The 115,343-nt window shown below is 44.2% G+C and carries 94 protein-coding genes and 1 tRNA gene (1 of these 95 running past the window's edge); 53 read left to right on the top strand and 42 right to left on the bottom strand.

From position 1 onward, the window contains the following. Window positions 1–93: 93 nt before the first annotated feature. From rplT to thrS, 4 genes are all read right to left on the bottom strand, one after another. On the bottom strand, window positions 94–450 hold the full coding sequence (rplT, locus tag ACYX4N_RS13535) for a 50S ribosomal protein L20 (protein ID WP_012518092.1): 357 nt from the start codon (window positions 448–450) through the stop codon (window positions 94–96). 18 nt (window positions 451–468) lie between these two features. Continuing rightward, on the bottom strand, window positions 469–666 hold the full coding sequence (rpmI, locus tag ACYX4N_RS13540) for a 50S ribosomal protein L35 (RefSeq protein ID WP_012518091.1): 198 nt from the start codon (window positions 664–666) through the stop codon (window positions 469–471). Between the two features lie 118 nt (window positions 667–784). Further along, window positions 785–1,324 carry a translation initiation factor IF-3 gene (gene infC, locus ACYX4N_RS13545; protein WP_179985174.1) on the bottom strand — a complete coding sequence of 180 codons (540 nt, stop codon included), beginning with the start codon at window positions 1,322–1,324 and terminating at the stop codon, window positions 785–787. 112 nt (window positions 1,325–1,436) lie between these two features. Continuing rightward, window positions 1,437–3,353, bottom strand: coding sequence for a threonine--tRNA ligase (gene thrS, locus ACYX4N_RS13550; protein WP_476054391.1), 1,917 nt, complete (start codon window positions 3,351–3,353; stop codon window positions 1,437–1,439). A gap of 448 nt (window positions 3,354–3,801) precedes the next feature. Here thrS and ACYX4N_RS13555 point away from each other — a divergent pair, with 448 nt between their 5' ends. The 3 genes from ACYX4N_RS13555 (at window position 3,802) to ACYX4N_RS13565 (ending at window position 6,881) form a co-directional block, all read left to right on the top strand. Next, window positions 3,802–4,686 (top strand): fructosamine kinase family protein, encoded by an 885-nt coding sequence (locus ACYX4N_RS13555; RefSeq protein WP_476054392.1) that lies wholly within the window; start codon window positions 3,802–3,804, stop codon window positions 4,684–4,686. 63 nt (window positions 4,687–4,749) lie between these two features. Beyond that, entirely contained in the window at window positions 4,750–5,511 is a 762-nt protein-coding gene (locus ACYX4N_RS13560; protein WP_476054393.1) for a pteridine reductase, read from the top strand. Continuing rightward, window positions 5,508–6,881, top strand: a complete 1,374-nt coding sequence (locus ACYX4N_RS13565; RefSeq protein ID WP_476054394.1) for a DUF3080 family protein — start codon at window positions 5,508–5,510, stop codon at window positions 6,879–6,881. Before ACYX4N_RS13560 ends, ACYX4N_RS13565 begins: the two co-directional genes overlap by 4 nt. A 46-nt stretch (window positions 6,882–6,927) precedes the next feature. Here the strand turns inward: ACYX4N_RS13565 and ACYX4N_RS13570 are convergent, their stop codons facing one another. Beyond that, entirely contained in the window at window positions 6,928–8,298 is a 1,371-nt protein-coding gene (locus ACYX4N_RS13570) for a mechanosensitive ion channel family protein (RefSeq protein ID WP_476054395.1), read from the bottom strand. 47 nt (window positions 8,299–8,345) lie between these two features. Beyond that, window positions 8,346–8,972, bottom strand: a complete 627-nt coding sequence (locus ACYX4N_RS13575; protein ID WP_474807465.1) for a CPBP family intramembrane glutamic endopeptidase — start codon at window positions 8,970–8,972, stop codon at window positions 8,346–8,348. A gap of 428 nt (window positions 8,973–9,400) precedes the next feature. Between ACYX4N_RS13575 and ACYX4N_RS13580 the strand changes: the two genes are divergently transcribed. The 11 genes from ACYX4N_RS13580 to ACYX4N_RS13630 all read left to right on the top strand — a co-directional run bounded on the left by ACYX4N_RS13580 (window position 9,401) and on the right by ACYX4N_RS13630 (window position 24,038). Further along, on the top strand, window positions 9,401–10,234 hold the full coding sequence (locus ACYX4N_RS13580) for a MurR/RpiR family transcriptional regulator (RefSeq protein ID WP_476054396.1): 834 nt from the start codon (window positions 9,401–9,403) through the stop codon (window positions 10,232–10,234). Window positions 10,235–10,389: 155 nt separating this feature from the next. After that, on the top strand, window positions 10,390–10,953 hold the full coding sequence (locus ACYX4N_RS13585) for a DUF924 family protein (protein WP_476054397.1): 564 nt from the start codon (window positions 10,390–10,392) through the stop codon (window positions 10,951–10,953). A gap of 346 nt (window positions 10,954–11,299) precedes the next feature. Then, on the top strand, window positions 11,300–12,583 hold the full coding sequence (locus ACYX4N_RS13590; RefSeq protein WP_476054398.1) for an amidase: 1,284 nt from the start codon (window positions 11,300–11,302) through the stop codon (window positions 12,581–12,583). 204 nt (window positions 12,584–12,787) lie between these two features. Further along, window positions 12,788–14,365 (top strand): gamma-glutamyltransferase family protein, encoded by a 1,578-nt coding sequence (locus tag ACYX4N_RS13595; RefSeq protein ID WP_476054399.1) that lies wholly within the window; start codon window positions 12,788–12,790, stop codon window positions 14,363–14,365. A gap of 196 nt (window positions 14,366–14,561) precedes the next feature. After that, complete coding sequence (locus ACYX4N_RS13600) at window positions 14,562–15,380, top strand: sulfite exporter TauE/SafE family protein (RefSeq protein WP_179983038.1); 819 nt, start codon at window positions 14,562–14,564, stop codon at window positions 15,378–15,380. A gap of 10 nt (window positions 15,381–15,390) precedes the next feature. After that, window positions 15,391–16,671, top strand: coding sequence for a pyridoxal-phosphate-dependent aminotransferase family protein (locus ACYX4N_RS13605; RefSeq protein WP_476054400.1), 1,281 nt, complete (start codon window positions 15,391–15,393; stop codon window positions 16,669–16,671). After that, a complete protein-coding gene (locus ACYX4N_RS13610) occupies window positions 16,664–17,908 on the top strand; it encodes an allantoate amidohydrolase (protein ID WP_476054401.1) in 1,245 nt (414 codons plus the stop codon). The genes ACYX4N_RS13605 and ACYX4N_RS13610 overlap by 8 nt, the downstream gene beginning before the upstream one ends. Before the next feature lie 36 nt (window positions 17,909–17,944). Beyond that, entirely contained in the window at window positions 17,945–18,310 is a 366-nt protein-coding gene (locus ACYX4N_RS13615) for an AraC family ligand binding domain-containing protein (RefSeq protein WP_179983035.1), read from the top strand. 218 nt (window positions 18,311–18,528) lie between these two features. Next, window positions 18,529–20,082 (top strand): uracil-xanthine permease family protein, encoded by a 1,554-nt coding sequence (locus tag ACYX4N_RS13620; protein ID WP_476054402.1) that lies wholly within the window; start codon window positions 18,529–18,531, stop codon window positions 20,080–20,082. A 243-nt stretch (window positions 20,083–20,325) separates the two neighbouring features. Further along, window positions 20,326–22,743, top strand: coding sequence for a TonB-dependent siderophore receptor (locus tag ACYX4N_RS13625; RefSeq protein ID WP_476054403.1), 2,418 nt, complete (start codon window positions 20,326–20,328; stop codon window positions 22,741–22,743). A gap of 128 nt (window positions 22,744–22,871) precedes the next feature. Then, window positions 22,872–24,038, top strand: coding sequence for a purine nucleoside permease (locus ACYX4N_RS13630; RefSeq protein ID WP_476054404.1), 1,167 nt, complete (start codon window positions 22,872–22,874; stop codon window positions 24,036–24,038). Between the two features lie 134 nt (window positions 24,039–24,172). Here ACYX4N_RS13630 and ACYX4N_RS13635 read toward each other — a convergent pair whose 3' ends face one another. The 3 genes from ACYX4N_RS13635 to ACYX4N_RS13645 all read right to left on the bottom strand — a co-directional run bounded on the left by ACYX4N_RS13635 (window position 24,173) and on the right by ACYX4N_RS13645 (window position 29,560). Next, window positions 24,173–26,176: a hybrid sensor histidine kinase/response regulator gene (locus tag ACYX4N_RS13635; protein ID WP_474855854.1), complete on the bottom strand. Its 2,004-nt coding sequence runs from the start codon at window positions 26,174–26,176 to the stop codon at window positions 24,173–24,175. Between the two features lie 154 nt (window positions 26,177–26,330). Next, window positions 26,331–27,251, bottom strand: a complete 921-nt coding sequence (locus tag ACYX4N_RS13640) for a diguanylate cyclase (protein ID WP_476054405.1) — start codon at window positions 27,249–27,251, stop codon at window positions 26,331–26,333. Window positions 27,252–27,454: 203 nt separating this feature from the next. After that, entirely contained in the window at window positions 27,455–29,560 is a 2,106-nt protein-coding gene (locus ACYX4N_RS13645) for a two-component system response regulator (RefSeq protein WP_476054406.1), read from the bottom strand. 187 nt (window positions 29,561–29,747) lie between these two features. On the opposite strand from ACYX4N_RS13645, the gene ACYX4N_RS13650 reads away from it, so the two are divergent. Continuing rightward, a complete protein-coding gene (locus tag ACYX4N_RS13650) occupies window positions 29,748–30,110 on the top strand; it encodes an Hpt domain-containing protein (RefSeq protein ID WP_476054407.1) in 363 nt (120 codons plus the stop codon). A 59-nt stretch (window positions 30,111–30,169) separates the two neighbouring features. Here the strand turns inward: ACYX4N_RS13650 and ACYX4N_RS13655 are convergent, their stop codons facing one another. Then, a complete protein-coding gene (locus tag ACYX4N_RS13655) occupies window positions 30,170–31,171 on the bottom strand; it encodes an adenosine deaminase (protein ID WP_476054408.1) in 1,002 nt (333 codons plus the stop codon). 324 nt (window positions 31,172–31,495) lie between these two features. On the opposite strand from ACYX4N_RS13655, the gene ACYX4N_RS13660 reads away from it, so the two are divergent. Continuing rightward, window positions 31,496–32,827 carry an NCS2 family permease gene (locus ACYX4N_RS13660; protein WP_476054409.1) on the top strand — a complete coding sequence of 444 codons (1,332 nt, stop codon included), beginning with the start codon at window positions 31,496–31,498 and terminating at the stop codon, window positions 32,825–32,827. A gap of 108 nt (window positions 32,828–32,935) precedes the next feature. Here ACYX4N_RS13660 and ACYX4N_RS13665 read toward each other — a convergent pair whose 3' ends face one another. The 3 genes from ACYX4N_RS13665 to ACYX4N_RS13675 all read right to left on the bottom strand — a co-directional run bounded on the left by ACYX4N_RS13665 (window position 32,936) and on the right by ACYX4N_RS13675 (window position 34,867). Next, entirely contained in the window at window positions 32,936–33,193 is a 258-nt protein-coding gene (locus ACYX4N_RS13665; protein WP_118489607.1) for a DUF3862 domain-containing protein, read from the bottom strand. Between the two features lie 98 nt (window positions 33,194–33,291). Further along, window positions 33,292–34,221, bottom strand: a complete 930-nt coding sequence (puuE, locus tag ACYX4N_RS13670) for an allantoinase PuuE (RefSeq protein ID WP_476054410.1) — start codon at window positions 34,219–34,221, stop codon at window positions 33,292–33,294. A gap of 1 nt (window position 34,222) precedes the next feature. Further along, window positions 34,223–34,867, bottom strand: coding sequence for a TetR family transcriptional regulator C-terminal domain-containing protein (locus ACYX4N_RS13675; protein ID WP_476054411.1), 645 nt, complete (start codon window positions 34,865–34,867; stop codon window positions 34,223–34,225). A 417-nt stretch (window positions 34,868–35,284) separates the two neighbouring features. Here ACYX4N_RS13675 and xdhA point away from each other — a divergent pair, with 417 nt between their 5' ends. The 7 genes from xdhA to ACYX4N_RS13710 all read left to right on the top strand — a co-directional run bounded on the left by xdhA (window position 35,285) and on the right by ACYX4N_RS13710 (window position 43,555). Then, window positions 35,285–36,730 carry a xanthine dehydrogenase small subunit gene (gene xdhA / locus ACYX4N_RS13680; protein ID WP_476054412.1) on the top strand — a complete coding sequence of 482 codons (1,446 nt, stop codon included), beginning with the start codon at window positions 35,285–35,287 and terminating at the stop codon, window positions 36,728–36,730. Further along, window positions 36,723–39,101, top strand: a complete 2,379-nt coding sequence (xdhB, locus tag ACYX4N_RS13685) for a xanthine dehydrogenase molybdopterin binding subunit (RefSeq protein WP_476054413.1) — start codon at window positions 36,723–36,725, stop codon at window positions 39,099–39,101. Before xdhA ends, xdhB begins: the two co-directional genes overlap by 8 nt. Next, a complete protein-coding gene (gene xdhC / locus ACYX4N_RS13690) occupies window positions 39,098–40,000 on the top strand; it encodes a xanthine dehydrogenase accessory protein XdhC (RefSeq protein WP_476054414.1) in 903 nt (300 codons plus the stop codon). The genes xdhB and xdhC overlap by 4 nt, the downstream gene beginning before the upstream one ends. Before the next feature lie 19 nt (window positions 40,001–40,019). Continuing rightward, complete coding sequence (gene uraD / locus ACYX4N_RS13695; RefSeq protein WP_476054415.1) at window positions 40,020–40,523, top strand: 2-oxo-4-hydroxy-4-carboxy-5-ureidoimidazoline decarboxylase; 504 nt, start codon at window positions 40,020–40,022, stop codon at window positions 40,521–40,523. Between the two features lie 79 nt (window positions 40,524–40,602). Next, window positions 40,603–40,929: a hydroxyisourate hydrolase gene (gene uraH, locus ACYX4N_RS13700; RefSeq protein WP_474855833.1), complete on the top strand. Its 327-nt coding sequence runs from the start codon at window positions 40,603–40,605 to the stop codon at window positions 40,927–40,929. Between the two features lie 5 nt (window positions 40,930–40,934). After that, window positions 40,935–42,230, top strand: coding sequence for a guanine deaminase (gene guaD, locus ACYX4N_RS13705; protein ID WP_476054416.1), 1,296 nt, complete (start codon window positions 40,935–40,937; stop codon window positions 42,228–42,230). Window positions 42,231–42,274: 44 nt separating this feature from the next. Continuing rightward, window positions 42,275–43,555, top strand: coding sequence for a urate hydroxylase PuuD (locus tag ACYX4N_RS13710; protein ID WP_476054417.1), 1,281 nt, complete (start codon window positions 42,275–42,277; stop codon window positions 43,553–43,555). Window positions 43,556–43,583: 28 nt separating this feature from the next. Here ACYX4N_RS13710 and ACYX4N_RS13715 read toward each other — a convergent pair whose 3' ends face one another. Then, entirely contained in the window at window positions 43,584–44,873 is a 1,290-nt protein-coding gene (locus ACYX4N_RS13715) for a diguanylate cyclase (RefSeq protein ID WP_476054418.1), read from the bottom strand. A gap of 360 nt (window positions 44,874–45,233) precedes the next feature. On the opposite strand from ACYX4N_RS13715, the gene ACYX4N_RS13720 reads away from it, so the two are divergent. After that, complete coding sequence (locus tag ACYX4N_RS13720; RefSeq protein ID WP_476054419.1) at window positions 45,234–45,509, top strand: putative quinol monooxygenase; 276 nt, start codon at window positions 45,234–45,236, stop codon at window positions 45,507–45,509. A gap of 84 nt (window positions 45,510–45,593) precedes the next feature. Here the strand turns inward: ACYX4N_RS13720 and ACYX4N_RS13725 are convergent, their stop codons facing one another. Beyond that, window positions 45,594–45,953 carry a winged helix-turn-helix transcriptional regulator gene (locus ACYX4N_RS13725; RefSeq protein ID WP_476054420.1) on the bottom strand — a complete coding sequence of 120 codons (360 nt, stop codon included), beginning with the start codon at window positions 45,951–45,953 and terminating at the stop codon, window positions 45,594–45,596. Window positions 45,954–46,236: 283 nt separating this feature from the next. Here ACYX4N_RS13725 and ACYX4N_RS13730 point away from each other — a divergent pair, with 283 nt between their 5' ends. Together ACYX4N_RS13730 and ACYX4N_RS13735 are read left to right on the top strand one after the other, a co-directional pair. Next, window positions 46,237–46,728 carry a (2Fe-2S)-binding protein gene (locus ACYX4N_RS13730; protein ID WP_476054421.1) on the top strand — a complete coding sequence of 164 codons (492 nt, stop codon included), beginning with the start codon at window positions 46,237–46,239 and terminating at the stop codon, window positions 46,726–46,728. Next, the gene (locus ACYX4N_RS13735) at window positions 46,725–49,022 is read left to right on the top strand and encodes a xanthine dehydrogenase family protein molybdopterin-binding subunit (protein ID WP_476054422.1); all 2,298 of its coding nucleotides are present in this window, start codon (window positions 46,725–46,727) and stop codon (window positions 49,020–49,022) included. Before ACYX4N_RS13730 ends, ACYX4N_RS13735 begins: the two co-directional genes overlap by 4 nt. 145 nt (window positions 49,023–49,167) lie before the next feature. Here the strand turns inward: ACYX4N_RS13735 and ACYX4N_RS13740 are convergent, their stop codons facing one another. Further along, window positions 49,168–49,662 carry an acyloxyacyl hydrolase gene (locus tag ACYX4N_RS13740; RefSeq protein ID WP_476054423.1) on the bottom strand — a complete coding sequence of 165 codons (495 nt, stop codon included), beginning with the start codon at window positions 49,660–49,662 and terminating at the stop codon, window positions 49,168–49,170. A gap of 291 nt (window positions 49,663–49,953) precedes the next feature. On the opposite strand from ACYX4N_RS13740, the gene ACYX4N_RS13745 reads away from it, so the two are divergent. From ACYX4N_RS13745 to ACYX4N_RS13760, 4 genes are all read left to right on the top strand, one after another. After that, window positions 49,954–50,604: an NAD(P)H-dependent oxidoreductase gene (locus ACYX4N_RS13745; RefSeq protein ID WP_476054424.1), complete on the top strand. Its 651-nt coding sequence runs from the start codon at window positions 49,954–49,956 to the stop codon at window positions 50,602–50,604. Window position 50,605: 1 nt separating this feature from the next. Continuing rightward, window positions 50,606–52,543 carry a monovalent cation:proton antiporter-2 (CPA2) family protein gene (locus ACYX4N_RS13750; protein WP_476054425.1) on the top strand — a complete coding sequence of 646 codons (1,938 nt, stop codon included), beginning with the start codon at window positions 50,606–50,608 and terminating at the stop codon, window positions 52,541–52,543. A 268-nt stretch (window positions 52,544–52,811) separates the two neighbouring features. Next, complete coding sequence (locus ACYX4N_RS13755) at window positions 52,812–53,945, top strand: efflux RND transporter periplasmic adaptor subunit (RefSeq protein ID WP_476054426.1); 1,134 nt, start codon at window positions 52,812–52,814, stop codon at window positions 53,943–53,945. Between the two features lie 3 nt (window positions 53,946–53,948). Then, window positions 53,949–56,996, top strand: coding sequence for an efflux RND transporter permease subunit (locus tag ACYX4N_RS13760; RefSeq protein ID WP_476054427.1), 3,048 nt, complete (start codon window positions 53,949–53,951; stop codon window positions 56,994–56,996). A 166-nt stretch (window positions 56,997–57,162) separates the two neighbouring features. Here the strand turns inward: ACYX4N_RS13760 and ACYX4N_RS13765 are convergent, their stop codons facing one another. Both ACYX4N_RS13765 and ACYX4N_RS13770 read right to left on the bottom strand, forming a co-directional pair. Then, window positions 57,163–58,815 (bottom strand): AMP-binding protein, encoded by a 1,653-nt coding sequence (locus tag ACYX4N_RS13765; protein WP_476054428.1) that lies wholly within the window; start codon window positions 58,813–58,815, stop codon window positions 57,163–57,165. 332 nt (window positions 58,816–59,147) lie between these two features. Beyond that, the gene (locus ACYX4N_RS13770) at window positions 59,148–59,729 is read right to left on the bottom strand and encodes a TetR/AcrR family transcriptional regulator (RefSeq protein WP_476054429.1); all 582 of its coding nucleotides are present in this window, start codon (window positions 59,727–59,729) and stop codon (window positions 59,148–59,150) included. Between the two features lie 153 nt (window positions 59,730–59,882). On the opposite strand from ACYX4N_RS13770, the gene ACYX4N_RS13775 reads away from it, so the two are divergent. The 4 genes from ACYX4N_RS13775 to ACYX4N_RS13790 all read left to right on the top strand — a co-directional run bounded on the left by ACYX4N_RS13775 (window position 59,883) and on the right by ACYX4N_RS13790 (window position 66,092). Continuing rightward, window positions 59,883–61,037 (top strand): aromatic ring-hydroxylating oxygenase subunit alpha, encoded by a 1,155-nt coding sequence (locus ACYX4N_RS13775; protein WP_476054430.1) that lies wholly within the window; start codon window positions 59,883–59,885, stop codon window positions 61,035–61,037. Window positions 61,038–61,103: 66 nt separating this feature from the next. Further along, the gene (locus ACYX4N_RS13780) at window positions 61,104–62,627 is read left to right on the top strand and encodes an FAD-dependent oxidoreductase (RefSeq protein ID WP_476054431.1); all 1,524 of its coding nucleotides are present in this window, start codon (window positions 61,104–61,106) and stop codon (window positions 62,625–62,627) included. Between the two features lie 163 nt (window positions 62,628–62,790). After that, window positions 62,791–63,858 carry an MBL fold metallo-hydrolase gene (locus tag ACYX4N_RS13785; RefSeq protein WP_476054432.1) on the top strand — a complete coding sequence of 356 codons (1,068 nt, stop codon included), beginning with the start codon at window positions 62,791–62,793 and terminating at the stop codon, window positions 63,856–63,858. 299 nt (window positions 63,859–64,157) lie between these two features. Continuing rightward, on the top strand, window positions 64,158–66,092 hold the full coding sequence (locus ACYX4N_RS13790; protein WP_476054433.1) for an EAL domain-containing protein: 1,935 nt from the start codon (window positions 64,158–64,160) through the stop codon (window positions 66,090–66,092). A 105-nt stretch (window positions 66,093–66,197) separates the two neighbouring features. Here ACYX4N_RS13790 and ACYX4N_RS13795 read toward each other — a convergent pair whose 3' ends face one another. Continuing rightward, window positions 66,198–67,925, bottom strand: a complete 1,728-nt coding sequence (locus tag ACYX4N_RS13795; protein ID WP_476054434.1) for a sensor domain-containing protein — start codon at window positions 67,923–67,925, stop codon at window positions 66,198–66,200. Between the two features lie 716 nt (window positions 67,926–68,641). Between ACYX4N_RS13795 and ACYX4N_RS13800 the strand changes: the two genes are divergently transcribed. The 3 genes from ACYX4N_RS13800 (at window position 68,642) to ACYX4N_RS13810 (ending at window position 71,925) form a co-directional block, all read left to right on the top strand. Then, complete coding sequence (locus ACYX4N_RS13800) at window positions 68,642–69,613, top strand: retron St85 family effector protein (RefSeq protein ID WP_476054435.1); 972 nt, start codon at window positions 68,642–68,644, stop codon at window positions 69,611–69,613. Next, the gene (locus tag ACYX4N_RS13805) at window positions 69,606–70,538 is read left to right on the top strand and encodes a retron St85 family RNA-directed DNA polymerase (protein WP_476054436.1); all 933 of its coding nucleotides are present in this window, start codon (window positions 69,606–69,608) and stop codon (window positions 70,536–70,538) included. The genes ACYX4N_RS13800 and ACYX4N_RS13805 overlap by 8 nt, the downstream gene beginning before the upstream one ends. Window positions 70,539–70,689: 151 nt before the next feature. Continuing rightward, window positions 70,690–71,925 (top strand): phospholipase D-like domain-containing protein, encoded by a 1,236-nt coding sequence (locus ACYX4N_RS13810; protein ID WP_476054437.1) that lies wholly within the window; start codon window positions 70,690–70,692, stop codon window positions 71,923–71,925. Window positions 71,926–72,370: 445 nt separating this feature from the next. Here ACYX4N_RS13810 and ACYX4N_RS13815 read toward each other — a convergent pair. The 3 genes from ACYX4N_RS13815 to ACYX4N_RS13825 all read right to left on the bottom strand — a co-directional run bounded on the left by ACYX4N_RS13815 (window position 72,371) and on the right by ACYX4N_RS13825 (window position 74,341). Continuing rightward, window positions 72,371–72,447: transfer RNA gene (locus ACYX4N_RS13815), tRNA-Val, on the bottom strand. Window positions 72,448–72,606: 159 nt separating this feature from the next. After that, window positions 72,607–73,680: a patatin-like phospholipase family protein gene (locus ACYX4N_RS13820; protein WP_476054438.1), complete on the bottom strand. Its 1,074-nt coding sequence runs from the start codon at window positions 73,678–73,680 to the stop codon at window positions 72,607–72,609. A gap of 232 nt (window positions 73,681–73,912) precedes the next feature. Continuing rightward, a complete protein-coding gene (locus tag ACYX4N_RS13825; RefSeq protein WP_476054439.1) occupies window positions 73,913–74,341 on the bottom strand; it encodes a MarR family winged helix-turn-helix transcriptional regulator in 429 nt (142 codons plus the stop codon). 220 nt (window positions 74,342–74,561) lie between these two features. Here ACYX4N_RS13825 and hmgA point away from each other — a divergent pair, with 220 nt between their 5' ends. Both hmgA and hppD read left to right on the top strand, forming a co-directional pair. Continuing rightward, window positions 74,562–75,857 carry a homogentisate 1,2-dioxygenase gene (hmgA, locus tag ACYX4N_RS13830; RefSeq protein ID WP_476054440.1) on the top strand — a complete coding sequence of 432 codons (1,296 nt, stop codon included), beginning with the start codon at window positions 74,562–74,564 and terminating at the stop codon, window positions 75,855–75,857. 299 nt (window positions 75,858–76,156) lie between these two features. Next, a complete protein-coding gene (gene hppD, locus ACYX4N_RS13835) occupies window positions 76,157–77,230 on the top strand; it encodes a 4-hydroxyphenylpyruvate dioxygenase (RefSeq protein WP_476054441.1) in 1,074 nt (357 codons plus the stop codon). Window positions 77,231–77,429: 199 nt separating this feature from the next. Here hppD and ACYX4N_RS13840 read toward each other — a convergent pair whose 3' ends face one another. Beyond that, window positions 77,430–77,795, bottom strand: a complete 366-nt coding sequence (locus ACYX4N_RS13840) for a VOC family protein (RefSeq protein WP_474807563.1) — start codon at window positions 77,793–77,795, stop codon at window positions 77,430–77,432. Between the two features lie 664 nt (window positions 77,796–78,459). On the opposite strand from ACYX4N_RS13840, the gene ACYX4N_RS13845 reads away from it, so the two are divergent. From ACYX4N_RS13845 to ACYX4N_RS13875, 7 genes are all read left to right on the top strand, one after another. Then, window positions 78,460–78,849 (top strand): ACT domain-containing protein, encoded by a 390-nt coding sequence (locus ACYX4N_RS13845; RefSeq protein WP_474807565.1) that lies wholly within the window; start codon window positions 78,460–78,462, stop codon window positions 78,847–78,849. A 4-nt stretch (window positions 78,850–78,853) separates the two neighbouring features. Next, entirely contained in the window at window positions 78,854–79,354 is a 501-nt protein-coding gene (locus tag ACYX4N_RS13850) for a PTS sugar transporter subunit IIA (protein ID WP_476054442.1), read from the top strand. 241 nt (window positions 79,355–79,595) lie between these two features. After that, window positions 79,596–79,943 (top strand): ArsC family reductase, encoded by a 348-nt coding sequence (locus ACYX4N_RS13855; RefSeq protein ID WP_476054443.1) that lies wholly within the window; start codon window positions 79,596–79,598, stop codon window positions 79,941–79,943. Next, window positions 79,937–81,073, top strand: a complete 1,137-nt coding sequence (gene dapE, locus ACYX4N_RS13860; protein WP_476054444.1) for a succinyl-diaminopimelate desuccinylase — start codon at window positions 79,937–79,939, stop codon at window positions 81,071–81,073. The genes ACYX4N_RS13855 and dapE overlap by 7 nt, the downstream gene beginning before the upstream one ends. Before the next feature lie 14 nt (window positions 81,074–81,087). After that, window positions 81,088–81,768 (top strand): M15 family metallopeptidase, encoded by a 681-nt coding sequence (locus ACYX4N_RS13865; RefSeq protein WP_476054445.1) that lies wholly within the window; start codon window positions 81,088–81,090, stop codon window positions 81,766–81,768. Between the two features lie 14 nt (window positions 81,769–81,782). Continuing rightward, window positions 81,783–82,052, top strand: coding sequence for a DUF2897 family protein (locus tag ACYX4N_RS13870; protein WP_476054446.1), 270 nt, complete (start codon window positions 81,783–81,785; stop codon window positions 82,050–82,052). A 177-nt stretch (window positions 82,053–82,229) separates the two neighbouring features. Continuing rightward, entirely contained in the window at window positions 82,230–83,543 is a 1,314-nt protein-coding gene (locus tag ACYX4N_RS13875) for a dicarboxylate/amino acid:cation symporter (protein WP_476054447.1), read from the top strand. Between the two features lie 135 nt (window positions 83,544–83,678). Here ACYX4N_RS13875 and ACYX4N_RS13880 read toward each other — a convergent pair whose 3' ends face one another. The 8 genes from ACYX4N_RS13880 to seqA all read right to left on the bottom strand — a co-directional run bounded on the left by ACYX4N_RS13880 (window position 83,679) and on the right by seqA (window position 95,156). Beyond that, window positions 83,679–86,087: an alpha/beta hydrolase family protein gene (locus ACYX4N_RS13880; RefSeq protein WP_476054448.1), complete on the bottom strand. Its 2,409-nt coding sequence runs from the start codon at window positions 86,085–86,087 to the stop codon at window positions 83,679–83,681. A gap of 138 nt (window positions 86,088–86,225) precedes the next feature. Continuing rightward, window positions 86,226–86,552 (bottom strand): heavy metal-binding domain-containing protein, encoded by a 327-nt coding sequence (locus tag ACYX4N_RS13885; protein ID WP_025254804.1) that lies wholly within the window; start codon window positions 86,550–86,552, stop codon window positions 86,226–86,228. A 54-nt stretch (window positions 86,553–86,606) separates the two neighbouring features. Continuing rightward, on the bottom strand, window positions 86,607–87,017 hold the full coding sequence (locus ACYX4N_RS13890; protein WP_476054449.1) for an HIT domain-containing protein: 411 nt from the start codon (window positions 87,015–87,017) through the stop codon (window positions 86,607–86,609). Further along, a complete protein-coding gene (gene astE, locus ACYX4N_RS13895; RefSeq protein ID WP_476054450.1) occupies window positions 87,010–88,041 on the bottom strand; it encodes a succinylglutamate desuccinylase in 1,032 nt (343 codons plus the stop codon). Before astE ends, ACYX4N_RS13890 begins: the two co-directional genes overlap by 8 nt. Window positions 88,042–88,330: 289 nt before the next feature. Beyond that, window positions 88,331–89,635 (bottom strand): putative bifunctional diguanylate cyclase/phosphodiesterase, encoded by a 1,305-nt coding sequence (locus ACYX4N_RS13900; protein ID WP_476054451.1) that lies wholly within the window; start codon window positions 89,633–89,635, stop codon window positions 88,331–88,333. A 316-nt stretch (window positions 89,636–89,951) separates the two neighbouring features. Further along, entirely contained in the window at window positions 89,952–92,429 is a 2,478-nt protein-coding gene (locus ACYX4N_RS13905) for a glycogen/starch/alpha-glucan phosphorylase (RefSeq protein WP_476054452.1), read from the bottom strand. Between the two features lie 218 nt (window positions 92,430–92,647). Then, window positions 92,648–94,300, bottom strand: a complete 1,653-nt coding sequence (gene pgm, locus ACYX4N_RS13910) for a phosphoglucomutase (alpha-D-glucose-1,6-bisphosphate-dependent) (protein WP_476054453.1) — start codon at window positions 94,298–94,300, stop codon at window positions 92,648–92,650. 46 nt (window positions 94,301–94,346) lie between these two features. Continuing rightward, window positions 94,347–95,156, bottom strand: a complete 810-nt coding sequence (seqA, locus tag ACYX4N_RS13915) for a replication initiation negative regulator SeqA (RefSeq protein WP_474855768.1) — start codon at window positions 95,154–95,156, stop codon at window positions 94,347–94,349. Window positions 95,157–95,389: 233 nt separating this feature from the next. Here seqA and ACYX4N_RS13920 point away from each other — a divergent pair, with 233 nt between their 5' ends. From ACYX4N_RS13920 to cynS, 6 genes are all read left to right on the top strand, one after another. Next, complete coding sequence (locus tag ACYX4N_RS13920) at window positions 95,390–96,337, top strand: AAA family ATPase (protein WP_476054454.1); 948 nt, start codon at window positions 95,390–95,392, stop codon at window positions 96,335–96,337. Between the two features lie 27 nt (window positions 96,338–96,364). Continuing rightward, window positions 96,365–97,549: a DUF58 domain-containing protein gene (locus tag ACYX4N_RS13925; protein WP_476054455.1), complete on the top strand. Its 1,185-nt coding sequence runs from the start codon at window positions 96,365–96,367 to the stop codon at window positions 97,547–97,549. After that, complete coding sequence (locus ACYX4N_RS13930) at window positions 97,546–99,612, top strand: transglutaminase TgpA family protein (RefSeq protein WP_476054456.1); 2,067 nt, start codon at window positions 97,546–97,548, stop codon at window positions 99,610–99,612. The genes ACYX4N_RS13925 and ACYX4N_RS13930 overlap by 4 nt, the downstream gene beginning before the upstream one ends. A 494-nt stretch (window positions 99,613–100,106) precedes the next feature. Continuing rightward, window positions 100,107–100,955: a formate/nitrite transporter family protein gene (locus ACYX4N_RS13935; RefSeq protein WP_179982984.1), complete on the top strand. Its 849-nt coding sequence runs from the start codon at window positions 100,107–100,109 to the stop codon at window positions 100,953–100,955. Window positions 100,956–101,076: 121 nt separating this feature from the next. After that, window positions 101,077–102,954, top strand: coding sequence for a bifunctional protein-serine/threonine kinase/phosphatase (locus ACYX4N_RS13940; protein WP_476054457.1), 1,878 nt, complete (start codon window positions 101,077–101,079; stop codon window positions 102,952–102,954). A 17-nt stretch (window positions 102,955–102,971) separates the two neighbouring features. After that, window positions 102,972–103,421, top strand: a complete 450-nt coding sequence (gene cynS / locus ACYX4N_RS13945) for a cyanase (RefSeq protein WP_476054458.1) — start codon at window positions 102,972–102,974, stop codon at window positions 103,419–103,421. 115 nt (window positions 103,422–103,536) lie between these two features. Here cynS and fusA read toward each other — a convergent pair whose 3' ends face one another. The 5 genes from fusA to ACYX4N_RS13970 form a co-directional block, all read right to left on the bottom strand. Further along, on the bottom strand, window positions 103,537–105,624 hold the full coding sequence (gene fusA, locus ACYX4N_RS13950) for an elongation factor G (protein WP_474807604.1): 2,088 nt from the start codon (window positions 105,622–105,624) through the stop codon (window positions 103,537–103,539). 183 nt (window positions 105,625–105,807) lie between these two features. Beyond that, the gene (gene rlmM, locus ACYX4N_RS13955; protein WP_476054459.1) at window positions 105,808–106,905 is read right to left on the bottom strand and encodes a 23S rRNA (cytidine(2498)-2'-O)-methyltransferase RlmM; all 1,098 of its coding nucleotides are present in this window, start codon (window positions 106,903–106,905) and stop codon (window positions 105,808–105,810) included. Then, window positions 106,898–107,410, bottom strand: a complete 513-nt coding sequence (locus ACYX4N_RS13960; protein ID WP_476054460.1) for a DUF423 domain-containing protein — start codon at window positions 107,408–107,410, stop codon at window positions 106,898–106,900. The genes rlmM and ACYX4N_RS13960 overlap by 8 nt, the downstream gene beginning before the upstream one ends. Before the next feature lie 41 nt (window positions 107,411–107,451). Further along, window positions 107,452–108,102, bottom strand: a complete 651-nt coding sequence (locus ACYX4N_RS13965) for an alpha/beta family hydrolase (protein ID WP_476056451.1) — start codon at window positions 108,100–108,102, stop codon at window positions 107,452–107,454. 70 nt (window positions 108,103–108,172) lie between these two features. Further along, window positions 108,173–109,075 carry a transcriptional regulator GcvA gene (locus ACYX4N_RS13970; protein WP_474807609.1) on the bottom strand — a complete coding sequence of 301 codons (903 nt, stop codon included), beginning with the start codon at window positions 109,073–109,075 and terminating at the stop codon, window positions 108,173–108,175. Window positions 109,076–109,291: 216 nt separating this feature from the next. On the opposite strand from ACYX4N_RS13970, the gene ACYX4N_RS13975 reads away from it, so the two are divergent. Beyond that, a complete protein-coding gene (locus ACYX4N_RS13975; protein ID WP_474855752.1) occupies window positions 109,292–109,570 on the top strand; it encodes a hypothetical protein in 279 nt (92 codons plus the stop codon). Window positions 109,571–109,631: 61 nt separating this feature from the next. On the opposite strand, the gene kdsA is transcribed toward ACYX4N_RS13975, so the two are convergent. The 6 genes from kdsA to hemA all read right to left on the bottom strand — a co-directional run. Then, window positions 109,632–110,486 (bottom strand): 3-deoxy-8-phosphooctulonate synthase, encoded by an 855-nt coding sequence (kdsA, locus tag ACYX4N_RS13980; protein ID WP_476054461.1) that lies wholly within the window; start codon window positions 110,484–110,486, stop codon window positions 109,632–109,634. Between the two features lie 20 nt (window positions 110,487–110,506). Further along, window positions 110,507–110,872, bottom strand: coding sequence for a SirB2 family protein (locus ACYX4N_RS13985; protein ID WP_474807615.1), 366 nt, complete (start codon window positions 110,870–110,872; stop codon window positions 110,507–110,509). A 332-nt stretch (window positions 110,873–111,204) separates the two neighbouring features. Then, complete coding sequence (locus ACYX4N_RS13990; RefSeq protein ID WP_476054462.1) at window positions 111,205–112,770, bottom strand: DUF3369 domain-containing protein; 1,566 nt, start codon at window positions 112,768–112,770, stop codon at window positions 111,205–111,207. Window positions 112,771–112,927: 157 nt separating this feature from the next. Continuing rightward, window positions 112,928–113,767 (bottom strand): peptide chain release factor N(5)-glutamine methyltransferase, encoded by an 840-nt coding sequence (gene prmC, locus ACYX4N_RS13995; RefSeq protein WP_476054463.1) that lies wholly within the window; start codon window positions 113,765–113,767, stop codon window positions 112,928–112,930. Between the two features lie 36 nt (window positions 113,768–113,803). After that, window positions 113,804–114,889, bottom strand: a complete 1,086-nt coding sequence (gene prfA / locus ACYX4N_RS14000) for a peptide chain release factor 1 (protein ID WP_474830967.1) — start codon at window positions 114,887–114,889, stop codon at window positions 113,804–113,806. A 15-nt stretch (window positions 114,890–114,904) separates the two neighbouring features. Next, a protein-coding gene (gene hemA, locus ACYX4N_RS14005) for a glutamyl-tRNA reductase (RefSeq protein WP_474807622.1) crosses the window boundary here: on the bottom strand, window positions 114,905–115,343 show its 3' portion. The gene runs 836 nt beyond the window's last position; 439 of the gene's 1,275 nt are visible here — the last part of the coding sequence; the start codon falls outside the window, past its right edge; its stop codon occupies window positions 114,905–114,907.

Consider the following 115,343-nt stretch of genomic DNA (forward strand, 5'->3'; position numbering starts at 1 on the left):
AAAGAGAGTGAGTTATCTAAACCCCAAAAACGAAAAAAGGCGAGCATCCTGCTCGCCTTTTTCCGAAAGAACTTAAACTTAATTAGTTAATAATTAAGCTAATGCGCCTTTAGCCGCTTCGACTAGTGCGCTGAAAGCTGCTTTGTCATGTACTGCGATGTCGGCAAGGATCTTACGATCGATTTCAACAGACGCTTTCTTCAAACCGTTAATGAAACGGCTGTACGACATACCATTTTGACGAGCAGCAGCATTGATACGTGCAATCCATAGTTGACGGAATTGACGCTTGCGCTGACGACGGTCACGGTAAGCATATTGACCAGCTTTAGTTACAGCTTGTACCGCTACGCGATATACACGTGAACGTGCGCCGTAATAACCTTTTGCCTGCTTGAGGACTTTTTTGTGACGAGCACGTGCGATAGTGCCGCGTTTTACTCTAGCCATTAATCAGTCTCCTAAGTCTTATACGTAAGGCAACATGCGCTGAACCAATTTGGTATCAGAATCATGAACCAGTTTTTTGCCACGAAGGTGACGTTTACGCTTAGAGCTCTTCTTAGTCAGAATGTGACGTAAGTGAGACTGTTTGCTTTTAAAGCGGCCAGAACCCGTTTTCTTGAAACGTTTGGCGGCACCGCTTACAGTTTTCATTTTAGGCATTGCTAAAACTCCGCATTGTTTAATATCGGTATTTTTCGTGTTGCAGTCACTTCATACCGGCTAATGTTTAGCAGCAAGGTGTTTAAGGGTGCAGATTCCTTAAAACTTTAGACCGTTACTACTTCTTATTTGGGGCTAGCACCATGATCATCTGACGGCCTTCCACACGACGTGGGAAAGACTCGCAAGTAGCGATATCTTCTAAATCACCTTTAACGCGATTTAGTAGATCGATACCGATGTCTTGGTGCGCCATTTCACGTCCGCGGAAGCGGATCGTAACTTTGGCTTTGTCACCACCTTCAAGAAAGCGACGCAGGTTGCGCAGTTTTACCTGGTAATCGCCTTCATCAGTGCCAGGGCGAAATTTAATCTCCTTGACCTGAATTTGCTTCTGTTTTTTCTTCTGCTCTTTTTGAGCTTTACTTTTTTCGAAGAGGAATTTGCCATAGTCCATAACTTTACAGACTGGCGGCTCGGCATTCGGACTGATTTCTACTAGATCTAGGCTCGCTTCTTCAGCGGCACGCGTAGCATCTGCTAGCGAAACCACACCAACCTGTTCACCGTCTTTGCCAATTAATCTTACTTCTCTGGCTTTAATCTCATCGTTAATGCGGGCTTTGTCGCCCTGAGCCTTGTTGTTAGCGCCTTTAATGTGCTATTCCTCCAAACATTTAATTCTTTTGTCTGCTTCTGGGTTGGTCGATTGACCTAAAGTAAAACCAAAAGCAGACACCTTACTTGTGCATTATACACAAATTGCTCAACTATTTAATTGTCTTTTCTACAACTTCTTGTTGAGCCATGGCAATAAAGTCTTCCAGGCGCATTTTGCCTAGGTCGTCACCGCGACGAGAGCGCACTGCTACTTCGCCCGCTTCCATTTCTTTATCGCCCACAACTAGCATATATGGAATACGCTTAAGTGTGTGCTCGCGGATTTTAAAGCCGATCTTCTCATTTCGCAAGTCAGACTTTGCTCTAAACCCTAAATCTTGCAGTTTTTTTACACAATTTGATGCGTAATCAGCTTGTTTGTCAGTAATGTTCATTACTACAACCTGCTGCGGCGCTAACCAAAGTGGGAAGAAACCTGCAAATTCTTCGGTCAAAATACCAATGAAGCGTTCTAGTGAACCCAAAATAGCGCGGTGAATCATTACCGGTACTTTGCGCTCGCCATCTTCAGCTACATAGGTAGAGCCTAAACGACCTGGCATTGAGAAGTCTAGCTGTACGGTTCCGCACTGCCATGCACGGTCTAAGCAATCGTGCAGCGTAAACTCAATTTTCGGCCCGTAGAACGCACCTTCGCCAGGCTGATAATCGAATTCGATATCATTGGCTTTAAGTGCATCTGCAAGCGCAGCTTCTGATTTGTCCCAAATCTCGTCAGCACCTACGCGCTTTTCTGGGCGAGTAGACAGCTTAACTTTGATATTTTCGAAACCAAACGCAGCGTATGTCTCGTACACCATCTTAATACAGCCACTCACCTCTTCTAGGATCTGTTCTTCAGTACAGAAAATGTGAGCATCGTCTTGGGTAAAGCCACGAACACGCATTAGGCCGTGTAGTGCGCCCGATGGTTCATTACGGTGACAGCAGCCGAACTCAGCCATACGAAGAGGCAGATCTCGGTACGATTTCAAACCTTGGTTGAAAATTTGTACGTGGCCTGGGCAGTTCATTGGCTTAACGGCATATTCACGCTTTTCAGATTCTGTGGTGAACATGTTTTCAGCGTACTTGTCCCAGTGACCCGATTTTTCCCAAAGCGTACGGTCCATCATTAATGGGCCTTTTACTTCGTCGTAGCCGTATTCGCGAAGCTTCTTACGCACAAAGCTTTCTAGTTCGGTATAAATTGACCAACCATCGTTGTGCCAGAACACCATACCTGGTGCTTCTTCTTGCCAATGGAAAAGGTTTAGTGCTTTACCAATTTTACGGTGGTCACGCTTTTCAGCTTCTTCTAGGCGCTGTAGGTAAGACTTAAGCTGCTTCTTGTCAGCCCATGCAGTACCGTAAATACGCTGAAGCATTTTGTTGTCGCTGTCGCCACGCCAGTAAGCGCCTGCCACTTTCATTAGTTTGAAGTGGTGACAGAACTTCATGTTTGGTACGTGAGGTCCACGACACATGTCTGTGTATTCTTCGTGGTGATAAAGTGCTGGGCGGTCGTCCTTGCTGATGTTTTCATCAAGAATTTCCATTTTGTAGCTTTCGCCGCGTGCTTCAAATGCATCGCGTGCTTCTTGCCAGCTCACTTTGTTTTTAACCACGTTGTAATTGGTTTTAGCCAGTTCAAGCATACGCTTTTCTAGTTTGGCTAAGTCTTCCTGGGTTAGGCTTTCTTCCATATCAACATCGTAATAAAAACCGTTGTCGATAACTGGGCCGATAGCCATTTTGGTGTTAGGCCAAAGCTGTTTAATCGCGTGACCTAACAAGTGCGCGCAACTGTGACGAAGAATTTCTAACCCTTCATCGTCTTTTGCAGTAATAATTTGAAGTTGTGCGTCCGCGTCAATCATATCAACGGCGTCAACTAATTCACCGTTTACTTTCCCTGCAATGGTTGCTTTGGCTAAACCAGGGCCAATGTCGTTTGCAACGTCTAATACAGAAACAGCGTTATCGAAAGCGCGTTGGCTTCCATCAGGAAGGGTAATTACAGGCATTTTAATTCCTTTACAGTGGTGACGCCTACTCTGCGCCACATGCATTTATTTAATAAATTAATCGTGCTTTTTAGCACTCGAAACTTGCTTTACATTAATCGCGTTGGCGTAACAATAAGATACCCGCGCTGCACTTGTTTACTTAGCTTTTGTTAAACAAGCAGCATTAAAGTAAGTGGTGGATTATAACTAGTGTATGGTCAACTTCAATATTGAAAAGCCTTTATTCACTAATTAGTGAGTCTTTGTTTATATCTAATAGGTTTTTAGTGAGATTTGATGTCGTAATTTATGCATTTCACCATTTTTAACCCATACTTTAGTTGAAGGCGATAACGGTGAATAAGCAAGCCCCTTGCATAAGCTTTAATTTGCATTAGACCAATAGTTGCACATTACCCTTTCCGCCTTTTTGGGCTTAAGCATTAAACCAAGCAGAGTATGTAATATGTGGCATTTTATTAGCGAACATATTTCAGATGAAACCCAGCAATTTTTTAGCTGCCAGAAGGCTGAGCGCGTAAGCGGTGGCGACACTCACGAAAGCTACATCATAAAAGACGAGACCCACAGGTATTTTGTAAAAACGAGGCGCTACGACGACACCCAGCAACTTTCCCATGAAGCGGAAGGGCTTACTGCTATTGCCAACACACAAACCATTTGTACACCCCAGGTTATTTGTCACGGTATCACGGCTAACGAATCACCCAATATGGAGTATTTAGTACTTTCTCATATTCGATTCTTAGAGCCTGCCGTAAGCGATTATTTTACACTAGGGCAGCAGCTTGCTGCGCTACATAGCGTCAACGCCTACACCAGCTATGGGTGGCCCCACGACAACTATATTGGCGCCAGCGTACAAACCAACGGGCGCATGGCATCGTGGGCCGACTTTTTTGCAGAAAAACGCATAGGCAGTATGTTAGAGCGCCTAGCATTCAATGGTCTATGGACAAAACAAAACGGTGATATTGATAATATCGTCACAAAGGTAAGGCACTTATTAAGCTTGCATCAACCCCACCCTTCTCTGCTTCACGGCGATTTATGGGCGGGTAATGCGGGCTTTAATAAAAAAGGGCCTGTTTTGTTCGACCCTGCCGTGTATGTTGGCGACGGGGAAACTGACCTTGCTATGGCTGAACTGTTTGGTGGTTTCCCCAATACCTTCTTTGATGGCTACCACCAGCACACGCCAATTGAAAAAAATTACGCGTTAAGAAAACCAATTTACCAGCTTTACCATATTTTAAATCACGGGTTATTATTCGGCGCACATTATATTGCGCAAGCCGAACAAATATTAGAAGACATCTATAGGCATTAAAAAAAGCGCAGTACACAAGCCTTATAACCGCCAAACGATTTAAAATAGAGAGTAGCTTTTATTATGACGAATTCAGGCCCTGTGGCACTTCCTGTTGCGCTTATAACTGGGGCAGCAAAACGAATAGGCGCAGCCATGGCGTGTAAGCTACATAATGAAGGCTATCGCATTATTATTCATTATGGGCACTCTAAAGACGATGCTTTTGCACTGGCTGAAAAGTTAAATAGTCAGCGAGCGGACTCTGCCACCTGCCTACAAGCCAACCTTTGCAATTCGGACGAAGTAAATGCACTAGGCCAAAAGGCGCTAGATGTATGGGGTCAGCTAGATGTGTTAGTAAACAATGCTTCAAGCTTTTACCCTACGCCCATAGGCGATATTTCAGAAGATGATTGGGATTCTCTAGTAGGAAGCAACCTAAAAGGCCCCCTGTTTTTATCACAAGCGCTAGCCCCCGCTTTAAAAGCTAATAAAGGCTGCATTATCAATATGGTCGATATGCATATTGACCGGCCGCTTCCAAAACATAGCGTTTACTTAATTGCTAAATCGGGGCTTGCCTCGCTTACCCAATCGTTAGCTATAGACTTAGCCCCTAATGTACGTGTTAATGGTATCGCCCCCGGTGCCATTTTATGGCCAGAGCGGGAAATGGATGATGCAGAAAAAGACAAACTGCTATCAAGCATCCCATTGGGCGAATTAGGTGCACCTGAAGACATTGCTAATACACTGTCGTTTTTAGTGTCGGCACCCTACATTACTGGGCAAATTATCTATGTTGACGGTGGTCGCGGCCTTCATACTGGTGCATCAGCATGAAGGCTTTACGCAACCTGCCTTTCCGATTAAAAAGCGCCTGCGGCGACAAGAGTAACAACGCCCGCGGCTATAAGAATAACAGCGCACGCGGCGTCCAAGATACAAATGTATACGGCGGCGGTAAATTCATAAAACTCTGCCGTATAAACATAGTCGGTGCTAGCTTAGTAACCTTGTTCGGATGCTTTGGAGGCGATACGGTAAAGCAGAGCATTGAAGATTACGCAGAACGACTTTCAAGAGTACTAGACACTCCCCTACCCGATACATTCAACGACAAGATCACTACCCCACTTCCTAAACTGGCCGACTCAGCCACGCTAAAACACACTATAGAGGGTGTTAGCATTAACTTGCGCGAGTTTTATGCACTGCAAGATTGTGAGTTAGGCACTGTGGTTGCCGAGCGCAATACATCGTTGGGAAAAAGCCAGTTGCCGTCCCAAAGACTAGCTTATGAAAGCAAACTTCTTAGCGTATTGAAAAGCTGTGAAGCAGCGCTATCGGTAGGTGGCAGTGCAAGTGATAGCACAGGTCAGAGTCCAAATGAAAGTGCGAATAAAAACGTGGCTAAACACAATCAGGCACTGGCCGAAACTATTGCTTCTTGGCGTGAACAAAAGTCACAAGATTACAGCAAAACGTGGGCGAACCTTATTCAAGGGAGCCAAGAATTACGATTGGCGCTAAATACACCTGAGCGTCTGTTTTCCGTTGAAAATAATAAAGACGCCCTTTCAAGTGTTAATGCACTGTTTTACCTAAGCAGCTTGAACAAAATGTCATTTTCTTCTGGCGAAACGGCATCAAAGCATAGCGCTAAAACGTTAAGCACCAACCAGAACCGCGTAGGCAAGGCTTCTGGAGGCGATAATGGTAGCACCAGTGACAAGGTTATTAATGAGAACTCAATAAACAGCGACGAAAGCCCTATCGACAGTAGCGAATTAGAACAACAGCTGCAAATTATACGCTCAGCTCGTTTACCCGCTACGCTGTGGCATACACAGCAAACGTTAACGCAAAACCTTTCTTTACTTACTAACATGCTAACCACTGAGCTGGATGCCGTAAGCTGCCCGGAAGGCCGCGCTAGTGATAAAGCCAAGATACTGCGCAACGTGTTTTACTTGTTTTTTATTGAAGAAATACAGCCTGTAGGAAGCTTGGTAAACCAATACCATTACAAGCTAGCTCCCTTGTGGGAAGACTGGCTTAAACAGCCTTCGTTGCATGAAGAATTCAAAAACTATATCAGGCAGCAATCTCAAGACGGTTTTGATGAGTACAGTCGCGCTATGAAAGCTCATGTTAACCTGTGGCAAGGGTTTCTTGGCAGGTGTAACCTTTCACCTGTACCACCGGTTTAACGGGCAGAGCTACACACTTCCCCCTTAAACCAACATAATTGCATTGCTACAAAATGTTTTCCCCAGCTTCTGGGTCTCTAGACTTGCGAGCCTGCTCTCTTATTTCGTGCGCTTCTGATGATACGTCATCTTGAGCTGATGTACGCTGTTTGAAATTTTCTTTGTACTCATTTCTTGAGTGGTCATCAGTATGACTATTTTTTTGTTTGTGTTCGTTACTTTGCTCGGTACTACCGTTAGGCTCAACGGTATAATCGCCAGCGGCGCTGTGACCTAACGGGTTCTTGCCCTTGCTCTTATTTTGACTCTTGCTCTGACTCTTCACGTTAGCATCGCTTTCACTGTCTTTCGTCCGACCGCTTTCGATGGTTGAATCATTAACATTGCCTTCACGGCAAGATTCTCTTCCCCCAGAAAACCCCGGAGACACACTTTCACTGTCTTGGGTGCTTTGTTCTTGGCTTAGCTCTGAGCCGTTATCTTTTTGGCGTTGCAAGGCTGACTGTTCATTTTGTTCAATGCTAAGGTGCATACCCTCTGGAAATATACGCTCTCGAGCATCATCCGGCATGCTAATATTCGCGTCTAAGAACGCTTGCGTGATATTACGCATTAGCACAGACGCCATTTTGAGCACGCTGGTTTTCTCTACATCTACCCAAAAATAAACCTTTACGTTGTAGGTAGAAGCGCCCAACTCATCAATAAGAATTTGAGGTTCAGGGTCGCTCAAAACATTGGCTTGCTCTGCTGTCACTTCTCGAGCAATTCGCTGTGCGTTTTGAATGTCAGCGTCGTAGCCTACCCCAATAACAAAATGGCCTCGCATAAGGGGGTTAGCCGTTAAGTTTTTAATCACGCCTTTGTAAATAGTCGCGTTAGGTATTTGTATGTGGTTACCGTCAAAATCCACCAGCGTTGTCGCACGTGCCGTCACTTTCTGAATAATGCCGGTGAAGTCATTAATTTGTACGATATCGCCTATTCGGAAAGGGCGTTGAATGGTAAGCAAAAGGCTTGAAATAAAGTTCTCTGCAATATCGCGAAACGCGAAACCAAGAATAAGCCCAACGACACCAGTACCGCTCACTACCGCAATGGCAAACCCGGTAAGCCCAGCTAGGAATAGAAAAAGATAAATACCCAGTAGTATTAAAAGCAAACTAACGCTTCGTTGAATTACCGAGCGTAGAAGCGGAGATGTGGTAGTTCGGGTTAGCGGCTTAACTAAAACCTTTGCAACATGTGGCGCTAAAAGGATGAACGCCACCATAATAACTATGCCTAGCGCCATACCCGGCAAACGATAAATAAAACTATCCCACAGCTGCGAAAGCAACGACTGAGCGCTGGATAAACTACCTATCGCGCCTGTCTCATTATCTTGTTGAACCAGAGTTTGCAAAGCACTGAACATAACCCTACTCCTTGGTGTTCATGTGTGATTGTTATTAACAAAAATGGTTACGAAGCAATAACTAAATAAGATCCCAACCCTATGGTGAACAAGAAGCTTCCCCATATAGCATGTTCAATAACTACAACGGGCGTTGAGTTTGTATGCATGTACCTGTAGCCAAAAATAGCACCGCCAACCCAAGAGACTATTACAGCAATCCAGTTACCATATACCAAATGAGCTAACCCAAATAGAAAAGTACTTAGCGCCCATCTTGCGTATTTGGAGGGCAAAATACGCTTGTACCGGTGAAAGAAATAGGTACGAAAAATTATCTCTTGCGGGATAACTGACACTATGGGGTAAATCAGCAAAGTCGCTACCCACATCCAAGGCTGATTCATAGGCCAGTGTAAAAACAGCTCTGGTTTTAAAAAATAAACAACCAGCGCCAATAAGCTCGCCCACGGCAAAAATAGCCTGAGCGTACTTTTAAAATGTATTCGATAATCTTCCCAATGCCACAATTTAAAGCGTTTAAATTGTTTATCTGCTAACAAGACAGCCAAACAGCACAGCCCCATTACCCCTAATATAGGCATGAGATAATCTGCAAAATGCTTTATCCAGTAAAGAACGGCAAAAGGAACTGCTACAAATAGCAAGATCAATTCAGACCACAGCTTTGCCACAACTCACCTCTTTCTTTAGACCACGCTGAACTCGCTGTAGAACTTTCCAGTTAATCTGGTGTACCTGAAAAAAACAGCTAAGCCAACGAAATAATTACCAACTGATGACACTTTCGTGAATTTTTACCGTTAGTATGTATGAAAGTGTAGTGCCAAAATGTATGGCTTGAAGAACTAATTAGCTGCAACTTTAGCCCAATACAGCGCTTTGCTTAGATAAGCCATTATTGGCTTTAAAGTTTTTAAATTTGGTTTCGATAAATAAAGTGTGAAAAGCGGCATTCAATAATGTATTTATCCGTTCTTATCGCTCCGTTCTTCGTAACTCCTGGTAATTTTCAGTGGAATTGCTTGGTAGATTTCACGTTGTGTTTGTATATCGAACAAAAGTCGTGAAATAATTGCACAAGATGTATAAGGCGATACCAATGACAAAAAATAGCCCTAGCGACGTTTTACAACAGATTGAAAAACACTATGCCGCGTTGTCGCCTTCGGGCAAATCTATCGCGCATTATATTCAGCAAAATCCAATCGCCGTACTAAGCCAGTCCACCTCATTTATTGCAGAAAAAACAGGAACTTCGAAAGCTACCGTAAGTCGTTTTTTTCGCCAGTTAGGCTTCGAGTCGCACCAACAAGCCAAAGACGCATTGGTACAACTGCGAGAGCAAGGCGTGCCTGTAGTAAACCCCTCAAGCAGCGTTTTACAGCATGAAAGTGATAGTAAAAATTTAGCTAATACGTTCGAAGGTACATCGTCTGAGGCATTAAGAGATATAGCGACATTGCTTGCCTCAGCAGGTCAGGTTACGTTAATTGGATTTCGCAACGCTTACCCTATCGCTCTTCATTTTAGGCAGCAGCTTAAGCAAATTAGGACGTCGGTTCGCGTTCTCCCCCAACCCGGGCAGACCCTTAGCGAAGATCTTATTGATCTCACAGAAAATGACCTAGTGGTGCTTTTTGGCTTTCGCCGCAGGACCCGCCAGTTCAAGTTTGTTCTGAACAGCATCAAACACTGCAAAACTGTGCTTATAACCGACCCTACAGGCCAAGGTTATCGCAATGATGTCGATCACCTTCTTGTAACCCACATTGGTAGCGATTCTCCTTTCGATAGCTACGCCGCGCCGATGAGCTTAGTCGCATCCCTATGTAACCTTACCTATGATGCCTTAGGCAGCAAGGCCGCAGACCGTGTTGATGCTATTACAGATATCTACATTCAAATGGATGAACTAGAAAGTCCGAAACGTTAACTCTTCCCATAGCACACTTTTTAAGCAATACTGTAAAGGCGGTCGTAGCACACAATTACGATTTCGCAAGCGAAAATGGAACTTTTTCGATAAAAAGAAGGTATAAGTCTTAATGACTTTAATTTTACTGCAGTAAGCGTGTAGTTGAGGTGAATATGGATAAAACGCGAGTAGTCATGGAAGAGGCTAACGGTGTACTAGACTTTTGGTTTGGTGAACTGTCACCCGAACAATGGTTTGAAGAAGATGCGGCACTAGATAAAACCATTGCTTCACGGTTTTCTACGTTGCGCGCAGCGGCTGTGCGTGGTGAACTTTGGCCTTGGCGCGCTACGGCCACGGGCAGGCTTGCCGAAATTATTCTCCTTGATCAATTTTCCCGAAATATTTATCGCAATCAGCCAGATGCGTTTAGTGCTGACAGTATAGCGCTGATATTGGCTCAAGAAGCGGTAAGCGTTGAGGCTGACAAAATGCTTACCCCGCAACAACGGGCGTTTCTGTACATGCCTTTTATGCATAGCGAGTCGTTAGCTATTCACGATGTAGCGATGGAACTCTTCTCTCAGGAAGGGCTTGAGAGAGAATATACTTTTGAGAAACGCCATCAGGCGACCATCGAAAGGTTTGGGCGCTACCCTCACCGAAACTCAGTGTTAGGCCGTGAATCTACAGCCGAAGAAGCTGCCTTTTTGAAAGAAAACCCTCAAGGCTTTTAGCGATAACCGTAGCCACGATCTAATGGGGGTACGTATACCTTTAACCTACTCCTATTAACCTATCATCAGTTTACCCAGCAAAAACGCAGACAGATAGGTGAAGTGTAAGACTCAGAAAATCATATAACTCTGTAAACGTGCTTAGCGGTAATCAGCCGTGATCAGCCAAAATAGGCCATAACCGTGCCTTGCTTTACGTTTTTACTTACGCCTTCTTCTATTTCCTGTCAGGAATTTATTTCTGTTGAAGCGAAAAGCAACGATCGTTTCTCTTGACTTTAAAGTGAAACAGTTGTTTCATGATGGAAAGACTAATAAAGAAACAATAACTAATAAGTAACGCGCTGTGAGCTCTCCTTTTGTACTAAAGCCCTGTGATGCAAAGTTCACGCAGGCAATTGAAAACTTAGAAGCAACCTTTAATGGCATTAATAACCGTGAGGGCGAAACGTCTTCTTTAAATAACGGGGCAAGCCAAGGGTTAACCGAAGATTCAACAAAAGCGCGTAACCCAGCCAAACCACTTAGCGGTTTAGGGCTTGCGGTAAAAGACTTATTCGATATTGAAGGTTTACCAACAGCAGCGGGCAACCCAGATTGGTTGGCTACGCACCCTGTACCAAAAAGTACGAATAGCTGTGTGGCGAACATGCTTAAAGCAGGCGCCGCGTTTCAAGGTAAAACCATTACTGACGAACTTGCTTATAGCTTACACGGGCAAAATAAGCATTATGACGCGCTTGTAAACCCGGTAGCGCCAGCTCATATACCGGGCGGTTCTTCGTCGGGCTCTGCGGTTGCCGTTAGCGCACACCTTGCCGATATCGGTCTTGGCACTGACACAGGTGGCTCTATACGCGTACCGTCTAGCTATCAAGGGTTATGGGGGCTTCGCACCACCCATGGCGCCGTCGCTTGCGACAACATGGTAGCCCTTGCGCCATCGTTCGATACCGTTGGATGGATGACAAGAGATTTAGATACGCTGTCAAAGGTAGCCAATGTTTGTCTTGATAGTGCTACGCAAAGTGACATACCTAGCGAACCTCGCTTGGGTATAGCGACACACTTATTTGAGCAAACCGCTCACAAATCGCTTTGCCAAACTTGGCTTAACGCCCTTGAAGACAGCAATAATTGTATTGAGCTGTCAGAAACACAGCTTAATTTAAATACCTTACAACCTGCCGCTACATTTCGCACTTTACAGGGCAATGAAATTTGGCAGCAGCATGGCGAATGGATTGAAAATACTCAACCCGATATCGCTAACGATATTATGTTGCGCTTGGATTGGTGTAAAACCATAACAACACAAGATGTAGAACAAGCTAAAGCGCAACAATCCGTGGTAATAAACCATTTAACTAAGCTATTTGAAGAAATAGACGTTTTGGTTATTCCCACAACACCTGGTGTTGCACCTCGATGTGACGCCGACGATACGACTCTGGCAAATGATAGAAACGCTCTGCTCGCACTTACTGCAGTAGCCGGGCTCGCGGGTTTACCCCAGCTTCATTTACCGTTGTTTACCCTACACAATGCCCCGTGCGGTTTATCGCTTGTGGGCAAAAAAGGCAACGATCTTGCACTTCTCGCGTTAGCTAAAACGCTAACCACTCGCTAAAGGTGTAAAGCGCGCAACGTATCTGTTTAACTTCATTTAAGTGACGGTTATGCCGCACTAAAGTAAAGCACAGAGCGCACTATCGCATTCAAGTTGAAAGTAAGAAGAGAAAGTAAGACTAGAACGCGCGTCTATTTACCTAGCTCTAGGCCAACAAGGGCTAAACACGATGGCGTGGTTGCTGAGTTTTTGAAGGAATTAATTATGAGTGAAAAACCTAATATTGCGTTTACAGCCCCTCACTTCGCAGCATCACAAGTGGGCTTAAACATACTAGAAAAAGGCGGTACCGCTATTGAAGCTATGGTAGCCGCTGCTGCCTCTATAGCCGTTGAATACCCACATATGAACGGCATGGGTGGTGACGGGTTTTGGCTTATCAGTGAACCGGGCAAAAAGCCTATTGGTATTGATGCATCTGGCGTAGCAGCAAAAGGCGCAACGCCTGCGTTTTACGAAGGTAGCGATGCGATACCTAGCAGAGGCGGAAAGTCTGCATTGACCATGGCCGGCGCCGTTGCCGGTTGGAAAGCTGCCCTAGAGATAAGTCACGAATGGCAAAACGGTTTACCGTTAAACACATTATTCGATACGGCGATAAGCCAAGCTAACTGGGGTATTGAAGTTACCCAAAGTTTAGTTGATGCCAGTAACAAAACCTTCGACGAGCTGAGCGCTGACGAGAACTTCGCGCAGTTTTTAATTAAAGGCAAGGCGCTTAAAAAAGGCAAAATTTTAAAGCTGACAAAGCTGTCAGAAACCTTAAAGCATTTGGCAGATAAAGGGCTTGATGATTTTTATCATGGTGAATTAGCTGCAAAACTGGCTGAAGATTTAGAAGCGGCTGGCTCCCCTATTCGCCTTGAAGATTTCAATAATTATAAAGCAACGATTGTTGAGCCATTGTCAGTATCGACCAGCAAAGGCAAGCTTTATAACCTGCCTGCACCAACGCAAGGTGTAGCCTCGCTTATTATCTTGGCGCTTTATGACAAAGTTCAGCATTTAGGCAATACCGATGCAGACATGGTGCATTTACTTATTGAGTGTACAAAACAAGCTTTTATTGCCCGCAATGCGAATGTAACCGACCCGTCGCGTACACCGGTAAATTTACAAAGCCTGTTAAGTGACGACGCGCTTGATGAAATGGTGAAAAACATTTCACTGGATAAAGCATTGCCGTGGCCACACGAAGCTAAACATGGCGACACCATATGGATGGGATGCTGCGACTCAGAAGGTCGTATGGTGAGCTACATTCAATCTCTTTATTGGGAGTTCGGTTCGGGCATAGTTAGCCCACAAACCGGCATTGTATGGAATAACCGAGGCACCTCATTCTCGCTAGATCCAAACAGTAATCAATATCTAGCACCTGGCCTAAAGCCGTTCCATACGTTAAACCCAGCGTTTGCCGAGCTTATCGACGGACGTCGTATGAGTTACGGCACCATGGGCGGTGAGGGTCAACCTCAAACCCAAGCGGCGCTATTTGCCCGCCATATTTACCACGGACAGCCTATTGGTAAAGCCATTTCCCTTGGTCGATGGTTACTTGGCAGAACGTGGGGCGATCAAAGCCACAACTTAAAAGCAGAGCGTGACCTAGTTGAATACGTGGGCGAGAGCTTACTGGCCAGAGGGCACGATATGGTGACGGTAGACCCTTGCAACGAACTTATGGGTCATGCGGGTGCCATTATTCGCGACACAGAAGGCACGGTTAGCGGCGCGAGCGACCCACGAAGTGACGGCAAAGCTTACTTCGGTCATCGCTAGATTCGTGCTTACAGCTAAATATAACGTTAAGACGCGTTCATTAGCATGCACAGGCTAACCAGCGTCAATTAACGTCCCTCAAACCGGGGTATTGTCTAAACCGCGTTAACTGGGGTGCGCCTACATGGGCGCATCTGCAACAGCTCGACGCTTACACATTCGCTAAAGCAACAATTGTTAGAGAGAAAGAAATCACATGCAGTTTTTAATGGATAACCTAACGGTTATATTATCGCTCGCAGGAACGGGCGTATTTGCCGGCATACTAGCAGGTATGCTTGGCGTAGGTGGCGGCATTGTTATTGTGCCGGTACTGTTTTTCTTATTTCAAGCGCTTGGCGTGTCGCCTGAAAGTGCCATGGTTATTGCTACGGCCACATCGCTTGCCACTATCGTTCCTACCTCGGTTAGTTCTATTCGCGCTCACCACAGTAAAGGCAACGTTGACTTTGCGCTGCTAAAAGCATGGGCAGTATTTATTTTAATTGGGGTCCTCGCGGGAAGCTATGCGGTAACCGTGGTTAACCCAACGTTCCTTACTTTGTTATTTGGCGTTATCGCAACCTTATCGGCCATCAATATGCTTATTGGCAAAAAAGATGCGCTATTTAAAGGGCTACCGGGCCGTGCAGGTCAGTCAGTAATGGCAACGTGTATTGGTTTATTTAGCTCTATGGTGGGTATTGGCGGTGGTACGCTAACCGTGCCTACACTTACTTTTTGTAATTACCCAGCGCACAAAGCGGTTGGAACTGCTGCGGCGGTAGGCTTAATTATTTCGCTACCCGCGGCCCTTACGTTGTTATTCGTAGGAACCACACCTGCTGACGCCCCCTTCGCAACATATGGCTATGTAAACTTGCTAGGTTTTGCGTGCATTGTTCCGCTAACGGTCTTATTTGCACCAGTCGGCGCGACCATTGCCAACAAACTAGACGCAGGTTTACTTAAGAAAATCTTCGCCGTTGTTCTTATCATCACTGGCTTGCGCATGCTGGCGCAAGTACTTATCTAGGAGTGCCCACATGTCTAACGAAGCGTCTAAAGAAGCGCCTACAGGAACTTTCGCGCCACTTAATCCTCCACCTCGCTTGTTAATGGGCCCTGGCCCTATTAACTGCTACCCACGTGTGTTAAGCGCGATGTCTACTCAATTAGTAGGCCAGTACGACCCAGTAATGACGGGCTACATGAATGAGACAATGCAGCTTTATCGCGATGTATTTAATACCAAAAACCAACAAACCTTTTTGGTCGACGGCACATCGCGTGCAGGTATCGAGGCGGTTTTGGTATCGGCGATAGAGCCAGGCGACAAAGTCCTTGTGCCTATCTTTGGGCGCTTCGGTCATTTACTTGCTGAAATTGCAGAGCGTGCCGACGCTGAAGTACACACCATTGAAGTGCCTTGGGGTGAAGTATTTACGCCAAAGCAAATAGAAGCGGCGGTAAAAGAAGTAAAGCCTAAGTTGCTTGCCATAGTACAGGGCGATACCTCTACCACTATGCTTCAACCGCTTGAGCATATTGGCGCCATTTGTGAGGCGAACGACGTCTTGTTTTATTGCGATGCAACCGCGTCAGTAGGTGGAAACCCTCTGGATGTTGATGCATGGAAATTAGACGCGGTATCGGTTGGCCTTCAAAAATGTTTAGGTGGTCCATCAGGCAGTGCGCCTATTACCCTTAGCGACAAGTTTGTTAAAACCGTTCGCACCCGCCATCACGTTGAAGCTGGTATTCGCGATGCACATCACGAGGCGGCGCGCGGCCCTAAAATTCGCTCGAACTACTTTGATTTACCCATGATCATGGATTATTGGGGCGAAGAGCGCTTAAACCACCATACCGAAGCGGCAAGTATGCTTTATTGCGCCCGTGAATGTGCGCGTGTGCATTTAGAGGAAGGTCAGCAAAACGTTATTGCGCGTCATAAAGTGGCGGGTGACGCCATGCTTGCCGGCATTCAGGCTATGGGGCTTCAACCATTCGGCGATCTTAAGCACAAAATGTACAACGTGGTGGGTGTTCATATTCCCGATGGTGTTCACGGCGAAGAAGTACGCGAAACCCTACTGCTGCGATTCAATATTGAAATCGGCACCAGTTTTGGGCCTTTAAAAGGTAAGATTTGGCGCATTGGTACAATGGGGTACAACGCCAGAGAAGATGCCGTGCTGCATACACTACAATCGCTTGAAACCGTACTTCGCATGCAAGGGTTTGCGCTACCTTCGGGTAAAGGGGTAGACGCTGCGCTTAGCGTTTATGCTGCGGCTAAAGCGTCGGGAGTTGCGAATGGGTGAATTCGTAGAATTTACTGAACTAGCGACCCAGGTTATGGCAAGGTGCGAAACGTTAGGCACCTTGAGCCAAGACCCCACTTGCCTAGACAGGCGCTATTTAACCGAGCAGCACAAGCTTGCCAATCAACTAGCGTCTGGCTGGATGATTGAGGCGGGTATGACCACTTGGCAAGATGCTGTTGGCAACATTTGGGGGCGCTATACCTCCAGTGTGCCCAATGCACCGCGATTAATTCTAGGAAGTCACCTGGACACCGTGCCTAACGGCGGAAAGTACGACGGAATGCTGGGCGTAGTGGCTGCTATATCAATGGTTGCTATGTTTGACGGCACACAAACCAAGTTCCCTTTTCACATCGACATTGTGGGTTTTTGCGATGAAGAAGGCACGCGTTTTGGCACCACGCTATTAGGTAGCCGCGCGCTAACCGGCAAATGGCAAGAGCAATGGCGTCACTTAAAAGATGAAAACGGTGTAAGCCTAGAGCAAGCGATGGCTAACTTTGGCCTTAGTTTCGATGCGGTTAACAGCGCGGCTATTTCCCCCACTGATGTTCTGGGCTATTTAGAGCTTCACATTGAACAAGGCCCTGTTTTAGAGCAAGAAAACCTGCCTGTAGGTGTAGTAAGTGCTATTGCAGGTGCCAAGCGCTTTAACTTTACGGTAGAAGGGATGGCTGGGCACGCCGGTACTGTGCCCATGTCTATGCGTCGAGACGCCCTGTGCGCAAGTGCAGAAATGTTACTCGCGGTAGAGAGCATTAGCTTGCAACGCCCCGGCGTTGTGGCCACCGTAGGTAAGATTGAGAATGCACCAAACGGCGTAAACGTGATATCTGGCCGCACGCGATTTTCTCTTGATATTAGAAGCGAAGATGATGATTTACGCGATTCAGTATTGGCAGAAATATTGCAAAAATTTGAGGACATTGCGCAAGCGAGGCAGTTAACTCTCACCCGCGAGCAAACCCATAGTGCGCCTGCGGTACAGTGCGATAGTCAGTTAAAGCAAGCACTTGTTCGCGGTGTTCAAGAAAGCGGTATAGCAACGCGAATTCTTGCTTCAGGTGCCGGTCATGATGCCATGGCTATAGCAGATATTTGCCCTGTAGCCATGCTCTTCGCGCGCTGTAAGGGTGGCATAAGCCATCACCCAGCTGAGTCTATTACCCATGAGGATGTGGCTGCCAGTTTGTCGGTGCTTTATAAAACCATAAGCAAACTTAAGCACGCGTAATGTTCAAATCAGTACAGTCTTAAACAAGGGTCGATAATGAAAATAACAAGGATTTACAACGATGAAGCGGGCAAGAGCCACTTTGGCGAGGTTGAAATAGCGCTAAAAGACGGCGGTCCTATCGGTATGCTTTCAGAGAAATTTGGTGCAGATAAAATTATCTTTCGCGAGACACCTGCCGACTATGACTTCAAATGGCACCCTGCACCTGCACGGCAACTTCTTTTCATTATAAAAGGTCGTGCAGAATTTACAGTATCAAACGGAGAGCGCCATGTATTTGGAGCAGGCGATGTACTGCTGCTAGAAGATACCGAGGGTGAAGGTCACTGCTCTCGCGCCATGTATAACGAAGTACGTCACTCAATTTTTGTCACGCTAGATGAAGGCGTTACGCTTTAAATTAAACCTTCGAATCTCTCTTGAAAAAATGCGCTAATTTAGCGCATTTTTTTGTTTAAGCACCAAATTGGGGCTTACCCATTCATCCTTCTTATCCATCAAGATATAGGAATTCAAAATTCACCATTAAAAACAGTGTGATACAGCGGTAATTACGAGCAGACCAATTGGTCAATATCTTGCAGTTATTAACTAACTGTTATTAAGAAATATTGCTCATGTCTTCAAATCACAGCGAATTACTTTACGATCTTCATGATAGCCCGGCATTTCTTCCTTCTCTTACCGCGGCGTTCCAGCACTTATTAGCCAGCTTTGTTGGCGTTATTACACCAACACTTATCGTCACATCAACACTAGGTCTTACCGAATATACGCCTTACCTTATCAGCATGGCACTGTTTGTTAGTGGCCTAGGTACTGCAATACAAACAAAGCGTATTGGGCCGGTAGGTAGCGGGTTGGTAGCCATTCAAGGTACCAGCTTTGCGTTTATTAGCGCGCTAATTTTGGCGGGAAACCAAGTTAAAGCAAATGGTGGTACGCCCGAAGATATCTTAGCGCTGCTGTTTGGACTCACTATGGCGGGTGCGCTTGTTGAGGTAGTGTTCAGTCTAGTTGTGGATAAGCTTAAGCGTATCATTACCCCTTTAACTACGGGCATTGTGATCACAGCCATAGGGCTTAGCTTAATCAACGTGGGTATGACAGACCTTGCAGGAGGTTTTCACGCTGCGGACTTTGCGAGTACTGACAACCTAGCGGTAGGTCTTGGCGTGTTGCTTGTTATTGTATTTTTAAACGCATCTCACAATCATTGGCTACGCTTAAGTGCTATTTTTATTGGCATGGCCATTGGTGCAACTTATGTTGGGTTTACTAAAGGTCTTGATTTTAGCGGCCTTGCCTCTTTATCTATTGTCGCTATTCCTACGCCGTTTGCGTTTGGCATCTCATTTGATATCAATCTGTTTTTGCCTATTGCGCTAATTTACTTATTCAGCGCTATAGAAACAGCTGGCGATCTTACGGCCAACAGCCTTTTCTGCAAGCAGCCCGTTAGCGGTCCAATTTACTTAGCCCGCGTAAAAGGCGGCATTTTAGGCGACGGCGTGAATTCGCTACTGGCCGGTATGTTTAATACGTTTCCGAACACTACCTTTGGTCAAAACAATGGAGTTATTCAGCTAACTGGCATTGCAAGTCGCAAAGTAGGCTTTTTTGTTGCGGCGCTGTTTGTACTTATTGGCTGCTTTCCAATTGTGGGTGGTGTGCTTCAGGCTATCCCTAAGCCTGTTTTAGGCGGCGCAACATTAGTGATGTTTGCCATGGTTGCAGTAGGCGGCCTCAAACTTCTTGCCAGCTATGCGTTGGATAGACGCAGCAGTTTAGTTACGGCGTGCGCCCTTGGTATGGCAATTGGGGTAATGATGGTACCCGAAGCCTTGGCCGAACTACCTAACTGGCTTGAAAATATTCTTCTTTCCCCTGTTACGTCAGCAGGACTTACGGCGGTTATTTTAGATTTGACGCTACCCGAGAAAAAAGCCGCTAATGATAAGTCAGAAATTTCAGCGGCAACCGGCAATCAACTTTCAGAAGGTAATGCGAATGAGGCTTTGGATGACTCGGTCAAAACCGCTACCCCTGAGATAAAAAAACGTACTAAAGAGAATCGCAGTAACTCAGCAACTTCACCCCATAAAGCAATATTAGGTATAAAACAGCGCCAAGTACTGCGCCCTGCTCTTTATAGTGCAAAACCACGATAGAAATCACTGCGAAGGTGCAAAAATAAGAAAAACCTTATTCGTTAACATAATGATAACAATATAAGAACAACATTATATTTTTAAATCCATATAATTCAGCAACTTAAGAGTAGGTTAAAAGTTGACCAACTGGTTAGGAAGTTGGCACTCATCCTGCTAAACCTCTTGCATACAGCAAGGCGCAATAGAAATAGTGCGTTGATAAAGCCCTAAAAAAGGGCAACTAAAAATAACGAGGAAACCATGAAAAACACTACATTCGCATTATCTCCTCTAGCAAAAGCCTTAGCGATGACAACGGCGGTAGCCCTGTCATCTCAAGCATTTGCACAAGAAGAGACAGAGGTAAAAGAAAAAGATGTCGAGAAGATTCAGGTAACTGGGTCACTAGGCAGCTTACCTGGCCAAGACGTTGAGTCGGTATTTGGCTTTGGTAAATCTATTCTTGAAACACCCCGTTCAGCATCTACTATTTCTCAGGAGCAGATGGAACGTTTTAACGTCTCTGATATTGATGAATTAGTAGCATTTGCTCCGGGTACGTTCACCCAGTCTTTCTTTGGTGTTGCGGGTTCACTTGACGTACGTGGTACACCGGGTGAGACTTATTTTCGTGGCGTTAAGCGTCTAGATAACCCGGGTAACTACCCTACCCCTATCGGCGCATCTAGCCGTATCGATATCGTCCGTGGCCCTGCATCTCCCATTTATGGCCCGTCTAAAATTGGTGGTTACCTAAACTTTAATCCTAAATCTGCCCGTGCTTCGGGCGGTCAGTATCTAGATGCACCTACTGGCGCCTTGTCATACACCACTGGTTCTTGGGATAAAAGCATCTTAACCGCAGAAGTTGGCGGCCCGACTAGCGTCGCTGGCAAAGAAATGGGTTACTACATATACGGCGAGCTAGAAAATTCAGACAGCTATTACGACAATACGCAAACTGACCAAACGGTATTACAAGCATCATTTAACATTGATGTTACCGACAACCTTCGCTTCGAATTCGGTGGTATGTACCACGACTATGACGGCAACCAAGTTGCTGGTTGGAACCGTCTAACCCAAGAGCTAGTTGACGACGGTACTTACATTACAGGTACAGCACAGCCTCTAGACACTGATGGCGACGGCCAAATTAGCCACGAAGAATACGCTGCTGTAAACATTGCCGGCGAGAGCTTCTTCTATGTTCCAGCGTCTAGCTTTACGGATGACGAAGCCACAGCGTTAATGCAATTAGAAAACGTTGGAACCACAACGCTTAGTGGAAACCAAGTACTGGTAGCGCCTGATGATCAGCTTGGCAACGAAGCTATTACTCTGTATTTCGACACGATTTACTACACAGACAACTGGGAAATCCGCAACCAACTTTTCTATGACGCATACGACAACATCAATGAAAATGCGTACGGTTTCTCACAGTTCCACGATAGCTGGGTTGTTGAAGACAAGCTAATTTTCGCTACCGAATATGAAAACGATGGCCTGCTTGCACAGTTTCAATTCTCGCCATCTGTTCGATATACCGACTTCGAACACGGCGATGATTTCACGTTTGAATATTTCAACCGTCGCGACCTAACCATGCCATCTTCAGCACTGGATCGTCGTTTATTGTCTACCCGCTCAGGTAAAAACTACGATAACTATGACGTGGGTAACTACCTAGACCTAGGTATTGCTGCAATGACAGACTTAACTTGGGATTGGGGCTTAAACCTAGTGTTAGGCTTGCGTTACGACACTATCGATATTGAAAGTACTTCACGTACCGACCTTCTGTTAGGTGCAACAGGCGATGAAATACCAGAATACGCTGAAGAAACGGTAGACGGGTGGTCTTGGAACGCCAGCCTTTCATACGAATTCGAATTTGGCCTTATTCCTTATGTAACTGCGGCCGAACAAGCAACGCTTGTTGCAGGTCAAGGTGCTGAGATTGGTGTTAGCCAACTAGGCGACAGCAGCGCATTTGATACCTCTGAACTTCTTGAGTTTGGTATTAAAGGTTCTTTGTTAGAAGATACACTGTATTTTGCACTTTCATCGTTTGAGCAAGAGCGTACCGATTTTAACGCGCAAAACACGGTAACTAATAATACCACCAACAACAAAGGTACTGAGTTTGAACTTCGTTGGGTAGTAAACGACAACCTTGTTGTATCTGCAGGTTACACCAACATTAAGGTAATTAACCTTACAGCACTTGAAAATGGTAACCAGTTTGGTTTCTTGGGTGCTGAAGACTTAGTGAACCTTGAAGATCCTTCATTGATCTTCGGTGGTAACGTGATTGGTCTTAACCTTATCGGTGAAGGCTTTAATAATACAGATGGACGTAAAGCAGGTATCCCTGAAAACATCTATACGCTAACTGCGACTTACGATTTCCAAAATGGTTATGCGGCTAACGTAAGCGTGGTAGATGTTGAAGAAGTAGCATCAGGTTTCTCTGCTGCAGTGACACTACCGGCTTACACGCTAGTGAATGCTGGCTTATCTTATCAGGCTGAAGACTGGTCATTTAACTTAACCGTTAAAAATCTAACTGATGAACGTTATTTCCGTTCTAACTTCCCTGATCTATTCGGTAGCCAAATCGTTCTTCCTGAACTACCGCGTCACTTTAATGCTAAAGTTACTTACTCATTCTAAGTATGCTTAGCGTGTGAATGGCATTACGCTTCCTATAATTCTTGGAAGCGCGATATCATCGTTCATTCAAATTACGTTTAATAAAGAGCTCAGCTTTTATATCTGGGCTCTTTTTTTAGGAGTATTTTATGCCTCTACCCCATTTCATTCGCCACGTATTACAGCAGCCGCTATTGAGTATTGTTAAAAACAACCGCAATTCAGCTTTTCGTAAACCAACTGTGTGGGCTATTTTCATAGGAGTAGTAATAAGTGTTTTATCTACCCATGCTTACGCTAATGGCGAAGAAAAGCCGATGGAAGTTAAAGTGGTAGTGGTGAGTATGTTCGAAATTGGTGATGACCATGGTGACGCACCTGGCGAATTTCAGTTGTGGAAAGCCCGTCAAAACCTCACAACAAAATACCCACTGCCCCACGGCTTTCACGATGTGTATGCAAACACTGAAACGGGCGTAATTGGCATAGTAACGGGTATGGGCATTGCGCGTGCTTCAGCGGCAATAATGGCGCTAGGGCTCGACCCTCGTTTCGACTTGTCAAAAGCCTATTGGCTTGTAGCTGGCATTGCTGGTGTCGACCCTGCCGATAACACTATTGGCAGCGCTATTTGGACCGATTATGTTGTAGATGGTGACTTGGCACATCAGATTGATGCAAGAGAAATCCCTTCAACGTGGAGTACAGGATATTTTCCTCTGTTTACTCACGCGCCTTATGACAATGCCGAATCAGTGAATGTGAATAATAGCCCAAACGGCGAGGTTTACGCGCTTAACCTTCCTTTGGCGAAATGGGCTTATTCAATGACCAAAGACACCAAACTTTTAAACAACGAGGCAATGGATGCACTACGAGCAAAATACACTCACTCACCTAATGCGAGGGCACTTCCTAATGTGTCTATGGGTGCCCATTTATCTGCGTCTACTTTCTGGCATGGAGAGAAACTAAACACATGGGCAAACGATTGGGTTGCATACTGGACTAAAGACAAGGGCAACTTCGTGACATCGGGCATGGAAGACTCGGCTACACTTCAAAGTTTGTCCTATTTAGACAATGCCGGTTTGGTAGATAAAAACCGCGTAATGATTTTAAGAACTGCGAGTAATTTTACTATGCAGCCACCTTCGCTAAGCGCATCAGAAAATTTGAAACTTGAAAGCTCGGGTGACGGTTATGCTGCAATGGGAGCAGCAATTGAAGCGGCGTATAACGTAGGTTCACGTGTTGTCGACTATATCACTGAAAACTGGGATTCCGTAGAAGACAACATACCTGGCGCTAAATAAACGCAAAACACTAATTATCACTAATACTTTGGTTAACAGCCAAATTAACTTGTTACTGTTACTACAAATATTTGCAGCGGCAGATGCAACTTTAAAAAACGAGGGGCTTTGGATTTTAATGTAATTAAAAGCCCCTAAGCCGCTACAGATTTTGCATCTAGCGCAAACTTAAGCTGTAAAGTTACATCATTTTGCACGACGGGCTTGGCCAGAAAATCCTGCATGCCTGCTTCGCTGCAGCTAGCTTTATCTTCAGCGGTCGTATTGGCGGTGACCGCAATAATTCGGCCATGCTTTGGCATTAGGTTTTCTTGCAGTATTATTTTCGTTGCACTTACGCCATCTAATACTGGCATAGCACAGTCCATAAAAATGATATCGTACTTTTTGGCTCTTGCCATTTGTACCGCGACTTCTCCGTTTTCCGCTTCATCGGGTAGGTAATTAAACTTCTCTAGCATAGACCCCAATACTAGGCGGTTTATATCGTTATCGTCTACTACCAATATATTTAAAGGCACACTCAAAAGCTCAGAGGACAATTCCACATCGCCACTGGCTTTTTCATCTAACAACGCCATTTCAATGGGAATAGCCACGTCAAAACAGGTTCCTTTACCCACATTTGAGCGCACTTCAAGCTCACCACCCATCTTGTCAACGAGTTGGTTTACAATAGAAAGACCTAACCCATTGCCGTTTAGCTCTTCTGACGCGCTGTCGGTATCATTCTGAAACGGTCTGAAAATCCGTGACAAAATATCGTCGTTCATGCCTACACCAGTGTCTTCAACTGAAGCAAGTAGAATGGGAACCTCGCCTTGATGTTTTAGCGTAACCTGCACTGAAATATAGCCTTTCACAGTGAACTTTACGGCATTTGACAACAGGTTGGTTATTACCTGACTGATTCTTGCTGCGTCGCCATGCACGTAGGTCTTTTCATCAAAAGAAAGCACAGCGTAAAGCCGTACGCCTTTTTCAGCACATTTAGTTTTAAACACATCGACGATGTCTTCGCACAAAGAGCGAACGCAAAAATCGCTGTGCTTAAGGCTAAATTCCCCATTGATAATTGATGTATAATCAAGCACATCGTTTATAAGCGATAACAAACGATCGGCGCTGTGTAACGCTATGTCAGCTTTTCTAATTCTTACATTGTCTTTTGTTTCAAACTTTATAGCCTGAAGCATGCCGGTAATGCCGTTCAGAGGCGTTTTTAGCTCGTGGCTAATTCTAGACAGCAACATGCCACGCTCTTTCGACGCGGCTTCTGCTTCTTTGCGTCGCGCATCCAACTCTAACCTGAGCTGAACCGATTTATTCACGTTTTGACACGTCCCAAACAAGCGAACGCACTTCCCATGCTTCATCTCCGCCATGCCGTGGGTTTCTATCCACACCGAATTACCTTCTGCAGTAATAAGTTCAAGTGTTGCGCTCCATGGCTCACCGGTCTCGATAGTGTGAGAAACGATACGGCTTATTTCATTTCTATCAAACCCTTCTTTGTAGAAGCTGATTGCCGTATCTAGCGTAGGCATGTAGCTATCATCCACCTCGTGAATACGGCGAGTTTGAGACGACCAGATTAATTCGTTGGTAATAAGGTCGACTTCCCACGTACCAACATTCGCTACGTTTTGTAGCTTTTCATACAGCGTGTTTTGTGTTGATTCAGCTTTTTCTATATGAAACTTGTCCAAAGTAACGGACAACCATTCATCGAGCAACGCCACTTTATCCAGGTTACTTGGTTGGTCTGGGCATGCATTGATGAACACTAAACAGACGTATCCGCCATCAAGCTTGTGGACCTGGCCCCTAATGTATTTTTCCGCACTGAAGTAGGTCGTAAACCACTGCTTAAATGCTAGAGAACACTTAGCACTGCTTACGGGAAAACAATTGTCTACCGGCGTGCAGCTTGCAAACGAGGGAATAGATTTAAAACTGGGAGGATAAGCAGATGAGGCTTTAACAAGAATGTTGACGGTATCTTCTTCGAGGTGCAAAAGCAGCGCTTGGAATATCCCAAGTGAGTCACAACCACGATTTAATAACTGAGTAAGCGATGCTTTTAGCTGCTCTTCCAGCTTCACATTCAAACTCGATTGCTCGTCGAAATAAACCATTGCTCGTTACCTAAGCCTCAAACGTGTACTAGAGGGGTACCATCCATTGCCATCACAAATTTAGCGAATAGTACGTCATTACACTAGATGATAGCGTGCAAGCAACACTTTCGACATTAAACAATAGGCTAGTTTATACGGCCTCTAGCAATGTTTAACCTTTTGCTTGATTTCGGCCTAATTCCTTAGCTTCAAACAAGGATACGTCAGCGTCTTCAATTAAGGCTGCAAGGTTGTCTTGCACAACTTCCGTTGCCTTCCAAACCGCAAAGCCTGCGCTGATAGAAACACGATTTTCGATGCCTTTGCCGTGGGGTATTTTCGCTTTGGCCACAGCATCTACTAACTGGTTTGCCACGAGCTTTGCCCCTTGACGGTCGATATAAGGCAGGATAATTAAAAACTCTTCACCGCCGAAACGTATCACAGCATCTTTGGGTCGTTTCACTGTATCAGAGACTATCTGCGCCACTTTTTGAAGGCACAAGTCACCTTCAAGGTGCCCATAGGTATCGTTAAAGAGTTTGAAGTAATCGATGTCGAGCATTATTGCCCCTACCGATCCCTTGTCTCTGGCCACCTGCTTTATCAATAAAGGAATTTCCTTGGTCAGGTACATTCTATTGTAAAGGCCAGTTAGCTGGTCGTGAAACGTCATCATTTCAAGAAACTCGGTACGCAGCTTGTTTTGAAGGTGTGTTTTCACTCGGTGAGTTAGCGTTGACGCATTCACCGGCTTCATCACAAAATCAGATGCACCTACTTCCCAGCATGCGTTTTCGCTTTCAATATCCATGGTAGACGTGACGAATATAACTGGAATATCTTTGGTCTCAGGAGAAGCCTTTAATGTTGCACACACCTCAAGACCACCTATATCAGGCATGTTCATGTCGAGTAAAACCAAATCGGGTAGCGACTCGACACAATAGGAAATGGCATCGCTGCCAGATTCGACCGTCGTGCAATGAAACTCAGCGTCAAGTATAGATTGTAATAGCAATCGGCTCATTGGCTCGTCGTCGACAATAAGTACATTGCACTGTGAGTAGGGTTTGATTTCTTTTCTGTCCATTGTTTTTTCTAATGCGAGCTGCTCGCCACACAAGCGCTCTAGCATTGTAATAAAAGACTTTTTTTATGTTCATAGCGTTGCTATATAGTCTAACACCTAAAAGAAGGATGTATATTGAAAAGGTTGAATTTAGATACGCTATAGGTATTAGGAAAAACACCTTACGCCTTAAGGATATATCGAGATGAGTAAGCCGCCCTCAATCAGGCGACTTCTTCACTACCGATAAACTGTGCGAAAAAATCGTTCATGGCTATGGGACGACACATAAAATAGCCTTGACCTTGATGGCAGCCTAGTGCTTTTAACCCGTTGAAATGTGATTGGGTTTCAATGCCCTCTGCTACGATAGTCAGCTCCAAGCTTAAAGCTAGGTGTACGATAGCGGTGACAATATCGTGAGCCTGCTGCTCCTTATCCATATCAATAACAAAGGACCTGTCTATTTTTAACACGTTCAGTGGAAACTGACGTAGGTAAGATAAACTTGAATATCCCGTACCGAAGTCATCAAGGGCTATGGTAACGCCTAGCGAGGTCAGCTTGTTTAGAATATCACGTGTTTGCTTAAAGTCGTGCATTAGCGCCGACTCCGTGACCTCAAGTTCTATTGAACTGGCTTCGATACCCGTTAATTGAATGATTTCTGCAACTTCATCCGCAAACCCTGGGTTCGCTAGTTGTTTGGCAGCCACATTAACCGCCACTTTAAAATGCTTACCTTGTTGATTACAGCGGGCAATGAATTCACAGCTTTTCTGAAGCACCTGTTTACCAAGCTGATGTATTAGACCAGTTTCTTCTGCGAGGGGGATAAATTCGTCTGGCCCGATTACATTACCGTTTTCATCGAACATTCTAACTAAACTTTCAGCACTGAATACTTCATCGCTATTAAAGTCGTATTTTGGCTGAAGATAAATAGCAAAACTGTTATTTTCGATTGCTTGTCTTAGCTTGATCTCCATTTCGACCCTATGATGCATGGCGTGCTGTAAGTCTTTTGAGAAAAAACTAAAAGTGTCTTTCCCTTTTGACTTGGACCGATACATAGCGGAGTCAGCATGACGCATCATTTCTTCTGCATTCACTGCATCCTGTGGGTACAAGCTTATTCCTATGCTTAAACTCAACCTATGAGACTTCCCATCTATTTCTATAGGTTCTCTACCCGCCTGAAGACAGGCCATAGCAATACTATCTGCACTATATCCAGAGCCAATATCTGATAACAGACAAGCAAACTCGTCTCCGCCTACTCGAGCGAGTGTGGCGCTTTGCCCTAAGGTATTTGCGAGGCGCTTGGCTACGGTTGCTATGACGAAATCGCCGACCTGATGCCCCAGGCTATCGTTAAGGTATTTAAAATTATCAATATCAATTAACAGTAACGCGATACTCTGCTTACTTGTAAAGCTTCTAGCTAAAGCTTGGACAACACGGTCATGAAGCAACACTCGGTTAGGCAAGCCTGTAAGCTGGTCATGATTGGTTAGATGTGTCATCTTCACCGCCATTTCCACGGCTTCAGAAACGTCCTGAAAAACCATAACAGCACCGTTAATATGGCCCTCATCGTCGACAATCGGCGATGCGGTATCTTCAACCCTAAAAATTTGCTTGTGCCTACTGACGAGGGTTGCGTTGTACGACATCGCCACGGGGCGTTTCACTTCAAGTGCATAAAGCGCCGGGTTTAACAGCGGCTCATGACTTGATGCATCGCGCAAGTTCATTACTTCATCAATAGGCTTACCTAAGGCATCCTGCATGTTATATCCGGTAAGCCTTTGTGCCACGGGATTTATGAATGTGATATCCCCGGCAGCGTTAATAGAAATTACGCCGTCAGCTATAGATTTCAATGTTATGGCAAGCTGTTTTTTTTCCGCCTCAAGCTCTTGGTTAACTTTTTTCAATAAGGCTTTTTGAGATTGAATCGTGAGATGGTTTCTCACCCTCATTCGACACATTTCTACATCGATAGGCTTTGAGATAAAGTCAATCGCCCCAAGCGACAGCGCACGATGCTCGTTTTCAGTATCGCTATGAGAAGTGACAAAGATAACAGGAATTGAAGCTGTACTTGGACATGCTTTAAGTTGCTTACATACATCAAAGCCTGAAAGCTCTGGCATGCTGATGTCTAAGACGACCAAATCAGGCTGATGTGACTGTATTACAGAGAATGCTGTTGCACTTTGTGAAACCGTAACGACTTCTGCTAAAGATTCTACCGCATTTTCTAGTAGCAAGAGTGTTGTTGGTTCATCGTCAATGATGACTACTTTTTGCGTCTCATTTTCCATGAGAATTACCACACTACATTATAAACTTCTTATGTAGTATCGTCCTACATACGCAAAAAAACATTAACCTTTAGTCTACATTAGTTATTTTAAGTACAAATTTTAGGGTAACTCATTGACTGCAACGCTTTTGGTAACGCACAATTAATATACTACTAAACCCTGTATTAACTGCTTGGTGATAAGAATGGATACGTTACATACGCATAAAGCGCTTCCCAAAGAACAATTATGGAATAGAGACGCTGCGCTGAGCAGACTCGGCGGCAACGAAGGGTTATTAAACCGCATCGTTGAGATGTTTCTAGCTCAAATAACACAAAAACAAGAAGCCTTGCAAAAGGCCGCAACTGAGTTAGACGTCGATGCCGTAAAGTTTACAAGTCATGCGATGAAGGGTGTATCAGGTGATGTAGGGGCTGATGCTATTCGAGAAAAAGCGTCGTCTATTGAAAATAAAGCTAAGCAAGGCAATTCAACTGATATAGCTCAAGATATTGAAGAACTAAACAGCTTAATCGAGCAAACGCTTATTATTATGCAATCATAAGGCGAAGCGAGCTTATTGAGATTTCCTTTGATAAACTCGCTATTGCTTTTGCAAGTCGCTTACATAGCCTCAGTTACTTGCATAATAAATGCGTTTTTCTTTTCTTCTGGTAAGAAACTCGCCTTAAAACTGTTTGCGGCCAGCACGCGAATAGTATCCTCATCTATGTTTAGCGACGTGTGAAGCGCTTCAAAGTTTTCATTCAAAAAACCACCAAAGTAGGTGGGGTCATCAGAATTAACCGTCACTAATAAGCCAGCATCTAGCAGTTGCACGATATTGTGCTCTTTCATATCGTCAATCACGCATAGCTTTAAGTTACTCAGGGGGCATACGGTAAGCGGTATTTGCTTTTCTTTTAACAGCGCCATGAGCGCCTGGTCTTCTTGGCAGCGAACGCCATGATCAATGCGGTCCACGTCAAGCAGTTCAATCGCTTCCCAAATATAAGATGCCGGCCCTTCTTCCCCTGCATGGGCTACAATCTTAAAGCCAAGAGACTTCGCTTTTTTGAAAACCCGCTCGAATTTGGACGGGGGGTGGCCTAGCTCCGAACTATCAAGGCCAACCGCTGTAATATGCTGATAGTAAGGTTTTGCCGCTTCCAGTGTTTCGAAAGCTTCACTTTCGGGCAAATGCCTTAAGAAAGACATGATAAGGTAGCTACTGATACCGAATTCACTTTCTGCTTTTTGTATAGCACGTAAAAAGCCAGGCATAAACACATCAAAACCTATGCCACGCTCAGTGTGAGTTTGAGGGTCAAACATGATTTCGGTATGAACGATATTTTCTTCAGCGCACCGGGTTAAGTATTCCCACATCAGCGTAAAGAAATCTTCTTCATATCTTAACACCCCAGCCCCCGCGTAATAGAGGTCTAGAAAGCTTTGCAAATCTTTGAAGTTATAAGCAGCTTCAATCTCTTTCACGCTTGCGTAAGGAAGTGTTACACTGTGCTTTTCAGCTAGGCGCCACATGAGTTCAGGCGTTAAGCTACCTTCTATATGCAGATGCAGTTCGGCCTTTGGTATGTTTTTAATTATTGATGACAGCGACATGGCCCCTCACTTATTTGCACCATAATAATGCAATGGCATTTAATTGGTGCGTAATAGTTTATCTTTAATGCTATCTGTAAACGAGTTCTATTGCTCATTTAGGTTTTTGTTTGCGGTTTTTTTAACATCATCTATGTTGTTTACTAACCGTTTGGCTGGCTTTGTGCTGCCTAGCTAGTGACCTTGAGTCACGCAATGATTGTTATTTAATCATTGTACTGAAAAGTAAGTTAGCACAAAACACACCAACAAGTTGACTAATTGGTCAGTTTATTGCTTTCAAACGCACAAAACACTACATAATACACAAACAGAGAACTCTAGATGTCCAACAACGTTATTGAACGGCTATTTAAGCTGCAGGAGCACGGTACAACGGTAAGAACTGAGATTATTGCAGGTCTTACTACGTTTGCGGCTATGTCTTATATCCTTGTGGTTAACCCAGGTATTTTGGGCCTTAGCGGCATGCCGGTAGAAGGTCTAATTACAGTGACAGCAGTCGCAGCCTGCATCGGCACATTGATGATGGCGTTGATGACTAACTACCCTATTGCACTGGCACCAGGCATGGGTTTGAATGCTTTTTTCGCTTTCACTATCTGCCTTGGCCGCGAAATTCCATGGGAAGCTGCCCTCGGCATTGTGTTTTGGAACGGTATTCTCTTCTTAATACTCTCTCTCACCGGCGTACGAACCAAGATAGCTGAATCTATCCCGCCCGCTCTTAAGATAGGCGTTCAGTGCGGTATAGGCTTGTTTATTGCCTTTATCGGTCTTAAGAATGCAGGTCTTATTGTTGATAACCCTGCTACCTTTGTTCAGCTTGGTGATCTTTCTGAGCCTGCAGTTATGCTTGCTCTTGTTGGTATTATTTTTACTATTGTTCTTATGGTTAAGCGCGTTACTGGCGCCATATTAATTTCAATTGTTACCCTAACTCTAATCGGTGCATTTATTCCTACCGAAAACGGAATGCTAACTGCCACACCATCTGCTGTTGTAGGTATGCCTGAATCTATGTCGAACACCTTTATGGCAATGGACTTCTGGTACGCTATCGACCATATCGCCGAGACATGGGACCTTATCTTCGCGCTTATGTTCGTGAACATGTTTGACACTATAGGCACGTTAATAGGCGTATCTCGCAAGGCTAATTTATTAACCCCTGAAGGCAAGCTACCTAAAATAGGGTCAGCTATGACTGCCGACGCATCTGCGAGTATTGCTGGCGCAATGGTAGGTACATCGCCAGTGACAAGCTATGTAGAGTCCGCCACTGGCGTATCGTCTGGAGGAAGAACCGGACTTACCGCTGTGGTCGTGTCTGTATGCTTCCTGCTGTCGCTTTTCCTTACGCCACTGATGAAAGTCATTCCGCTGATGGCCACTACTCCAGCACTGCTAATGGTAGGCATTTTAATGATGGATTCGATTCGACATGTAGATTTCGATGACTTAGGGGCTTTGGCTACTGCGTCTGTTGCACTTATCGCTATGCCACTTACCTTTAGTATTAGTGAAGGCATTGCCCTTGGTTTCATTACCTATGTGGGTATTAAGGTGGGTACCGGTAAGTTTAAAGAAGTAACGCCACTTACTTATGCACTAGCTATCGTTTTCTTACTTAGATACTTGCTAGATTTAAAATAATTTGTCGTTGCGTGTGGATGATATTGCGCGCAAGCCTTTAATTTGGATAAGAAAGGTGGCTTAAATGCCACCTTTCTTTTTGGGGTCTGGTATAACCATGCTGATGGTTTACTTTAATCCGTCGTAAGTGAAGGTAACGGCTTTATCACCCATAAATACGATTTTCACATGTTTACTGTCTTCCGCGCCCCATGTACACGCCATAGTGCCCATTGTTTTACCACAGTTGTCGGCTGAACCTAGAATAGCTTCAACTTCGTCCTGAGACATGCCCATTTCTAACTTGTCATAGTTTTCTTTAGTTAGTTTTGAACATGCGGTCAGTGCTAGTGCGCCTAAAGCAATGATGGCCAATTTTGATTTCATGGTGTTATCCTTTATCTAAGTGAAAGTAAAAGCAACCTACCTGGCGCCCTTATCTTTCACCTCACTTTATGTCAATTACAATGGGCGTACTGTAAACGCTATGAACGCGCCTTGTCACTACCATCTTTAGGATGAGTGGCTAACCAGTGGCGAGCAATCTGCTCTCGCGTGGCTAACCACACTTTGTCATGTGATTTCACGTACTCGATAAAACGCTTCAGCGCAGCAAGCCTAGCTGGTCTTCCTATAATACGATTGTGAAGGCCGATAGAAAGCATTTTGGGCGCCTCTTCCCCTTCTTCATACAGCACGTCAAACGCGTCTTTTAAATAGGTAAAGAACTGTTCGCCGCTGTTGAAACCTTGCGGCGTAGCAAAGCGCATATCGTTTGTGTCTAACGTGTAAGGCACCATAAGGAGCGGCTTACTGTAGTGGCAGTCGTAATATGGCAAATCGTCAGCGTACGAGTCGGCACAATATAAAATATCGTCACGCTCTGCTATGAGTTTAAGTGTATTAGGACTCGTTCTTCCCGTGTACCAACCAACGGGTTTCTTACCCGTTAACTGCTCGTGAAGAATAATCGCTTCGTCTATTTGTTTGCGCTCATCATCTTCACTCATATTCTGATAGTGCACCCAGCGCATGGCGTGACTGGCTATTTCCCAACCTGACTCCATCATAGCTTTAACAGCGTCAGGATGGCGCTGCATGGCCATGGTAACGCCAAATACAGTCACAGGAATGTCGTACTTATTAAGTAAGCGATGTAAACGCCAAAAACCTGCACGACTGCCATATTCGTAAATTGACTCCATACTCAGGTGGCGATCTTTATATGCCTGCGCCCCGATAATTTCAGATAAAAATATTTCGGATGCTTCATCTCCATGAAGCACACAGTTCTCGCCACCCTCTTCGTAGTTCAGGACGAACTGAATGGCTATTTTGGCATTCTTCGGCCAGTTAGCATGGGGGACATGTTCACCATAGCCAATAAGATCACGAGGATAAACAGATTCTGTCATACTACACCTCGAAACTTTCGGGTACCGCAAGACCACAGCCGCCTAGCACAAGCTTAACCACTTGTTTTGTGGCGTCTTCAAAATCTGCTTTTGTCATTTTCTTACCCCGTAGTCGGGTAATTTGCGCTGAGAAATCAGCATAGTGTTGGGTGCTGGCCCAAATGGTATAGAGCAAGTATTCGCCTTCAACGGGAGGAAGCTTTCCTGCTTGTACCCACGCTTCGATGACCTCAAGACGTCCTTTCATCCATAAAGCATGCTCTTCATCGAAGTATCCGCTTAAGTTCTGCGCCCCGTTGATAATTTCCATGGCGAAAATCTTTGAAGCCATCGGGTGAGTGCGTGACACTTCCATTTTTTCTGCTATGTAATTGGCAAGCACTTCGGCGGGGTCATCTTCTACAGTTGCTTTGTCAAAACGCGAATTCCATAATGAAAGCGTTTCTTCTAATACCGCTACGTAGAGTTCTTGTTTCGTTTTGAAGTAATACAGAACGTTGGTTTTTGGAAGCCCTGCTTCGTCAGCAATCTTCTGTACCGCCGTACCTTTAAAACCAAACTGCGCAAAACATTTTTCTGCGGCTTGGAGTATTTTTCTTCTATTCATAGCGCCAACACCTGCGTCAGCACTTTTTACCTTCATCATTATTATCTAAATTCCTTTGCAATCTACTTTGCAAGCGCACAGGCAGGATAAATGCTGCATGCCTTTCCGATAGGTTAGCATTTATTACCAAGGTGTTGCTATGCTCTTAAAGTTCAGAGTTACCCATCACCTGCGGCCCTCACTAATGAAATGATCCATCCAGAAAGCATTTATTCTACATTCAACTTAAAACCTAGCACGAATCTTGCCTTATTCTTTTTACTAACTGATGCATTGCTTGCTAAAGAAAACATGGAAAGGCGTTACATAACTTTCCAATAAATCTGCACAAAATCATGGCCTTTTATAACGCGGCCATTTTTTATAAGCAATAAATTGACCAAATGGTCTACTTTTCTTAAAAAAATACAGCTATATTAATGAATACAAGAATGAATAAAACAAGAAGGTGTGAGTATGATTCGCTTTCTAATAAATAACGATGTTGTTGAGTTAAATGAAGCGCGAGCCGACCTCACCCTTCTACAGTTTATACGGGAACATCGTAAGAAAACAGGCACTAAAGAAGGCTGTGCAGCAGGCGACTGTGGCGCATGCACGGTAGTACTTGTAGAACCAGCATCATCTGATAACGCTACAAAACTAAACTATCGAACAGTGAATAGCTGTATTACGCTAATGAGCGCAGTTCACGGTAAGCAGCTATTGTTCGTTGAACATTTAAGCGATGGTAAACAGTTACACCCCGTGCAACAGGCGCTAGTTGACCACCATGGTTCACAGTGCGGCTTTTGTACACCAGGGTTTATCATGTCGATGTTCGCTTTGTACCATAGCAATTCAAAACCTAATCGCGACCATGTGTTGAATGCTTTATCTGGCAACCTGTGCCGCTGTACTGGATACCGCCCTATTATCGATGCCACGCTTGCGGTATGTGAGCAAGCACCAGATGATCAGTTTTCCAAGCGCCAAGAACAGACCCTTGCGACATTACACACTTTGTCAGGTGAAAAGCCTTCTGGTACAGGCAATATACATACGCCGACCTCGCGCGAAGAATTGAAAGCGCTCATTAAGGCGAATCCTAACGCACAGCTAGTGGCGGGCAGCACTGATTTAAGTTTGCAGTTCACTCAACAGTTAAAAAACGTAGAAACGCTTATCAGCGTCACACATATTGATGCACTAAAGCAATGCACCAAAAACGAGCATTCTCTTGCTATTGGTGCAGCAGTCCCACTCAATGATGCGGCACCTCTTCTATTAAGCGCATTCCCACAAGTAGCTGAACTGGTAACGCGCTTTGCGTCTTTGCCTATTCGCAACCAAGCAACAATTGGTGGAAATGTGGCCAACGCATCACCTATTGGTGATATGCCTCCCTTACTACTTGCGCTTAACGCTATACTTCATTTAGATAATGGAGAGCGTATTCGCACAATTCCAATTAACACTTTTTTCACGGGTTATAGGGAAACAACGCTAGCTAACGATGAATGGATAAGCGCAATAGAAATACCGCTTAAACAGTCTAATCAAACGCTGGCCGCCTATAAAATATCAAAACGTTTTGAAGATGATATATCGGCAGTATGTGCGGTATTTAACGTTACTTTAGAAGAAGGCAAGGTTGAGGCGATTACCAGTGGCTTTGGTGGTGTGGCTGCCGTGCCGTCAACCTGTGAAGCATTGGAAAATGCTCTGAAAGGTAAACAGTTCGCTAGCAAAGAATGCTTAACCTTAGGCAAGCAAATCTTATTTGATGCGTTTGCGCCTATTGATGATGTGCGCGCAACAGCACAATACCGCAAAACCGTGTTAGCTAACCTGTGGCACCGCTTCTGGTTAGAAAACCAAACAGTAAACACTATTGAAACTCGGGTGGTGCAGCATGCGTAAGTTAATTGATGCCCCAAATCCTTTAGAAAAAAATGGCAAACAAGGTGTTGTTCATGTTTCTAAAAAGCACGAAAGTGCGGCTCGTCAGGTACAAGGTAGCGCTAACTACGTTGATGACGTAGTTGAACCTCAGGGTACGCTTTATGCGGCAGTCGGTGTAAGCCAGTGCGCCAAAGGTACTATCAACTCGGTAGACCTTGACGCCGTGCGCCAAAGCGAAGGCGTTATTGATGTCATCACCATTGATGACGTACCTGGCCATAAAGACATTGGCCCTGTGTTTGAAGGCGACCCACTGCTTGCGAACGGCGAAATCAAGTTCTTCGGTCAACCGGTGTTTGCAGTACTTGCCACTTCAGTAAATCTTGCCCGACAAGCTGCACTAAAAGGCAAAATAGAAGTAGACGAAGTTACACCTGTACTTGGTGCTGAAGCCGCCCACCAGCAGCAAACATTTGTTCGCCCTTTACATCGATTTGGCCAAAATGCGGCCCGCGTAGACAGCACTATTGAAAAAGCTAAATACCAAGCACATGGTTCGCTAAGCATTGGCGGTCAAGAGCACATGTACTTAGAAGGTCAAGTGAGCCTTGCGATCCCCGATGAAGAAGATCGCATGAAAATCTACACCTCTAGTCAGCATCCCAGTGAGGTGCAGAAGCTAGTTGCAGAAGTGCTAGACGTTAAATTACATCGCATAATGGTAGACATGAGGCGTATGGGCGGCGGCTTTGGCGGTAAAGAAACCCAAGCAGCGCAGTGGGCCTGTATCGCTGCTTTACTGGCCTCGCGCAATCAGTGCGCAGTTAAACTTCGTTTGCCGCGCTTCACCGATATGCACGTTACGGGTAAACGCCACCCGTTTGAGAATGAATTCGATGTGGCATTTGACGAAACAGGTAAAATTGAAGCTACTCGCATGACCATTAATGGCATTTGTGGGCACTCCCCTGACTTGTCAGACGCTATTGTAGATAGGGCCATGTTCCACGCTGATAACGGTTACTTCCTAGGCGATAGCGATATTGTTGGTCACAGATTGCAAACCAATATGGTATCGCACACCGCTTATCGAGGGTTTGGTGGCCCGCAAGGCATGATTATGGCCGAAGCCATGATTGATAAAATTGCACGAGCTATCGGTAGCGACCCGTTATCGGTCAGGAAACGTAACTTATACGGCCCGACAACCGGGTGTTTTACTCCCTATGGCATGAAGGTAGAGCACAACCTTTTACCCGATATGATTGCCGAGTTAGAAGAAAGCGCACAGTATTGGCAGCGCCGGGACGCCATTGCAGCGTTTAATCGCGAAAGCCCAGTTATCAAGAAGGGCCTAGCGCTAACGCCGGTTAAATTTGGGATTTCGTTTACCGCAAAGCACTTAAATCAAGCAGGCGCTTTGGTACACATATACACCGACGGTAGTATTCAGGTGAACCATGGTGGTACTGAAATGGGCCAAGGGCTACATACAAAAATAGGCCAAATTGCGGCTAATGAATTTGGCCTAAACCTGGATATGATTGAGGTCACTGCAACACGCACGGATAAAGTGCCAAACACATCGCCAACAGCGGCATCAAGTGGTACTGACTTGAACGGGAAAGCTGTACAAAACGCATGTATTACTTTGAAAGCCCGTTTGGCTGAATGCTACGCCAAAAGCTTAGGGTTAGAAGACCGTGCTACAGATGTGCAGTTTATTAATGAACACGTTATGTTAGATGAACACAGCATTGCCTTTACTGAACTTGTTCAGCAAGCGTATTTTGCACGAGTGTCTTTATCTTCAAGCGGTTTCTACAAAACACCTAAATTGCAGTACAACCGTGAAACAGGCGAAGGCCGCCCGTTTTTCTACTTTGCTTACGGCGTTTCAATGAGCGAAGTCTCGGTAGATACGCTGACCGGTGAATACACCGTAGATAAGGTTAACGTTATTCACGATGTGGGCAATAGCCTTAACCCTGCAATTGATATTGGCCAAATTGAAGGCGCATTTATTCAAGGTATGGGCTGGCTTACCACCGAAGACCTAAAATGGAATGAGGCAGGCAAGCTGATAAGTGAAAACATGGCAACCTATAAAATTCCTGCAATAGGTGACACGCCCAAGGAATTTAACGTGAAGCTTTTTGGTAGAGAAAATGCTGAAGACAGCATATACCACTCAAAAGCCGTGGGTGAGCCACCGTTTATGCTAGCAATTTCAGTATGGTGCGCCTTAAAGGATGCGATATCTAGTCTATCTGGCTATACCGTTGACCCGCAGCTAGATACGCCAGCCACACCCGAACGCGTGTTAAATGCTGTCGCCGCAATCCAACAGGCAGATCAACAAGCAGATACACAAGGTATAGCTGTATGACGCGCGCAGCAACGCCATCATTTCGCGCCCCCCAATCATTTCGCGCGACGCATTGGCACGAGGCTATAGCCGAGTGCCAGGAGCGTAATGAGGGCTATGTTTTGGTTACCGTTGTAGGTACAGCGGGCTCTACTCCCCGAGAGCCAGGCAGTAAAATGGTGGTCACCGCTTCACATAGTATTGATACTATTGGTGGCGGACACCTTGAGTTTGATGCCATTGCCCGCGCTCGCGAATTTCTTGCTAAAGGCAAAACATGCACTGAGCTTCATAGCTACCCGTTAAGTAGTTCTTTAGGGCAGTGCTGTGGTGGTGCGGTAAAGGTCCTATTTGACGTGTGCAATGTTCATCAGCAGCATATCGCCATTTTCGGCGCTGGCCATGTTGCAAAAGCGCTGGTGCCTATTTTGGCACAATTGCCTGTGCGAATTTCGTGGATAGACAATAGAGAAGATTTGTTCCCATCGACGCTACCAGCCAACGTTCAAAAAGTGGTGGAAGAGGCGCCCGAGAGCGAGGTAAGGCATCTTGCTGAAAATAGCTGGTTGATTATTCTCACTCACGATCATCAATTGGACTACCGTATAACCGAGCAAGCATTAAAGCAACCTTCCCTGCCTTTTGTTGGGTTAATAGGTTCAGACACTAAAGCAAAGCGTTTTATTACTAAGCTTACCCAGCGCGGGTTTGACGACAATGCGCTAGCAAGGCTGTTCACGCCTATTGGCAATCGAGATATTCCTGGTAAGCGCCCTATTGAAGTTGCTGTTTCTATATCAGCGCAAATCATTGAACGTCTTCATGCAAGCCACGCAGTAGCGGCATCAGATAAGAGCACTGAAACAAATGCTGACGCATATACGGGTGAACACACAAAGCACCCTGCTAAAGTGGTGTAAATAGAAAAGGATACCAGCAGTGACACTTACTGAATTAAATACACTAAGCGCTGACGAAGCATTTTCTTGGTTTGAGCAATGCTGCGCGGCAAAAGCATGGCTCTACCAAATGGTAGAAGCCCGCCCTTACAGCGATCAAGACGCCCTGGTTAATCAAGCAAAAGATGCTTGGGCAAAATGTAGCGACGATGACTACCTAGAAGCCTTTACCGCGCACCCAATGATTGGTGACGTAGACTCGTTGCGTAAAAAGTTTGCCAACACTAAAGCTATTGCTGCCGGCGAACAATCAGGTGCGGCTAGTGCGTCTGAGGCCGTCTTGCATCAACTAAAAGAAGCTAATCACGCTTATTTAGATAAGCATGGGTTTATTTTTATTATCTGTGCCACCGGGCTTTCTGCGCAAACTATGCTGAAAGCTCTGCGAGAAAGGCTGCCGAATACCACGCAGCAAGAAATAGCCAATGCAGCCACACAGCAAATAAAGATAACACTTTTACGTATTAACAAAGCATTAGATTAAGGCGGGGCGTTGTTGGTCGGCCAAAACGCTATACCGCATAAAAAGTAATGCGAATTGAAAGAATTTTAAGGACTAGAGTATGAATACGCTTTCAAGTCACATACTAGACACCACTTTGGGTAAGCCTGCACAAGGCATTGAACTTACCCTTACACTACCTGACGGCAGCACCCTTTCTGGTGAAACAGACAGTGATGGCCGCTTTAAAAATTGGGGCGTTGAGGATGGTTTTGCTGCAGGAGTTTATACCTTGCGCTTTCACTGCAAGCCATACCTAACACAAACTCATGGCAGCAGTTTCTATCCACACATTGATATTACGTTTGAACTTGTTGAGAATGGCGGTCACTATCACGTACCACTTCTTATTTCTCCATTCGGTTTCAGCAGCTACAGGGGCAGCTAATAAACATGCAGCTTTTTCGTGCAAGCATTGCGCACTTTCCTAAACAAACCACACAATTTGATAATGACATTGCCATTTTTAAAGATGGTGGCTTGCTAGTAGATAACAAAGAAATAAAAGACATTGGCCCGTTTAGTGACCTAGCTGAACGTTACCCTGCCGCCACTGTCACTGATTTTTCGGGCAAGTGGATTTTACCAGGCTTAATAGACAGCCACCTGCATTATCCGCAAACCCAAAGTATTGCCCACTACGGTGAGCAGCTTTTGAGTTGGCTAGAAAACTACACGTTTCCCACTGAAATGCAGTTTGCCGATAGCGAACACGCCGACACCATCGCTAAAGTATTTTTAAACCAGCTACTTAAAAACGGCACCACAACGGGGTTTGTATTTACTACCGTTCATAAAAGCAGTAGCCAAGCACTATTTAGCGCCGCCAGTGAAATTGATATGGCGATAGTGGCTGGTAAAGTGTGTATGGACAGAAACTGCCCAAGTGCGCTGAACGATTGCCCTGACACAGCGCAAGCTGATAGTGCAGAGTTGATTGAGACTTGGCACAACAAGGGTCGTAATCGCTATGCGCTTACGCCTCGTTTTGCCCCTACCAGCACAGAAGCCCAGCTTGCCGCACTAGGCGAACTTGCCCAGCAATATCCCGACGTATTCATTCAAACCCACCTGTCTGAAAATTTAGACGAGATTGCTTGGGTAAAAAGCTTATTCCCTAACGCTGACGGCTATCTAGATGTTTACGACAGCTACAATTTGGTGCGGGAGCGCGCAGTGTTTGGCCACGGTATCCACCTTACGCCTAACGAATGGGCGCGCCTTGGCGAGAGCGGCGCTACGGTTGCGTTTTGCCCTACGTCTAACTTGTTTTTAGGCAGCGGGCTTTTTGATATGACCGCAGCGCGTGCTAATAAAGTACATGTTGCCATGGCTACCGATGTGGGCGCAGGAACCACGTTTAACATGTTTAAGACCTATGGCGATGCATACAAGGTCAGTCAGTTGCGCAACGAGCCCATTAGCCCGTTGGAAGGGTTTTATCTTATGACCCAAGGCGCAGCAGTGGCCCATGCGCTTGACCATGAAATTGGTAACTTAAACCCAGGTTCTACCGCAGACTTTATCGTTGTAGAGCCAAGGTTCGATGAATTAACACGGTTGAGAATAAAAGAAGATGCACACTTCGATGATGTGTTTTTCGCGTTGAGCATTTTAGGTGATGACCGCGCTATTGAGCAGACGTGGATAAGCGGTAACTGCCGCTACATCAAAGAAGATAAAGAGTAACAAGCTACTGTAGGGCCAGCCGGCCCTAAATAAGGAGAATAATAATGCCGTGGCTAGATTGGATAAGTTTATTTGTACGTTGGTTTCACGTTGTGGCCGGTGTAGCTTGGATTGGTGCGTCGTTTTACTTCATATGGCTAGACAACAACTTGCGAACGCCCCCCAAGTGGAAACAAGACAAAGGAATCAAAGGTGATTTGTGGGCCATTCATGGGGGTGGCTTCTACGAGGTCGCCAAATATGCCTATGGTCCTGAAAAAATGCCTGAAACATTACACTGGTTCAAATGGGAAGCTTATACGACCTGGTTATCAGGCTTTGCCCTTTTGATCATTGTTTATTATTTCGGCGCCAGCGCTTACCTTATCGACCCTTCGGTCAACGCTATGTCGCCAGCTACGGCAATATCATTAGGTTTGGGGTTAATCTTCGGTGGACTAGCCATATACGAATTTGCATGTCGTAGCCCGTTGGCCAAATACCCTCTTGCTTTTGGTATTGGGTTAGTTGCTTTAGTGTGTGTTGTTAGCTATTTATCTACCCAGTGGTTTAGCGGTCGTGGCGCCTATATTCACGTAGGAGCCCTTATTGGCACTATTATGGCAGGTAACGTGTTTTTCAACATTATGCCTAACCAGCGCAAAATGGTGGCTGCGGTAGCTGACAAGAAAGATATAGACCCAGCGTGGGGCGCCAGCGCAAAACTTCGCTCGGTGCACAATAACTACTTCACGCTGCCCTTGCTGTTTATCATGATTTCAAATCACTACCCTATGACCTATCAGCATCCGCAAAATTGGCTTGTACTTATTGCCATTATGGCCGCCGCCGCGTGGATACGTCATTTCTTTAACCTGCGTCACGTGGGTACAACTAAACCAAGTATTTTAGTCTCTGGCGCTGTGGCCATGCTTGCAATCGCGCTATGGGTATCTTGGCCACAAGCATCTTCAACTCAACCGTTAAGTCATGATGACGCACTATCTTCTTCAACTATGAACTCGCAGTTGGCGAACCAATCTGAATTAAGCGCGCCGGCAAGCGGGATAGCAAACGAAACTTCATCGGTAGTTAGTGACGAACGTGTGGCAAGTTTAATCACAACTCATTGTGTAAGCTGCCACTCGCGCACACCAACCGACGAGATATTCAAAGTGGCACCTTTAGGCGTAGTCTTAGATTCATGGGAAGATATTGAGAGGTTCGCGCCACAAGTAGTACGAAGAACCACTGTGACTAAAGACATGCCATTTTTGAACAAAACAAAAATGACCGAAGAAGAAAGGCAAGTTATAGCTCGCTGGTTTGCACAGCGACAGCAATAAAATACGATGAGCGATGTAGCAGTTTGCGCTACATCGCTTTATTCCACTCGCTACTTTTCGCTGCTATAGCTTGCCCACGTTGCTTTTTTTCGTACATTACCTCATCAGCTCGGTCGAGCCACTCTTGAACAGAGTCGATACCTTCGTTCCACTGCACCCAGCCCACGCTGAAGTTGATAGGAATGGCGTTGTTTCCCTCTGTATGTAGTTCAAATTTACTGTCTTGAATTCTGTCAAAGAATGCCGCAGTTTCAGATTCGTCTGTTCCATAGAGCAAAATTACAAACTCATCACCGCCGATACGACCAAACCTGTCGCTATCGCGCAAAAGTGCCCCCATTTTATTAGAGAACTCAACTAAGGCTTTGTCGCCTATCTTATGCCCGTATTTATCGTTTATTTCTTTAAATTTATCTAGGTCAACATAAACGAGTGTAGACGCTTTTTGACCTCTTCCCATTCGAGCAATCTCATCGCTTAACTGACTGAAGATCTCTCTTCTGTTGGCAAGCCCAGTAAGCGAGTCGGTTTTAGAAAGATGCTCTAATTTAGTTACAGCACTCATTAAAGCCTGCTGCTGTGTTTTCTCTTTAGTTACATCGTCTGCGGTGCCTAAAATAAGCGACTGCATCTCTCTATCGTCATAGATTAAACTGCCTCGGTCATGAAGGTATTTCACCTCACCTTTCGCATCATAAATACGGTATTGAATATCCCAATTTTGTAAAGGACGCTGACTAAACTGTTTTAACACCCGGGCCTTATCATCTTCATGGACATGGTCGATAAAGCTCATAGGATTACAGTAGAGTTCGTATTCGTTGCGACCGAGAATATTTGCATATCCATCATTAACGTAGTGCAGTTTTTTAAAATCTGGTGTTGCAACCCAAATGAAAGTTCTGTCCGAAAATGCGCTTACGATCTTACTGAACAAAGCGTCGATCTGGAAAAGCTCAGACTGAATACGCTTTTTCTCGTCGATATCCTCGACCACAGAAATAAAGTAGTCTGGGTTACCTTGCTGGTCTCTGACGAGGGAAACCGTCAGCTGGGCCCATACCTGCTCTCCGTCTTTTTTTAGATAGCGTTTTTCAAGCGTATAGCTCTCAATATCGCCTTCTAAGAGACTTTCTAAATGATCCAGATCTTCAGCGAGATACTCAGGTGCGGTTAGTTCCTGAAACGTTAGTTTGGTAAGTTGTTCGTTTGTGTAGCCTAAAAAGTCACATAGGCATTTATTCACACGAATGAAGCTCCCATCCACACTAACATGAGCAAGCCCTACCGGGCACAAGTGAAAGGTTTTTTCAAACATAGGGCATCGCCCCGCTAAATAGGTGCATTCCGTCGCCTTAAAAATAATGTTTAATTCACTAGGTTAGTTTATAGCGTGTTTATTTTTCTTTAATTTCGCGCCTCTGAAAATCAGGACGTTACAACCAAATCCATTACTTATACTTAAGTATAGGTGAGTATAGATTAGTTTTTTGTATTAGCTAATGAATATAACTAAGAAAAAGGCTTAGATAGAAGAAGTTACGTGCGCGTCAGCATTATCTAGAGCACAAAATTCAAAAAGGTGCATTTTATCTTAAAAAAGCGGTGACTTGACTTTAAACGCTAACCTAAAATTCTTGAGGTGCTTATGTTTAACTCTTTTTGAAAGGACAGTGTTATGATCGAATTCTCCGTCATTATTTATTCTAAACCTGATCAGCAGAGCAAGTTGTCAGAAGCTTTAACACCGCTAGTAAAAGCAAGCCGTGAAGAGCCCGGCGCAATCATGTATGACCTACATTCATCTGGTGACGGTGTATTTGTTATAACCGAGAAATGGGAATCTCAAGCTGCGCTTGATGCTCATGAAGCAACAGCGCACTTTAAAGGCTTTCAGGATAAAGCGGGGGCGCTTGTTGAGAAGGTGCTCAGACTGCCGCTAGTATCAATGTAGTATAAATATCTTACGCGGTAGTTTTTAAAACGGTGAACAGCAACGCTCACCGTTTCCACTATTTTATAATCTGTACGTTACAGCTTAGTCGTTCGTATGGTTTTCAGACCAGACTCTTAACTGTTCAAGAATATCTAGCGCTGAGCGCCCAAACTCAGTGAGACTATAGGCAACCGCAATTGGACGAGAGTCGATAACGTTGCGAATGACCATGCCGTTGTTTTCTAGCTCTTTAAGACGCTGATCAACCATCTTCCGGCTGGCACCGCCAAGCATTCTACACAAATCATTAAACCTAACAGGTTCGTCTTTTAAATGATAAATAATAGAACCTGTCCATTTTCCACCAATCAAGCGCATACCACGCTCAATCGCGCAAGGCTCTGTGCACGTATTTAAAACGGTTTTTCTACCCTTAGCGTCTGTTTTTATTACACTTTCCATTAAATCCCCAAAAAAAGCCACCTAGTTACTAAAAGTATACTGATTGTTTGTTTGAACAAGGTAACTAAACTATACCACATAAACCATTTTGGCTGACAGTCGTATAACTCTCGTCAATTAGTCTACTTTATAAATAAAAGGTTCACAAAGTACTAAAGCCCAAAGCAAAAGACTGATACGAGTAAACAATAATGTTGGGCAAAACACAGGCAATGCAGACCGTTCAAACCAAGTCTTACCTTGGGGAGAGCATTTAGACTCTAACTTCACGGTGATGATTACCATGATTGAATTTACATTAAATGGAAAAACAGTGCAGACGGACGCTGCCTCAGATACGCCCCTTGTTTGGATCATTCGCGACGAATTTGGCTTAAAAGGTACTAAATTCGGATGTGGCGTGGCCATGTGCGGTGTATGTACCGTTCATATCGATGGCAATGCTATTCGTTCATGCTCTTACCCTGTCTCTCTCGTTAACGGAAAGAAGGTCAATACAATCGAAAGTTTAAACGGTGAGCATCCTTTGCAATCGGCTTGGGTTGAAGAACAAGTGCCACAGTGTGGTTACTGTCAGTCTGGTCAAATTATGCAAGCAGCGACACTACTGGATAGCAACCCGAATCCTAGCGATCAAGACATCGTGAACCACATGAATGGTAATTATTGCCGCTGTATGGCTTACACAAGAATAAAAAAAGCGATCAAGCGCGCCGCAAACTCTACGGTACAGCATTACGACCCAAAAGCTTCATCAGAAGGTGAAAACGCATGAGCATTAAAGACCTATCTAAAGAGAAAAAAGACACAATCAACTTGTCTCGTCGCTCATTTATGGCGGGTTCTTTGAAGACATCACTTTTCATGGCGTTTGGCGCTTCGGCAATTCCATCCGTGTTATCAGCTAAAGAAGGCATAAAAAACAAAACATTTTCACCTAACATCTGGTTTGAGATGGACACCCAGGGTCATGTGACGGTGAATATTGCTAAAGCTGAAATGGGGCAGCATGTAGGCACGGCTTTAGCGCGTATTTTAGCAGACGAATTAGAGTGCGAATGGGACAAAGTTTCGATTGTGCACGTTGATACTGACCCCAAATGGGGTTACATGGTGACGGGCGGTTCATGGTCTGTTTTCCAAACCTACAAACCTATGTCGCAAGCTGGGGCTGCTGGTCGCCAAGTGCTACTTAGTGCTGGTGCTAAATTATTAGGTGTACCGGTATCAGATTGTGAAGCTAACGCGGGCTTTGTGGTATCCGGCAACAAGAAAATCAGCTACGGCGACATTGTTGCGAACGGCAATATTGATAAGGTTTATTCGGCCGACGAATTAGAGAACTTACCGATTAAACCCGGAAATAAGAAACATCTTATTGGGCTGGGTAACCAATATAAAGCACTCGATATACCTCCTAAAACAGATGGTACTGCCGTTTACGGTATTGATGTTGAAGTAGACAACATGCTGTACGCACGCCCCATCCTTCCACCTACTCGTTATGGCAGTGAAGTCACCAAGGTAGATGACAGCCAAGCGAAAACACTGCCAGGCTATAAAGGGTACAAAGTTCTCAGCGACCCGTCGGGTACCATCGAAGGATGGGTTGCGGTTCTCGCCTCTGATTATCCCACGGCAATTAAAGCTATCGATAAGGTGAAAGTCAGCTATAACGCAGGTAAGACTGTGAACGTTAATGAAGCTGATATTCAAAAAGAAGGCGAGCGAATCTGCCGCGACCGAAGTGAAGGCACATTATTTGTCGATGAAGGAAGTATCCTAGATGCCGAAAAGCAGGCGGCTGAATCAATTGAAGCATTGTATACCACGGCAACAGCTAGTCATTTCCAACTTGAACCAGTAAACGCGATTGCTGAGTTTAAAGATGAAAAATGGCATGTCCATACGGGCAATCAATGGCAAGGACTTACGCTGCCTGCAGTAGCAAAAGCCGCAGAAGTTCCTGATTCTGACGTTGTTCTTCACCAATATTACCTTGGCGGAGGCTTTGGACGCCGTTTGTTTGGTGACTGGATTATTCCAGCAGTACTTACCGCGAAAGCGGCCGGACAGCCGGTTAAAATGCTGTTTATGCGCCCTGACGATGCCATGTTCGACCAACCTCGCTCAGCGTCGACGTCGTTATTTAACGCCTATTTCGACGACGCTGGGAATTTCACTGGTATGGAGCACGCACTTGCTGCGGGCTGGCCAACGCTGGCGATGGCACCTGGTTTTATGCCTGACGGTGTTGATGGTAAAGGCAAGGTTGACCCATTTTCTGCTTCAGGGGCTGACCACTGGTATACCATGCAACACCACCGCGCCCGCGTGATAAACAACAAAGTCGCGCAAGAAACCTTTACACCAGGATGGCTTCGCTCTGTAGGTCAAGGGTGGATAGTGTGGGGGCTTGAAAGCTTTATCGACGAAGTGGCACATAAAGCTAACCAAAACCCCGTAGACTTTAGACTGTCTATGCTAGACGGCAAAGGCAAGCAAGCGGGTAAGGCGCCTGAAAGCGTAGGCGGAGCAACTCGTCTAGCTCACGCTTTGAAAAAGCTTAAAGACAAGACGGCTAATATTGCGCTTGGTGAAAACGAAGGCATTGGCTATAGCAATACTGCGGGCCAAGAACGCACCATGCCGGCATGGCTTGCTACTGCCGCACATGTTCACGTAGATAAAAGTAGCGGTAAGATCACGCTTAAAAAATTATGGGTAGTGGCTGACGCGGGAATTGTCGTTCATCCAGATGGCGCTATGGCACAAATGGAAGGGTCTTTACTATGGGGAACTAGTCTTGCGCTATTCGAACACAATGAGATAAAAGACGGCTACGTGGCAAAGAAAAACTTAACCACTTACCAGCCGCTTAGAATGAATGACGTACCCGATATGGACATCGAGTTCATTGAAAGTGACGAATTCCCAGTGGGACTAGGTGAGCCTGGGGTTATTGGCGTAGCACCAGCTGTAGGTAATGCTGTTTATGATGCAGTGGGCGTAAGGTTGCGACATCTCCCCATGTTATCAAGCGACCTCAAAGAGGCGCTGAACGCTTAGGGTCTAGCTATTTAGTATTAATACTAGAAAGTTGATACTAAGCATGGAATAGATGAGCAAAGTAAAAAAACAACCCGCACTTTTGCGGGTTGTTTTTTACTAAAAGGATGTGCGTTTTGAACGCTTAGGATATATAAACTACTTACTAAAAGAGATAGTGAGCACTTAATACAAACGATTCCGAACCCGGGTTGGTGTCCCCTAGCCCACCGTTAGAAATATGACCAACTTCAGCCTCTAGCGAAAAGGTGTCAGAAATGTTGTATAAACCAGAAAGCGATGAGTAAAACTCAATGGTGTCGCCTAAATTTTCAGACTCATCAACAATACCGGCATGAAAAGCAACGCGTACAGAAAAATCGTTGTATTGGTAAACGTCTTTTGCCAAACCCGCCGCGAAATAGTGTTGACCTTGATCTGCGTTTACCAGAAGTACTGTAGGTCGCACGCCATAGAATGATTCAAGCGGTTTGTGAACATAGGCCACATGTAAAGCGTAACGGTCTGCGTCATCAAACAGATTCCAAACCGCAGCCCCAGCTTTGAGTTCTGTGCCTTGAGGTAGAGCATTAGTGGAAAGCGATGCAAAAGGTGAAAGTAAAGATAATGCAAGTGCGAGTGTTTTTACTGGTGTTTTCATGGTTATACTGATTTACGTAAAAGTTAATAATTGCGTACCGTCGAAGCTTTTTTGTAGCTATTGGCGGGACTATTTCCATTCGTTAGTTCATAATAGTAATTAGGTCACTTTTTTCAACCTACTAAAGATTGGTAACCTTATAACTTTGAGGAAACACACATTCTTATTTGCTCTAAACGTAGATATTGCATTAAGAATTAGACTGGTACTCGCTGACGATTGGGAATATTGTCAATATAGGCAAAACCTAATTGGCTAAAAAACATTGGCTGTAACACTGAGTAGAGATGTATGACCGACGAAAATTCCAATGCACATGGTATTGAGAGCACTAAGAACAGTAAAAAAGTACTGGTTTTATTTGCTCATCCAGCACAAACGCACTCCGAAGTGAATGTGCCGCTTTTTCATGAAGCCAGGTTAAATAAACACGTTACCGCCATTGACCTTTACGCAGAGTACCCCGATTTCAATATTGATATAGAACGGGAACAGCAGCGTTTAGTTGACCACGATGTTATTATTTTTCTGTTTCCTCTTTACTGGTACTCAACACCTTCTATTTTAAAAGAGTGGCAAGATTTGGTTTTGGAATACGGGTTCGCCTACGGCCACGAAGGTACTGCACTTAAAGACAAATTGTTTCTCTGTGCGTTAAGTGCAGGCGGTAAAGAAGAAGCCTATCAAACTGAAGGTTTCAATCACTACACCATCAGGCAACTACTTCAGCCTTTAGAGCAAATGGCACAAATCACCCATATGACCTACATCGCTCCGTTTGCAATATTTGGCTCGCGTACTGCGCAAGAAGAACACCGGGTAGCTCAACATAGGGGTAAGTGGTCAACCCTGCTTAATAAATTAACGTCGAACACCCTCGATTTAGAAAAAGCAAAGCGCATCGAGAATCTGGCAGACCTTTGTACACCTCAAGGAGATTAATGTGACTGGCTATTTTCTATATGCATTTATCTATCTGGTCGCCGCCGTAATTGCAGTGCCCATTGCGAAGCGCCTTGGTTTAGGGTCTGTATTAGGCTATTTAATAGCAGGGCTAGTGATTGGCCCCATATTCGGCCTTGTTGGTGACGAAACTGTCGCAATTCAGCATTTTGCTGAATTTGGTGTAGTCATGATGCTGTTTTTAGTTGGACTAGAGCTAGAGCCTCGTTCGCTTTGGGCCATGAAGTCTAAACTTATGGGCTTAGGCGGCCTGCAGTTAGCACTAACCACAGCACTTATCACTGGCGTAGCCATATTGCTTGATCAGCCTTTTAGCATTGCCCTTACAATAGGCCTTATATTCGCCCTTTCTTCAACCGCTATTGTTTTACAAACGTTGCAAGAAAAAGGGCTGCAAAAAACAGAAGGTGGTAAAAGCGCCTTTTCCGTTTTGCTGTTTCAAGATATCGCCGTTATTCCCATGCTGGCGCTTATTCCTCTACTTGCCATACCCGAGTTGGTAGAAGCAGGCAACGCGCATGGCGGCGACACAGGTTCGCACGATAGCTTCAATTTAGTGGAAGGACTCGCCCCTTGGGCCTCTGGCCTGGTGATCATTAGCTCAATTGCCTTTCTTACCATTGGCGGGCACTACTTAAGCCGTCCTTTGTTTAAGTTTGTTGCTGCATCAGGTTTACGGGAAATTTTTACGGCCACCGCGCTTATGCTCATTATCGGGATTGCCGCCTTAATGGGACTTGTAGGTCTCTCTCCCGCCCTTGGTGCATTCTTGGCTGGTGTAGTTTTAGCAAACAGTGAATTCAGACATGAACTTGAAGCCAATATCGAACCCTTTAAAGGATTATTGCTGGGCCTATTTTTCATTACGGTAGGTGCTGGTATTAACTTTTCTGTGCTTTCAGAAAACCCGGTGTTAATCGCAGGGTTAACCCTTGCTGTTATGCTGATTAAAGCCATAGTTCTATTTATTATTGCCTTATTATTTAAAATAAAGGGTAAGAATAAATGGCTGTTTACACTCAGCCTGGCACAGGCGGGGGAGTTTGGCTTCGTATTGTTAAGTTTCGCCTCGCAAAACTACGTGTTGCCTAGCGACATCATTTCAGTACTTTCGTTAGTCGTGGCAATTTCTATGTTTTTAACGCCAGGGCTTTTCATCCTATTCGACAAAGCCATAATTCCTCACTATAAAAACGCTAAATCACAACGTGACGAAGATGTTATCGACGAAAAAGGTACCGTGGTTATTGCAGGAATTGGGCGCTTTGGGCAAATTATTAACCGTCTTTTAGTAGCCAACGATGTAAATACCGTTGTCCTCGATATTCGTTCTGAGCAAATAGATCTAATAAGAAGTATCGGCACCAAAGCTTATTTCGGTGATGCATCCAAACCTGACATTTTGCATACCGCTGGGGCACACGAAGCCTCTTTGTTGGTTATCGCCATTGACGACAGAGAAACAGCCGCAGAAATGGTAAAGTACGCAAAGCATTCATTCCCTAACACTAAAGTGCTTGCACGTGCCTTTGACCGTGGTCATGGATACCGCTTGCGCCAGCTGGGCGCAGATTATGTAGTATCTGAAACCTATCACAGTGCGCTAGAGATGGGCGCAGAAGCATTACGCTCACTCAATATTCACCCCTTCCAGGTTGAACGACAAAAGATGGCCTATAAAAATATTGAGACGCAACAAAACGATGTGCTTTATCACGCGTGGGTGGATGAAGCCAGTGGCGAACGGGTTGATAATAATTACCTTAAGCTCTTTATTGAACTGGAGTCACTAATCGAAGGTGCGCTTAAAGCAGATTTACACGACAAACATTCGAAAATGCGTGGTTGGACTCCGCCGCCTAAAGGGTACGCAGAAAAGCTAGCGCCCGATGAAAATCCAGATAAAGAAGACAAGTAATTAGCGCGTAACTTAGCGATAACTCTGTTGCACATTCGTACTACGGGTCGAAGATGTTAACGTAAACTCGCTGGTTAGCACTTGAATTTGTGAACGAAAATTCTGATCGAAAACGAAAAATAACGCTATAACCTTTAAGTACATTGAAGTTAGCGTATATTAGTTTTTTATACCATCCGTTTTAAAAATGGTGAATAGACGCGTAATACAAGATAACCCATCGCCAAAATGGGAATAAGAAAGTGGTTTATTTAAATGGAGAGTTACCATGTTGTCTAAAAAGAGTCTCTTTAACCGAGCAGCTGTGCGCGTTGCGGTTGCATTTGCTGCACTTGCTAGCTTAAGTGCGTGTGAAGACGCCCCTACTCCACCTAAAACTGTATCTTCAACACCGGTAACGCTTTATAAAGTTCAACACTCAGACGAGACCATCGCGAAATTCCCAGGGCAAGTAGAGGCGGCTGAGTATTCAAACCTTTCGTTTCGCATTGGCGGTAAACTTCAAGAGCTTAAAGTAAAAGCAGGCGAAGAAGTGACAGAAAACCAGCTTATCGCGCGGCTTGACGACAGAGACGCAAAGGCACAACTCGCCACCGCCCAGTCTCAGTTTGATGTGACTTCAGCTATGTTTGAACGTATGGAAGCGTCAGTTGAGAAAGGCGCGGTAAGCCGCTCTACTTTTGATGAAGCAAAGGCCAATTTTTTAGCGGCTAAAGCCAGCCTTACCAATGCACAAGACCAACTCAGTTACACTGAGCTTCGCGCTCCTTTTGCTGGGCTTATTGCATCTGTACCCGTTGAAAACTACCAAGTCATTGTGCCTCAGCAAACCATCGCCGAGCTTCATATGCCAGGCGCGATTGACGTAACGTTTCAGCTGCCAGAGCAAAAAATGCGCATGATTGATCGCTCTCGAGCCCGTGAAAACCGTACCTCGGAAATGGCGTGGGTCACCTTTTCCGGCATGCCAGAAAAGCGTTACGCGGCTATGTACAAGGATCACGAAAGCACCACGCGTCAAGGTGAACTTAGCTATGAAGTGACCATTACCCTGCCAGAACCAGACGATATTAATGTATTGGCAGGCATGAGCGCTACCGTATTACTTGATATGACCAAGCTCATTGAATCTGATGCGAAACTTTGGTTAGTCCCTTTTGGCGCTGTAGTTACAGACAATGCAGAGCCAGACAAAGCCATTGTGTGGCGCTTCAAACCAGATAGCAATGATGCAAAAAAAGGTACAGTCGAAGCGGTAGAAGTTATGATCACACGGGGAATTTCTAACGGCTTACTCGTAGAAGGCCCGCTAAACGACGATGATAAAATCGTTGCTGCAGGTGCTCATTTAGTAAAAGAAGGCCAATCTGTAACTGAGTGGACGAAAGAAGGAGGCCTGTAAATCATGGTCGAGTATTTTTTTCGTCAAAAAGTAATAAGCTGGATGGTCGCTATCATTTTAGGTGTTGGCGGTATTGTGACGTTTCTTGGCTTGGGTCAACTAGAGTTTCCAGAATTTACTATCAGAAACGCACTTGTTATTACCCAATATCCAGGCGCAACGCCCGAACAAGTTGAAGAAGAAGTCACGCTACAGCTTGAAAAGGCTATTCAGCGTATACCCAATGTAAAGCGCATTAGTTCTGTAAACATGGTAGGGCTATCGCAAATTACGGTAGAGCTTAAAAGTAGCGTTCAGGCTAAGGACCTTGAACAATACTGGGATAATTTGCGCCGTAAAGTAAATGACGCGCAGGCATCCCTGCCTCCGGGCACTAGCACCTCTATCGTAAATGACGATTTTGGTGATGTGTATGGACTTTTAATGACCTTGCAGAGCGAAGACTACTCATTAAAACAGTTAGAAGATTTTGCTGACCTAATGCAGCGAGAAATCCAACTTGTAGAGGGCGTTAAAAAAGTCTCCATTGCCGGCACTGTTAGCGAGCAAATTATCGTATCTTTAGATCACGATAAAATGAAAGCCCTCAATATTTCTGCAGAATCAATCGCTGGTTTGTTAACTGCGCAAAATGTGGTGGGTAATGCAGGCTCAATTAAAGTTCAGGGCAAACGCTTATCCATACAGCCCACCGGCGAATTTGATGACTTAGAAGCATTAGGTCAAGTTGTTATTGGCTCACCGGCAAGCGGGCTAATTCGCCTCACCGATATCGCAACTATTGAGCGCAAACTTAACGACACCCCCTCGCTTCTTTACCATAGTTCTGGCACCCCTGCCCTGTCTATTGGCGTGTCGTTTGCGTCTGCAGTAAATGTAGTTGATGTGGGCAAGCGTCTTGATACTAAAATTGCCGAATTAGAACAACGCATGCCCCTCGGCATGAGCCTTAATACGGTTTACAACCAGCCAGCGGTGGTTGACGACTCCGTAACCGGCTTTTTGATTAACCTTGTTGAAGCCGTGGCCATTGTTATTTTTGTACTATTGCTTTTCATGGGCTGGCGCAGTGGCGTTTTGATGGGGCTTATTCTCGTACTGACTATTCTTGGTACCTTTATCATGATGTCAATCAAAGGTATTGAGTTACAAAAAATCTCTCTAGGGGCGCTTATCATCGCCCTCGGCATGCTTGTCGACAACGCTATCGTAGTTACCGAAGGCATGTTAATTGGCGTTAAAAAAGGACAAACTAAGCTTCAGGCGGCGAAAGACGTAGTGTCTCAAAACGGTTTACCTCTTCTAGGCGCCACCGTAATTGCCATTACCGCTTTCGCACCTATTGGGCTCTCTCCGGATGCTACTGGTGAATTCGTTGGCTCACTGTTTTGGGTACTGTGCTTCTCGCTATTTTTAAGTTGGATCACTGCTCTTACTATTACGCCTTTCTTTTTCGACTTACTGTTTAATACAAATAAAGAGCGCCAATCAAATGATGAAGATGATGACCCTTATAAAGGTATTATCTTCACCGTTTATAAACGAATACTTACCGCTGCGATTAATCATAGGTATATCACTATTGTACTTGTCGTAATTGCCTTAGTCGGTAGCGTTGCATCGGGTAAATTCGTAAAAAACGCGTTTTTTCCTAACTCATCTACTCCGCTCTTTTTTGTTGACTTACGTCTGCCAGAAGGTAGCGATATTTTAACGACTGAACAATCGATACGCCGTTTAGAAGAAAAAGTGATGGATATGCCTGACATCGCTAATATCACCAGCGTAATAGGCGGCGGCGCACAGCGTCTTACCCTGACTTACTCACCTGAAGACCGCTACGCAAGTTACGGGCAACTTATCGTAGAAACCAATACGGTGGAAGCTCGCGATGCTAGAATGAGAGAAATCATTGAGTTACTTCGCGAAACCTTTCCTAATGTGCAGTACAAAGTGCAAGCACTTCAGGTAGGTCCTTCTGCGAAAGCGGCTATTGAGGCCAGAATATACGGGCCCGAGCCTGAGGTTTTACGTGAGATAAGTAGTGACGTAGAAGCTATATTCCAAGCAGAACAAACCATGGACAGCGTGCGTTTGTCGTGGAGTAATAAAGTGCCATTTGTTGAGCCAGTATTCTTGGAAGAACAAGCCAGGCGTATTGGTGTAACACGAGATGCTGTGCACACTGCGTTTCTTCTGAATAACGAGGGTGAAACTGTTGGCCTTTACCGCGAGGGCAGCGATTTAATACCTATCGTCATGCGCAACGATCCTAATCAGCGCTATGACATTGATAACCTCGCTTCGCTTAACGTATGGAGCCAGGAACAAAGTAAGTACATCAGCATGGCTGACGTGATCAGCAACGTGGATGTGACCCTTGATAACCCTATCATTAAGCGCCGTAATCGAGTGCGCATGCTCGCCGTTTATGCAGAGCCTTTGCCCCTATCGGGCGAAACGGCAGCCAGCGTGCAGGCGAAAGTTAGACCTCTTGTAGATGATCTTGAGTTGCCTGATGGTTACCGCATCGAATGGGGCGGAGAGTACGAGACCTCGACTGATGCACAAAGCGCACTATTTTCGAGCATGCCGATTGGAATTTTGGGTATGTTTATCATTACCGTATTGCTGTTCGGTAGATTGCGCCAAGCGTTAGCGATTTGGGGCGTTATACCACTTACTACTATCGGTATTATCGGCGGCTTAGTGCTCGTTGGTGCTCCATTTACTTTTATGGCGTTGCTTGGCAGTTTAAGCCTCATCGGTATGGTGCTTAAAAACGGTATTGTGTTGATGGAGGAGATAAACGTGCAGGCTAAGGGTAATAACGATGCGTTTAATGCCGTAGTTAAAGCATCGGTGTCTCGTGTACGACCAGTTTCTATGGCAGCCATTACTACCATACTAGGCATGATCCCGTTGTTTTCTGACGCGTTCTTCGCGTCAATGGCGGTAGTCATTGTATTTGGTTTGACTGTTGCCACCGTACTTACACTGCTTATATTGCCTGTGCTGCACTGTACGTTCCACGGTATAAAGTCTGAGTAAAAAGCCTACAAGCAAATTGTACAAAAAAAGCTGGCTCCTTTTTTAGGTTGCCAGCTTTTTTATGTTGGCGCTAATGCCTACAAAAGGTTACTGAACAGATGCCATTTTGGCCTAAGTTTCTGCTGTTTAAACAAGCCATTTGAAAATTTGCCAGCTTTACTATTTGTTATTCACACCACAAAATTTTTGCTTGGTCATTGAGTGCTAATGCAGCTTCTCTAAATCTCGTCTCAATTTCAAAGCGTCTAATTTTCATCGTCGGCGTAAGCATATTATTTTCAACTGTCCATGACTCACTTGCCACAAGAATATGGCTTAGCTTTTGATGGTTTTCTAGGCTTTCATTAGTATTTTGAAGAAACCGCTCAAGCTCTCGTCTAATAGCGTCTTTATCTAATAATAATGCAGTATCGCTAAGTACAACTGCCGCGAAAGGTTGAGGCCTGTTGCTCCCCATCACACACGCTAATTCTATAATGTCGTGATTACACATTATTGCCTCGATAGGAGAAGGAATAATGTACTTTCCCGTTGTAGTTTTAAATTCGTCCTTTAATCGCCCTACAATTTTAAGAGCGCCCTGTTCGTCCCACTCGCCTCTATCTTTGGTTTTAAACCAGCCGTCGTCGGTGAAACTTTCACCGGTTGTCTCTGGGTTTAAATGGTAACGGTTAAATACATTGCGGCCTTTCACCTGAATCTCATTATCTTGTGAAAGACGAACCTGAGCATCAGTAAAGGGCTTGCCTATTGTACCTATCATCGAAGATTTAAACGGATAGTTAATACACCCTGCCCCCGTTACCTCGGTCATGCCCCAGGCTTCAGAAATATAGATATCAAGGGCTTCAAATTCTTCAATTATTTCTCTCGCGATTGGTGCGGCAGCCGATACCCAAACTCTTGTTTCTTCGAAACCTAAACTACATTTTATTTTTCGTTTAATACTTTGATTTATAGAAGGCTCCTTTAACAGCGCTGACAGTTTTTTCTTGGGAACAGTGTGATAAATTGAAGCAAGAAACTTGGCCCATAGGCGAGGAACTGAGAAAAAAACAGTTGGTTTTGCCGCTTTCAGGTCATCAATGAAGGTTTCAAGTGACTCGGAAAAATAAGTCACTGCTCCTGGGGCATAAATCATCATACCTTCGGTAACAACACGTTCGGCAATATGAGCAAGAGGTAGATAGGAAAAGAGCCTATCGCTTTGATTTACGTTAAACAATCTTGCAGTATCAGCACATGATGATGCATATGCAAGCTGTGTAAGTTCCACGCCTTTGGGCGTGCCCGTCGAGCCCGATGTGTACATGATACTGATAACACTATCAGCCGCCCCTTTAAAAAACTCACCGGTAAACGACTTTTGTGCCATCCAATCTTTCCATGTAATTGTGCCGTCAATCGAACCATAAGGAAGTGCTACCTGTGCAAGTGAAGAAGGAAACACCCGCATACCTATTTGATTATCATCAAGCCTTCCAATGAATATAGCCTTGCATTTTGTGCGCTCAATAATAAAAGCCAGCGTTTTTTCATTTGCAGTTGGGTAAATGGGGATCGAAACCATACCAGCCAGCATTATCGCCCAGTCAGCTATGATCCATTCGGCGCTATTTTTGCCATAAATTGCCACAGCATCGCCTTTACCCAGCCCTAAATCATGCAAACCACCTATTAACGATCGCACCGCTTTTTCTACTTCTTTCCAAGTCCATACGCGCTGCCTTACACCATCAGGTTGGTAAAATGCCGGTTTCACAGCAAGATGTTTAAAGTTGTGGCTCAGCGCACTTAAAGGGAGTACATCATTCATCATTTCGCATCCTTAGGCAGTTAGTTAGGCACAAGGGAACTAAAACCTACCAACTGGTAGGCCAAATAGGAATAACTTACCAACTGGTAGGTTGTCAACAACAATAAAATTATTTGTAAAAAATTTTGATCGCTTAGAGGTGGCAAAATTTTTTGGTAGGACTAGGAATTGAGGGTTGTGAGACAAACAAACCGTTAGCGGAAGAGAAAGAGTGTTTTAATGGCTTTCCATTAGCTTTCATTTGTAGAAACAGGTTGAATATTGGCCCTATCAAGGGTCAATATTCACTTCGAGAAAGAGAAGCACCTATCGCAATCCCATGCAAGGTGCGCTTATTAATCAAAAATAATGCCCTTTAACATCTCCATGTGCTGCTTTTCGTGTAGCTCCCGCTCTTCACGCGTATAAAGCTTGTCGAGCGTGGGACGGGAAACCACATAGTACTGCGTTGCGCCCAACAAGTGATACACGAAAGCAAACGGTGACTGCTCTTTAAAGTACCCGTGTTGTTGCCCGCTCGTTACAATACCTACAACATCATCGAGAAACGGGCGTAAAAACCACTTATGTGCCTGTTCAGCTCGTTCGCGATTATCAAGTAACTCACGCATAAGCAATATAATTACTCTCAATCGTTCTTCATCAGCACATACCATTCTTTTAAATAGTGCGAATAGTTGATTTTGCGCATTATCTGATTCAGTTTTTATTTCCTCTACCAAATCGACGAGATGATGCGCCGCCTGCGCTATTACGGCTGCATAAAGTTTTTCTTTTGATGGGAAATGGTGCAGCAGGCCTTGTTTGCTAACGCTAACCTCCGCTGCAACATCGTTAATACTTGTGCCATAGAAACCATTTTTCGAAAAAAGAATTGTGGCGGTACTCAATAACTTATCTTTCGTTTTTAATTTCACTTCATCATTCCAAAGCAAAAAGTGTAAATAGTATATTGACAGCTTACCACCTGGTAGGTATTTTGTAAAAACCTACCAAATGGTAAGTAAACTTAAACCCATATACCGCGTTTGATCTGTCAAAACATACGCTTCCCGTTTAGGAGTGACATCATGAACACCGATATCGAAAAGTTGTTGATTAAAAATGCGAAACAAAACGTCGCTAACAAAACCACCTCACTGGGTGATATTGAGGTGCGTTCAGACACCGACAGATATACCAGTCAATTTCGATTCAACAATGAAGTAAAAAAGGTGTTTAATACTTTACCATCCATTGTGGCTCATGCCTCTGAAGTAGGTGAGACTGACAGCTATAAGGAAGTAAAGACAACCATGGGCTCACTGATTGTCAGCCGCGACTCTAACAACCTCGTGCATGTATTTAGAAACGCCTGCCGACATCGAGGTGCGAAATTAGTTGAAGGCTCGGGGTGTAGCAAACAGTTTGTATGCCCTTACCACGCATGGTCGTATACCACTGATGGCGCACTTAACAACATTCCAGGTCACCAGCACTGCTTTCCAAATACCAATAAGTCAGACAATGGCTTAATTGCACTGCCTAGCATCGAAATGTATGGCTTTATATGGGTATGCCCAAGCGCTGCTGAAAATGAAGATATCAAAGCCCATTTAACGGGACACTTGGCAGGTATGAATGCGCACCTTGAGTGGCTTAAAGCAGATGAACTAACGCATTTCAAGCGCTTTACTAGGGTATGGAAGGGTAATTGGAAGCTCTTTTCTGAAGGTGGACTTGAGACTTATCACTTTGCATTTGCACACAAAGAGACCATTGCGCCGTTTTTTTACAACAATGTTGCGGTAATTGACAAGGTTGATATGCATTACCGGGTAGTTATGCCCACAAAGAACCTGTCGTCTGAGGAAGCACAGGCAACAGATGATTTATCGCTGCACGACTATAGCCACACGCTGTTCATGTTGCTGCCGAATACGGCGCTGCTTATACAAAAGGAACACGTGGAATTTATTAACTTTCGCCCACTGAGCGCGGGAGAAACCGAAATTACTATTACGACCTTAATCCCCAAGAGCGCCGATCTTAACGATATTAATCAGCTTCGTCATTGGCAGAAAAACCACGACATCACCAATACCACGCTCAACGAGGATTGGGCTTTGGGTGAGTCTATCCAATCATCGTTAGAAAGCGGCGCCCTGCCCTACATTCAATACGGTAAGAATGAGTGGGCTTTACACGCCTTTAATGAAGAGCTTGATGCACTTCTTTCAGTGTAACGACTGTTTTGCATAAAAAATTGTCTTTAGTGGCTATAAAACAAAAGGCTCGGTGAGGTAGAAGCTATGTCGCAGTATAGAATATGGGAATGTCAGGCTTGTGGTTGGCTATATGATGAGGAGCAAGGCTGCCCTGAAGAAGGCTTACTTCCAGGTACCAAATGGGAAGACATCCCCGACGATTGGTGCTGCCCTGACTGTGGCATTAGTAAGCGCGATTTTCAAATGAAACAAGTGGCTGACGTGTGCGATGTTGAGCATATGAACACGCAAAAGGCATCGCTCCAACCCTTTGACGGTGAAGGCCCTGCAAGCACAAAGCCGCTAGCCAGCCAAGGAACTCAGCACGACGATGCAAGCGATGCTCCTATTGTGGTTGTAGGTTCGGGCATGGGAGGCGTTAACTTTGTGAAATCGTACCGTCAACACGACAAACATACGCCCATTGTTGTTATCTGTGCAGATGATGGCACGGTTTATAGCAAGCCTCAGCTATCTAATGCTTATGCTCAACAAAAAAGTGTCGCTACGCTTACGCAAAGTTCGGCTTCGGATTTTTCACGCCAATATCGCGTTAGACTGTTTACTAATACGTTGGTAGAACATATCGACACGTACGTTAAATGCGTGTTACTTCAAGGTGGTGGAGAGCAGCCTTACGACAAGTTAGTTCTAGCTACAGGTTCATCGGCAATGACGCCAGCTATTGAGGGTAATGCAAGTCACAAGATTCGCGTTGTGAATAACCTCACGGATTATGGACAGTTCATTACCGACGCCGTGCATGCTCGCCACATTACGATCATGGGGGCTGGCTTAATTGGCTGTGAATTTGCTGATAACCTGCTGCAGGCAGGTGTTCATGTGAGTATTGTCGACCCTCAACCCAGTGCGCTCAACGCGCTGCTGCCCAAAGAAGCTTCTACTTCACTCACTCATGCATTAGCAGAGGCAGGTGCAGCATTTCATTTTGACACTACTGTATCGCGTGTTGAAAATGATGGGCAGGGCGTAGAAGTGTTGCTTGCTAACGGCAAGCGATTTAAAAGCGACCTTGTGCTGTCAGCAATTGGTGTAAAGCCCAATATTGAGTTGGCGTTACGCGCTGACATTTCGTGTCAGCGAGGCATTTTAACCAATAGTAACCTAGAAACATCGGCACCAGATGTATTTGCCGTGGGAGACTGTGCGCAAGTTTCAACACAGCATGACGATGCAGGCGCTCATATAATTGCTGATAATAAGCCTGAGCGGGTTGGCGCAGTACTGCCCTACATCGCGCCATTACTGAATCAAGTTAAGTTACTGGCGTCAAACTTGGCCAACGAAAAAATGAACGGGAAGCAACCCGAGTATTTGTCCTACCCCATTATGCCCATAGTTGTGAAAACCAGCTGTCATCCTATAAACATGGTGCTACCCATTCATACTTCTAGTGGCCGCAATCGTTGGATAATTGAAGAACAAAGTAATAAAGGGGTTAGTGCAAGGCTGCTCGACAATAAGTTTAATACCATTGGCTATGTGTTAACAGGTTGCTTTAATACACCTAGCTCTGCAAAAGCATTCGCTCGACTCATCCCAGATTAGCATCCCGTATTACAAAGTAATTGTGCTTCATAGTTAAATCTGTCAGTACAGCCCAAACTTCAGACAAAGCAACAAAAACTACACCCGACAGTTTACTTTTAACAAAGTTAGTTTATTATGAGTAAACTACACTGTGCAGTATACTTTATTAAAAGGTGAGAGCATGCCCGTTTCTAATCGCACACGCTTTCTTATTGGAGTTTTATTTATGACATCTTTCTGTGGTTCTTCAAACACCCTAGCTGCAAGCGCGTCACAACCAGAAAAATTCACTAATACGCATATCGAATATAAAACGACATGGCGAGACATGTGGAAAGTGACTAAAGCGTATTTTCGTGACAATAGAGATTCTGCAACGCCAACGTTTGACATCCCCGTGTCGGCACTTACACCACGAATGCTTGACGCAGTTGCAGAAGATAGCGTGATAAAGCTGGGCCACTCTACTACCCTATTGAAACTTGCCGAGCGTTATATATTGATCGACCCAGTATTTAGTGAACGGGCGTCTCCCGTTCAATGGATGGGACCCAAGCGTTTCCACCAAACGCCAATTTCACTGGAAGACTTGCCTAAATTAGATGCCGTTATCATAAGTCACGATCATTACGACCATTTAGATAAGGGCAGTATTGAAATATTAAAAAACAAAGTGGACATGTTCATCACACCGCTAAAAGTAGGTAATCATTTACGTAACTGGGGTGTAGATGCAAACAGAATTGTTGAATTGGATTGGTGGCAAAACACTGAGATTGGCGATATTGAAATTGTCGCCACCCCGTCTCAGCATTTTTCGGGCCGAGGTTTATTTGATAAAGATGAAACCCTTTGGGCTAGCTACGTGATCAAATCTTCAACTACGAATATTTTCTACAGCGGTGACTCGGGCTATTTTGAAGGCTTTAAAGCGATTGGAGATAAATATGGCCCGTTTGATTTGTCGATGATTGAAACCGGCGCGTACAACGAGCTATGGTCTGAGATTCATATGATGCCTGAAGAGAGCCTGCAAGCACATATTGATATTCAAGCCAGCGTTATGATGCCAGTGCACAACAGCACCTTTGATTTAGCGCTGCATAATTGGAACGAGCCCTTAATAAAAATTACTAAACTTGCCAGTGCCAAAGGTGTCCCTACCAGCATTCCGGTTTTTGGCGAAATAGTGCCTATAAAACATGCTGGTGAAGCGCCTAATAAGACATGGTGGCTGGATAACAGGTAAAACGTATAGGCAAGGGAAACGCTTTATTACTACTCGCTTAACATTTTGTTTTACTGTACATTTGTGGTTACATTGTATAATTCGCACTCATCCATCGTATAAGCTACAATTATTTAAGCGTCGCGTTTTTAAGCATTAGTACCGCGCTTCGAGTGTAGGCTCAGTGCGTTTTTAAATATAGGCGCAGTGCGCTTTGAGTGTAAATTGCTCAGCGTGGTTTTGCATAATATTGCACAGTAAAGCTAAGTGACCACTAAAGCGAAAATCAATTTTTCAGTCGAAGGAGATAACTGCTAGTAATGAAGCTATCTAGCCAAACTAATTTGGGTATTGTAACCCTTTTGCTTTTAGCATTTACTGCATTGTCTGTCGCCGAATTACGTAAGTTGCAATTAAACGCGTCCGAGGCGGTAACGCTGCAGGCTGAAATAAGTGCGTTAGTTTATAAGAAGGCTGTTGCTCAACAGGTTCCTCTTTCCCCTCAAGCCCAGCGTCTATTGCTTGAAACTCTACTAGAAAGTGCTGTGTCACAACCCAACATTTTTGCCGCATCGATTATTGGCGCAGACGGTAAAGAAGCGTTGAGCGCAAACGCCGTAAGTGAAAACACGGTGCCATCGTGGTATTCACTCGTTGACCCAAGCACTGCATATGTGAAGCGCGTCGCTTTATACAATAGTGAGAACAACCTCGTACTTACGGCGAATAAAGGTACGCTTTCGGCTAGTTTCATCACTGTACTCGTTAAAAATATCGCTGCTTTTCTCGTCCTCGCAGTGCTTCTTTCACTTTTCGTTCTACTCGTCAACCGGCGCATAAAACGCCCCGTTGACGACACCGTAAAAAAGCTTAATGAAATTGGCAGCCATAATTTCACGTCGCCTGAAATATCGGCGTCGAGTGAAGATTTTAAGCCATTAACTGAAGCGGCTAACTCACTTGCAGGCACATTATCCACTAAACTCGATGAACTAAAGCGTCAATCAGAACTATTCAAAAAAGAAGCCAGTAAAGACTCGCTCACGATGCTAGCAAATAGAAGCGCTTTTGAGCGTCATATGCGCGCTCTATTAAATGAAAATGCTTCTGCGCAAGAAAAAGAGCTTGTTATTGTCAGACTAGCTCACTTAGGCAGTATAAATACAAAATTGGGTATGGTACCGGGCGATAATTACATTAAAGCGGTGGCAAACATTTTGGTAGAAGAAACCAAAAACAACCACAATATCCGCTTTGTATTTCGATTGTCGGGCGGTGATTTCGCACTCATTAGCGAAGCAATGGAAAGCGCAGCACGAGAAGTTATGCTTAACAATCTCGCGAAGCAATGTTTAAGCGCGTCACCGCTTCGAGATGGAACAAAAGCAACCTTCATGGGGATCACGCGGTTTGTCGGTACTATGACATTGCCGCAAATCATGGAAAGTGTAGATAGCGCTCTTATTACCGCAATGAAAACCCAAAGTGGCTGGCAGCTGGCATCCGAAATATCAAAAGTGCATAGCAATACCCAGTGGCGTGAGCGACTGAATTACATTGTGTCTCAACAGTACGCAGATATTATGATACAGCCTGTAATGAACACAGACCAAAACGTTCCCGCCTATTACGAAGCTTCAGGACGCTTCAAAGATAAGGACACGAATGACGTAATTCCTATGGCGCAGCTGATTCCGGCCTCGGAGCGATTAGATCTTATCCCACAGGTAGACAAGCTTGTCACTACTATCGTTCTGAAAAAGTTAGAGGTAACCTCACAACATGTTGCTGTGAACTTGAGCATAGCTTCCATTGCGAATGCTGAGTTTAGAGACTGGTTAGTGAAAGAAATCGCTAAGCGCAAGGCCCTAAGCCATCGACTGTTTTTTGAAGTAGAAGATGCCGCTTTAATTCAGTATAGAGAGGTTACAGAATCGCTTTGCCGCCAGTTAATTAGCATAGGCTGTGGCATTACCATTGAGCGTTTTGGTGATAATTTTGCTTCACTATCTGGCCTTCGGGCGATACAACCGCAGTTTGTAAAACTCTCTGGCAGGTTGACCCAAGGTATTCATACAAATAAAGACAACCAGCTATTTGTTTCAAGCCTTGTTAGCATAGCCAAGGGCTTGAATATAAAGGTAATATCCGAAATGGTAGAAAACGAGGCGGAATCGGTGGCGTTGAATAAGCTAGGGGTTGATCATCAGCAGGGCTACTATTTTGCCAAACCGTCACTGTGGAATGTGTATTAATACAGCGCTTTTTGATGATACTTGATAGGCGTTTACCGTGAACGAATGTGTGAAGACGGCACGGATGTGTGAAAAATAATTAGCGCCTTAAACGACTTTTTAAACCTAACGACTTTGCTCCTTATATAAGCTCTCTATGGCGTCAGCGCTTATTGGCCTTGAATACAGATAGCCTTGTACAAATTCTACATTTAGGGATTTACAATAGTCAGATTGGCTTTCTGTTTCCACCCCTTCCACCACAATCTTCAAGTTTAGCTTATGGCCCACGTTAACTATGGCTTCCATTAATGCACTATCGTACTCATTTTCCGGTGCGCCCCCTAGAAAAGAGCGGTCGATTTTTAGATGCGTTACCGGAAAGTGCTTCAAATAACTTAGCGAAGAATAGCCAGTGCCAAAATCGTCAATTGAGATTTCCACGCCTAACGCCCTCTGTGCTCGAAGGTTTTCTAAAATAGTACTGTCTGATTTTATTAGCACGTTTTCAGTAAGCTCTAACCCAATATCTTTAGGCAGCAAGTTGTATTCGTCGCGATAAGCAGTAAGGCATTTAAAGTAAGAGCTTTTCTCTAGCTCCTTACCTGACACGTTTATATCGATACGAATTTCAATACCTTTTTGCTTCCATTCTTGTGCCTGTTGGCACGCTTTTCTAAGCACCCAGTTTCCTATATCGCCTATAAGCTCACCGCGTTCAGCGATAGGTATAAATACATCAGGAGGTGCGGCTTTGGTTTTATCTACAGGGCACCATCTAAGCAGTGCTTCACATGAAGTAAACCTACCGGTGTTGCAATCGACTTGGGGCTGAAATACAAGTTTAAATTCATCATTGCGCAGCGATTCCCGTAAGTTAACTGCTACGTTTCTTTGCTCGCGAAGCCGCTGACTTAGTGCGCTTGTGAAAAAATGATACCTGTTACGACCTTCAGCCTTCGCTTGGTACATAGCTGCATCAGCATGCTTAAGAAGGTCGTCAATCACATCGCCATCACGAGGATACAAACTGATACCAATGCTAGAGGTAATATGGACATTTTCTGTACTTAGCGCAAAGCTCTCACGAAAACAGTCGGACAGGGTTTTAGCGATTTCCTCACACTTAATTTCACAGCTAACATCGTTAGCCAAGTAAACAAACTCATCGCCACCAAATCGGGCAAGTACCCCGTTGGTGCTGTCAATGCAGCCTGACAAGCGCTTGGCAACTGATTTTAGAAGTTCATCACCCCAACTATGCCCTAGGGTATCGTTAACCTCTTTAAACATATCTAAGTCGATAAAAAACAACGCAAAACCTGTGTTAGACGACCTTGCATCTTCAATAACAGAGGTTAAACATAGCTCTAGCGCGCGCCTGTTGGGCAAGTTAGTGAGTAAGTCAGTTGACGCCATTAGCTCTAGCTCTTGACGTATCTCGTGCTGTTCAGTTAAGTCAATATCAACACAATACATCTCTGGCGAATCAGTGCCTTGCTTTAACATTACGTGAGAAGAAAAAACGTGAATGGGCTGACCGCCCTTTTTCTTTAACACCAATTCATCGGAGAGGATAGGCTCATCGAACTCTATCCAGCGCTGATGAAGTCTGATAACGTCATCTCGCATAAAGTTTGGGATAATGAGGTCTTCAAGCTTTTTACCCAACGCTTCGGTTTCGCTGTAGCCATAAATATCTTCACTTGATTTATTCCAGTAAATGACATTTCTGTGCTTGTCGTACCCTTGCACGGATACCTTTGGTAAGGCACTAATAAGCTCTAGGAACCGCCTCTCGGCAGCACCATGTTGTCCAAACAACAAGGGCTCTTCGTATCTCTGCAAGCTCATCGTACTCCCGTAACTACTGTTTAAGTACTCAGCGTTAGAAAAAAATTATCAGCGCTATTTCAGTGTAGTATAAAACCAGTAATTAGATGGTCTTATAAGACGCAATAACGAACACGGAGAATAAATGAATACTGTAACTGCCTATACACCATACCGTGTCAATAGCACAAGTAGGATACGACAAAGGTTGTAATCTTTGTGATGAAGAAATAAATGGTGCGTCTACCCTGATTCGAACAGGGGACCTCTACCATGTCAAGGTAATGACAGAAGGATTAATTTAAGCTTTATTATCAATGAGTTATAAACCTTTTTCGCATAAAAAAGATAGAAAATTAAAGAAAAGATGGAAACTCGGGAAATCAAAGACTTACAATAATTCTATTACTGTATATTGGTACATATCAAAGGCACTAGAAGGCATGCTTTTTACATAAATTTACTAAGTATGAGGTAGCAGTTTTAAACAGCTGCCAGATATTGTCGTACTTGATAAATTGAGTTAGACTTTATTTACTCTTTAGCGTACAGGCTTGCGGTTATAGCCTTGTCTGGCGTTTCGCCGGACACAAATTTATTGAGCACATTTAGGGTTGCGAAAGATGTATTTCTTCCGATCCCTCGTGCCTCGCGAGCGGAAGAAATACATCTTTCGCTTCCTCTAGTAAAGAGTGCAAGTGCGGGGATAATCCCGCACTTTTTTTAAAGGGATATTAGTGGAAGTTGATTTTGATAACGTTTTAATTGAGCAGTTTGGAAAACTGGTCTTCGAACGTTTTAAAGTTAACTTTGCAAAACCTCATATTTTTGTATGTGGTGGAAGGGTAGATCCAACTTGTATAATTCCCCCAAGCTTCCGAGACAGATTTCTCCAATCATCCGCCAATACCGCACCTAAAATTCATGATGCTATTGTACTGGCTGAGAATTTTAAAGATTACTTCAAAGAAAACAACTATAACGACCTTCTGATATTTGAAGATGAGATTGCTAATATAGCAAGTTTAGTTATGATTTTTCTAGAAAGCCCGGGCTCACTAGTCGAATTGGGAATGTTTTGCAGCAGGCCTAATTTTTATAAAAAGTTGTTGGTAATAGCTGCTCAAGACCAGATTGAATCAGAGGATTCATTCATTTATCTTGGTCCACTTGAGCATATAAAAAAACAGGATAACAGTTCCGTACTTGTATATCCTTGGCCTAGTGATAAAGATATAAATTATGACGATGATTATTTGTTAGATCTTCTAGGAAATGTTGAAGACAAGCTAAGAAGATCTCCAAAGACCAGCAATTTCAGCAAAGAAAACTCAGCTCATGTCGCATTACTAATACTCGAAATAGTGAGGCTATCATATCCTACAACAATTAGTGAAATTGAGATTAGTCTCGCAGCTTTAGACCTAGATATATCTGAAAAGGATATAAAAAGACACATATATCTACTTACGAAAATGCAACTATTGAGCAATCTTTTTTATAGCAGCTACACGTACTACTACCCACTAATAAAAGATTTAAAATATGTAAGTTTCGGAAAAGATAGGAAAAATAAAATTTCTGACTCACAATCTATGCAAATGAGTATAAACCAGTCTTACATAATGGAAAACTCAGAACAGGCTAGAAAAAGAAAGGCAGCGAAGAAACAAATTAACTTAAAACTAAAGGGGACAGACTGTGGTTAAAATAGTTAATTTTATCTCTGAAAGCCTTTGTATAGAGGAGAGTGAGTTAATTTCTTTTGCTCATACTGCGCCACACCGGTATAAAATATATACAATCCCTAAACGGTCTGGCAATGGCAGAAGAACAATTGCTCATCCATCTAAGCAGTTAAAATTTATTCAACGTCTAACACTCAGGCTGCTGCAAGATGTATTGCCGATACATGAATCTGCTTTAGCATACAAGAAAAGCATAAGCATAAGAGATAATGCTAATATTCATAGAAAAAATCAGTATTTACTGAAAATGGATTTTAAAGATTTTTTCCCAAGCATTACACCTTCATTACTTTTCAGAGAGCTTGAAAGGAAAAATATTATAGTTAGCGATGAAGATAAAAATTTTCTTGCTAGCATACTTTTCTTTAAATTAAGAAGTAATAGTAGTTTGAAATTAAGTATAGGGGCGCCTAGCTCACCTCTAATATCAAACTTTATTATGCATCATTTCGACCAGATCCTGTCATCGGAATGCAAAAAAATGAAAATTTGTTATACAAGGTATGCTGACGACATTACGTTTTCAACAAACATCAAAAACTCTTTATTTAAAATCCCTTCTATCGTAAAAAATATACTTAAAAATGAAAACTATCCTGAACTAAAAGTTAACGAAGAGAAAACAGTTTTTTCTTCAAAGGCACATAATAGGCATGTAACTGGCATTACGATTACTAATGAAGGGGCATTATCTGTCGGAAGGGAAAAGAGAAGACTACTATCAGCTTCGCTTCACAGGTACATTGAAGGAAAAATTGATGGAGAGACTAAAAATACATTGAAAGGTCAACTTTCTTTTGCTTTTTTTATAGAACCTCAATTTAAAATTCGTTTGCAAAAAAAGTACGGCGAGAGAGCACTAGAAAAACTATTTTCGAATGAATAAATTTTATTTTAAAGTGTAGTAGCTCATATCTGATCTTACAGTTTCGATGAATAGGTTTAGACTTCATCTGGCAGACAGCTATGAGTAAGAAATCTCAGGCCTTACCAAAACAGTCGTACAATAAAGATAAAATTAAAGGATTCGGTGACCCATGTCCAAAGTTGCACGCCAAGCCTATGAAGACTATGAAACTTCTCAAACTTCTTTGCAGGGCTTCAAGCTGAGTGATGAATTCGACATTTCCAACGTCACTATCAAAGACGTTCTGTTTCGCAAAACTTATGTCGATGCTCGCCATCTAATCAAAAAGAGTAAAGTCACCACTCTCACTATTATGACTTACATGGTTGGTGAGAGTTTCCCTAATGTTATTCATGAACTTATCGAAAATGCCGAAGACGGACTGATAGTGAATGTCGCGTTTTGCTGTGAATACAAGAACAACGCTAAGAAAGATAAAAAGCAACAAGATGGCCTGATTAACGCGTTCGAGGAGATTCTCGCCTATGAACAGGTTGATTCAATAAAGATCATCGCCAACCCAAATACGCATATCAAACTTCTCCAATGCGACGATGAACTGTTTATCGGCTCAATGAATTTAAGTAGTACCTCAGAAGACACCAAGGCAAGTGAAGAGGCAAAACACTACAAAAACATGCGAAACTATGAACTTATGCTGCACTTAGGAAGCGGACATGAACTCGCCACCAGCATCTGGAATAAACTTTACCTTGCCGAAGGCTCAGTCATTGGTACGCTGAGCGAAAATAATGTTACACAGGAGTTGACACGCATCCACAAGCAATGCCAACGAATTCCTTTTGACGCTCACAGCGCCAGAGAAAAGCGTCTGGATATCGAAAAACGCATTGATGTTGACATAAACGACCGTAAGCCATTGATCAAAAAAGCAATCGCTAAAGCTATCCATCACACATTGGATGAAATGCTTACCACATCAATGTTTTATGGCTTTGAATCACTCGATTATGACGACCACAATACGATCTACAACCGCCTTGTGAACGACTCAGATCTCTTTTTGCGTGATGTGTTAGACAACTGCCAATTTCTTGAAGAAACCGAAAGCCATGAGGGAGACCTTGAATTAATATTGCAAGAGAAGGTAAATAATACTCTAAGCGACCTTACGTTCGAAGAGGAGACCATTCACGACAATATTAGAGAAGAGAAGCTAGATTGTGATTTCATTCTAGCATCAGGTGAAGAAATACCCTTTGGAAAGAATTCAGAAGAGGCTAAAGAAAAACAAATGGATGAAAACCAAGAATGTGTGAAACGCTGTCTGGATGATATTGCAGATGCACTCACTGAATACTTCATCGAACATCACTTGTGCAAAATAACTGCCAAACAAAATTAAGTGAAGAGAACGGTAAATTTCTCATCTGGTGGAAGCGTCGGCGGCTTCCGGTTGTAGTGTTTTACAATTTTTGTCAGCTAATTTTTTGTATGGCTTTACCATTTTTCGGCTAAAAAAATCTACAAAAAATGCCTCATAAAGCGGCGTTACCACTGTCCGCTCTTGGCACATATGCGACTGTCAGATTTGATCAAGTGCTATTATTCGAACCTGACAGATCAAGTTAAGACTTATTCATTTAAAGCCTAATTTTTTAAATTTACGTACCTTTAAATTTGAAGTGGACACGGGTTCCAGCAGTCAACATGAGATTCTAGACAAAAATTAACTTCTTATAGATAAAAACTGCTACTGGATATTGGTGCGGAAATGGCGCGGATTTGGTACGCAGTTTTTTATATAAACTGCTAAATCTTGCTAATACATTGTTTTTAAAATAATAAAATGGTGCGTCTACCCTGATTCGAACAGGGGACCTCTACCATGTCAAGGTAGCGCTCTAACCAACTGAGCTATAGACGCATTTAGAAATTTTGTTGCACCTGTGAGGTGGGCGATTGCCAGACAACGGCGCGTATAATACTTAGCATAGGCGCCACCTGCAAGAAAAACTTATTAAAAGAAGGTTCAAGTGACTAATTTGACAGCAATTAGCCATTTACCTAAAAAATTGCAGTTCCTTTATATCATTTTAAAAGGAAGTGGCTTGATAGCGTCAACTAAGGTCCCGTCGTTTACAGCACGCATAAAGTATTCACCCAACCTGTCGGTTTCCTTTAGCACCGTTTGCCAGTATTTAATGCGCGTGTCAGCATCGAGCACTTCAAAGTCTTTCCTGTCTGGAATTTTGCTGTAAGGCAAATTTGCTACAAAAGAAGCTGAAGGAACTAACATCACTACATTATCGTAGCTTGAACTATGGGGCACCCTACCCTTTAAGCCCTTATCAAACCATCCTGGGATAGGCTTATCGTAAAAATGCGGGTACAGCACTAATCCGTCGTCAGGTCCAAATGACAAATCGAAATGGTAGTCGATAATACCGCCATCGCGATACATACCTACAGGTGCACCTTCTATTTCCGGTACACCTTCAATCACAATGGGAATAGAACCCGATGCAAGTAACGCAGAGTGTATATTCCCCTGTGTTAGATCATGGTACTTAGTAGGTAGCTGGTAAGGGTCGTTAATGGCAAAGTCCGTATTCGGGGTAGAAAAGACATAACGTGTGTATAAGCGCGACAAATTTTTGCGATTAACAGTGTTAGCCGCTGCGCTCATAGCTAAGCCCGAAAGCTGCCTGAATTTACTTTCAAAACGGGTAGCCCCTAAACACTTAGCAACAATAAGGTGGGCTTTGAAGCGAGAATTAGACAGCACCTCTTGCTTGCCCGCGTCGTTTACCATTTCTTTCAACAAGTCTTCGGCTTTAGCGGTGATTTCTCTCGGTGTTGGTTTTTCGCTGTACGTTGTCGTCGAGTAAGAAGTCGCTAGCCGGTTTATGGCTGCCAGCGGGTCGTCTTGAACAGCGCAAATTGCACGGAACGCCCCCGCAGATGAACCTATAACATGTATTTGATGGTCAACATTGGCAAACCATTCGGGAAATATTACGCGGTCCAGGCCCGCCAGCGAAAACCATTTAGGGCCGCCAGAAGCCCCTAAAAAATAGCTGAACAACTCTGGCGTAAACCCGTTTTTCATTATGGTTTCACGTGCTTTTTTACCTGCGTATATATCTAGGGGGGCCACTCAATTTCCTTGCTAATTTTTTAATTGAAGCTCTTACAAATGCTTTGCTACAAGCGCTGACTAATAGCGATTGCTGAATATTTATGGGGCAAAAAGCCATGAATAATAGACGCCACTGCTGCGCCATTTGATTAGTTCAGAGGAATTTAACAGTTAAAGGGGTAAAAGTAATCCTTATGGCGTGTAACAGACGTCTGCTCAGACCAGAGCCACCAAGGATTTCACCCGAATTTTAAGGCCTGAGCGCATCTATCACTTTTAGAAATATTTGGTACTCAGCGTCAGTGATATTTTCTAATCGCCTATTTTGCCAGCGGATGATTCTCGGCAACAAGGTTTGGTAAATTTGCACACCTATTATAGACAGTGAAATAAAGGTGGCGCGTTTGTCATCTTCACAGGAGCGTTTATGGATAGCGTCTCGTTTCGCCAGTCGCTCTAGCGCTCGTGAAACTTGAACCTTATCAAGACGCGTTGCCATAGCGAGTTCCTTTGCTGTCAGCGAAGACTCTTGCGCACTATCGATGGTAGCACCTAACGTGGCTAGAATACGCCACTCTGGGACAGTGAGATTAAAGTCAGCATATTCTTTTGCGAGCGACTCACTTAAACCACTGGCTAACATGGCTACCTTGTAGGCCAGCATGTCTTCTAGCTTCATGTGCTATTTCCTTTTATAAAAGAAAGCCAGTTAACGCCTATTACTAAAGGTGTAAAGCTAGCGTACCAACACCTGCTTTACCCTTAACCCGCCAACTGTCTGCCTATTATTGATTTACATTTCATTTACCTCTAGCCTAAAACATATAGTTTCATTTGTAACTACTTTATTATTGATTCGGGAACAGGATCCAACACTGAGTCCGCCTATTGGAGGGTATATGGAAAACTTGTCTTATTTAACGGGCTTTAACAATGAGCACGAGACTGAAGCGCTGCCAGGCGCACTTCCTAAAGGCCAGTTCAGCCCACAGAAAGTGAACTATAAGCTTTATGCTGAACAGTTTAGCAGTACTGCATTTACTGCTCCTAGGGCTGAGAATCGCCGCAGCTGGACGTATCGTCTGCGCCCATCTATCGCAATGGGGGACTTTGTGAGAATTGATAGTGGCTTGGTAAGAACTGCGCCAGAGTCTGACGTGCATTGCCCACCTAATGTATTGAGATGGAGTCCAATACCGCTCCCTGAACAAGCCATTGATTTTGTAGATTCGCTAATCACCATTGCCACTAACGGAGACGCTAAGGCGCAGGTAGGTATGGGGATTCACTGCTACAGCGCCAACGCAAATATGCAAAACCGTGTTTTCTATTCATCTGATGGTGAAATGCTTATTGTCCCTCAACTTGGCAACATGTTAATTACCACCGAATTTGGCAAGCTCAATTTGTCGGTGGGTGAAATTGCGGTTATCCCTCGAGGTGTTCGTTTCGCTGTTAACCCTACTAATGGGCCAATTCGTGGGTATGTATGCGAAAACTACGGCCACCCTTTTGTATTGCCTGAACGCGGCCCGGTTGGCGCAAATGGCTATGCTAACCAACGAGACTTTTGTTACCCCACTGCTTGGTTTGAAGATAACGATACGCCTCATACCATGGTCAACAAGTTCTGCGGTAACCTGTTTGAAGCCAAACTTGATCATTCCCCTTTTGATGTAGTGGCTTGGGTAGGTAATTCTGCGCCTTACAAATACGATCTTTCTCGTTTCAATGTAATGAATACCGTAAGTTTCGATCATCCTGATCCGTCTATTTTCACCGTACTTACCTCACCGTCTGAGCTAGAGGGTACAGCGAACGTAGACTTCGTTATTTTTCCACCAAGGTGGATGGTAGCAGAAAATACCTTTCGCCCACCGTATTACCACAGAAACATCATGAGTGAATTTATGGGGCTTATTGAAGGTACGTACGATGCAAAAGAACACGGCTTCGTACCGGGGGGTATGAGTCTCCACAACTGCATGACCCCTCATGGACCTGAAGCTGAAGTTTTCGAGAAAGCGTCTAACGCTGAGTTAGCCCCCCAACGCTACGAAAACACATTGGCATTTATGTTTGAGTCTCGTTATGCCATTGCTCCGACGGAATTTGCTTTAAATAATGACATCCGCCAACGGGACTATTTGGCGTGTTGGAAAGGTCTTAAGAAATATTACGATGGGCAGAAGTAGGCGCGCGACTCCCACTGATGCTTACAAGTATTAAAAGGTTTACTCGTTTTGCTACCTGTATCAATTTATGAACACAGGAATCGGCCGTAAAACTTGTTATATAAATAATACTTTCAATAGGTTAGAGCGTGTCTATTTACTCTAACCTAAGGTTACAGCCACAGGTGAAAACTAAACGTTACAGCCTCGCTTTCCATTCGCAAAAAGGTCATACACGCTACCTATTGCTTGCTTTTTCACTGCAGCTTTACAATCGAGCAACAATTATAAAGTATGATTTACGTTGAGGATGTATTGCTATGGCTGATTTGTTTGAAAACCCAATTGATTTGGATGGGTTTGAATTTCTAGAGTTCACTGCGCCAGAAAAAGGCATACTAGAGCCTATCTTTGAAGCGATGGGCTTTACCCTTGTCGCACGCCACAAATCAAAAGACGTCGAGCTATGGCGTCAGGGCGACATCAACCTACTGAGTAATTACGAAAAAGACTGTCATGCAGGCTACTATGCTGAAGAGCACGGTCCTTCAGCCTGTGGCATGGCTTTTCGCGTTAAAGATTCCCAGCACGCTTATAAAGAAGTACTTACTCGCGGTGCACAACCTATGGACACACACACGGGCCCAATGGAATTGAAACTCCCTGCAATAAAAGGCATTGGTGGCGCCATGCTGTACCTTATTGACCGTTATGAAGGCGAGAACACCATTTACGATATCGACTTTAACTGGATTGAAGGGGTAGATCGCCATCCTGAAGGATGTGGATTCCATACCCTAGACCACCTTACCCATAATGTGTATCGCGGTCGCATGGATTTCTGGGCAGGATTTTACGAAAAGCTATTTAATTTTAGAGAAATTCGCTACTTCGACATTAAAGGTGAATATACCGGCCTACTGTCAAAAGCCATGACAGCGCCAGACGGTAAAATTCGTATACCGCTAAACGAAGAAGCAGTTGGCGGTGGCGGCCAAATTGAAGAATTCTTAATGAAGTATAACGGTGAAGGTATTCAGCATATTGCTTTCGCTTGTGACGACCTAGTGGCGTGCTTAGATAAGCTAAAAGCAAGAGGCATGAAATTTATGACGCCTCCACCCAATACCTATTATGAGATGCTGGAAGAGCGCTTGCCTGGTCACGGTGAAAACGTTGACGAACTCCAAAAGCGCGGTATTTTGCTTGATGGTACTACCGAGAATGGTGAACCTCGCTTGTTACTTCAAATTTTCTCTGAAACCGTATTTGGCCCAGTGTTCTTTGAATTTATTCAGCGCAAGCAGGATGAAGGTTTTGGAGAAGGTAACTTTAAAGCCCTGTTTGAATCTATTGAACGAGACCAAGTTAACCGTGGTGTGCTAAACAAGTAGCCCCGACACAAAAAAGTAACCCTGGGCGGGCGTGTTTAGCAAGCGAGCGCGTAACGCTGAGCAAGTAATTCCGTCGCGCTAGGCGAGCTAAATCACTTAGTAGGCTGTCGAAAAAAGCAGCGAGTAGCTCTACACGCTGCTTTTTAATTTTTCGATTTTAGAGCACTATTTCTAATCGTAGTGATTATTTAATCCCTGCTTAGCTTTGTCCTTTTTCATAAAGCGCACATGCTGCACCACTTGGGTCAGTAATTACACAAAAGCTGTCTTTGCCATGGTGGCGTATGTCACCCACCTGCTTTCCGCCCTTTTCAATAACCGCATTTAAAGCTGACTCGAGGTTTTCCACCGTGAAATAGTTAATCCACCCGCCTGGGTACTGCGCATTAACACCTTGCTTATGACAAATACCGCCTACTGGCGTACCGTCAGGCTTCAACATGACGTAATCGTTGTAGCCTCCCATATCAATGGGTTCTTTCTTCCACCCCATCACTGCTTCATAAAAGCTGACGAGTTCATCTGCATTTTCTACAGTAATATCGCACCATGAAGAATCTGACATTGTTTTTTCTCTTTTGTTAGAGTTAGGAATAAGGTCAATCGCTTTCGTAAAAGCTTAGGCTAAACGTGCAATAAAACTGTTTTGCTATAGCTGTTTTGTTATAGCTGTTTTGTTATAGCTGTTTTGTTATAGCTGTTTTGTTATAACTGAATTATGCTTTTGCTGTGCTTTGACCCGACGCTTGTTCCTACTTTTTCCTCAAGCCTTAACCCAAATCTTGTTCTTGTACTTTGGAGAAAACCCTCCACCCTGTTTCTGACTTTAGTACTTTCCGAATTATTTGTTAAATAAAAGATCGATTTAACTTACTCACGGTTTTAAACAAAAGTTTTTAAGCGGTAGATCCCTGGTAAGTCGCCGCTTATTACTGTTTTAAATTTTTTAAAAAAGTGACGCTTGTCAAGCTAAGAAATTGCAAAATGACCAAACATTTTTTATTTTAGTTGTAGACATGACCTGTGGAAAATGCTTGTAAAATAGAGAATGTTATCCACTGAACATTGTTTGTACAGTTTATTTAATTATTTAATATCAGCAACTTACAATAAGACCCCAAACTACTCAACAAACTTATCCACAGATTAAGTGGATAACACGTAGCACTTAATCACAGTTAGTGGTTTAATGTGAACATCTTCGAAGTTATCTTTTTTCCGATTTTTTCATGCCAAAACAAACACTGCTAGTTAGAGAATCTTTGTTTACAATTCATAGCCTGGATCCAGAAAGTGATATCCCAGCCTCTGTACTCAATAGCCCGCTCTTTTTTCTGGGTAAAACAGAAGATGAATTGTCTATCGTTGTGCCAGACTCTATCAATGTTCCCTCCCTTGATAGCGACGAAGGTTGGCGTGCACTCGAGCTGCTAGGGCCTTTGCATTTGTCTATGGTAGGGATCATGGCACAAATAGGCGAAGTATTAGCATCGGCTAAGGTGGCAATTTTCGTTGTCTCAACCTTTGATACTGATTTCTTTTTAGTAAAAGATAACAAACTAAAAGATGCTATTAGCGCCCTCAAAGGCGCGGGTTATACAGTAAGTCAGGACATTTAAAACCGTGAACGCTAAGCAATTGCAGTGCGCACCAGACAGTTATACCAAGCAATTCGTCATCTTAAGTCCATTTTCGGGGCAGGTAGTATCACTTTGCGATATTGACGACCCTTTTTATAAAAATGGGCTTATGGGGCCAGGCGCCGCCATAAGTTCTAATTCAAATTCCGTGATTTCGCCTTTCGCTGGCAAAGTTTTAAGCGTTTCGCCGCTAGACTATGCTATCGATATACAGTCTACCGCAGGTCTTAAATGCAAAATTAAATACGGCGGTGATACAACTCATCTGCATGGCGCACAATTTGTCTGCGCGTTGAAGCGCGGCGACCAAATTAAACCCAACCAGGTACTTTTTACTGTAAATGCCGCATGGCTGAAACAGCGTGGTGTAAGCAACACGTGTGCGCTAACCTTGCTTAATGCCCAAGCGCTTACCGGTGTGCTGTCCACTCACCAAAAATTTGTAGAAGCCGGTGAAGATACACTTTTAACACTCTACTTATAGCTTTGTCCTTTGCCAAAGCATAGGTTTTCACCTTCAAAAACCATCGCGAGTGAGTTTAACAACGTATCAACTGCTTGTATGATGTAGCAAACAAGAAAAGTCGACAGCTGAAATACTGTTGGTGCGCAAGACGCGCTTAGCGTTTTTCTTCTTATGCATCGGCATAAATACTGGACTTCATGGCACGCTGGCAACTGTGTCTTCTTCAAATAAACAACAAAGTAGTACGGAATAAATCACCATGAGCACAATCCTTTATGGGATCCCAAACTGTGACACCATCAAAAAAGCGAAGAAATGGTTAGCAGATAACGATATCCCGTTCACCTTTCACGACTACCGTAAAGACGGTATCGATAACGATTTCCTTGTACGCGCTGAGTCTGAGCTTGGCTGGGAAACCATGTTAAACAAACGTGGAACAACCTATCGCCAGCTAGAAGAGCAAGAAAAAGCAAACTTAGACAAAGACAAAGCGCTCGCTTTGCTAGAGCTTCATCCCGCTTTGGTTAAACGCCCTATTCTGTATCACAGCAATGCTTTTCACATTGGTTTTAAACCTGCACAGTATGAGGAAATATTTTGTTAAACTATTCTGTTATTGAAATTGCTAAGCAACTCATAAACCGCCGCTCTGTAACGCCAGATGATGCAGGCTGCCAAGAAGCCATGGGCGAGTTTTTAGGCGCTTTGGGGTTTGACAATGAAACTATGGTGTTTGAAGACACCACTAACCTTTGGTCTCGCCGAGGTAAAGAAGGCCCTGTATTTTGTTTTGCTGGTCATACCGATGTGGTACCAAGTGGCCCAGAATCGGCTTGGAAAACACCACCTTTCACTGCAACAGAAGTTGACGGCTATTTGCACGGCCGCGGCGCTGCTGACATGAAAGGCAGCCTTGCCGCTATGCTTGTCGCCACCCGGGAATTTGTGAACAAGTATCCAGATCACAAGGGTAGCATTGCTTACCTTATAACGAGCGACGAGGAAGGCCCGTTTATTAACGGTACTACACGCGTTATCGACACCCTAGAAGCGCGAAATGAAAAAATTGACTGGTGTATTGTTGGTGAACCCTCTTCAACAGACGAAGTCGGTGATATTGTTAAAAATGGTCGTAGAGGCTCATTAACGGGTGATTTAGTTGTAAAGGGCGTGCAAGGCCATGTTGCCTACCCACATCTAGCAAATAACCCAGTACACAGCGCCATGGCAGCTCTTGATGAATTAGCAAAATCACACTGGGATAACGGTAACGACTTCTTCCCACCCACCAGCTTTCAGATTTCGAATATTCACGCAGGTACAGGTGCAGGTAATGTAATACCAGGCGAACTTCACGTTTGCTTCAACTTCCGCTTTTCGACAGAAGTGACCGACCAACTTCTTATTGAACGTGTCACCGCTATTTTAGACGCCCACGATTTTGAGTACGAGATAAACTGGACCTTTAATGGACAACCATTTTTGACCGACACAGGCGCGCTATTAGAAGCAACCCAAGGTGCGATTGCTGCAGTTAAAGGTACGCCTACAGTACTCTCTACTGCTGGCGGCACATCTGACGGACGCTTTATTGCACCTACGGGGGCACAAGTTATTGAGCTAGGCCCGGTTAACGCCACTATTCACAAAATTGACGAGTGCGTAAAAATGGCTGACCTAGAGCAACTTGCAGATATGTACTTCGGTATCTTAGAACGCTTGCTGGCTAAATAGCTTTTTTGTCTTACATGAATCAGATTCCGCAACAAGCATGGCTGGGCCAGCACAACGACTACCTTGTTGATGCTGGCAATGGCCACAGGCTTCATCAAGACGTCATTTCGCCCTTTCTTGCTATGCAAGATGCTGCGCACAATGACGGTATAGACTTACAGTTAGTCAGTAGCTTTCGCGATTTTGATAGGCAAACCGCCATTTTTAACCGCAAGTGGACGGGGCAGGCGCAGCTTCTTGATGTTAACGGCACAGCACTTCCTTTCGAAACGCTAAGTGACGATGAAAAACTCCATGCTATTTTGACCTGGTCTGCGCTACCTGGCGGCAGTCGTCATCATTGGGGTACCGATGTTGACGTTTATGACAGAGCTGCTGTGCACAATTGGGACGGCAACTTTAACCTTGTAGAAAGCGAATATCTTAGTGGCGGCCCCTGCCATAACCTTTCCTGTTGGCTAGCTGATAATATGGAACAGTTCGGTTTCTACCGTCCTTTCTCTGTCAATAGTGGTGGTGTTGCCGTTGAGCCTTGGCATTTGAGCTTTAAAAGTACTGCAAGTACCTTTGAAAGTGCTAGGAACCTAGACGGTTTCACACAAGCTATCGAACAAAGCGGTATAGAAGGTAAATCGTGTATTTTGCCGCAGTTGCCTAACTTGTATAATCGCTATGTTTTGAACAAAGGGCGCTAGCCTACGGAATTTTTATGAGTACTACCTGGGTCATTATCGTTATTGTTTTAGTATTAGGCGTAGTTATTGGAAATATCACGTTACTCAAATACAGTGCTAAGTTTAAATTCCCTACCCCCTCTAAGCCTTTTGATGATGAAGGTGATGAATATGATGACGAGTACGGCAATCCAAACAAAGACGCTACTCGCCCACATGCCGAGAATGAAACGGCGGGCGACCATGCTTCGTTGACACAAGCACATAATGATAGTGGCGATAACGAAAAGAAACCCGAGAAATAGCAACTCAATATAAACGCATTACCGATAGTCGCGCTTAAAGCGAGCACCTGATCCAATTCTTTTTAGTTAGGTGCTTTCAGCCACTATGTGCATCTAAGTATGCCGTTTAGGCTAGCTACTAGCACAGACCGCTCACTATCTTTCCTTCACATAAATACACTCTACGAGGTTCTAGACGTGTCTAATAAACAATCCTTACTTAGCAATATCGGCGTTCAAGTTGTCATTGCTATGATCATTGGTACTGCCGTTGGTGCTTTTATGGGCGAAAGCGCTGAAATGTTCGCACCTTTGGGAGATATTTTTATCAACCTGATAAAAATGCTGGTTATTCCACTGGTTGCCGTAGCGCTTATCTCTGGTGCAGCGGGGCTTGGCAACAGCACCAACGCGGGAAAAGTGGGGCTATCTACCCTAGCCTATTTTGGTTTAACCTCTGCTCTAGCTGTAGGGCTTGCGCTGATAATGGGCGAAGTGTTTAAGCCAGGTATAGGTATTGATGTATCATCGGTACAAGGCATGTTCTCTGGCGAATACGCATCTAAAGGTGAACTCCCCTCTTTTTGGGCAACCGTGACAGGCATGATCCCGACCAATGTGTTTGCATCATTAACTAACGCAAACATTCTGCAAATTTTGGTGTTTTGCTTATTCTTCGGTCTTGCCCTTTCCAAACAGCCGAAAAAGAACCGTGAGCCTATTTTAAATGGAGTAAACACCATTGTTGATGCCATGGTGTGGATGATTAACTGCGTAATGAAAATTGCCCCTATCGGCGTTTTCGGCTTAATGGCAGAGGCTGTAGGCACATTCGGTTTTGCCGCGCTTATGGTGGTGTTCAAACTTTTCTTAGTGTTTACTGCTGCTATTTTAGTGTTTGGTTTTGTGGTCTACCCCCTACTGGTTCAACTATTTACAAAAACATCGGCTAAGTCTTTTCTTGTTGCGATGAAAAAGCCGCAAGCAGTGGCGCTATCAACTGCTTCATCTATGGCAACGCTACCAGTTACTATGAATACTGTTGAAAACGAGCTAGGTGTAAGAAATGCAACGGCGTCGTTTGTACTGCCTTTAGGTGCTACCATTAATATGAGCGGAAACGCTATTTATTACGGCCTAGTCGCGGTGTTTTTTGCACAGCTTTTCAATATCGATTTATCCATGGGCGCCTATGTCGCTATTATCCTGACTTCTACCCTTGGGGCTGTTGGTCAAGCAGGAGTACCTGGCCCGTCATTCTTGGTCGTTGCCGTGTTACTTGCTGCAGGCATTCCTATTGAGGGCTTACCCTTATTGTTTGCCCTCGACAGAATTTTTGACATGATCCGTACGGCGCTAAACATTACCGGTGATGCGGCTTGTGCCGTTATTATTGATGAAATTGCTATTGATAAAACTAACGCTGACGATAGTGCTATTAATAAAGCTGACATTAATGATAATGCTGGCGATGCAACTTTCAAAGAGAAGATGGGCACAGATAAGAGCTAGATACATGTGCACTCAATTGGTAGTGAAACTGCCAAGATAGAAATGAGTTTTATAGCAAAAGAAAAAGGTGGTCACTTAATAGGTGACCACCTTTTTTTTAGTTACGCTATGAATTAATAGATAATGTTACCGTGACTATTTAGCGCCTTTGTTTTTCACATACTTTTCAAGCCACTGGTCTTGCTCCCAAAGGGTGTGTAACACACTTTCTTTCGCTCGGTATCCATGGCTTTCTTTTGGCAGCATAACTAATCGCGTCACTGCGCCTAAGCCTTTCAAAGCGTTAAAATAACGCTCACTTTGCATAGGATACGTACCCGAATTATTGTCTGCTTCACCATGTATTAATAAAAGTGGCGTCTTCATTTTCTCAGCGTGCATAAATGGCGACATAGTGTAATACACGTCTGGCGCATCCCAGTAGTGGCGCTCTTCCGACTGAAAACCAAATGGGGTCAGTGTACGATTGTAGGCACCAGAACGGGCAATACCGGCAGCAAATAAGTCCGAATGGGACAACAGGTTTGCTACCATGAAGGCACCATAGCTATGCCCGCCTACCGCGACGCGCTCGGGGTCAATAAGTCCTTTTTTATCTAGCGCATCAATCGCTGCCTTTGCATTGGCAACTAGCTGGGGTCTAAAGGTGTCGTTAGGCTCTTCGTCCCCTTCCCCAACAATAGGGAAAGATGCATCGTCTAGCACAACATAGCCTTTAGTTACCCAGTAAATTGGCGAACCGTACCATGGATAGATAAAACGATTAGGGTTTTGGGTGTTTTGACCTGCGCTAGATTTATCCTTAAATTCTTCTGGGTAAGCCCATAGGATCATCGGGTAGCGTCTGCCTTCCTCGTAATCAGTTGGCAAATATAAGGTACCTGTTAAATCTAAACCGTCGTTGCGCTTATACGTAATAACCTCTTTCTTAACGTTTTGAATGCTTTCGAAAGGATTTTCAAAGTGGGTTAACTGAGTCAGCTTGTTATCTTTTAAGCTACGGAAATAGTAGTTCGGATAATCTCGCTTAGACTCAATTCTTACCAACAAGCGGTCATTTTTCATATTGAAATCGCGCAAGTCTTCAAATTTATTAGTGTACTCACTTGAATACACCCGCGATGTTTCAAGGGTGTTAAGATTTAATTTATCTAAGAACGGGAATTGCCCTTCAGGCGTAAAACCATCTCCAAGCAAAAACGCATTCTCGCCATCTAGCGCAAGCACATCTTTGAAGTATTCGTTTTTGCGGGTAACAAAACTGCCTGGGTCACTGTATTTATCTTGATAGCTTCGGTTTGAAATAATCTTCGCAGGTTTACTTTGATCAGGGCTAAACAGATAAGTTTTTAGGTTGCGGGTATTCCACCAATAATCCATGGCTACTGCAGTACTGTCGTCGCTCCAAATAAAGCGATAAAACCTGTCCTCTGTTTTAAGGATTTGCTCAGCTTCGCCACTAAATGGCGCTTTAAGTTGCATTAGCTTGTCACGGTGCGTCACCTCTGTCTCAGGGTCTCCCCCGTCAAGCGCTTCAGCGTATACAATTGTATTTGGTTTATCGTTGCGCCACTGTACATCGCGAGGCCCAGTACGAACAGCCATGAAACCTTGTGGTAAGTCTTCAATAAGGGGAACGTCGACAAGTGTTTTAGCCAGCGTTCCATTTTTATTATACAAGCTGATAGTGTGGGGAAAACGGCGGTAGGTCACTAAATAAGAAAACGGCGTGTTGTACTCCTGCACCATCATATAGTCGCCGGCCGGAGAAACGCTAATATCGCCATACATTCCTGACGCTAACCACGGCGAAGGCTTCCCTTTTAATGGCACTTTATAAACTTCAGAACGGGCTAATTGCTCAAAATTGAACTCGTCGTTCTTGTTTTTCAGCAAGTCTTGATATGTGCGGTTTTGTGCTTTTTTACCGTCGCTCACTGAGATCGTTGGGCCAGTCGGCACTGCTACACTGGTGTCGATTAAATCTTTTCTATCCGTGGGTACTACTTTTACCAAAAGTGAAAGGCTATCTGCATTCCAATTTAAGGTATCCCCCATGTTCGCATTTATAGGTTTATCAAACAGCTTTCTCGCTGCAGCCGCTTTGATATCAAGCACCCATAGCTCAACACCTTTACTTGTGGTGTGAGTGAACGCCATATAGCGCTGATTCGGTGACCAAGAAAAGTTAGTTAGACGCGGAGTTTCTGGCATGCCTTCGACCGTAACGCTGTCCTTGCTGCCGACTCGCTGAACCTCTAATTTATTATAGTAAGTGACGCGACTTCCAATGTTGGTGGCAGGGTCAATTCTCAGGCCTGCTAAGCGAAGCTCTTCTTTAGATAAGTCTTCTATCGACTTATAGTTATCGCGAAACAACAGCACCATATTCTTCTGTGCATCATCTACGAGAGTCGCTGGTGCAAGCGTAACATCCACTAAATCTAGAATTTCTTTAGACGGTTTTTGATACTGAAGACCATCCTGCGCAAATAGCTGACAGGAGCATGCGGCAAATAGGACAAACATCCATTTTCTTAGCATTCCATTTCCTTAATTAGGTTTATTTTGAGGGTAAAAAACAAAAAAAGCGAGACATTGCCACCGTAGATAAACAACGGGCTCAAGTCTCGCTTCAATTGATTGATAAGCGCATACGTTAAAATATACACTTTTCTGTATTTATACTGGCGTCGTTTTTACTGCAGTACCGCTAATGCTCACCATTAGCATGCTGCCTTTGTCACCAATGACTTGATAGTCTAGGTCTATACCAACCACCGCATTCGCGCCCATACTTCTTGCTTCATGTTCTAGTTCGGTAAACGCGAGTTTTCGCGCAGTGGTAAGCTCTTCTTCATAAGACCCCGAACGCCCGCCCACGATATCGCGAATAGACGCGAAGAGATCTTTGAACACATTTGCGCCCATTACGGCCTCGCCCACGACAATACCGTAATAGGCTTCAATTTTGTGACCTTCCAAGGTTGGGGTAGTTGAAACAATCATGCGTAACTCCTTTTAATGTGAACTGTTAATTTACCGCTATTTAGGCATACCCGCCTAACCGTTGTCTTTAAACCATTGCTTGATGGTCTCAACAAGTGCTTGCGCTTCACTGGTGTCATAGGCCACTGTAGGCTGATTACCCCATACAGGTTTTGGCCAAGCACAGTCGTTTTCAAAACGCGCGACGTGGTGCACATGAAGCTGTCTTACCACGTTACCTAATGCGGCTACATTTAGTTTTAACGGTGAAAATATGGCCTGCATCGCTTTTGAAGCCCGCGCAGATTCTCTTAGCAAGACCACCTGCTCATCTTCTGATAAGTCGATAATTTCCGCGATATCATTTTTCATCGGCACCAGTATCAGCCACGGAAATTGACTGTCGTTCATTAACAGTACACGACACAGCGAAAGATCACAGACAAAAAATGTATCATTGTGTAAACGGCTATCGAGTTTAAACATCTAGTTTATCCAGCGTGGTAGGCACTACGGTTAATAAGGCACGTTGCCCAATGGCAACCTTTGCATTAGGAAATACAATGGCTTCACCGTCTTGCTCAGCTACGTATTCTTTGTTTGGTTCAGACGCCAATACGGTGCCTTTAGGGTAGTCAGTGAAGTTTGGGGTATCGTCGTCGAAATGAAGTGTAAACGCTTCGTCTTGGCGGTTTATTACTTGGTTCACGCGGTAGATATCAAGGTCGTCCATATTTACCGAAGGAGCAAAGTCTTGTTCAGTTATAAGCTGCGTAAGTGCGGTTTTAGCATCCGCAAATCGGCTCATATCGTTCTGCCCAAACGGGCGTACTTTTCCAAGTTCAACGGTAAACGCATGAGCGTTATATTGATAAGAAGAGAAATAGCTAAACGTGGTGGTTGAACTCTCAGAAAGTAGAATGGTTTTTACCCCACACGCCGCAAGGAACGCTAGTTGCCCTTTGCTATGAACTCTGTCGTGAAGATAAGGATATACCGCAAACTTTTCATTTTTCGAAGCGCGAATTGCCGTATGTAGGTCGTAGTGATAACGGGTGCCTTCAGCTGCTTCAAAGAAAGACGCCACCGCCTCTTCTAGCTGCTTAGCACGCACACGTTCAGCGTTCACTAAACCCTCGCCAGTTGAGTGCGCCCCGCTAAACAAGCGGTTCATGTTCTCTTCGACAAAGCGCTCAGCAATATCCATGGCCGGTAAATTACCGAATAAGAACAGTACATCGTGCGCTAACGTCATTGCCCCTGTAAGGATGCCTTTAACTAATTCATCACAAATTTCGATAGGTGCAGTTTCATTACCGTGAACACCACAGGACAAAACAATGCGTTTACTTGGCGTAGAGGTAGGCTGTACGGAAAAACTAATGATGCCAGGCGCAGTGATACTAACGTCAGTGCCGTTGGCTAGCGTAAATTGATGAGCGCGTTCGAATAGCTCGGGTTGACGGCGAGAAAGTGTTAAAAATTGGCCGTTTTCGATAAGTTCTTGCATAAGTGTGAGCTTTGTTGACTTTGTCTAATCTCGAATAACTTAAGTGTACCGAGACAGTCTATCAAAATCACCTTATCTCAAGGTTTTATTGCGCTAGGCTGTAACTAATAAATAACGCTTTTCTGCACTAGTCGCGATATTCTTCTACAAGACTACGCAGTTTCTTTAGTACTAAGGGGGTAGCAATACTTAACCTAATTAGGCGCCCCAAAATAAAGAACTAGAAACAAAGATGCAATAAAGTACAAAGCTACTGAGGTTAATTACGATTGGCTAGCGGTTGTAGTGGCTAGGCTTGGGCCCTTCTTGGCGAACTACCGACAATGATTTCTTGCTGAATAAGTTGCACGAATTCATTAAAAGGTATAGCACGCGAGAATAAATACCCCTGACCTTGAGAGACCCCGACCTCTCGAAGAATGTGAAGCTGCTCTACGGTTTCAATGCCCTCAGCAACCACACAACAATTCTTAGCTTGGCCTATTACTTTCGCCGCCTCAATAATCGCCCTATTAACCGGATGTGCTTCTAATTCCATCACGAAAGATTTATCTATTTTCAGGGCATCGATATCTAGGTCGCGAATATAAGCAAGGTTGGAATATCCCTTGCCGAAGTCGTCTACTGATATAGCCACACCCAGACTTCTTAGCTCATCTAGCTGTCTTTTCACCATTAGTGAATTAGATAGCGCAACGTCTTCGGTGAGTTCTAATTCAATGAGAGATAGCGGCAAACCATAGGTATCACTTAACATTTTCAGTGTAGGTATTAACTGATTGTCATAAAGCTGAGTAGGTGAAATGTTTACCGACAGAACAATCGGCATCCGTAGTACATCCAGTTCAGCGAGTGCTCTAAATGCTTGCTCCAATGTCCAGTAACCCAGCTCATTCATCATATTGTATGACTCTGCAGCCTCAATCAAGGGCCCCGGAAACAAAACGCCATCAAGAGGATGATTCCAACGCAATAGACACTCTGCTCCTACTACCTCAAGGGTATTTAGGTCTACCTTGGGTTGATAGTAAAGCTCAAGTTCATTCTGGGACAGTGCGCGTTTTAGGTCAGCTTTTAGCGCTAAACTTCTGCCAGTATCAGATTTATCTGACTTGGTCAGTGCGAAGTAGTTTTCGTACTTATTCTCTTTGGCCTGCTTTAATGCTGATTCTGCCCGAGATACAAACGCGGTAATATCAAACTTGTCGTTTTCGCCGCATACCACGCCTACATTAAAGTCAGCGATAAATGCCGTACCTTCATAATGCATGGGCGTTTTAAAATGCTCGACAAGACGTTCGAACATTTGTCGCATCACCGCTTCCCTATTTTCGTTGGGAAAAACGATTCCAAATACATCGCCGCTAATTCGGCCAATAAGCACTTGCTGACCAAAAAGGCGTTGAATACGGTTGGCAATTTCTAGCAAGAAGCGGTCGCCGACGTGAATGCCTAGACTCGTTGTTACATCGGAGAAACGCACAACATCAACTAGCATCAAAGATACAGACGTGCTTTGAGAAGCTTGTTTTAAAACGCTATCGATAAACGCATAGCGATTGGGAATGGTTGCCAGTGATGTGTGTTGGCTCATGATGTTTTCCTTGAGCTTTACGCTTCTAGGTACTAAAAACAACTAGTTATATAAGACCATGCCGATACAAATGGCGCAACGACACTTGCGTATTAATTTGCATACCTTCTTATACTTTTGTACAACAAAAGTATAATTCTGGTCCTCGTCTACCCCATAGCTAATTAGCTATCGTTATTAAAATAACACGCGAACCTTTAAAACAAGGCAGTGCCGTAAAACGAAACACTGCTATAACAATATAGACGTTTTTTAAGAGGTATAAAAAAACCCGGCAAGTTTACCACTGCCGGGTTCTTTCTATACGCTTCTGCGATTAGCTTTCAATCTTACACGGTGAAAGTTTCCAAACGCGCTCTACGTAATCACGAATTGAACGATCTGAAGTAAACTTACCCATCTTCGCTGTGTTGATAATCGCCATTTCCGCCCAGCGCTCTTTGTCGCGATACGCAGCATCAACGGCTAGTTGTGCGTCAGAATAGGCGCGGAAATCCGCGAGTACCATGTAGGGGTCGCCGTTATCTAGCAAGCTTTGCTTAATAGATACCAGAGCACCTGGTTTACCCGGAGTGAAGTAATCGGTTTCTAACCAATCCAGCACAGCTTTAATTTCAGGGTCTTTGTAGTAGTAGTCGTGCGGGTTGTAGCCGCTAGCTTTAAGCTCGTTAACTTCTTCTACCGTAAGGCCAAAGATAAAGATGTTGTCGTCGCCTACTTCTTCAGCAATTTCAACGTTTGCTCCGTCAAGGGTACCGATAGTCACCGCGCCGTTTAGCGCAAGCTTCATATTACCCGTACCCGAAGCCTCTTTACCTGCCGTACTGATTTGTTCAGACACGTCTGCTGCAGGGATCATTTTCTCTGCTAGCGACACGCGATAGTTTGGTAAGAATGCCACTTTAATCTTGTTATTAACGCGCGGGTCGTTATTGATCTTGTCAGCAACTTTATTAATCGCGTAAATAATGTCTTTTGCTAGCTTGTAGCCCGGTGCCGCTTTTGCACCGAATACAAAGACACGTGGGTGCATATCGTAATCAGGATTCTCAAGAATACGACGGTACAAGGCCATAATATTTAATAGTGCTAAATGTTGACGCTTATATTCGTGCAAACGCTTAATTTGCACGTCAAAAATAGCATTAACGTCTACTTCTATATCCAGTGACTTGCGGATCTCTTCTGCTAACAACTCTTTGTTCTCAAGCTTCACTTTCATGAATTGCTTCTGGAACGTTTTGTTGCTTGCGAATTTTGCTAAGCCCTGCAGCTTATCTAAGTCGCGCGGCCAGTCATCACCAATTTTCTTATCAATAAGTTTAGACAGTCCTGGGTTACACGCTTTCAACCAGCGACGCGGCGTAATACCGTTGGTCACGTTAGTAAGCTTACCCGGATACAGTTCATCGAACTCTGGGAAAAGCGATGACTTAACAAGACGAGAGTGCATTTCTGCCACGCCGTTAACCGCAAACGAGCCAATGACCGAAAGGTGACCCATCCGCACCATCTTCTCGTTACCTTCCTCAATGATCGAAAGCTTAGCTTTCATGGCATTGTCGCCTGGCCACTTCTTATCAACCTCTGCCATAAAGCGGTGGTTGATTTCGTAAATGATTTCCAAGTGGCGAGGAAGAATTTTCTCAATCATGCGTGCAGGCCATTTTTCAAGCGCTTCTGGCAGCAACGTATGATTGGTATAGGCGAATACTTTCGTACAGATACCCCAAGCTTCGTCCCAACCTAACTCTGCGCGATCCACAAGAATACGCATTAGCTCTGGTATTGAAATAGCTGGGTGAGTGTCGTTTAGCTGAATAACAACCTGGTCTGCGAAACGGCTCCAATCGTCACCGTGGGCGCGCTTGTAACGACGAATAATGTCTTTAAGCGAGCACGAGCAGAAGAAGTATTGCTGAATAAGACGTAGCTCTTTACCCGCTTCGGTTTCATCGTTTGGATAAAGTACTTTTGAAATGGTTTCAGCTGATACATTTTCACGCTGTGCATCAACGTAGCCACCCGCATTGAATACGTCCCAGTTGAAGTAATCAGACGCTTCTGACTGCCACAAACGCAGTACGTTTACGGTTTTACCTTCATAGCCTACAACAGGAATATCCCATGGAACACCTTTTACAATGGAACCAGGATGCCACTCTTTAAGCACGCGACCATTTTCGCCGTACTTTGTTTCTACGTAACCATAAAGCGAGACTTCTTGTATAGACTCTGGACGGCAAATTTCCCACGGGTTGCCGTAATCACGCCAGCTATCTGGGCGCTCGATTTGCGCACCGCTTTTAATTTCCTGACGGAACAGACCGTGTTCGTAGTGAATACCATACCCAATAGCAGGTAATTCCATGGTAGCTAGGGAGTCAATAAAACACGCTGCTAGTCGGCCAAGGCCGCCGTTACCAAGCGCCATGTCAGGCTCTTCTTCAAGAATATCTGAAATCTCAACGCCTAGCTCTTTCAGTGCGCCGCCAGCAACGTCAAACAAGCCAAAGTTTTGCAGGTTGTTTGAAAGTAAACGACCCATAAGGAATTCGGCCGAGAAGTAATGAACGGCGCGCGTGTCGTTCAAATAGTGACTCTTTTGCGTCTTGCGCAATCCTTCAAGCACTTGCTCTTGGATTGCCGCACAGGTTGCTTTCCACCAAGCGTGGTTGTTTGCTTTATTTTCGTCGGTGCCTAGCGTGCAGTGCAAGTGTTTGATAACCGCTGCTTTGAATGCAGCCTTATCGATCACTGGAGAGGGTTGCGTCTTGGTCGCTTTTGCGTTCATTTTGCGTCTCACTCTTAAGTAGAAGCGGTGTTTACACACCAAAAACGTAATTTAATTACAGAATAACTTCAGAATATGACAGCAATATAGCAGCGCTTAAACGATTATGTTGTAATTATTTTGTTAAAATAACAAAAAACCGCATGAATTCGTATGCATTCATGCGGTTTTTAACATTTTAGTTACATAAGAAACTTTGAAACGGTTTATTTTTGTACTTACTTTATAATTTTGCCAACTAAAGCTTCGGCTTCGGCAATTAGCTCCTGTAAGTGACTTTCACCGTTAAAGCTCTCTGCATAGATTTTGTAGATCTGTTCAGTACCAGAAGGACGTGCTGCAAACCAGCCATTTTCCGTCGATACTTTAACGCCACCAATAGCCGCGTTATTACCCGGAGCGTGAGTTTGCACAGAAGTGATAGACTCTCCTGCTAACGTATCGCTAGTAACTACCGATGCATCCATTGCTGAAAGTTTCTGCTTTTGCTCAAGTGTTGCTGCTACGTCTACACGGCTGTACACCGGTGCTGCAAATTTTTCCGTTAGCGCTTTGTAGTGCTCACCCGGATCTTTGCCTGTAACGGCAAGAATTTCTGCTGCTAACAAACAAAGAATAAAGCCATCTTTATCTGTCGCCCATGTGCTTCCATTACGCTCAAGGAAAATACCACCCGCACTTTCTTCACCCGCAAAACCAATAGTGCTGTTAGATAAACCGTCTACAAACCATTTGAAGCCAACAGGCATTTCAGCCAGCAGCTTACCTAGACTATTCGCTACGCGGTCAATCATGCTGCTGGATACGAGTGTCTTACCGATATTCAAATCATTAGGCCAGTCCGGACGGTGGGTATAAAGGTAATTAATCGCCACAGCCAAATAATGGTTAGGGTTCATCAGCCCTGCGCTTTTGCACACAATACCATGACGGTCAAAATCTGGGTCGTTGCCCCATGCTAAATCGAAGTTGTCTTTTAGCTCAATCAACCCTGCCATGGCGTAAGCAGATGAACAATCCATGCGAAGCTTGCCGTCTTTGTCACGACGCATAAAACCAAACTGAGGGTCGACAGCATCATTAACCACTGTAATGTTTAACCCGTATTTTTCTGAAATACGCGACCAATACCCTACCCCGGCGCCTCCCAGAGGGTCAGTGCCTAGTTTTAAGTTCGCTTTTGCAATCGCTTCCATGTCGATGACTTTGGCTAAGTCCTCGATGTAAGGCTCCATAAAGTCTTCTTCACGGACCAGTTTGCGATCGGTAGCTTGGCGAATATCAATACGCTGAACATCTTTGTTGCCATCAGCAATTAACGTATTTGCGCGATCTTGAATTTGCTTAGTTACATCGCTATCGGCAGGGCCACCGTGTGGGGGATTGTATTTAAAGCCGCCGTCTGAAGGAGGGTTATGAGAGGGCGTAATAACAATTCCGTCCGCCTTGTCTTTATTACCAGCACGATTATAACGAATGATAGTGCGGGAAATAACAGGCGTTGGCGTATAGCCCATGCTTTCGTTATCTGAACGTTGCACTACAACATCTACGCCGTTAGCACATAAAACTTCTATGGCGGTGATCATGGCCGGTTCAGATAACGCGTGGGTATCTTTACCAACGTACAACGGGCCGTCGATACCTTCCTGCTTGCGGTATTCTACCAAAGCTTGGCAAATTGCACTGATGTGAGTGTCAGTAAAAGTAGCGTTCGACGCCGTGCCACGGTGGCCAGAAGTACCAAAAGACACTGACTGTCCCGGGTCATTCATATCCGGTTTGTAGCTGTAATACTGGCTCACTAACTGGGGTACGTTAATGAGTTGCTCCTTTGCTGCATGCTCTCCAGCCTGCGGATGTAATGCCATGAAAAAAGTCCTTATTTAGAAGTTTCGTTGTTTGTTACTTGGCTTGCTATTTACCTTCTGAAGAGAAACGCGCAACAACGGTTTCAATTACATCTGGTTGATAACCTAGGTTACGCAAAACTTGTTCCAGCATGTTTGTTTTCTTGGCAGTGTTGTTATTTGTCACCACCCAGAAAGGGCTATCTGGTATAGCTTTCGGATTAGTGCTGCTGCCGTTTTCAAGTAACGCTTCCTTACTTGTCGCAAAGTAAGTACGGTTTTTCCCCTTGATACTTTCAACACTCGCAAAATTTTCTGCATTAAGCTTGTGCGCTGCACTCAAAACAAACAAGAACTGATCAACCCGTTTAGTAAAGGTGCTTAATGCATCTTTTGAAACGGCATCCAAAATATCTCGTTTGGTGTGGGCTTCGTTTGAAAGCGGTGTTTCAGTAGGTGCCGATGGCTTTTTCGCCGCTCTGGTGCCTGCGGATGTTTTCGCTGCAGCAGTTTTTGCCGGCGTGGCCTTTGCTGGCGCTTTCTTTGCCGCAGTTCTACCTACCGAGGCTTTATTCGCCGTTGACTTTACCGAAGCGTTAGACGCTTTTGTAGCAGTTTTAGCTAATGGCGCTTTAGGCTCCACTTCTACTTCTGCCGCCGTGCTTGGCTTACTTGTCGACTCTGTAACGTCTGCACTTTTTGTTTCGCTTGTTTTTGCAGGCGTCGATGATGCTGCACTAGGCTCTGTGCCCTGCGATACAGCTCCGTCTTCAGGTAAAAGTAAACGTCTTAAAATTTGCGATGCACTCTCACCAATATGCTTAGTCTGGCTGGCGATGAAGGCATATAAATCGTCATCTATTTCAATGCTTTTCATAACTACTTCCTTTTTAAGAGGCACCATTATAGACAACACAGTTAAACTACGCAGCACTTAATAGCAGATGTTTTGAGGAATCGTGAATATTAAACGTTGAACAGACCTATTGCATACCAACGTATAAATTTACAGAGGTATTAGAATAGAAAGCGATACCCTATCGTTGCTACTATGATTAAAACTATCATTTATAGAATGACAGAGTATTTTTAAATAAAAGTGACAAAACTATGCGCCAAGATATTATTCGTATTCAGCAAGCTCTTAGTCAAAAGATTATTGGCAAAGAGCATCAGCTGAAACTCGCCATTACGTGTTTACTGGCCAACGGTCACTTGTTAATTGAAGACTTACCAGGGATGGGTAAAACCACCCTATCACATGCCCTCTCTCAAGTTTTTGGTCTTCACTATGCGCGTATTCAATTTACGTCAGACTTGCTTCCATCAGACATGTTGGGCGTAAACATTTTTCACAGTCACGAGCAAGACGAAGATAAACGTTTTACATTTAGACACGGCCCTATTTTTAGCCAAGTGGTATTGGCCGACGAGTTAAATAGGGCAAGCCCTAAAACTCAAAGTGCCCTATTAGAGGCAATGGAAGAGCGCCAAGTGAGTATTGATGGTGTGACCCACGCACTTCCCTCGCCTTTTTTTGTGATTGCTACACAAAACCCTAGCTATCAATCTGGCACTTACCCTTTACCTGAGTCGCAGCTAGACCGCTTCTTTATGCGTATCTCTTTGGGCTATCCTGCTTGGGAAGCCGAAAAAGCTATGCTTATGCAGCAAGACGCTTCATCGCCTCTTAGCCAAATTCTAACTGAAGCAAACTTACACCAGATGCAAAGTGAAGTGTCTGCTGTTCATACGAGCGATGCCATTCTTCACTATATTTTGCGACTGGTAAGTGAAAGCAGAGAGAGCGGCGACTACCCTAACCCGCTTTCACCGAGAGCAAGCCGAGCAATACTTCAAGGTGCTAAGGCATGGGCATATGTGTGTGGTAGAGATTATGTGACGCCCGACGATGTTCAGGCTGTATTTGTGGCAATTACCGCACACCGATTAAGTTTACCTTCCCACCAAGCTCCTCAGGGGCAACATAATAAAACTTTTGATGGAGAAAAACTGAGCCAAAAATTACTTAATAGTATCGACCCATTAGCAGCGTAGTATTTATGGATTGTTGGAGTATTACACGTGCGTAAAGTGCCTGCCTCCTTGTCAAACTACTTCAAACATCGACTACTGAAGTGGCTAGATAAGCGTGTTCCGGCTTCCCCCGAACATCACCTAAACTTGAACAGTATTTTTATACTCCCAAGTGGGTTTGGCTGGTCGTTTATTATTTTGTCACTGTGCTTGTTTTTACTCGGGACCAACTATCAAAACAACTTGATGTTACTGCTTAGCTATTTGTGCTTAAGCATTATGCTGCTCACGTTATTTTACACTCATCAAAACTTTGCCCGTTTAGCACTTAAAGCGCTTCCGCCCGACTCATTTCACTGCAACCTAGACGGTGAAATACACCTTCAGATCATCCCTCATAAGAACACACCAACGAGAGCCTGCAATGGCGTACTGTCTGTAAAATGGCTGAATGTAGTACGCACAGCAGATACGCACACTCGAAAGACAGCTGATGGCGACACATCAGCATTTTTAGAGCGAAGCTTTAGCTTTGCGTTAAATAAACATCCAGGTTCAAACAAAGATCAACGACAAAGCCTCAGGGTACCTTTGCAAATACCGAAGCGGGGACCGTTTACTTTGGGGCGAATGACCATCGCCTGCGACTTTCCTCTTGGGCTTTATAAATGCTGGACTCACCTTGATTTTGACCAGCAAGTTGTTGTGTATGCTAAGCCTGAAGAAGGCCCTATCACTATCGATAAGATTGCAAATACAAATGAATCAGAAAGTGTCAGTGAATTGAGCGACCCAAGCAGTAGTGAAGACTTTTACGCTTTGAAGGATTATGAAGTTGGACAGCCACTTAACCGGGTATCGTGGAAGCATGTAGCTAAAAATGGAAATTGGGTTTCTAAATCTTTTACTTCTCTGCAAAGCGACAGCTATATATTTTCGATACCGTCGAATACAGATTTAGAAGCTGCTGTTTCAGCACTTACTTATGCCATTCTTTCTTGGACAAATGCGGGCTCTTGGGCGAGTGCGGAACGCGGGTTCGGTGTACAGTTCAAAGGGCTAAATATTGCGCCTGACCATGGAGCTGAGCACATACATGAATGCCTTAGCGCACTTGCTTGTTTAGCACCTGCAAGTAACACAAACCATAATACTTCGTCGTTCAGCTCAACCATAAACAGGCCCGTTTCTTTAGCTTCCAAGCAAAAGAAGAAGATAAGGCCTTTAAGATGAACATCCTTACTTCTAGCCAGTTTTCACAATTAGCAGTTTTAAAAAACGTATTTAGCCAACCCCAGCCTGTGGCTGTTCTTCTACTTTGCGCAGCCTTTTCCCTAATACTCTCTACGCTTACCTCACCTTTAATGATTTGGGTATTGATGCTTAGCGGGTGTGCTGTGGTGGTGAGAATCGCAGGCCTTAGCACACTGCATAGCTTACCTACTTCACGTACGGTGAATTTGCTTGCTGTACTTGCCGTATTTGCTTTGTCTTGGTTCGGGTTCTCAGTAGGCCTTCTTGATAGCATGATCAATTTGTTGACTATTGCGTGCGCCTTAAAAATCATGCTCGTTAAGAATAAGCGAGACTTTCATCTACTAATATGTACCTGCTTATTCTTAATCGGCTGCGGGTTTATTTCGTCACTGAGTGTATTTGCATGGATAGGCTATACAGCTATATTAACATTATTGCTCGTCGCAACGGCCACTTATCACGGTGCTGGTGTTTCTATAGCGAAAAGCTTTAAATTCGTGAGTGTACTTGTTTTTCAAGCTTTTCCCATTGCGCTACTTTTATTTTTGCTGTTGCCTCAGCTTCCACCCCTTTGGCAAATGCCCACATCAAAATCCACAGAAACCGGGCTTTCTGATACAGTTACGCCTGGTGATATAGCATCACTTGCTAGCTCATCTGAACTCGCTTTTAGTGCAACCTTCAATAGTGAAGAGGAGGTCCCCGATGCGCCTTTTAGATACTGGCGTGCAATGACACTTGAGCATTTTGATGGAAAAACCTGGTCTATCAGTGATAAACGTAAACAGGCCGAGCAACAGTTAGCTTCCATGGGAAGGTCAACGCCTCTATCGAATCTAGCAGTAAAAGAGTTATCCCTTGTAACTGACTATGAATTAATTGTAGAACCGACTCAACAAAGGTGGCTATTCGCGCTAGAACCTTCATCGCCTAATAACCTTAAGAACAGTATTACTGTCAGCACGCTATTTGATTATACCTTGCGTGCCGATACGCCCATATCCAGCAAAAAAGCCTTTTATTTACGCTACTTTCCAAACGCACCAGTCATAAACGGAATAGGAAACTTTGAAGCGCAACTAAATTTGCAAGTTTCAACAAATGGCAACCCCGAAGCCAGGGCTTGGGGACAAACGCTAGCTAATCAATACAGCAATGCGCAAGAGCTCGTCAATGCAGTAATGCGTGAATTCAATCAAGGGGGCTTCCGCTATACTCTTTCCCCAAACGCTATGCCCGTGGACCCTGTAGACAGCTTTTTGTTTGAGCAACGGGCCGGCTTTTGTGCTCACTATGCTGGCGCTATGGTGTACGTGCTTCGCGCAGCTGGCGTGCCTGCTAGAATGGTAACCGGCTACCAAGGTGGCAGCGCACTGAGTGATAACGTCCTTCAAGTAAGGCAATACGATGCCCACGCCTGGGTAGAAGCATTAGTAGACGGAAAGTGGATACGTTTCGACCCCACCAGCATGGTCGCGCCGTCTCGATTATCTTTTGGGCTTGAACACGCATTAGAAGAATTAGGAGAGTCACGGGAAACAACCATACTAAATGAATTTGGCAATTCTGCATTTTTTACAACCTTGCAAAGCTGGTTTCAGCAACTTGACTATTCGTGGAGCAAGTGGGTGCTGGGCTTTGATAATGCAGCCCAGACCAATATGCTCGAGGAGCTATTAGGCGCGCTGACTCCGCAAAAAATGCGTGCAGTATTTTTATCGACGCTTGGGCTAATTGGGCTCATATTAGCGCTATACTTTTTACCTAAAAAACAAAAGGAACATTTGTCGCCTTCGTATCGCATATTGCTAAAAGCGATAACGCTTGTTGAAACAAAAACAGGGGTACATAGAGATAATAAAACTTTATCTGCCTATATTAATGAAACCAGCGCTTTTTTATCCCCGAATGCAGCTAGGGCCTTTAAACAACTGTGTGAGCTATTTGAACATGAGCATTATGCAAAGAGGGATCAAGGTTCTGATAGACATGTAACCATGAAGCTTCAATTAAAAACATTCAAACAGTCACTCAAATAAAGAACCTAGCTAAAAGCGTGAGTGTGCTTGTGAAATAGATAGCGACATTGCACCTTAAACATTCACGAACCCACCTTTTTAGTGCAAATGGCTGATATTTTCACCGAGGCCACTTTTTACCCTGCCTGAAAAACAGCATTAACATCTTGTTTTATATTATTTTTTCAAAACCATTGCTAATTTTTCATCTATTGGCACTTTTTTGGCTACTCTTTTGTTGTTTTAAAACCATAGATAGTAAAAAGTTCGAAGCGATGGCTGCAATGTATTATTGCTTAAGAACTATAGTGTACAAAGGCGTGCACATATAAAGCGTTTTAAAAAATTTCATCTGATAGCTACTACAATGCACATTTTTTGGACAAAGGCGTCCCCAGTTCTCTCTAACGAGAGTGCTGCGGACGCCTTTTTTTGATCTGCAAGAGCGCATGTAGATGGCTAACTTTCGGATGGCAACTGGCAACTTATTAATAACGACAACGTGAGGTGAAACCATGGCTTATCTTCTCCCCGCTGAGTTTGCGACCAAAATGGTAGATGCAGGCGAAGCAAAGATTTATATGTCTACACGAGATACTCTAATACGCGCTTATATGGCAGGTGCAATTTTGGCACTCGCTGCCGTTTTTGCAATTACCATAGCCGTTCAAACTGGCATTTTCCTGCTAGGGGCCGTGCTGTTCCCAGTTGGCTTTTGTATGCTTTACCTGATGGGTTTCGATCTTTTAACCGGCGTGTTTGTATTAACGCCGCTAGCATGGCTTGCTCAGCGCCCAGGGGTTACGCCAAAACAGATATTACGAAACTGGGGCTTAGTCTTTTTAGGTAACTTCGGCGGCGCATTAACGGTTGCCTTTATGATGTCGTTTATTTTTACCATGGGATACAACGTAGATGGCGGCGCGATTGCTACCAAGGTTGCCAGTATTGGCGAAGCCCGTACGTTAGGCTATGCAGAGCATGGCGCAGCCGGCTGGTTCACCATTTTCATCCGCGGCATGCTATGCAACTGGATGGTGTCATTAGGCGTTGTAGGTGCGATGATATCAACCCACGTAAGCGGTAAGGTGTTGGCTATGTGGATGCCCATCATGCTCTTCTTTTTCATGGGTTTTGAACACTCTGTCGTAAATATGTTCCTTTTCCCATTTGGCCTTATCATGGGCGGTGATTTCTCTGTAATGGATTACTTCATTTGGAATGAAATTCCAACAGCACTAGGAAACTTGGTAGGCGGTTTAGCTTTTACTGGTCTAACGCTTTATACCACCCACGTGAAGACATTGCCAAAGCGTACAATCCCTGTTGATAAAGCAGCGGCATCTCAAACGCTACCTATCTAATTAGGCTATTTAGCCAAACCGCCATCACGACATGAATCTTTGTATTAAGTCGTGATGGCAACATTCTTTCCTATTTAAAAGTAAGTCGATAGTACAATGTACAGGTAACAAGCCATTGAATATGAATCAGCAAGCAGCGCTACAAACATCGAACTACTCGCTACCTTGCACACTTTCAGTAAGTGCTTTTTCAACCCCTGGCGTGAAAGAGATAAACCAGGATGCTTACACCTACCATGTATCTTCTGATGAGCTAAATCAAAGTAGTATTTTTGTGGTTGCTGACGGTGTCAGCAGTAGTACGGTAAGCCAGATTGCTAGCGATTTTGCTACCCGTCAGTTTATTAAGCTGTTTAGCATAGCGCCTGAACAATGGTCGGTTAAAACCCGCGCCGAAACTATTATCAAAGAAATTAATGCACTGCTTTATACCCGAACGCAGAAAAGCGCTTTTTGCTACACCCCAGAAAAAGGCTATGTGTGCACGTTCTCAGTAGCAATCGTAACCGGCAATCACCTAGACGTATTTCACGTTGGAGATAGCCAAATTCAGGTCGTTACAAGCGACGCTAAAGACCCTATATTGCTAACTCGCCCTCATCGACAAGCATCAGATAGTGAACCTTCACAAACTTACCTTGCTAATGCGTTGGGCGTGAAAGCAAACATCGATATTGACCATACGTCATTAACGTTAACCTCACCAAGTACCATTGCGATTAGTACCGACGGCGTTTATGAATTCGTCGCGCTGCCGGGCATACTCAACAAAATAAATAATGCCAATACGCTATCTGAAAACCAAGCTGCTTTAGTTGTACACGAGGCGTTTAACAATGGAAGCGATGATAACCTCACCCTTCTGCTTATAAAAGTCGAGTTCGGTGATGTTAATGGTAGTGGTGATATTGATGGTGAACAAAGCCTGATCTCGGCTGTTGCAGATATAGATAGCAACTGTCACGACGTATCTAATGCTGCCGGTTATAGCAGGGGTAATTTAGCATTAAAGGCTACCGGCGAGTTAGCGTTTGCCGAACTTAAAACCGGTGATGAAATAGATGGCTTTAAACTAGAGCGACAGCTTTATACCTCTGCGCGAAGCCATGTGTATATCGCCACGCGACGCACTTCACCGGTTGCAAACCCGAATGATAATGTGGTTTTAAAAACACCAGCCACCGACTTTTCTCAATCACCTGAAATGCTAAACGGTTTTCTAATAGAGAATTGGTTTTTAAGGCGGGTTGATTCACCCCATATTGTAAAAAGCCCCACTTTTATGAACTTGGGTTATCAAAACACGCCCACAGCCTTTTATAGCGTGAGTAGCTATGTGCAAGGGCAGACCTTGGCACAATGGTCTATTGATAACCCTACGCCTACGTTAGAGCAAATTAGAAACATCATTGAGCAGGTCGGTAAAGGGTTACAGGCAATGCATCGCCAGGGCATTCTTCATAGGGATATACGCCCCGACAATATTATCATCAGCGAACAGGGCCACTGTACCCTTATTGACCTTGGTTCAGCAGCATTAAAAGATGCACCAAGTCTTTATAGCGATTCACCTATTCCTGGTGCAGCGCTCTTTGCAGCACCAGAATACTTTTTAGGAAATGTAGGCAGCGATCGCTCCGATTTATTTTCCTTAGCCGTACTCACTTACTACCTTTTATGTGGTCGTTATCCCTACCATGCCAAGCTTGCCCACTGTCGCACTTTTGCTGAACAAAAAAAGCTGAAGTATGAGACCGCGCTAGATCCTAAACGTCCAATACCTTCTTGGGTTGATAGTGCGCTCAAACGTGCTTTAAACATAAACCCTGACAAACGCTACTCTTCGCTTTCAGAGTTTATTCACTCAATGCGCTACCCAAATCCTTCTGAGCACACAACTTATCAGCCCTTAGTAAAGCGCCACCCGCTTTTTGTCTACAAAGCATTAATACTGGCCCTTATTGTTTGCAACCTAGTAACGCTCATTTTGTTTAATTAACCGTAGAGGAAATACTAATGATTACATCAAGAACACAAGTTACCGACATGATTCAATCAGCTAAGATTTTAAAAGGCATAAAATGGAGCCAAATTGCTGAGGTTGTAGGTCAGTCTAAAGAGTGGAGTACAGCTGCATGCTTAGGCCAGATGGCCATGACAAAGCAACAAGCAGAAGCGGTAGGCGAATTACTTGAACTTACCGACGAAGCCATTGCTTGGCTTCAAATCGTACCTTATAAAGGCTCATTAGCCACAGAAGTGCCTACCGACCCGCTTATTTATCGCTGGTACGAATTAGTGAGTGTTTACGGTACAACGCTAAAAGAGCTCATTCATGAAGAGTTTGGCGACGGTATTATGAGTGCCATTGATTTTTCAATGGATTTACAGCGTGAGAACGATCCTAAAGGCGACCGCGTTAGCGTAGTGATGTCTGGGAAATTTTTGCCGTACAAAATGTACTAAAGCCATGTACTAAAGCGCAGTGCTATAGGCATAAAAAAGCCGGTCGAATGACCGGCTTTTTTGTATTTTTTTGAAGCGTTAGCTAACACAAGTTAGCTAACGTCGCAAAGGCTAATTACTTAGCGTCTTTACGTGCTTTCGCTTCTTCAATTACTTTGTCAGCTACGTTCTGAGGACATGCTGAGTAGTGGCTGAATTCCATAGAGAACTGACCACGACCAGATGTAATAGTACGTAGGTGACCGATGTAACCAAACATCTCAGATAGAGGTACGTCAGCCTTGATGCGAACGCCAGTAGCGCCAGCTTCTTGGTCTTTGATCATACCACGACGACGGTTAAGGTCACCGATTACGTCACCAACGTTGTCTTCTGGGCTGAATACGTCAACTTTCATCACAGGCTCAAGAATCTGAGGACCTGCTTTTGGCATTGACTGACGGAATGCACCTTTCGCTGCAATTTCGAACGCGATTGCTGATGAGTCAACTGCGTGGAAACCACCGTCGTATAGCTCAACTTCAACGTCTAGTACTGGGTAACCAGCTAGAGGACCTACTTCCATCATACCTGCGAAACCTTTTTCGATTGCAGGGAAGAATTCTTTAGGTACGTTACCGCCCACAACAGTAGATGTGAACTTGAAGCCAGAGTTAGTTTCGCCTGGCTTGATGCGGTAATCAATCTTACCGAACTGACCAGAACCACCAGACTGCTTCTTGTGCGTGTAGCTGTCTTCAACAGGTAGCGTGATAGTTTCACGGTATGCAACCTGTGGCTGACCAACTTCTAGCTCAACGCCGTAAGTACGCTTCAAGATGTCTACTTTGATGTCTAGGTGAAGCTCACCCATACCTTTAAGGATGGTTTCGCCTGAATCTTCGTCAGTTTCAACTTGGAAAGATGGATCTTCTGCTACTAGCTTACCGATAGCGATAGACATCTTTTCGTTAGCGCCTTTGTCTTTTGGCTTAACAGCAATCGAGATTACTGGCTCAGGGAAGATCATTGGCTCTAGTGTACAAGCATTCTTAGGATCACAAAGTGTGTGGCCAGTTTGAACGTTCTTCATACCAACAACAGCTAGGATGTCACCGGCTTGTGCAGAAGTAAGTTCAGTACGCTCATCAGCGTGCATCTCAACCATACGGCCGATACGCTCAGTTTTACCTGTAGCACTGTTTAGGACAGTGTCACCCTTGTTAAGTACACCAGAGTAAATACGGATAAACGTAAGCGCACCGAAGCGGTCGTCCATAATTTTGAACGCAAGCGCACGGAACGGCTCGTCAACAGATACTGTTGCTACTTCACCAGTAGGTTCACCAGTCTCTTCGTCTGTAAGAGGCTGCGGGTCTACTTCTGTTGGAGAAGGTAGGAAATCGATAACTGCGTCAAGAACTAGCTGAATACCTTTGTTCTTAAATGCAGAACCACAGTAAGTTGGGAAGAACGCTAGGTCACGAGTACCCTTACGGATACAACGCTTGATGTCTTCTAGAGACGGCTCTTCGCCATCCATGTAAGCCATCATTAGGTCGTCGTCTTGCTCAACAGCAGTTTCGATTAGTTGCTCACGGTATTCGTTAGCTTTCTCAACCATATCTTCTGGGATATCTACTACTTCGTAGTTCTCAGGTAGGCCTGAGTCGTCCCAGATGTACGCTTTCATGTCTAGAAGGTTTACAACACCTGTAAACTCGTCTTCGATACCGATTGGAAGTGTCATTACTAGTGGGTTAGCAGCAAGTACTTTCTTAACTTGGCCAACAACACGGTAGAAGTCTGCACCCATACGGTCTAGCTTGTTAACGAAAATACAGCGTGCAACGCCAGATTCGTTAGCATAACGCCAGTTAGTTTCTGACTGAGGCTCAACACCGCCAGAACCACAGAATACACCGATACCGCCGTCTAGTACTTTAAGTGAACGATATACTTCAACTGTAAAGTCAACGTGTCCCGGAGTATCGATGATGTTCATGCGATGATCTTTCCAGAAACAGGTTGTTGCCGCTGACTGGATGGTAATACCACGCTCAGCTTCCTGCTCCATGAAGTCAGTTGTTGATTCACCATCGTGAACCTCACCAGTTTTATGGATTTTACCAGTAAGCTTCAAGATACGTTCTGTTGTGGTAGTTTTACCCGCGTCTACGTGGGCGAAAATACCAATGTTTCTGTATAAAGATAAGTCTGACATTAGTTCACTTTCATTGGTTCAGAGTAAAAAAACGGCTGGATTATAAAGGATTTCTATACCAGATTTACACCTTTTTTAGCATAAACCTCAAATTCGCTTGTCAAAATCCGCGCCAGCATCAATTCTTTTCTATAAGTATCAACAACTTAATGTGTTATGACACTTTTTTGAAAAATAACAAAATCACACCTCATCAGCTGAAGTGCGAACAATTGTTACTGTAACTTCATCTCTGTCGTGGTAGAGATGCCTAACCTTAACCGCGAATGCATCATCTAAGGCATTTAAACGGCTATTTAGCAACGCCATGGCTTCGACTACAGTTTCATAGCGTTGTTTCATAGGTAGCTTTAAGTTAAAAATGGCGTGGGTCGCCCAGTGCTTGACCAGCCAATCCCCCATCAATTTCGCTACTCTATCGGGTTGTTCTATCATATCACAGACAAGCAGATCGACGCGACCAAATTGTGGTCGATAAGTAAAGCCGTCTGCTGCGTGATGTTCGACCAACCCGGTACTCATCAAACTATCGGCTACAAGTCCATTATCGATAGCTTCCACATACATGCCACGCTTGACCAATTGATAGGTCCAACCACCAGGGCACGCCCCTAAGTCAACCGCACGACCACCGCTTCGAAGTACTTTCGTTTGCTGAGTGTCACTCAGCATGTTTACAAGTGCATCTTCGAGTTTAAGCGTAGACCGGCTAGGCGCATCACTTGGAAATTTCAATCGGCAGATACCGAGATGATCACGACTTGCGTGGCTAGGTAATGTATAGCCAATATGACAAATTTCAAATGACTCAAAGAAAATATGCAGCTTAGGGTTACCTAAATTTTCTTTTGCAGTGAGCCACCCCGCCTTTCTTAGCGCTTGGCGAAGGGGTACGGTAAATTTACGACAAAACTTAGCGAGGGTTTTCCCATCCTCGGTATCTGGGTACTCCACGTCGATAGCACCAAATATAGAGAACGGCTTTTCTACTTCTTTTAGTGCTTCAAGTACCTGCCCCACTCTATCTTCTTTTTCCACTTCAGTTAACGTGGTAAAAACGGCCACTAGCTGGCGAGGAAAGATGCTGTCGTGAACAGCAAACTGGGTAATGGTTTGCTCTAATTGCGCAGCATCGTATAAATGGTAGTGCACAAAGCCACTATTCTTCTTAGACACCGGGTAACCGTAGCACTGCGCTTCACCATATTTCGACGTGAGTTCATTCGCCGTGTCATTTTCATACCCCGGTCGGCAATAGCCTAAAATACTAGCATTAGACATTACCTGCTCCTCTGTTTTTATCGTTTGTTTCGGCTTGCGCCATGTGTTTAGCATTTGTCCGGTCTAAATCAGATAAGTTTTGCTGTGCGCTTTCGTTCTCTTTAGACCGCCCTACAAGCAAACCAATCATTAATAAAGTCCACCCAGCGATAAAGAATAGGCCGCCTAATGGGGTAACTGGACCAAACCATTTAATACCGCTGATGGCAAGCGCGTATAAACTTCCGCTAAACAATACCGTACCGGTAACGAAACAAAACGCCGCACGATTAACCCACTTCGATGAAACATAAGCAGACAGAGCGGGCAATAGTATCAAAGCTAACGCGTGATACATTTGGTAGCGCACACCTATTTCAAATGTATTGAGTTGCTGTGCACTTAATATACTTTTTAAACCATGTGCGCCAAACGCGCCTAGCACAACCGCTAAGCCTGCAAGCAGCGCTCCAATAACAAGATAAGGTTTCGCAAGGCTAGTAAGCTTAAGTTTTTCGTTACTCATTAATTTAATCGTTCGCTTTCATTAAAATGTTGTTTTGAATATCACCTAGACAGATTGCGGGTTATAAACGCCGCAGTTAATTCAGCAGCTTTCACAATATGTTGTTGTTGGGTTTTACCGCTAGCCTTTCTTGGTTTGAAGCTGTGGTCTCCGTCTTCTAAAAATACGCACTCAATAGTTGATGGTAGCGCGTAGTTCTCTTGACCACTTTCAATCTCATTTCTAGTACCAAAAGTATCTCTTTCCCCCTGAATAATAAGCAGAGGTTTCGCTGCTGTTAGCAAGTGTTCTGTGCGGGTTTTCTCCGGCTTACCCGGTGGGTGAAATGGATAGCCCAGCGCTATCGCGCCTTTTACGTTGCTTATACCTTCATATACCATGGTGGCCATACGCCCGCCCATGGACTTCCCGCCGATGAACACAGGCAAGTTATGTAAGGCATTGTTATCTTTACTGCAGGTTTCAATTACCGCAGTAAAGTGTGACATGAGTTTGTCGGCCTTATCAGGAGGTCTGCGCTTACCCGTAGCCTTAATGGTTTGCATATAAGGGAAATTGAAGAGCACCGTAGATATGTTTTGAGCAACAAGTTGGTTTGCCATGTCTTGCATGAATTCATGCTCTTTACCGGCACCCGCGCCGTGCCCAAGTATTAAGCATGCAACAGGTGATTTGGCTGCGTGCACTTCCATATCGAAAACAACTTCGTTTGTATTCTTTTCTGTATCAGTTTGTGTGTTGCTTTCTTTTAATTTCGCCATACTACAACAAATCCTCTTGTTCAGCTTCAACTAGCGCTAAGATCCAGTCCCTAAACGCTGCAATCTTTCCTAATTCAGCTTGTGATTCTTCACACACTAAATAAAATGCGTCGCGACTTTCTACTCGTTCTTCAAACGGCATCACGAGTCGCCCTGCTTCAATTTCTGGCCTAGCTAATATTGTGTTACCCAACGCGATACCTTGACCAAGTGCCGCTGCCTGCAATACCAACATAGAATGGCTAAAAACCGGACCATGATTCACATTAACGCCAACAACACCTACATGCTTTAGCCAGTTTTTCCACGCAGTACGGCTTAAGTCGTGAAGCAACACGTGGTGTCGTAAGTCAGACAAGCTAGATAAAGGCTTAGGTCCTTGAAAAAGCATAGGTGAACATAGCGGCGTTAAAAACTCTCGGTGCAGCTGATCAGCCTGTAGCCCTGCCCAGCGGCCTTTACCGTAATATATGGCAACGTCCACATCGTCTTCTAAGAAACCTTCGTCGAAATCTACTGCTTTTATGCGTACGTCAATATCTGGGTGTGCCAAACTAAATTTATGAATACGGGGTACTAACCATTGGCTTGCAAAGCTCGGCGGCATAGCGACTGTGATGGCACCTTTACTGCCCTTTGCTAGCAATCTTTCTGTCGCGTCTTGCAAGTTTTTGAAAATATCTTTCAACTCTAGGAAATAGGCCTGCCCCTCCTCGGTGAGAAGCAAAGTTCTATTTCTTCTTAAAAACAGCTTCATAGATAAGAAATCTTCAAGCGCTTTTATCTGGTGACTAACGGCAGCTTGCGTAACAAACAGCTCATCGGCAGCCTTAGTAAAGCTCAAATGGCGCGCGGCCGCTTCAAATGATTTGAGGGCATTAAGAGGGGGTAACCGTCGGTGCATAGTTTGTTTTGAATCCAGTGTGACCGAAGCATGACATATCCATTAGTTTTTCTAATGACACCCCATACTTTTACTCGTTTTATTTTTCACCGCCTGCTGATTATAATTTACCCGAAATTAAGAAAGAGCATTTGATTTCAGTACATTATGATGATTAAATGTTAAACATTTTAACATTCATCAACAATTTTTTAATTATTTTTATTAGGTGTGAAAATGAAAAAATTACTTTTAGCTAGCGTTTCTGTTATGGCTTTCGTAAGCGCTGCTGCAAATGCTAACGCACAGCCAGAAAAGATCAATCTACAATCATTAATCAACACGGCAATGACCAGTGTAAAAATGGCTGAAGTCTTGCCGGAAAACGATGCTCACATTGTTGTTAAGAAGCAATCGAAGGCGATTTTAGCTGAAGAGACGCAAGTTCAGCTTCACAAAAACTTATTAGCAATGGCAAAAGGTGAAGAGCGCATAAACGTTTCTGAAGCGGAATAAGCTACTCACACACCTGATACGCATGCCGGTGCTTGCACCGGCATACGCCATCAACATAAGTTTAAGTATTACTTGTATCTAACGCGTCAAAACCTTTAACTAACTCGTCTAACGCTTTCATCTGCTGTAAATAAGGCTCTAATTTTGCCAACGGCAGTGCACAAGGCCCATCACAAAGTGCTTCATCAGGGTTAGGATGCGCTTCTATAAATAGTCCTGCCAAACCTAATGCCATACCGCTTCTTGCTAGTTGAGCAGCTTGCGCTCGTCGACCATCGGCAGACGTTGCACGACCGCCAGGCATCTGTAGTGCGTGAGTCGCATCAAATATCACTGGCGCATAATCTTTCATTGCATCCATACCAAGCATATCTACAACTAAGTTGTTGTAGCCAAAGCAACTGCCGCGCTCGCAAAGAATAACCTTGTCATTACCCGCTTCACCGAGCTTTCCAATAATATGGCGCATTTCGTGGGGCGCTAAGAACTGAGGTTTCTTAACATTAATCACGGCCCCCGTTTTTGCCATTGCAACCACAAGGTCTGTCTGACGCGCTAAAAAGGCAGGTAATTGAATAACATCAACCACTTCTGCTACAGGTGCCGCTTGGTGCGGTTCGTGTACATCAGTGATAAGAGGTACGTTAAACGTCGACTTAATCTCTTCAAAAATACGTAAGCCTTCTTCCATACCAGGGCCGCGGTACGAGGTTACTGATGAACGGTTAGCTTTATCAAACGAGGCTTTAAAAACGTAAGGGATATTGAGCTTTTGTGTTACTTCAACATAGTGCTCGGCAATACGCATCGCAAGGTCACGAGACTCAAGTACGTTCATCCCGCCGAACAGTACAAAAGGTAAATGATTGGCAACCTCGACGTTACCTACATTAATAATCTGTTTTGATTCAGACATTATTTATTTCCAATTAAATCTTAAAAAAGAGGTTGTTTGGTTACAGCAACCATTGCTGTTGCCATAAGCACAACAAGTGCTGCTACGAAAAAGCTCCATTTGCCCAAGGTTGTTTTGGCTTTTTTCAATGCAAATAATCCAAACACAATGTATAAAACTACGCCGATAACTTTGAATGTAAGCCATGCATTGACAATAGGATATTGAGATAAAATGAAGCATAGCCAAATTGCACTAGCTAACAGCACGGTATCAATGATATGAGGGAGGATTTTAACCCACTTCTTGCTTAATGCTGTTGCGTCGAATTGGCTCCAAATAAACCGAAAGACAAAGAATAAAATGCTTAAGCCAACGGCGGTTAAATGAAGGTGTTTTGCCATCATGTACATAGTGTGTTCCTGTTTTTATTAGATGATGAGCCTGCTGCTCGCTACTCTACCACATGTGCTAATTGGGCATTGCTTGATCTTTAATATCAAAATCAATAACCCTGTGAAAGACAACTAAATTGAGGTCATTCTGCCTAAGATATTTTGCTATAAGTATTTCACTACAAGAGCTAAGGCAATATGCGATTGCCCTAGCCTCACGTCTTAAAGTACGAGCTGTCATCTTAAAGGCAGATGCATTTGCTTACTCCTGCCTTATTTTTATGGCGCCTGTTTAAAGGCGTTTATTGTAACGTATTACAATACGTAAATAACGGGGAAATGTATCACTTAGCGTCAGGATATTGAGCTTGTATCGCTAAAAATGCTGGGAGCTCAGCCAGCATAATTTGAACCAGGCCAGGGTCGAAGTGCTTACCACTTTCCTCTTTCAATACAGCTTCGACCTTATCAACTGCCCATGCTGGCTTGTAGGGTCGCGAGTTTATTAGCGCATCAAACACATCTACCAATGTGGCAATACGGCTTTTAATATCTATTTCTTCGCCCTTAAGCCCATCGGGATAACCTGTCCCATCCCAACGCTCGTGATGCTGTTTTGCTAACATGGCGGCAAGCTGAACCGTTGGGCGGCTTGAGTCTTGCAAAATTTGATACCCAAACTCTGCATGCTGGCGTATTTTAAAAACCTCTTCTTCGGTTAAAGACGTTGTTTTTTGCAAAATAGCTTTAGGCACAATAGAGGTACCAATATCATGCAACGGTATAGCAAGGCGCAGAGTATCAACTTCCTGTTCACTAAGCCCTGCTTTTTCTGCCAGTAGTTGCGCCATCTCAACCATTCTCGTTAGATGTTTTGACGCATTTGATTCATGCTCTAAAGCGCGGCCTAAACGTTCAATAATTTCTTTCTGCGTTGCTTCAACATCAACGGTTTTTAGTACGTTATCGAACGCCAGCTGCACACTATCTGAAAAGCGTTTTACCAAATGTCGATCATTATCACCAATTCTTCTGGGCAAGCCCGACAAATACAACAATGCACCGTCGTGAGTTTTACTGTTACAGTAAGCCACCACGTGATCTTCTGCATATACAATCTGTTTATCGCGCATTGCCTGTGCACATAGTGCATATTCTTCTGCACTAATCGCCTCTTTTAGCGGCACGCCTTCTTTGCTGGCGTATTGGCCATTTCCTGCAAACACATACAGTTCGTCTTTGCCCAACTGACTATTGTTTGTATTGATTGTTCGCGATGTAGTGGCAACCGCAGTAGTGATATAGGCGGCATCTTTCGAACAGCCCAAAATCGAGGCCAGCTGTTGGATGATGCCCTGCATGAATTTTTCGAGAGAACGTGAAGAAAACAAATCAACAGATGCATCAATGATCTTTTCAAGACCGCGCCTGTTTTCTTCAATAACAATAATATCGCGATAAGAGCGCAGTGCGGCAATAATAACAGTGAATAGTTTTTGTGCAGTTAGTTCGGTTTTAGATTTATAGTCATTGATGTCGTAGTTAATGATGACATCTTTTTCTGGTGCTTGGCCGGGCTGGCCGGTGCGTAAAATTATGCGAGTGAAGTGATTATCGAGTTCGTTGCGAATGTAGTCTGCCACTTGAAGGCCGGCATCATCGGTTTCCATGACAACGTCGAGTAACACAACCGCTATATCGTCATGGGTTTTAAAAATAGATTTGGCTTCTTCACCGCTATAGGCACTTACGAACTCTAGCGTTTTACCATTTAAGCTAAAGTCATTTAGCGCCAGCTTGGTAACGGCGTGCACTTCAGGTTCATCATCAACGATAAGTACTTTCCAGCTACCCAGATCATCCGCTTCATTTTCATCGTCGTCTTCTGCGAAAAGAAAGTCATCATTCATCTGGTACGTCCTGTAGTGTAAGAGGTTGTTTAGCTTAGCGCTTTTTAGTTTTCTTTGATGCTACACAAATACTAATGCAAAACCAGATATAAGCAAGTTAGCAATTAAACAGCGATGGTTGCGGCCAATTTTAAACGAGATGAAAGTTATAAGAGAGCTAACACCACTGACCTAGCGTCACGCGGTCGTTGTTACCGAAATCTTTGACTTTTTTAACCTTAACAAAGCCTGCATTGGTGAGCAGTGTATTTACCGCATTTCCTTGATCGAAACCGTGTTCAAAGGCTAATAAAGCCCCTTTATTGAGGTATTCAGGCGCATTCTTGATGATGTGTTTTATATCGTCTAAGCCATCATGGCCCGAGGTTAAGGCGGTTTTCGGTTCAAAACGCACGTCGCCTTCATCAAGGTATGGGCTGGCTTCTTCGATATAAGGCGGGTTTGAAACAATAATGTCGAAAGTTTGGCCATTGAGTGCACTAAACCAGTCACTTTGCACGAAGCGGGCATTAGTTAAGTTGTTAGCTTGTGCATTGCGAGTAGCAAGTTTTACCGCTCCCTGCTGGAAGTCCACACCAGTAACTGATGATTCAGGTAATTCGCTTGCTAACGCCAGAGCAATAGCGCCCGTGCCTGTTCCTAAGTCGCAGATTGATAGAGGATGAACTAGATGTTCATTGGCCCAGTTAAGCACTTGCTCAACCAGCACTTCAGTATCAGGGCGCGGTATTAACGTATCCGGCGAGGTAAATAGTGATAGAGTCCAGAAATCGCGCTTGCCGATAATATAAGCAACAGGCTCACCCCGTTTTCTTTTTTCCACTGCTGCTTTAAATTGCGCCTGCTCAGTGTCATCCAAGGTTTTATCTGGCCATGTGAAAAGGTAAGTTTGAGACTTGCCTAGAATATTTGCCAACATGACTTTGGCATCAACAGAGGGTGACTCACCACCCTCTAGTTGTTTAACAGCCCATGCTAGGGCGCTATCTATGCGCATTATCTTTTTTAACGCTATTTTTGCTGCAAGACGAATTTACTCGTCAGAAAGCGAGGCTAACAAGTCAGCCTGATGTTCTTGCAAAATCGGATCGACGAGCTGTTTTAGATCCCCTTCTATTACTTCATCTAAACGATAGATAGTCAGGTTGATACGGTGATCGGTAACGCGACCTTGCGGGAAGTTGTAAGTACGAATACGCTCTGAGCGGTCACCACTGCCTACTAAGCTCTTACGGGTAGAAGCTTCTTCAGCCGCGCGCTTTTCTTCTTCAATTTGGTTTAAACGCGCTTGAAGTACTGACATAGCCTTAGCACGGTTTTTGTGCTGTGAACGTTCGTCCTGACACTCTACAACCAAACCTGTTGGCAAGTGAGTAATACGAATAGCAGAGTCAGTTTTGTTAACGTGCTGACCACCTGCGCCCGATGCACGGAAGGTATCGATACGAAGCTCAGCCGGGTTGATTTCGATGGCTTCTGATTCAGGGATCTCAGGTAATACGGCAACAGTACATGCAGAAGTGTGGATACGACCTTGTGATTCGGTTTCTGGTACACGTTGTACGCGGTGACCACCCGACTCGAACTTGAGCACGCCGTAGACGCCATCACCACTAACGTTCGCAACCACCTCTTTATAGCCGCCATGTTCACTTTCGTTGGCATTCACCAACTCAACACGCCAACCGCGGCTTTCTGCGTAACGGCTATACATACGGAATAAATCGCCTGCAAATATTGCCGCTTCGTCACCACCCGCACCTGCGCGAATTTCTAAGAAGCAGTTGTTGTCATCGTTAGGATCTTTTGGCAGAAGTAATACCTGAAGCTCAGTTTCAAGGCGCTCAATTTCTGCCTTAGCTTCTTTCATCTCTTCTTGTGCCATTTCACGCATTTCAGCATCGTCTTCGTTCAGCATTTCTTGTGCTGAGCTTAAGTTTTCTTGCGCTTGCTGATAGGCATTAAAGCCAGCGACTACATCTTCTAGTTGACTGAACTCTTTTGACAAGTTGCGAAACTTATCCTGATCGCCGATAACTTCAGGGTCACCGAGTAACGCCTGAACTTCTTCGAAACGCTCGACTAAGTGTTCGAGTTTCCTAACTACCGACTCTTTCATATGCTTCTTATTACCTTATTTATTATTGTCTGACGAAAAGTCAGATAAATCTAATGCCTGTCCCATCCAACGGCTTAACGCCGGGTCATCGTGCATGGCAGCTTCGCGTAACGCTAGGGTTGTTGAATGCAACAGCGTATTGGTTAGTTTATACGCCATTTCTTCTAATACCGCTTCGGCATTCTTACCTTCCGCTAATTGCGCTTTGGCCTTTTCCACAATATCGTCACGCTGCGCCATGCCTTTCTGGCGATACTGTCTTACTAAATCTATAGATTGCTGCGACTGTTTCCATGTCATATAGTCGCCAGCTTGCTTGTCGATAAGCTTTTCAGCTTCTTTTGCAGCTTGCTCGCGGTTTTCTAAATTCTTTTGAACAATGTGCTGTAAGTCATCGACAGTATAAAGATAGGCATCACCTAGCTCGTTTACTTCTGACTCTATATCTCGCGGT

This window comes from Alteromonas sp. ABH4_452, assembly GCF_056311825.1.

Bases quoted from the DNA above. Each gene is read 5' to 3' on its own strand.
- rplT (WP_012518092.1), bottom strand. From the start codon at position 450: ATGGCTAGAGTAAAACGCGGCACTATCGCACGTGCTCGTCACAAAAAA.
- rpmI (WP_012518091.1), bottom strand. From the start codon at position 666: ATGCCTAAAATGAAAACTGTAAGCGGTGCCGCCAAACGTTTCAAGAAA.
- thrS (WP_476054391.1), bottom strand. From the start codon at position 3,353: ATGCCTGTAATTACCCTTCCTGATGGAAGCCAACGCGCTTTCGATAAC.
- ACYX4N_RS13555 (WP_476054392.1), top strand. From the start codon at position 3,802: ATGTGGCATTTTATTAGCGAACATATTTCAGATGAAACCCAGCAATTT.
- ACYX4N_RS13560 (WP_476054393.1), top strand. From the start codon at position 4,750: ATGACGAATTCAGGCCCTGTGGCACTTCCTGTTGCGCTTATAACTGGG.
- ACYX4N_RS13565 (WP_476054394.1), top strand. From the start codon at position 5,508: ATGAAGGCTTTACGCAACCTGCCTTTCCGATTAAAAAGCGCCTGCGGC.
- ACYX4N_RS13570 (WP_476054395.1), bottom strand. From the start codon at position 8,298: ATGTTCAGTGCTTTGCAAACTCTGGTTCAACAAGATAATGAGACAGGC.
- ACYX4N_RS13580 (WP_476054396.1), top strand. From the start codon at position 9,401: ATGACAAAAAATAGCCCTAGCGACGTTTTACAACAGATTGAAAAACAC.
- ACYX4N_RS13585 (WP_476054397.1), top strand. From the start codon at position 10,390: ATGGATAAAACGCGAGTAGTCATGGAAGAGGCTAACGGTGTACTAGAC.
- ACYX4N_RS13595 (WP_476054399.1), top strand. From the start codon at position 12,788: ATGAGTGAAAAACCTAATATTGCGTTTACAGCCCCTCACTTCGCAGCA.
- ACYX4N_RS13600 (WP_179983038.1), top strand. From the start codon at position 14,562: ATGCAGTTTTTAATGGATAACCTAACGGTTATATTATCGCTCGCAGGA.
- ACYX4N_RS13605 (WP_476054400.1), top strand. From the start codon at position 15,391: ATGTCTAACGAAGCGTCTAAAGAAGCGCCTACAGGAACTTTCGCGCCA.
- ACYX4N_RS13610 (WP_476054401.1), top strand. From the start codon at position 16,664: ATGGGTGAATTCGTAGAATTTACTGAACTAGCGACCCAGGTTATGGCA.
- ACYX4N_RS13615 (WP_179983035.1), top strand. From the start codon at position 17,945: ATGAAAATAACAAGGATTTACAACGATGAAGCGGGCAAGAGCCACTTT.
- ACYX4N_RS13620 (WP_476054402.1), top strand. From the start codon at position 18,529: ATGTCTTCAAATCACAGCGAATTACTTTACGATCTTCATGATAGCCCG.
- ACYX4N_RS13625 (WP_476054403.1), top strand. From the start codon at position 20,326: ATGAAAAACACTACATTCGCATTATCTCCTCTAGCAAAAGCCTTAGCG.
- ACYX4N_RS13630 (WP_476054404.1), top strand. From the start codon at position 22,872: ATGCCTCTACCCCATTTCATTCGCCACGTATTACAGCAGCCGCTATTG.
- ACYX4N_RS13635 (WP_474855854.1), bottom strand. From the start codon at position 26,176: ATGGTTTATTTCGACGAGCAATCGAGTTTGAATGTGAAGCTGGAAGAG.
- ACYX4N_RS13640 (WP_476054405.1), bottom strand. From the start codon at position 27,251: ATGGACAGAAAAGAAATCAAACCCTACTCACAGTGCAATGTACTTATT.
- ACYX4N_RS13645 (WP_476054406.1), bottom strand. From the start codon at position 29,560: ATGGAAAATGAGACGCAAAAAGTAGTCATCATTGACGATGAACCAACA.
- ACYX4N_RS13650 (WP_476054407.1), top strand. From the start codon at position 29,748: ATGGATACGTTACATACGCATAAAGCGCTTCCCAAAGAACAATTATGG.
- ACYX4N_RS13655 (WP_476054408.1), bottom strand. From the start codon at position 31,171: ATGTCGCTGTCATCAATAATTAAAAACATACCAAAGGCCGAACTGCAT.
- ACYX4N_RS13660 (WP_476054409.1), top strand. From the start codon at position 31,496: ATGTCCAACAACGTTATTGAACGGCTATTTAAGCTGCAGGAGCACGGT.
- ACYX4N_RS13665 (WP_118489607.1), bottom strand. From the start codon at position 33,193: ATGAAATCAAAATTGGCCATCATTGCTTTAGGCGCACTAGCACTGACC.
- puuE (WP_476054410.1), bottom strand. From the start codon at position 34,221: ATGACAGAATCTGTTTATCCTCGTGATCTTATTGGCTATGGTGAACAT.
- ACYX4N_RS13675 (WP_476054411.1), bottom strand. From the start codon at position 34,867: ATGATGAAGGTAAAAAGTGCTGACGCAGGTGTTGGCGCTATGAATAGA.
- xdhA (WP_476054412.1), top strand. From the start codon at position 35,285: ATGATTCGCTTTCTAATAAATAACGATGTTGTTGAGTTAAATGAAGCG.
- xdhB (WP_476054413.1), top strand. From the start codon at position 36,723: ATGCGTAAGTTAATTGATGCCCCAAATCCTTTAGAAAAAAATGGCAAA.
- xdhC (WP_476054414.1), top strand. From the start codon at position 39,098: ATGACGCGCGCAGCAACGCCATCATTTCGCGCCCCCCAATCATTTCGC.
- uraH (WP_474855833.1), top strand. From the start codon at position 40,603: ATGAATACGCTTTCAAGTCACATACTAGACACCACTTTGGGTAAGCCT.
- guaD (WP_476054416.1), top strand. From the start codon at position 40,935: ATGCAGCTTTTTCGTGCAAGCATTGCGCACTTTCCTAAACAAACCACA.
- ACYX4N_RS13710 (WP_476054417.1), top strand. From the start codon at position 42,275: ATGCCGTGGCTAGATTGGATAAGTTTATTTGTACGTTGGTTTCACGTT.
- ACYX4N_RS13715 (WP_476054418.1), bottom strand. From the start codon at position 44,873: ATGTTTGAAAAAACCTTTCACTTGTGCCCGGTAGGGCTTGCTCATGTT.
- ACYX4N_RS13720 (WP_476054419.1), top strand. From the start codon at position 45,234: ATGATCGAATTCTCCGTCATTATTTATTCTAAACCTGATCAGCAGAGC.
- ACYX4N_RS13725 (WP_476054420.1), bottom strand. From the start codon at position 45,953: ATGGAAAGTGTAATAAAAACAGACGCTAAGGGTAGAAAAACCGTTTTA.
- ACYX4N_RS13730 (WP_476054421.1), top strand. From the start codon at position 46,237: ATGATTGAATTTACATTAAATGGAAAAACAGTGCAGACGGACGCTGCC.
- ACYX4N_RS13735 (WP_476054422.1), top strand. From the start codon at position 46,725: ATGAGCATTAAAGACCTATCTAAAGAGAAAAAAGACACAATCAACTTG.
- ACYX4N_RS13740 (WP_476054423.1), bottom strand. From the start codon at position 49,662: ATGAAAACACCAGTAAAAACACTCGCACTTGCATTATCTTTACTTTCA.
- ACYX4N_RS13745 (WP_476054424.1), top strand. From the start codon at position 49,954: ATGACCGACGAAAATTCCAATGCACATGGTATTGAGAGCACTAAGAAC.
- ACYX4N_RS13755 (WP_476054426.1), top strand. From the start codon at position 52,812: ATGTTGTCTAAAAAGAGTCTCTTTAACCGAGCAGCTGTGCGCGTTGCG.
- ACYX4N_RS13760 (WP_476054427.1), top strand. From the start codon at position 53,949: ATGGTCGAGTATTTTTTTCGTCAAAAAGTAATAAGCTGGATGGTCGCT.
- ACYX4N_RS13765 (WP_476054428.1), bottom strand. From the start codon at position 58,815: ATGATGAATGATGTACTCCCTTTAAGTGCGCTGAGCCACAACTTTAAA.
- ACYX4N_RS13775 (WP_476054430.1), top strand. From the start codon at position 59,883: ATGAACACCGATATCGAAAAGTTGTTGATTAAAAATGCGAAACAAAAC.
- ACYX4N_RS13780 (WP_476054431.1), top strand. From the start codon at position 61,104: ATGTCGCAGTATAGAATATGGGAATGTCAGGCTTGTGGTTGGCTATAT.
- ACYX4N_RS13785 (WP_476054432.1), top strand. From the start codon at position 62,791: ATGCCCGTTTCTAATCGCACACGCTTTCTTATTGGAGTTTTATTTATG.
- ACYX4N_RS13790 (WP_476054433.1), top strand. From the start codon at position 64,158: ATGAAGCTATCTAGCCAAACTAATTTGGGTATTGTAACCCTTTTGCTT.
- ACYX4N_RS13795 (WP_476054434.1), bottom strand. From the start codon at position 67,925: ATGAGCTTGCAGAGATACGAAGAGCCCTTGTTGTTTGGACAACATGGT.
- ACYX4N_RS13810 (WP_476054437.1), top strand. From the start codon at position 70,690: ATGTCCAAAGTTGCACGCCAAGCCTATGAAGACTATGAAACTTCTCAA.
- ACYX4N_RS13825 (WP_476054439.1), bottom strand. From the start codon at position 74,341: ATGAAGCTAGAAGACATGCTGGCCTACAAGGTAGCCATGTTAGCCAGT.
- hmgA (WP_476054440.1), top strand. From the start codon at position 74,562: ATGGAAAACTTGTCTTATTTAACGGGCTTTAACAATGAGCACGAGACT.
- hppD (WP_476054441.1), top strand. From the start codon at position 76,157: ATGGCTGATTTGTTTGAAAACCCAATTGATTTGGATGGGTTTGAATTT.
- ACYX4N_RS13840 (WP_474807563.1), bottom strand. From the start codon at position 77,795: ATGTCAGATTCTTCATGGTGCGATATTACTGTAGAAAATGCAGATGAA.
- ACYX4N_RS13845 (WP_474807565.1), top strand. From the start codon at position 78,460: ATGCCAAAACAAACACTGCTAGTTAGAGAATCTTTGTTTACAATTCAT.
- ACYX4N_RS13855 (WP_476054443.1), top strand. From the start codon at position 79,596: ATGAGCACAATCCTTTATGGGATCCCAAACTGTGACACCATCAAAAAA.
- ACYX4N_RS13865 (WP_476054445.1), top strand. From the start codon at position 81,088: ATGAATCAGATTCCGCAACAAGCATGGCTGGGCCAGCACAACGACTAC.
- ACYX4N_RS13870 (WP_476054446.1), top strand. From the start codon at position 81,783: ATGAGTACTACCTGGGTCATTATCGTTATTGTTTTAGTATTAGGCGTA.
- ACYX4N_RS13880 (WP_476054448.1), bottom strand. From the start codon at position 86,087: ATGCTAAGAAAATGGATGTTTGTCCTATTTGCCGCATGCTCCTGTCAG.
- ACYX4N_RS13885 (WP_025254804.1), bottom strand. From the start codon at position 86,552: ATGATTGTTTCAACTACCCCAACCTTGGAAGGTCACAAAATTGAAGCC.
- ACYX4N_RS13890 (WP_476054449.1), bottom strand. From the start codon at position 87,017: ATGTTTAAACTCGATAGCCGTTTACACAATGATACATTTTTTGTCTGT.
- astE (WP_476054450.1), bottom strand. From the start codon at position 88,041: ATGCAAGAACTTATCGAAAACGGCCAATTTTTAACACTTTCTCGCCGT.
- ACYX4N_RS13900 (WP_476054451.1), bottom strand. From the start codon at position 89,635: ATGAGCCAACACACATCACTGGCAACCATTCCCAATCGCTATGCGTTT.
- ACYX4N_RS13905 (WP_476054452.1), bottom strand. From the start codon at position 92,429: ATGAACGCAAAAGCGACCAAGACGCAACCCTCTCCAGTGATCGATAAG.
- pgm (WP_476054453.1), bottom strand. From the start codon at position 94,300: ATGGCATTACATCCGCAGGCTGGAGAGCATGCAGCAAAGGAGCAACTC.
- seqA (WP_474855768.1), bottom strand. From the start codon at position 95,156: ATGAAAAGCATTGAAATAGATGACGATTTATATGCCTTCATCGCCAGC.
- ACYX4N_RS13920 (WP_476054454.1), top strand. From the start codon at position 95,390: ATGCGCCAAGATATTATTCGTATTCAGCAAGCTCTTAGTCAAAAGATT.
- ACYX4N_RS13930 (WP_476054456.1), top strand. From the start codon at position 97,546: ATGAACATCCTTACTTCTAGCCAGTTTTCACAATTAGCAGTTTTAAAA.
- ACYX4N_RS13935 (WP_179982984.1), top strand. From the start codon at position 100,107: ATGGCTTATCTTCTCCCCGCTGAGTTTGCGACCAAAATGGTAGATGCA.
- ACYX4N_RS13940 (WP_476054457.1), top strand. From the start codon at position 101,077: ATGAATCAGCAAGCAGCGCTACAAACATCGAACTACTCGCTACCTTGC.
- cynS (WP_476054458.1), top strand. From the start codon at position 102,972: ATGATTACATCAAGAACACAAGTTACCGACATGATTCAATCAGCTAAG.
- fusA (WP_474807604.1), bottom strand. From the start codon at position 105,624: ATGTCAGACTTATCTTTATACAGAAACATTGGTATTTTCGCCCACGTA.
- rlmM (WP_476054459.1), bottom strand. From the start codon at position 106,905: ATGTCTAATGCTAGTATTTTAGGCTATTGCCGACCGGGGTATGAAAAT.
- ACYX4N_RS13960 (WP_476054460.1), bottom strand. From the start codon at position 107,410: ATGAGTAACGAAAAACTTAAGCTTACTAGCCTTGCGAAACCTTATCTT.
- ACYX4N_RS13965 (WP_476056451.1), bottom strand. From the start codon at position 108,102: ATGGAAGTGCACGCAGCCAAATCACCTGTTGCATGCTTAATACTTGGG.
- ACYX4N_RS13970 (WP_474807609.1), bottom strand. From the start codon at position 109,075: ATGCACCGACGGTTACCCCCTCTTAATGCCCTCAAATCATTTGAAGCG.
- ACYX4N_RS13975 (WP_474855752.1), top strand. From the start codon at position 109,292: ATGAAAAAATTACTTTTAGCTAGCGTTTCTGTTATGGCTTTCGTAAGC.
- kdsA (WP_476054461.1), bottom strand. From the start codon at position 110,486: ATGTCTGAATCAAAACAGATTATTAATGTAGGTAACGTCGAGGTTGCC.
- ACYX4N_RS13985 (WP_474807615.1), bottom strand. From the start codon at position 110,872: ATGATGGCAAAACACCTTCATTTAACCGCCGTTGGCTTAAGCATTTTA.
- ACYX4N_RS13990 (WP_476054462.1), bottom strand. From the start codon at position 112,770: ATGAATGATGACTTTCTTTTCGCAGAAGACGACGATGAAAATGAAGCG.
- prmC (WP_476054463.1), bottom strand. From the start codon at position 113,767: ATGCGCATAGATAGCGCCCTAGCATGGGCTGTTAAACAACTAGAGGGT.
- prfA (WP_474830967.1), bottom strand. From the start codon at position 114,889: ATGAAAGAGTCGGTAGTTAGGAAACTCGAACACTTAGTCGAGCGTTTC.